This is a genomic window from Phytopseudomonas punonensis, from assembly GCF_900142655.1.
In the GTDB taxonomy this organism is placed as follows: domain Bacteria; phylum Pseudomonadota; class Gammaproteobacteria; order Pseudomonadales; family Pseudomonadaceae; genus Aquipseudomonas; species Aquipseudomonas punonensis.
In genome coordinates this window covers 112,722-222,854 of sequence record NZ_FRBQ01000007.1, presented here as the reverse complement: position 1 = coordinate 222,854, position 110,133 = coordinate 112,722, and the positions used below count along the sequence as shown (strand labels likewise).

General features: G+C 63.7%; 93 protein-coding genes and 1 pseudogene (1 of these 94 cut by a window edge). 46 read left to right on the top strand and 48 right to left on the bottom strand.

Annotated elements, in window-relative coordinates; genetic code table 11:
• From BUC40_RS23170 to pobA, 11 genes and pseudogenes are all read right to left on the bottom strand, one after another.
• A pseudogene (locus tag BUC40_RS23170) lies at positions 1-161 on the bottom strand (C4-dicarboxylate ABC transporter); the annotation flags it as partial.
• Between the two features lie 165 nt (positions 162-326).
• Positions 327-1,322, bottom strand: a complete 996-nt coding sequence (gene dctP / locus BUC40_RS17360; protein ID WP_073267425.1) for a C4-dicarboxylate TRAP substrate-binding protein DctP — start codon at positions 1,320-1,322, stop codon at positions 327-329.
• 325 nt (positions 1,323-1,647) lie between these two features.
• Complete coding sequence (locus BUC40_RS17355) at positions 1,648-3,033, bottom strand: sigma-54-dependent transcriptional regulator (protein ID WP_073267424.1); 1,386 nt, start codon at positions 3,031-3,033, stop codon at positions 1,648-1,650.
• Positions 3,030-4,847 (bottom strand): sensor histidine kinase, encoded by a 1,818-nt coding sequence (locus BUC40_RS17350; protein ID WP_073267423.1) that lies wholly within the window; start codon positions 4,845-4,847, stop codon positions 3,030-3,032. Before BUC40_RS17350 ends, BUC40_RS17355 begins: the two co-directional genes overlap by 4 nt.
• A gap of 128 nt (positions 4,848-4,975) precedes the next feature.
• Entirely contained in the window at positions 4,976-5,845 is an 870-nt protein-coding gene (gene rfbD, locus BUC40_RS17345) for a dTDP-4-dehydrorhamnose reductase (RefSeq protein WP_073267422.1), read from the bottom strand.
• Positions 5,842-6,387 carry a dTDP-4-dehydrorhamnose 3,5-epimerase gene (rfbC, locus tag BUC40_RS17340; protein ID WP_073267421.1) on the bottom strand — a complete coding sequence of 182 codons (546 nt, stop codon included), beginning with the start codon at positions 6,385-6,387 and terminating at the stop codon, positions 5,842-5,844. Before rfbC ends, rfbD begins: the two co-directional genes overlap by 4 nt.
• Positions 6,387-7,256 (bottom strand): glucose-1-phosphate thymidylyltransferase RfbA, encoded by an 870-nt coding sequence (gene rfbA, locus BUC40_RS17335; RefSeq protein WP_073267420.1) that lies wholly within the window; start codon positions 7,254-7,256, stop codon positions 6,387-6,389. Before rfbA ends, rfbC begins: the two co-directional genes overlap by 1 nt.
• Positions 7,253-8,320, bottom strand: a complete 1,068-nt coding sequence (rfbB, locus tag BUC40_RS17330; protein ID WP_073267419.1) for a dTDP-glucose 4,6-dehydratase — start codon at positions 8,318-8,320, stop codon at positions 7,253-7,255. The genes rfbA and rfbB overlap by 4 nt, the downstream gene beginning before the upstream one ends.
• Positions 8,321-8,410: 90 nt before the next feature.
• On the bottom strand, positions 8,411-9,277 hold the full coding sequence (ypfJ, locus tag BUC40_RS17325) for a KPN_02809 family neutral zinc metallopeptidase (RefSeq protein WP_073267418.1): 867 nt from the start codon (positions 9,275-9,277) through the stop codon (positions 8,411-8,413).
• A gap of 26 nt (positions 9,278-9,303) precedes the next feature.
• Positions 9,304-9,738 (bottom strand): DUF411 domain-containing protein, encoded by a 435-nt coding sequence (locus BUC40_RS17320; protein ID WP_073267417.1) that lies wholly within the window; start codon positions 9,736-9,738, stop codon positions 9,304-9,306.
• Positions 9,739-9,792: 54 nt separating this feature from the next.
• On the bottom strand, positions 9,793-10,977 hold the full coding sequence (pobA, locus tag BUC40_RS17315; protein ID WP_073267416.1) for a 4-hydroxybenzoate 3-monooxygenase: 1,185 nt from the start codon (positions 10,975-10,977) through the stop codon (positions 9,793-9,795).
• Between the two features lie 143 nt (positions 10,978-11,120).
• Here pobA and BUC40_RS17310 point away from each other — a divergent pair, with 143 nt between their 5' ends.
• Genes BUC40_RS17310 through BUC40_RS17295 form a run of 4 tightly spaced genes read left to right on the top strand, consistent with a single transcriptional unit; the run spans position 11,121 to position 13,603 of the window.
• Positions 11,121-11,987 (top strand): helix-turn-helix domain-containing protein, encoded by an 867-nt coding sequence (locus BUC40_RS17310; RefSeq protein WP_073267415.1) that lies wholly within the window; start codon positions 11,121-11,123, stop codon positions 11,985-11,987.
• A gap of 39 nt (positions 11,988-12,026) precedes the next feature.
• Entirely contained in the window at positions 12,027-12,413 is a 387-nt protein-coding gene (locus BUC40_RS17305; RefSeq protein WP_073267414.1) for a DUF4345 domain-containing protein, read from the top strand.
• Between the two features lie 31 nt (positions 12,414-12,444).
• Positions 12,445-13,152 (top strand): GntR family transcriptional regulator, encoded by a 708-nt coding sequence (locus BUC40_RS17300; RefSeq protein ID WP_073267413.1) that lies wholly within the window; start codon positions 12,445-12,447, stop codon positions 13,150-13,152.
• Entirely contained in the window at positions 13,145-13,603 is a 459-nt protein-coding gene (locus BUC40_RS17295) for a GNAT family N-acetyltransferase (RefSeq protein WP_073267412.1), read from the top strand. The genes BUC40_RS17300 and BUC40_RS17295 overlap by 8 nt, the downstream gene beginning before the upstream one ends.
• Before the next feature lie 128 nt (positions 13,604-13,731).
• Here BUC40_RS17295 and BUC40_RS17290 read toward each other — a convergent pair whose 3' ends face one another.
• Together BUC40_RS17290 and BUC40_RS17285 are read right to left on the bottom strand one after the other, a co-directional pair.
• Positions 13,732-14,679 carry a PDR/VanB family oxidoreductase gene (locus BUC40_RS17290; protein WP_073267411.1) on the bottom strand — a complete coding sequence of 316 codons (948 nt, stop codon included), beginning with the start codon at positions 14,677-14,679 and terminating at the stop codon, positions 13,732-13,734.
• A 62-nt stretch (positions 14,680-14,741) separates the two neighbouring features.
• Complete coding sequence (locus BUC40_RS17285; RefSeq protein ID WP_073267410.1) at positions 14,742-15,806, bottom strand: aromatic ring-hydroxylating dioxygenase subunit alpha; 1,065 nt, start codon at positions 15,804-15,806, stop codon at positions 14,742-14,744.
• A gap of 363 nt (positions 15,807-16,169) precedes the next feature.
• On the opposite strand from BUC40_RS17285, the gene BUC40_RS17280 reads away from it, so the two are divergent.
• Positions 16,170-17,498: an MFS transporter gene (locus BUC40_RS17280; RefSeq protein WP_073267409.1), complete on the top strand. Its 1,329-nt coding sequence runs from the start codon at positions 16,170-16,172 to the stop codon at positions 17,496-17,498.
• Between the two features lie 40 nt (positions 17,499-17,538).
• Here the strand turns inward: BUC40_RS17280 and BUC40_RS17275 are convergent, their stop codons facing one another.
• A complete protein-coding gene (locus tag BUC40_RS17275) occupies positions 17,539-18,840 on the bottom strand; it encodes an OprD family porin (protein ID WP_073267408.1) in 1,302 nt (433 codons plus the stop codon).
• Here BUC40_RS17275 and BUC40_RS17270 point away from each other — a divergent pair.
• From BUC40_RS17270 to BUC40_RS17240, 7 genes are all read left to right on the top strand, one after another.
• Complete coding sequence (locus BUC40_RS17270; protein ID WP_073267407.1) at positions 18,829-19,026, top strand: hypothetical protein; 198 nt, start codon at positions 18,829-18,831, stop codon at positions 19,024-19,026. The two genes, BUC40_RS17275 and BUC40_RS17270, sit on opposite strands and share 12 nt — an antisense overlap.
• A 146-nt stretch (positions 19,027-19,172) precedes the next feature.
• Positions 19,173-20,390, top strand: coding sequence for a 3-(3-hydroxy-phenyl)propionate transporter MhpT (mhpT, locus tag BUC40_RS17265; RefSeq protein ID WP_073267406.1), 1,218 nt, complete (start codon positions 19,173-19,175; stop codon positions 20,388-20,390).
• A gap of 433 nt (positions 20,391-20,823) precedes the next feature.
• Positions 20,824-21,654, top strand: coding sequence for a p-hydroxycinnamoyl CoA hydratase/lyase (locus BUC40_RS17260; protein WP_073267405.1), 831 nt, complete (start codon positions 20,824-20,826; stop codon positions 21,652-21,654).
• A gap of 76 nt (positions 21,655-21,730) precedes the next feature.
• The gene (locus BUC40_RS17255) at positions 21,731-23,179 is read left to right on the top strand and encodes an aldehyde dehydrogenase (protein ID WP_073267404.1); all 1,449 of its coding nucleotides are present in this window, start codon (positions 21,731-21,733) and stop codon (positions 23,177-23,179) included.
• A 257-nt stretch (positions 23,180-23,436) separates the two neighbouring features.
• On the top strand, positions 23,437-25,293 hold the full coding sequence (locus BUC40_RS17250; RefSeq protein WP_208605785.1) for a feruloyl-CoA synthase: 1,857 nt from the start codon (positions 23,437-23,439) through the stop codon (positions 25,291-25,293).
• The gene (locus BUC40_RS17245; protein ID WP_073267403.1) at positions 25,290-26,528 is read left to right on the top strand and encodes a thiolase family protein; all 1,239 of its coding nucleotides are present in this window, start codon (positions 25,290-25,292) and stop codon (positions 26,526-26,528) included. Before BUC40_RS17250 ends, BUC40_RS17245 begins: the two co-directional genes overlap by 4 nt.
• Positions 26,529-26,552: 24 nt before the next feature.
• Complete coding sequence (locus BUC40_RS17240; RefSeq protein ID WP_073267402.1) at positions 26,553-28,292, top strand: acyl-CoA dehydrogenase family protein; 1,740 nt, start codon at positions 26,553-26,555, stop codon at positions 28,290-28,292.
• A gap of 223 nt (positions 28,293-28,515) precedes the next feature.
• Here the strand turns inward: BUC40_RS17240 and BUC40_RS17235 are convergent, their stop codons facing one another.
• From BUC40_RS17235 to BUC40_RS17215, 5 genes are all read right to left on the bottom strand, one after another.
• Positions 28,516-28,995, bottom strand: a complete 480-nt coding sequence (locus BUC40_RS17235) for a MarR family winged helix-turn-helix transcriptional regulator (RefSeq protein WP_083593595.1) — start codon at positions 28,993-28,995, stop codon at positions 28,516-28,518.
• 133 nt (positions 28,996-29,128) lie between these two features.
• The gene (gene rmf / locus BUC40_RS17230; protein WP_073267401.1) at positions 29,129-29,365 is read right to left on the bottom strand and encodes a ribosome modulation factor; all 237 of its coding nucleotides are present in this window, start codon (positions 29,363-29,365) and stop codon (positions 29,129-29,131) included.
• Between the two features lie 138 nt (positions 29,366-29,503).
• Entirely contained in the window at positions 29,504-31,084 is a 1,581-nt protein-coding gene (gene gshA, locus BUC40_RS17225; protein ID WP_073267400.1) for a glutamate--cysteine ligase, read from the bottom strand.
• A gap of 181 nt (positions 31,085-31,265) precedes the next feature.
• The gene (locus BUC40_RS17220; protein ID WP_073267399.1) at positions 31,266-31,655 is read right to left on the bottom strand and encodes a PaaI family thioesterase; all 390 of its coding nucleotides are present in this window, start codon (positions 31,653-31,655) and stop codon (positions 31,266-31,268) included.
• Positions 31,656-31,658: 3 nt separating this feature from the next.
• Positions 31,659-33,986 carry a Tex family protein gene (locus BUC40_RS17215; RefSeq protein WP_073267398.1) on the bottom strand — a complete coding sequence of 776 codons (2,328 nt, stop codon included), beginning with the start codon at positions 33,984-33,986 and terminating at the stop codon, positions 31,659-31,661.
• Positions 33,987-34,251: 265 nt separating this feature from the next.
• On the opposite strand from BUC40_RS17215, the gene ompR reads away from it, so the two are divergent.
• The 3 genes from ompR (at position 34,252) to BUC40_RS17200 (ending at position 40,258) form a co-directional block, all read left to right on the top strand.
• A complete protein-coding gene (ompR, locus tag BUC40_RS17210; RefSeq protein WP_073267397.1) occupies positions 34,252-34,989 on the top strand; it encodes an osmolarity response regulator transcription factor OmpR in 738 nt (245 codons plus the stop codon).
• A gap of 92 nt (positions 34,990-35,081) precedes the next feature.
• The gene (locus BUC40_RS17205) at positions 35,082-36,395 is read left to right on the top strand and encodes an ATP-binding protein (RefSeq protein WP_073267396.1); all 1,314 of its coding nucleotides are present in this window, start codon (positions 35,082-35,084) and stop codon (positions 36,393-36,395) included.
• A gap of 89 nt (positions 36,396-36,484) precedes the next feature.
• Positions 36,485-40,258 (top strand): bifunctional diguanylate cyclase/phosphodiesterase, encoded by a 3,774-nt coding sequence (locus tag BUC40_RS17200; protein WP_073267395.1) that lies wholly within the window; start codon positions 36,485-36,487, stop codon positions 40,256-40,258.
• A 10-nt stretch (positions 40,259-40,268) separates the two neighbouring features.
• Here the strand turns inward: BUC40_RS17200 and BUC40_RS17195 are convergent, their stop codons facing one another.
• From BUC40_RS17195 to rimA, 4 genes are all read right to left on the bottom strand, one after another.
• Positions 40,269-41,165 carry a S66 peptidase family protein gene (locus tag BUC40_RS17195; protein WP_073267394.1) on the bottom strand — a complete coding sequence of 299 codons (897 nt, stop codon included), beginning with the start codon at positions 41,163-41,165 and terminating at the stop codon, positions 40,269-40,271.
• The gene (rimK, locus tag BUC40_RS17190) at positions 41,162-42,067 is read right to left on the bottom strand and encodes a 30S ribosomal protein S6--L-glutamate ligase (RefSeq protein ID WP_073267393.1); all 906 of its coding nucleotides are present in this window, start codon (positions 42,065-42,067) and stop codon (positions 41,162-41,164) included. Before rimK ends, BUC40_RS17195 begins: the two co-directional genes overlap by 4 nt.
• Positions 42,064-42,531, bottom strand: a complete 468-nt coding sequence (gene rimB / locus BUC40_RS17185) for a retropepsin-like aspartic endopeptidase RimB (protein WP_073267392.1) — start codon at positions 42,529-42,531, stop codon at positions 42,064-42,066. Before rimB ends, rimK begins: the two co-directional genes overlap by 4 nt.
• Before the next feature lie 74 nt (positions 42,532-42,605).
• The gene (gene rimA, locus BUC40_RS17180) at positions 42,606-43,397 is read right to left on the bottom strand and encodes a S6 modification regulatory phosphodiesterase RimA (RefSeq protein WP_073267391.1); all 792 of its coding nucleotides are present in this window, start codon (positions 43,395-43,397) and stop codon (positions 42,606-42,608) included.
• Between the two features lie 90 nt (positions 43,398-43,487).
• On the opposite strand from rimA, the gene BUC40_RS17175 reads away from it, so the two are divergent.
• The gene (locus BUC40_RS17175) at positions 43,488-43,913 is read left to right on the top strand and encodes an RNA-binding S4 domain-containing protein (RefSeq protein WP_073267390.1); all 426 of its coding nucleotides are present in this window, start codon (positions 43,488-43,490) and stop codon (positions 43,911-43,913) included.
• Positions 43,914-43,945: 32 nt separating this feature from the next.
• Here the strand turns inward: BUC40_RS17175 and BUC40_RS17170 are convergent, their stop codons facing one another.
• Positions 43,946-44,737: a phosphatase PAP2 family protein gene (locus tag BUC40_RS17170; RefSeq protein WP_073267389.1), complete on the bottom strand. Its 792-nt coding sequence runs from the start codon at positions 44,735-44,737 to the stop codon at positions 43,946-43,948.
• 212 nt (positions 44,738-44,949) lie between these two features.
• Here BUC40_RS17170 and hslO point away from each other — a divergent pair, with 212 nt between their 5' ends.
• From hslO to BUC40_RS17150, 4 genes are all read left to right on the top strand, one after another.
• The gene (gene hslO / locus BUC40_RS17165) at positions 44,950-45,837 is read left to right on the top strand and encodes an Hsp33 family molecular chaperone HslO (protein WP_073267388.1); all 888 of its coding nucleotides are present in this window, start codon (positions 44,950-44,952) and stop codon (positions 45,835-45,837) included.
• A gap of 153 nt (positions 45,838-45,990) precedes the next feature.
• On the top strand, positions 45,991-47,532 hold the full coding sequence (locus BUC40_RS17160) for a phosphoenolpyruvate carboxykinase (protein WP_073267387.1): 1,542 nt from the start codon (positions 45,991-45,993) through the stop codon (positions 47,530-47,532).
• Positions 47,533-47,685: 153 nt separating this feature from the next.
• Positions 47,686-49,611 carry a RecQ family ATP-dependent DNA helicase gene (locus BUC40_RS17155; protein WP_073267386.1) on the top strand — a complete coding sequence of 642 codons (1,926 nt, stop codon included), beginning with the start codon at positions 47,686-47,688 and terminating at the stop codon, positions 49,609-49,611.
• A gap of 69 nt (positions 49,612-49,680) precedes the next feature.
• Positions 49,681-51,012, top strand: coding sequence for an NTP/NDP exchange transporter (locus tag BUC40_RS17150; RefSeq protein ID WP_139272201.1), 1,332 nt, complete (start codon positions 49,681-49,683; stop codon positions 51,010-51,012).
• On the opposite strand, the gene BUC40_RS17145 is transcribed toward BUC40_RS17150, so the two are convergent.
• The 15 genes from BUC40_RS17145 to BUC40_RS17075 all read right to left on the bottom strand — a co-directional run bounded on the left by BUC40_RS17145 (position 51,002) and on the right by BUC40_RS17075 (position 71,270).
• The gene (locus BUC40_RS17145) at positions 51,002-51,886 is read right to left on the bottom strand and encodes a LysR family transcriptional regulator (RefSeq protein WP_073267384.1); all 885 of its coding nucleotides are present in this window, start codon (positions 51,884-51,886) and stop codon (positions 51,002-51,004) included. The genes BUC40_RS17150 and BUC40_RS17145 overlap by 11 nt on opposite strands.
• Positions 51,887-51,952: 66 nt before the next feature.
• Positions 51,953-54,739 carry a hybrid sensor histidine kinase/response regulator gene (locus BUC40_RS17140; RefSeq protein ID WP_073267383.1) on the bottom strand — a complete coding sequence of 929 codons (2,787 nt, stop codon included), beginning with the start codon at positions 54,737-54,739 and terminating at the stop codon, positions 51,953-51,955.
• 160 nt (positions 54,740-54,899) lie between these two features.
• On the bottom strand, positions 54,900-56,189 hold the full coding sequence (gene purD, locus BUC40_RS17135; RefSeq protein ID WP_073267382.1) for a phosphoribosylamine--glycine ligase: 1,290 nt from the start codon (positions 56,187-56,189) through the stop codon (positions 54,900-54,902).
• An 88-nt stretch (positions 56,190-56,277) separates the two neighbouring features.
• The gene (gene purH, locus BUC40_RS17130) at positions 56,278-57,882 is read right to left on the bottom strand and encodes a bifunctional phosphoribosylaminoimidazolecarboxamide formyltransferase/IMP cyclohydrolase (RefSeq protein WP_073267381.1); all 1,605 of its coding nucleotides are present in this window, start codon (positions 57,880-57,882) and stop codon (positions 56,278-56,280) included.
• A 75-nt stretch (positions 57,883-57,957) separates the two neighbouring features.
• A complete protein-coding gene (gene fis / locus BUC40_RS17125; protein ID WP_073267380.1) occupies positions 57,958-58,278 on the bottom strand; it encodes a DNA-binding transcriptional regulator Fis in 321 nt (106 codons plus the stop codon).
• Positions 58,275-59,273, bottom strand: a complete 999-nt coding sequence (dusB, locus tag BUC40_RS17120; RefSeq protein WP_073267379.1) for a tRNA dihydrouridine synthase DusB — start codon at positions 59,271-59,273, stop codon at positions 58,275-58,277. The genes fis and dusB overlap by 4 nt, the downstream gene beginning before the upstream one ends.
• Positions 59,274-59,474: 201 nt before the next feature.
• Positions 59,475-60,854 carry a DUF3426 domain-containing protein gene (locus tag BUC40_RS17115; RefSeq protein ID WP_073267378.1) on the bottom strand — a complete coding sequence of 460 codons (1,380 nt, stop codon included), beginning with the start codon at positions 60,852-60,854 and terminating at the stop codon, positions 59,475-59,477.
• Between the two features lie 159 nt (positions 60,855-61,013).
• Positions 61,014-61,892, bottom strand: coding sequence for a 50S ribosomal protein L11 methyltransferase (gene prmA / locus BUC40_RS17110; RefSeq protein ID WP_073267377.1), 879 nt, complete (start codon positions 61,890-61,892; stop codon positions 61,014-61,016).
• Between the two features lie 31 nt (positions 61,893-61,923).
• Positions 61,924-62,784, bottom strand: coding sequence for a hypothetical protein (locus tag BUC40_RS17105; RefSeq protein ID WP_073267376.1), 861 nt, complete (start codon positions 62,782-62,784; stop codon positions 61,924-61,926).
• Positions 62,785-62,835: 51 nt separating this feature from the next.
• Positions 62,836-64,191: an acetyl-CoA carboxylase biotin carboxylase subunit gene (gene accC / locus BUC40_RS17100; RefSeq protein ID WP_073267375.1), complete on the bottom strand. Its 1,356-nt coding sequence runs from the start codon at positions 64,189-64,191 to the stop codon at positions 62,836-62,838.
• A gap of 17 nt (positions 64,192-64,208) precedes the next feature.
• Positions 64,209-64,664: an acetyl-CoA carboxylase biotin carboxyl carrier protein gene (gene accB, locus BUC40_RS17095; RefSeq protein WP_073267374.1), complete on the bottom strand. Its 456-nt coding sequence runs from the start codon at positions 64,662-64,664 to the stop codon at positions 64,209-64,211.
• A gap of 68 nt (positions 64,665-64,732) precedes the next feature.
• The gene (gene aroQ, locus BUC40_RS17090; RefSeq protein ID WP_027909693.1) at positions 64,733-65,182 is read right to left on the bottom strand and encodes a type II 3-dehydroquinate dehydratase; all 450 of its coding nucleotides are present in this window, start codon (positions 65,180-65,182) and stop codon (positions 64,733-64,735) included.
• A gap of 120 nt (positions 65,183-65,302) precedes the next feature.
• The gene (locus BUC40_RS17085) at positions 65,303-67,081 is read right to left on the bottom strand and encodes a protein-disulfide reductase DsbD (RefSeq protein ID WP_083593593.1); all 1,779 of its coding nucleotides are present in this window, start codon (positions 67,079-67,081) and stop codon (positions 65,303-65,305) included.
• 449 nt (positions 67,082-67,530) lie between these two features.
• A complete protein-coding gene (locus BUC40_RS17080; RefSeq protein WP_073267373.1) occupies positions 67,531-69,495 on the bottom strand; it encodes a methyl-accepting chemotaxis protein in 1,965 nt (654 codons plus the stop codon).
• A gap of 161 nt (positions 69,496-69,656) precedes the next feature.
• Complete coding sequence (locus tag BUC40_RS17075) at positions 69,657-71,270, bottom strand: response regulator (protein ID WP_073267372.1); 1,614 nt, start codon at positions 71,268-71,270, stop codon at positions 69,657-69,659.
• A 319-nt stretch (positions 71,271-71,589) separates the two neighbouring features.
• Here BUC40_RS17075 and BUC40_RS17070 point away from each other — a divergent pair, with 319 nt between their 5' ends.
• The 8 genes from BUC40_RS17070 to BUC40_RS17035 all read left to right on the top strand — a co-directional run bounded on the left by BUC40_RS17070 (position 71,590) and on the right by BUC40_RS17035 (position 77,824).
• Positions 71,590-72,657 carry a DUF2333 family protein gene (locus BUC40_RS17070; protein WP_073267371.1) on the top strand — a complete coding sequence of 356 codons (1,068 nt, stop codon included), beginning with the start codon at positions 71,590-71,592 and terminating at the stop codon, positions 72,655-72,657.
• A gap of 3 nt (positions 72,658-72,660) precedes the next feature.
• On the top strand, positions 72,661-73,194 hold the full coding sequence (locus tag BUC40_RS17065; protein WP_073267370.1) for an NUDIX hydrolase: 534 nt from the start codon (positions 72,661-72,663) through the stop codon (positions 73,192-73,194).
• Between the two features lie 108 nt (positions 73,195-73,302).
• Entirely contained in the window at positions 73,303-73,674 is a 372-nt protein-coding gene (locus tag BUC40_RS17060; protein WP_073267369.1) for a translation initiation factor Sui1, read from the top strand.
• A 127-nt stretch (positions 73,675-73,801) separates the two neighbouring features.
• Positions 73,802-75,715: an arginine decarboxylase gene (gene speA, locus BUC40_RS17055; protein ID WP_073267368.1), complete on the top strand. Its 1,914-nt coding sequence runs from the start codon at positions 73,802-73,804 to the stop codon at positions 75,713-75,715.
• 86 nt (positions 75,716-75,801) lie between these two features.
• On the top strand, positions 75,802-76,221 hold the full coding sequence (locus BUC40_RS17050; protein ID WP_073267367.1) for a DUF4174 domain-containing protein: 420 nt from the start codon (positions 75,802-75,804) through the stop codon (positions 76,219-76,221).
• Between the two features lie 105 nt (positions 76,222-76,326).
• Positions 76,327-76,776 carry a GNAT family N-acetyltransferase gene (locus tag BUC40_RS17045; protein ID WP_073267366.1) on the top strand — a complete coding sequence of 150 codons (450 nt, stop codon included), beginning with the start codon at positions 76,327-76,329 and terminating at the stop codon, positions 76,774-76,776.
• Entirely contained in the window at positions 76,773-77,396 is a 624-nt protein-coding gene (locus BUC40_RS17040) for an FMN-dependent NADH-azoreductase (RefSeq protein WP_073267365.1), read from the top strand. The genes BUC40_RS17045 and BUC40_RS17040 overlap by 4 nt, the downstream gene beginning before the upstream one ends.
• Positions 77,393-77,824: a carboxymuconolactone decarboxylase family protein gene (locus tag BUC40_RS17035; protein ID WP_073267364.1), complete on the top strand. Its 432-nt coding sequence runs from the start codon at positions 77,393-77,395 to the stop codon at positions 77,822-77,824. The genes BUC40_RS17040 and BUC40_RS17035 overlap by 4 nt, the downstream gene beginning before the upstream one ends.
• 264 nt (positions 77,825-78,088) lie before the next feature.
• On the opposite strand, the gene BUC40_RS17030 is transcribed toward BUC40_RS17035, so the two are convergent.
• Positions 78,089-78,799: an NUDIX hydrolase gene (locus BUC40_RS17030; protein ID WP_073267363.1), complete on the bottom strand. Its 711-nt coding sequence runs from the start codon at positions 78,797-78,799 to the stop codon at positions 78,089-78,091.
• A complete protein-coding gene (locus tag BUC40_RS17025) occupies positions 78,796-79,377 on the bottom strand; it encodes an adenylyltransferase/cytidyltransferase family protein (RefSeq protein ID WP_073267362.1) in 582 nt (193 codons plus the stop codon). The genes BUC40_RS17030 and BUC40_RS17025 overlap by 4 nt, the downstream gene beginning before the upstream one ends.
• A 99-nt stretch (positions 79,378-79,476) precedes the next feature.
• Here BUC40_RS17025 and BUC40_RS17020 point away from each other — a divergent pair, with 99 nt between their 5' ends.
• The 3 genes from BUC40_RS17020 to nadE are packed head-to-tail and all read left to right on the top strand — an operon-like array spanning position 79,477 to position 82,167.
• The gene (locus BUC40_RS17020) at positions 79,477-80,130 is read left to right on the top strand and encodes an isochorismatase family protein (RefSeq protein WP_073267361.1); all 654 of its coding nucleotides are present in this window, start codon (positions 79,477-79,479) and stop codon (positions 80,128-80,130) included.
• On the top strand, positions 80,123-81,343 hold the full coding sequence (gene pncB / locus BUC40_RS17015) for a nicotinate phosphoribosyltransferase (protein WP_073267360.1): 1,221 nt from the start codon (positions 80,123-80,125) through the stop codon (positions 81,341-81,343). The genes BUC40_RS17020 and pncB overlap by 8 nt, the downstream gene beginning before the upstream one ends.
• A complete protein-coding gene (gene nadE, locus BUC40_RS17010; RefSeq protein WP_073267359.1) occupies positions 81,340-82,167 on the top strand; it encodes an ammonia-dependent NAD(+) synthetase in 828 nt (275 codons plus the stop codon). Before pncB ends, nadE begins: the two co-directional genes overlap by 4 nt.
• 68 nt (positions 82,168-82,235) lie before the next feature.
• On the opposite strand, the gene BUC40_RS17005 is transcribed toward nadE, so the two are convergent.
• A complete protein-coding gene (locus BUC40_RS17005; RefSeq protein WP_073267358.1) occupies positions 82,236-83,579 on the bottom strand; it encodes an MATE family efflux transporter in 1,344 nt (447 codons plus the stop codon).
• A 274-nt stretch (positions 83,580-83,853) separates the two neighbouring features.
• Between BUC40_RS17005 and BUC40_RS17000 the strand changes: the two genes are divergently transcribed.
• The 6 genes from BUC40_RS17000 to BUC40_RS16975 all read left to right on the top strand — a co-directional run bounded on the left by BUC40_RS17000 (position 83,854) and on the right by BUC40_RS16975 (position 90,777).
• Positions 83,854-84,852: a DctP family TRAP transporter solute-binding subunit gene (locus BUC40_RS17000; protein ID WP_073267357.1), complete on the top strand. Its 999-nt coding sequence runs from the start codon at positions 83,854-83,856 to the stop codon at positions 84,850-84,852.
• 48 nt (positions 84,853-84,900) lie between these two features.
• Positions 84,901-85,377 (top strand): TRAP transporter small permease, encoded by a 477-nt coding sequence (locus BUC40_RS16995; protein ID WP_073267356.1) that lies wholly within the window; start codon positions 84,901-84,903, stop codon positions 85,375-85,377.
• Positions 85,367-86,665 (top strand): TRAP transporter large permease, encoded by a 1,299-nt coding sequence (locus BUC40_RS16990; protein WP_073267355.1) that lies wholly within the window; start codon positions 85,367-85,369, stop codon positions 86,663-86,665. The genes BUC40_RS16995 and BUC40_RS16990 overlap by 11 nt, the downstream gene beginning before the upstream one ends.
• 123 nt (positions 86,666-86,788) lie before the next feature.
• Positions 86,789-87,292, top strand: a complete 504-nt coding sequence (locus tag BUC40_RS16985) for an RNA polymerase sigma factor (RefSeq protein WP_073267354.1) — start codon at positions 86,789-86,791, stop codon at positions 87,290-87,292.
• Positions 87,289-88,236 carry a FecR family protein gene (locus BUC40_RS16980; protein WP_083593591.1) on the top strand — a complete coding sequence of 316 codons (948 nt, stop codon included), beginning with the start codon at positions 87,289-87,291 and terminating at the stop codon, positions 88,234-88,236. The genes BUC40_RS16985 and BUC40_RS16980 overlap by 4 nt, the downstream gene beginning before the upstream one ends.
• Positions 88,237-88,386: 150 nt before the next feature.
• On the top strand, positions 88,387-90,777 hold the full coding sequence (locus BUC40_RS16975; protein ID WP_244160665.1) for a TonB-dependent receptor: 2,391 nt from the start codon (positions 88,387-88,389) through the stop codon (positions 90,775-90,777).
• A 47-nt stretch (positions 90,778-90,824) separates the two neighbouring features.
• Here BUC40_RS16975 and BUC40_RS16970 read toward each other — a convergent pair whose 3' ends face one another.
• The 4 genes from BUC40_RS16970 to BUC40_RS16950 all read right to left on the bottom strand — a co-directional run bounded on the left by BUC40_RS16970 (position 90,825) and on the right by BUC40_RS16950 (position 97,559).
• Positions 90,825-93,209 carry a TonB-dependent siderophore receptor gene (locus tag BUC40_RS16970; protein ID WP_073267352.1) on the bottom strand — a complete coding sequence of 795 codons (2,385 nt, stop codon included), beginning with the start codon at positions 93,207-93,209 and terminating at the stop codon, positions 90,825-90,827.
• Between the two features lie 88 nt (positions 93,210-93,297).
• Positions 93,298-94,227: a FecR family protein gene (locus tag BUC40_RS16965; RefSeq protein ID WP_073267351.1), complete on the bottom strand. Its 930-nt coding sequence runs from the start codon at positions 94,225-94,227 to the stop codon at positions 93,298-93,300.
• The gene (locus BUC40_RS16960; RefSeq protein WP_073267350.1) at positions 94,224-94,778 is read right to left on the bottom strand and encodes an RNA polymerase sigma factor; all 555 of its coding nucleotides are present in this window, start codon (positions 94,776-94,778) and stop codon (positions 94,224-94,226) included. The genes BUC40_RS16965 and BUC40_RS16960 overlap by 4 nt, the downstream gene beginning before the upstream one ends.
• A gap of 621 nt (positions 94,779-95,399) precedes the next feature.
• Complete coding sequence (locus tag BUC40_RS16950; RefSeq protein WP_073267348.1) at positions 95,400-97,559, bottom strand: TonB-dependent receptor family protein; 2,160 nt, start codon at positions 97,557-97,559, stop codon at positions 95,400-95,402.
• 301 nt (positions 97,560-97,860) lie between these two features.
• Here BUC40_RS16950 and BUC40_RS16945 point away from each other — a divergent pair, with 301 nt between their 5' ends.
• The 9 genes from BUC40_RS16945 (at position 97,861) to BUC40_RS16905 (ending at position 108,310) form a co-directional block, all read left to right on the top strand.
• On the top strand, positions 97,861-98,940 hold the full coding sequence (locus BUC40_RS16945; RefSeq protein WP_073267347.1) for an ABC transporter substrate-binding protein: 1,080 nt from the start codon (positions 97,861-97,863) through the stop codon (positions 98,938-98,940).
• Entirely contained in the window at positions 98,921-99,916 is a 996-nt protein-coding gene (locus BUC40_RS16940) for an ABC transporter permease (protein WP_073267346.1), read from the top strand. Before BUC40_RS16945 ends, BUC40_RS16940 begins: the two co-directional genes overlap by 20 nt.
• Complete coding sequence (locus BUC40_RS16935) at positions 99,910-100,701, top strand: ABC transporter ATP-binding protein (protein WP_073267345.1); 792 nt, start codon at positions 99,910-99,912, stop codon at positions 100,699-100,701. Before BUC40_RS16940 ends, BUC40_RS16935 begins: the two co-directional genes overlap by 7 nt.
• Positions 100,702-100,732: 31 nt before the next feature.
• Entirely contained in the window at positions 100,733-101,653 is a 921-nt protein-coding gene (locus tag BUC40_RS16930; RefSeq protein ID WP_073267344.1) for an aliphatic sulfonate ABC transporter substrate-binding protein, read from the top strand.
• The gene (locus BUC40_RS16925; RefSeq protein WP_208605784.1) at positions 101,650-102,969 is read left to right on the top strand and encodes an LLM class flavin-dependent oxidoreductase; all 1,320 of its coding nucleotides are present in this window, start codon (positions 101,650-101,652) and stop codon (positions 102,967-102,969) included. The genes BUC40_RS16930 and BUC40_RS16925 overlap by 4 nt, the downstream gene beginning before the upstream one ends.
• Positions 102,970-103,295: 326 nt before the next feature.
• Positions 103,296-104,741 carry a cytochrome ubiquinol oxidase subunit I gene (locus BUC40_RS16920; protein WP_073267343.1) on the top strand — a complete coding sequence of 482 codons (1,446 nt, stop codon included), beginning with the start codon at positions 103,296-103,298 and terminating at the stop codon, positions 104,739-104,741.
• 2 nt (positions 104,742-104,743) lie between these two features.
• The gene (gene cydB, locus BUC40_RS16915) at positions 104,744-105,751 is read left to right on the top strand and encodes a cytochrome d ubiquinol oxidase subunit II (protein WP_073267342.1); all 1,008 of its coding nucleotides are present in this window, start codon (positions 104,744-104,746) and stop codon (positions 105,749-105,751) included.
• Entirely contained in the window at positions 105,748-105,897 is a 150-nt protein-coding gene (locus BUC40_RS16910) for a DUF2474 domain-containing protein (protein ID WP_374990497.1), read from the top strand. Before cydB ends, BUC40_RS16910 begins: the two co-directional genes overlap by 4 nt.
• Before the next feature lie 268 nt (positions 105,898-106,165).
• Positions 106,166-108,310, top strand: a complete 2,145-nt coding sequence (locus BUC40_RS16905; RefSeq protein ID WP_073267341.1) for a TonB-dependent siderophore receptor — start codon at positions 106,166-106,168, stop codon at positions 108,308-108,310.
• A gap of 61 nt (positions 108,311-108,371) precedes the next feature.
• On the opposite strand, the gene BUC40_RS16900 is transcribed toward BUC40_RS16905, so the two are convergent.
• Both BUC40_RS16900 and BUC40_RS16895 read right to left on the bottom strand, forming a co-directional pair.
• A complete protein-coding gene (locus tag BUC40_RS16900; protein ID WP_073267340.1) occupies positions 108,372-109,160 on the bottom strand; it encodes a transporter substrate-binding domain-containing protein in 789 nt (262 codons plus the stop codon).
• 157 nt (positions 109,161-109,317) lie between these two features.
• On the bottom strand, positions 109,318-110,133 hold the 3' portion of the coding sequence (locus tag BUC40_RS16895) for an NADH-dependent flavin oxidoreductase (protein ID WP_073267339.1). Its footprint extends 333 nt past the window's final position; the window shows 816 of its 1,149 coding nt (coding positions 334-1,149); the start codon falls outside the window, past its right edge — the gene reads right to left on this strand; its stop codon occupies positions 109,318-109,320.

Below are 110,133 nucleotides of genomic sequence, written 5' to 3'. Positions count from 1 at the left end.
ATCGCATCGTTGGCGAAAGGCAGCGAATCTCCCAGCGAATAGAACACGCCGTAGATGTTGTTGAATACCACGTACGAGAAGGTCACCAGGGTCATGCCTGCAAGCAGGAATGCCACCAGGAACTCTTCGAGGTTATTCCAGACACGAGCGACAGCGTGCATGGGAATCTCTCCGTTGTTAGAGCGGTCGCGAAGCGACGCAAGGGACAGCGACACCGCGGGCCAGGCAGCCAGGCTGCGGCCTTGAACCATCAGTGGTCGGAAAAGCGGGCAACGCCGCCGCTCAGGCGGCGTTGCCAGTGGCCCAGGATATGGACCGGGTCAGCCTTAGTTGGCCTGGTTGGAGGCTTCGGCAGCCTTGATCAGGTCGGCACCGATCTCGCCTTCGAACTTCTTCCATACCGGACGCATGGCTTCACGCCACTCTTCACGCTGCTCGGGCGTCAGGGTAACGATTTCGGTGGTGCCGGCATCGAGGATGCGCTGCTTGTCTTTCTGATTCAGCGCTTCGGCCTGCTTGTTCACTTCGACGGTGACTTCGGCGAGGATCGCGGTCAGCTCGGTGCGGATATCTTCCGGCAGGCCGTCCCAGAACTTGGTGTTGGTGATCACCATGTAGTCCAGTACACCGTGGTCGGACTCGGTGATGAACTTCTGCACTTCATGCATCTTCTGGCTGTAAATGTTCGAGTACGGGTTTTCCGCACCGTTGACTACGCCAGTCTGCAGGCCCTGGTAAACCTCGGCGAAGCTCATCTTGCGCGGCGCTGCACGCAGGGCTTTGAACTGCTCATCCAGTACGGCGGAAGCCTGTACGCGGAACTTCAGGCCGCGCGCATCTTTCGGCTCGACCAGTTTCTTGTTGGCCGACAACTGCTTCATGCCGTTGTGCCAGTAGCCAAGGCCGGTGATGCCTTTGCTTTCCATGCTGGTCAGCAGGGATTTGCCTTCAGGGCTTTGCTGGAAACGGTCGACTGCGTTGATGTCGTTGAACAGGAACGGCAGATCGAAAATCTGGATCTGCTTGGTGTAATGCTCGAACTTGGCCAGCGACGGGGCGATGATCTGCACGTCACCCAGCAGCAGCGCTTCCATTTCCTTGCCGTCGCCGAACAGCGAGGAGTTCGGGTAAACCTGCACGGTTACCTTGCCGGCCATACGCTCTTCGACGAGCTTCTTGAACAGCATGGCACCCTGGCCTTTCGGCGTGTGCTCGGCAACCACGTGGGAAAACTTGATGGTGATCGGATCGGCGGCCTGGGCCAGGCCGGCGATGCTCAGGGACAGGGCACAGACCAGTGCCTTGGCAGTAAATTTGAACATGCGATGCTTCCTCTTGTTGTTGGATATCTAGCCCTGCTGGGGGCTGAAACGAGCGGACAAGAGCAAGTCGAGGATTGCCGTAAGAAGCGGCAGGATCGGTTGGCTGCGATTAGGCCTGGACTTGTACTTGTTCTTCGCTGGTTAGAAATATAGCAAGTGCTGTGCCAGCCTGCGACGAAAGCGCGCAGGACAGCTTTGCGTTGTTCGCAAAGCCTTGTGGGGTGGGCTCGCTTGATTTCGCCAGGAAATGATGCTGGTCATGGCGACTGTCGGCTTTCACGGGAGGTTGGCAGGGATGATGAGTGCTCGGCAATAATCCGCCTATTCAGTCGGCGTCGTCTGGCGAGCTACCGCCAGCGTCCGCGAAATTCAGCCCATGTTTACGTAATTTATCGTGCAGGGTCTTGCGAGGCATGCCGAGGGCTTCTGCCAGGCTACGTAATGATCCGTGATTGCGGGTCAGCTCGGCAGCGATCAAAGCGCGTTCGAAGGCCTCGACCTGTTCACTGAGGCTGCCAGTCAATGGGGCGCTGTGCGGCTGGCTGTTAATTGTCAACTCCAGGCCCAGATCCAGCCCGAGGGCGAAGCGCTCGCCGGCATTCTGCAACTCACGCACGTTGCCAGGCCACGGGTGACGCAACAGCATGGCGCGCTGGCCAGGTTGCAACTCGCGCTGCGGCAGGCCATGGCGGGCGCTGGCGGTATTGGCGAAGTGTTGGAACAGCACCAGGATATCCTCGCCGCGTTCGCGCAGCGGCGGGATGCGTAGCGGCGCGACATTGAGGCGGTAATACAGGTCGGCGCGGAAGCGGCCCTGATCGGCGGCGGTGCGCAGGTCTTCCTTGGTGGCGGCGATCACGCGGATGTCCAAGGGAATCAACTGGTTGCCGCCCAGGCGCTCGACCACCCGTTCCTGCAGCAGGCGCAGCAGCTTGACCTGCACGTCCAGGGTCATGCTCTCTATCTCGTCGAGGAACAGGGTGCCACCATTGGCGAACTCGAACTTGCCGATACGCCGTTTCTGCGCGCCGGTGAAGGCGCCGGGCTCATGGCCGAACAGCTCGCTTTCCACCACGGATTCAGCCAGGGCACCGGCGTTGATCGCCACGAAAGGGCCGTCGCGGCGGCTGGACAGGTCGTGCAGAGCGCGAGCGACGACTTCCTTGCCGGCCCCGGTTTCGCCGAGGATCAGCACGTCGGTGCTGATTCCGGCCAGGGAGCCGATCTGTTCGCGCAGGCGCTGAATGGCTGGTGAGTTGCCGACCAGGCGGCCGGACAGTTGCTGGCGGTCGGCCAGTGCCAGGCGCAAGCTGCGGTTATCCAGCACCAGCCGGCGCAGGGCCAGGGCGCGACGCACGCTTTCCAGCAGGTCTTCGCTGGCGAAGGGCTTTTCCAGAAAGTCATAGGCTCCGGCGCGCATGGCCTGCACGGCCAGGGGCACGTCGCCGTGGCCGGTGATCAGCAGTACCGGCAGGTCGGGATCCTGTTCGTGCAGTTGCTTGAGTAGCTCCAGCCCATCGACGCCGGGCATGCGGATATCGCTGACCACCACGCCTGGCCAATCGCGCTCGATGCGTTCGGCCAGGCCCTTGGCATCGGCCAGGATAGCGACCTTGAGGCCAGCCAGATCCAGCGTCTGGCTGAGAGCCTGTCGCAGGTGCGGGTCGTCGTCGATCAGCAGAACCTGAGTGTGGGCGTCGATGATGCTCATACGGTGATGTCCTCGGGCGGCTGGATGTTCACGCCGTTTTCGGCGGTGCGCAGGCGCAGGATCAGGTGTGCGCCACCTTGGGAATGGTTGGCGAACAGCAGTTCGCCGCCCAGGGCGCGCATCAGGGTGTCACAGATCGCCAAGCCGAGGCCGAGGCCCTGGGCGCTGGTCTTGGTGGTGAAGAAAGGTTCGCGGGCATGGGCCAGGGCGCTTTCCGAGAAACCGGGACCATTGTCACGCAGATGTAGCTCGAGCTGGTCGCCCTGCAGCTCCGTGCTGATCCAGATACGCCGCGGTTGCGGGCGCTCGCCCAGGGCGTCCAGGGCGTTGGCCACCAGGTTGCTGAGCACCTGGCGCAGGCGCGTTTCGCCGGCCTGTACCCACAGCGTGGCGTCGGGCAGGTCGCGAATCAGCTCGACATCCATGGCCCGTCGGCGCTTGGCCAGCAGCGCCAGGGCATCGTCGATGGCCGGTTGCAGGGCCACGCTTTCTGGTGCATGACGGTCGCGGCGGGCGAAGGCGCGCAGGTGGGCGATGATCGAGGCCATGCGCTCGGTGAGCTGGCTGATCAGCTTGAGGTTGCCGCGAGCATCCTCGGTGCGCTGATGGTCGAGCAGCACGCCGGCGTTTTCCGCGTAGCTGCGGATGGCCGCCAGTGGCTGATTGAGCTCATGGCTGATGCTCGCACTCATGGTGCCCAGGGCGGTGAGCTTGCTGGCCTGGACCAGTTCGTCTTGGGCCTGGACCAGCTCCTGCTGGGCCTGTTCACGCTCCAGCACCTCCTGCTTGAGACGGCTGTTGAGGCGTTCCAGATCCTGGGTGCGCTCTTGCACGCGCTGCTCCAGTTCCTGACGTGCGCGGGTGCTCAGGGCAATGCGGTCGAGGTAATGGCGGCGGCGCTGCATCAGCAGACCGAGCAGCAGAATCAGCACCAGCAGCGCACCGCCGCCGATGGCCACCACGGTGCGCACCGAGCGGTCGAGCACCACCCGTGGAGCGAGAATACTGACGCTCCAGCCGGTTTCGTCGAGTACCCGGCTCTGTGTCAGCCAGGCCTCGGGGTCCAGCTGCAGGGGTGGCGGTGACTGGGTCGGGTAGGGCTGGATGGCCGCGATGGAAGCGCGCTCGGCCTTGTCCAGCGGGCGGCTGGCGTGAAATCGCCAGTCTGGACGTGAGGTCAGGATCACCACGCCGTTGTTGTCGGTCACCAGCAGCTGTTCCGGGGTGTTGCCCCATAAGCTCTCGGTGTGGTCGAGGTCGACCTTGATGACCATCACGCCGATCTTCTGGTTATCGTCGTAAACGGCGGAAGCGAAATAGTAGCCGCGCTTGCCGGAGGTGGTGCCGAGGCCGAAGAAGCGGCCCAGGCGGCCGGCCAGGGCTTCCTGGAAGTAGGGGCGGAAGGCGAAGTTGCCACGCACGAAGGTGTCCTGCTGATCCCAGTTGGAGGCGGCCAGGGTTTCGCCCTTGGGGTTCATCAGGTAGATGACGTCGGCACCGGTCTGCTGGCGCACCCGCTTGAGCAGCTGGTTGGCTGCCGCCTGCGCCGCTTCGTCGCCGGGCGTGGCCAGCACGGTGCGCAGGCCCGGTAGGTCGCCGAGAATCGGCGGCAACACTTCATAGCGGCGCAGGGTGCCCAGCAGGTTGGCCACGTACAGATCGAGGGTCTGGCGGTTCTGTTCGGTCAGCTGAGTGCGGTAATAGCGTTCGGCGACGTACTGCAGCGGCCACAGCAACGGCGCCAGCAACAGGGCCAGCAAGGCCAGGCTGCGCCAGCGGGGGCGTTTGGGAATGGTGCTGGGAGTCGTGTTCATGAAGTCGGCGCCGGAAAGACCGGGGCATTATGACCGCATACGCCTGGCGCCAGGTAGCCCGGCTCGAATGCTGCGATGTAGGGCAAGGCCCCGGTATCGCTGCGCTCAATCCGGGCTACAGGCTCAGGTCAGCGCGGGCTGCTCAGGCACTGCAGCAGGCCGTCGTGCCAGTCCGGCAGGCGTACGCCCCAGTCACGTTCCAGGCGCGTGCAGTCGAGCCGCGAGTTGAGCGGGCGCTGGGCGGGCGTTGGATAGTCGCGGGTGGCGATGGCGGTTAGCTGGGCAACGGGCTTGCCTTGCGCCAGCAGCTGTGCGGCGATGGCTTTGGTAAAGCCGAACCAGGAGGTCTCGCCCCGGGCGGTGAAGTGATAAACACCCCAGGCTGCGGTTTGCGCAGTCTGCCAGCGTTCGATCAACTGCCCGGTCGCGGCGGCGATACTGCCGGCCCAGGTTGGCGCGCCGATCTGATCGGCCACCACGCTGAGCTGTTCGCGTTCCTGCAACAGGCGCTGCATGGTCAGCAGGAAGTTGCGCCCGTGCAGCGAATACACCCAGCTGGTGCGCAGGACCAGGTGCTTGCCGCCCACCGCGGTAATCGCCTGCTCACCGGCCAGCTTGCTGTGGCCGTAGACGCCGAGCGGATTGGGAGCATCGTCTTCTTCATAGGCAGTGGTTTTGCTGCCGTCGAAGACGTAGTCGGTGGAGTAGTGGATCAAGGGTACGTCGAGCACGGCGGCCTCTTCGGCAAGCACGCCTGGGGCGATAGCATTGATCGCAAAGGCCGCCTCTGGCTCGCTTTCCGCGGCATCGACCGCCGTGTGTGCCGCGGCATTGATGATCAGCTCCGGGCGCAGATGGCGCACGGCTTCACGCAGGCGCATGGTGTCGGAGAGGTCGAGCTGCTCGCGGCCGAGCACGATAAGTTCGTGACTTTGGCTGAGCAACAACTGCAACTCACGGCTCACCTGGCCATGCTGACCGAGCAGGAGAATCTTCATGGGAACAGCTCGGCATCGTCGAAGAGTTTGCCCTGTTGATCCTTCTCTGAAAGCTTGGGTTCGCTTTGCAGCTGCCAGTCGATGGCCAGTTTTGGGTCGTCCCAGCGGATACAGCGCTCATGAGCCGGCGCGTAGTAGTCGGTGGTCTTGTAGAGGAATTCGGCGAACTCGCTGAGCACCACGAAGCCATGGGCAAAGCCTTCGGGTACCCACATCTGCCGCTTGTTGTCGGCAGAAAGATGGGCGCCAACCCACTGGCCAAAGGTCGGCGACTGACGGCGCAGATCCACGACGACGTCATATACCTCACCAGCCGAGACGCGCACCAATTTGCCCTGGGCCTGCTGCACCTGGTAGTGCAGGCCACGCAGCACACCACGTTGCGAGCGCGAGTGGTTGTCTTGAACGAAATTCGGATTCAGGCCCGTCGCGTCGGTAAAAGCCCTGGCGTTGAAGCTCTCGTAGAAGAAGCCCCGCTCATCACCGAACACCTTGGGTTGCAGTATGAGTACGTCGGGGATGCTGGTTTGAATGATTTGCATCAGTTCTCCTCGGCCAGGCTGAACAGGTACTGGCCATAACCGGTTTTGCCGAATGCCTTGGCCTGAGCGAGCAGGCGATCGCGGTCGATCCAGCCTTGCCCGTAGGCGATCTCTTCCAGGCAGGCGACTTTCAGCCCCTGGCGGTGTTCGATGGTTTGTACATATTGCGAGGCTTCCAGCAAGCTGTCGTGAGTGCCGGTATCGAGCCAGGCGAAGCCGCGGCCGAAGCGTTCCACGCGCAGGTCGCCGCGCTGCAGGTAGGCATTGTTGACGTCGGTGATCTCCAGCTCGCCGCGTGGCGAGGGTTTGACCGCTTTGGCGATCTCGATCACGTCGTTATCGTAGAAGTACAGGCCGGTGACGGCATAGCTGGAGCGCGGCTGGGTCGGCTTTTCCTCGATGGAAATCGCCTGACCCTGAGCATCGAACTCCACCACGCCGAAACGCTCTGGGTCGCGAACCCAGTAACCGAATACCGTGGCGCCCTTGTCTGCGGCTGCAGCACGCAACAGCTTTTCGGTGAAGTGCTGACCGTGGAAAATATTGTCGCCGAGGATCAGGCACACCGAGTCGTCGCCGATGAACTCTTCGCCAATGATGAAGGCGCGGGCCAGGCCATCCGGTTCGGGCTGTTCGGCGTAGCTCAGCTGCAGACCGAACTGGCTGCCGTCGCCGAGCAGTTTCTTGAACTGCGGCAGGTCATGGGGCGTGGAAATGATCAGGATCTCGCGGATGCCGGCGAGCATCAGCACCGACAGCGGGTAGTAGATCATCGGCTTGTCGTAGATCGGCAGTAGCTGCTTGGATAGGCCCAGGGTGATCGGGTGCAAGCGGGTGCCGGAGCCACCGGCGAGAATGATGCCTTTCACTGTTGTTGCTCCTTGGGGGCGCCGAGTCGTTCGCGCTGATAGCTGCCGTCCTGTACGCGGCGGCACCAGTCGAGGTTGTCCAGGTACCAGCGTACGGTTTTGCGCAGGCCGCTGGAGAAGGTCTCTTCCGGCGTCCAGCCCAGTTCACGTTCGATCTTGCTGGCGTCGATGGCGTAGCGCAGGTCATGACCGGGGCGGTCGGTGACGAAGGTGACTTGCTCACGGTAGGAGCCTGCCGTACGGGGTTGCAGCTCGTCGAGAAGGTCGCAGATGGCATGCACCACATCGAGGTTCTTCTGCTCGTTGTGGCCGCCGATGTTGTAGGTCTCGCCGACCTGGCCACGGGTCACCACCTGCAGCAAGGCACGGGCATGATCCTCGACGAACAGCCAGTCGCGTACCTGCTGGCCGTTGCCGTACACCGGCAGCGCCTTGCCATCCAGGGCATTGAGGATCACCAGCGGGATCAGCTTTTCCGGGAAGTGATACGGGCCGTAGTTGTTCGAGCAGTTGGTCAGCAGCACCGGCAAGCCATAGGTTCGCTGCCAGGCACGCACCAGATGGTCCGAGGCCGCTTTGCTGGCCGAGTAGGGCGAGCTGGGTGCGTAGGGCGTGGTTTCGGTGAACAGGTCGTCGGCGCCATGCAGATCGCCGTATACCTCGTCGGTGGAAATATGGTGGAAGCGGAACGCCTGGCGACGGGGCTCATCCAGCGTCGACCAGTAGGCGCGGGTGGCTTCGAGCAACGCATAGGTGCCGACGATATTGGTCTGGATGAATGCCGCCGGGCCATCGATGGAGCGGTCGACGTGGGACTCGGCGGCCAGGTGCATGATGGCGTCGGGCTGGAAGCTTTGTAGCGCCTCGCTTACCGCAGGCTGATCGCCAATGTCCGCTTGCAGGAAGCGATAGCGCGGGCTGTTCTCGACCTCGCGCAGCGATTCCAGGTTGCCGGCGTAGGTCAGCTTGTCGAGGTTGAGCACCTCATGATCGGTGTCGTTGATCAGGTGACGGATCAAAGCCGAGCCGATGAAGCCGGCGCCGCCGGTAACGAGAATGCGCATGTGAAAGGTGCCTGGCCATTAAAAAGTGAAGTATGCCCGCCCGAGCGCTTTTGCGTACAGCGCCAGCCCTGACCAGTCAGGGCTGGCGGCTTACAGCCTTGCGCTGGAAAAGGTGTCGCAGGCACTAACCTTGCCGCCTTCGAACCCGGTAGTGAACCAGTGCACACGCTGCGCCGAGGTGCCGTGGGTGAAGGAGTCCGGGACCACGTGGCCGCGCGCCTGTTGCTGCAGACGATCATCGCCGATGGCATTGGCGGCGTTCAGGGCTTCTTCCAGGTCGCCAGGTTCGAGCCAGTCGAGGCGCTGCTGGGCGTGGTGCGCCCAGATGCCAGCCAGGCAGTCGGCCTGCAGTTCCTGGCGCACCAGCAGGCCGTTGGCGCCTTCCAGAATTTCACCGCGCTGGCGGGCTGCATCGATCTTGGCGGAAACGCCCAGCAGCGTCTGCACGTGGTGACCGACCTCATGGGCGATCACATAGGCCTGGGCGAAATCGCCGGCCGCGCCATAGCGCTGTTCCAGATCACGAAAGAAGCTCAGGTCCAGATAGACCTGTTTATCGCCCGGGCAATAGAACGGGCCGACCGCCGAGTTGGCAAAACCGCAGGCGGAGTTCACCCCGCCATCGAACAGCACCAGTTTCGGGTCCTGGTACTGGCGACTGTTGGCCTGGAAGATCGTGCGCCAGGTGTCTTCGGTGTCGCCGAGTACCGCGCGCACGAACTCCGACTGCTCGTCGTTGGCAGCAGGGCGATCCGTCTGGGTCGTCGTGTAGCCGCCTGATTGCCCGGCCAGTTGGCCGAGAATCTGCAACGGGTCCTGGCCCATCAGCAAGCCCACCACCACCACGATGGCGATGCCGCCGAGGCTCAGGCCGCGCCCGCCGCCAAAGCGCATGCCGCCACCGCCGCCGCGTGCATCCACCACGTTGTCACTACGGCGAGCTCGTTTCCAGCGCATGGCGATATCCTTTCAGTGGGGGCTAATCAGTTGCCCGGATAACTACTGACCACGCTTTCGCCGCCTTGTGCGTCCAATCCAATCACCTGATAGGCATCGCGGATATTGCCGCGCTCCATGCCCGGCGCACCGGTGGGCATGCCGGGGGCGGCGATGCCGAGCAGATCGGGGCGTTCACGCAGTTTGAGGATATCGGCGGCGGGCACATGACCTTCGACGAATTTGCCGTCGATCACCCCGGTATGGCACGAGCCCAGGCGCTCGGGCACGCCGAGACGTTCCTTGACCCCGTGCATGTCGGTCTCGACATGGTCGTTGACCGTGAAACCGTTGGCCTGCAAGTGGCTGATCCAGCCCTTGCAACAGCCGCAGTTGGCATCGCGGTGTACATCGATGGTCAGCGGCTCGGCGGCCTGGGCGAAGCCGGCGAACAGGCCGGCGACAAGAAGCAGTGGGCGCATGCTGGAAATCCTCGGCGTGTTTTCGCGAGCATAGCGCCGCCAGCAGGTGTTTATCTATTCGATAGGCTCGTAGGGCAGCCCCACGTAGTTTTCGGCGATGCTGGTGCGCCCCGCCTCGGAACCCACGAAGTAATCCAGTTCGGTCTGGCGCATACGTGCGGTGAAGGCATCGGTATCCGGGAAGTTGTGCAGCAGGCCGGTCATCCACCAGGAGAAACGCTCGGCTTTCCAGATCCGCCGCAGGCAGATCGCCGAGTAGCGTTCCAGTAGCTCGTTTCGGCCTTCGCGGTAGACCTTGAGCAGGATGCGGTACAGCGTGCTGACGTCGCTGGCCGCCAGGTTGAGGCCCTTGGCGCCGGTCGGTGGCACGATATGAGCGGCGTCGCCAAGCAGGAACAGCTTGCCGTACTGCATGGGCTCGACTACGAAGCTGCGCAGCGGCGCGATGCTTTTCTCGATGGATGGCCCGGTGACCAGATTGGCCGCCGTGTCGGCCGGCAGACGCGCTTTCAGCTCACTCCAGAAGCGCTCGTCGGGCCAATCTTCGACCTTCTCGTCGGCGTCGACCTGCACGTAATAACGGGTGCGCGTCGGCGAGCGCATGCTGCACAGCGCGAAGCCGCGCGGGTGGCTGGCGTAGATCAGCTCCTCGGCCACCGGGGGGGTGTCGGCCAGCACGCCGAGCCAACCGAAGGGGTAGACGCGCTCGAACACCTTGAGGGTGTCGGCGGGGATCGATTGCCGGGACACGCCATGGTAGCCGTCGCAACCGGCGATGTAGTCGCAGTCCAGGCGCTGTGCCTGGCCATCTTTATGGTAAGTGAGGTAAGGCGCGCCGTCCTTGAGGTTGTGCAGTTGTACGTCACTGACCTCGTAGTGGGTCACGCCGCCAGTCGCCTCGCGGGCCTCCATCAGGTCGCGGGTGACTTCGGTCTGGCCGTAGATCATCACCGTCTTGCCGCCGGTCAGGCTCTTGAGGTCGATGCGCTCGCGGCGGCCGTCGAAAGCCAGTTCGAAACCGTCGTGCACCAGGCCTTCGCGGTCCATACGGGCACCGACGCCGGCTTCGCGCAGCAGGTCGGTCATGCCCTGTTCGAGCACCCCGGCGCGAATACGGCCGAGCACGTAGTCGGGGCTCTGGCGTTCGAGAATCACGGTGTCGATGCCAGCTTTGTGCAGTAGTTGGCCGAGCAGCAGGCCGGAGGGGCCGGCCCCGATAATGGCGACGGAAGTTTTCATTTGTTGTCCTCGATATTGTTGTGTGGACCTTTGTGCTTGTATTTTTGATTGGTGTAGGCCGGCGGATAAGGCAAATTCACGTCGTTTACTTGGACTTTCATAAACTCCGTTCGCCTATCGGCCATTTTCCTCGGGAGCCCGTCATGAGCCAGCAGCAGATCGCCGTACCGGTATTCAAGCTGTATGGCGATGCCCTGGAGTGGCCAACGCCCGACCTGCTGCACTGCGAGTCGATTCCCAAGCGCAGCCGCCTGCACGACTGGGTGATCGAGCCTCATCGCCACCCGGATCTGCTGCAGCTGCTGTATCTGCGCCAGGGCTCGGCGCTGATCGAAGTGGAAGGCGTGCAGTCGCGCATCGACGATGCGGCGCTGCAGGTGTTGCCGCCCCTGTGCGTGCACGGCTTTCAGTTTTCCGATGACGTGGACGGCTACGTGCTGACCCTGGCGGCGCCGCTGGTGGCACAGCTGGAGGCCCATCTCGGTGCCCAGCACCCGGTGTTCAGTGCACCGGCGCTGTACCCGGTGGGTGATGATCAGGGCTATCTGGATACCCTGTTCGACGCCATCGACCGCGAGTACGGGCAGAGCGCACCCGCCCGCAACCTGCTGCTGCAGTCGCTGGTCGGCGTGCTCGCCGTCTGGCTGGGCCGCCAGGTGCTGGTGCGTCAGGCGGCCGACCGTCCGGTGCGTGGCGAGCAGCATCTGGCCGCTTTCAATCGCCTGGTGGAGCAGCATTTTCGCGAGCAGCTGTCGGTCGAGGAATACGCCCGGCGCCTGGGCATCACCACCGCACACCTCAACACCATGACCCGCCGCTACGCCGGGCAGAGCGCTCAGGCGCTGGTGCATCAGCGCCAGTTGCTGGAGGCCAAGCGCCTGCTGGTGTATTCGTCGATGACTCTCAGCCAGATCGCCGATGCGCTGCAGTTTTCCGAACCGGCGTATTTCTCGCGTTTCTTCAAACGCCTGACCGGCCAGACGCCCAGCGCCTTTCGGCAGCAGCGCTGACTGGCCTATGCTCTGCCCATGTGCCAGGAGGACTGCGCCATGCTCTACGCCCGTCTCTATCTCGTCGTGCAAGTGTTGCTGCTCGCCGGTTTCGGCATCGCCTATTTTCTGCGGCCGCAGGAGATGGGCGCGGTCAGCGGCATGCTGTTGATGGAATCCGCCGCGGTGACCGATGTACGCGCTTTTTACGGCGCGCTGCAGATCGGCCTGGCGGTGTTTCTGGGGCTGGCCCTATCGCGCCATGAGCTGACCCGCCCGGCCCTGACGCTGTTGCTGGTGCTCTACAGCAGCCTGGCGCTGGGGCGCATCGCCGGCCTGTGGCTCGATGGTGGCGCGCAGCAGACCTTCAACCTGTGGGCAATTCTCTTCGAGGTGGTGTCCGCGGGGCTTGCCGGTTGGGCGCTACGCCGTTGGTCAGCGGTATGATTGGGCGCTTCAGAAAGGCGACGAGGGCGTGATGTACAAATCCGGACAGCGGGTACTGGCAGCGTTGCGGCAGATGATCGCTTCGGGCGAGCTGGCGGCCGGTGAGCGTATCGCCGAGATCCCTACCGCAGAGCGGCTGCAGGTCTCACGCACGCCGATCCGCATCGCCTTTCGCACCCTCGAGCAGGAAGGCCTGTTGTGCAAGGCGCCGGGCCGTGGCTACACGGTGCGGGCGGTGACCGATGAGGACATCGCCGGCGCGGTCGAGGTCCGTGGTGTGCTGGAGGGGCTGGCCGCACGCCAGGCGGCCGAGCGCGGGCTGTCCGATGCTATTCGCAGTCGCTTGCATGCCTGCCTGGTGGAAGGCGATCGGCTGTTCGACAAGGGCCATGTGGTGATGGAGGAGCTGGAGATCTACCACGACCTCAACAAGCGCTTTCACCAGGCAATCATCGAGGCCAGCGGCAACAGTGCCATTGCCGTGGCGCTGTCGCGCAACGATCACCTGCCATTCGCCTCGGTCAGCTCCCTGGCCGTGGACGGCAATGACATGCCCCGCGAATACCGGCGCTTCAGTTTCGCCCACATGCAGCATCACGCTGTTTACGACGCCTTGATCAACGGCCAGGGCGCCCGCGCCGAAGGCATCATGCGTGAGCACGCCAATGCCACCCTGCGCTACGCCCGAGCCATGCAGGGGGGCGGCGAGGCGGCGATGACCGTATTGCGCGATGGCTGAGGTGCAGATTCGTCGTGCACTGGGCAGCGATGCCGAGGCGATCAGCCGGCTTATCGTGCAGACCCTGCGGCTCAGCAATGCCCAGGATTATTCACCTGAGGTGATCGAGCGGGTAGCGGCCAACTTCGACGCTGCTGGCGTGCGTCCACTGCTGGCCTCGCGGCAGGTATTCGTGGCGCTCGATGAAGAGTGCGTGGTCGGCACCGCGAGCCTGGCGGGGGATGTGGTCAGGTCGGTGTTCGTGCTGCCCGAGAGGCAGGGCCACGGCGTTGGCAAGGCGCTGATGAGGCATGTCGAAGGAGTGGCCCGTGCCGCTGGCGTGGGGCAATTGCGGGTGCCTGCCTCGCTGACGGCGGTGCCGTTCTATACCGCTCTTGGCTATGCCGTGATTCGCGAAGTCGTCGAAGGGGATGAACGCACTCTGGTGATGGCCCGCCAGCTCGACCGCTGATTTCGTTCCGTTTATCTGGATATCTGCTCCGTATCTGTGGGAGCGGGCGGGGACGCCCAGTCCATGCCCGCGATTTTTTCGCGCGCATGGCGCGCTCCCACATTCGTCAGGTGCATCCCGCCTATTGCTCAGATATCCAACACCAGCCGCGCACTTTTCGCCCTTGAACAGCAGGGCGTGAATTGATCATTGGCGGCCTGTTCATCCTCGGTGAGAAACAGGTCGCGGTGATCCGGTTCGCCGTCGAGTACACGGGTCAGGCAGGTGCCACAGATGCCTTGCTCGCAGGACACGGGTATTTCCACGCCGATGTCGCGCAGCACTTCCACCACGCTGACGCCGTCCGGTACCTGCAGCACCTCGCCGCTGCTGGCCAGCTGAATCTCGAAGCTGGTCTTCGGCTGGTCGTCGGCCTCGGCGCTGAAGTACTCGCGGTGCAGGTTGTCATTCGCCCAGCCCAGGTCGCGGGCGCTGCCCAGCACGTGTTCCATGAAACCGCCCGGGCCGCACACGTACAGGTGGGCGTGCGGGTCCGCCGGGCCGATCAGCGCGGCGGTGTCCGGGCGCTTGCCTGGCTCGCCGTCATCGAAGTGCAGGTGCACGCGGTCGGCGAACGGCGCCTGGCGCAAGCGCTCGACGAACGCCGCTTGCTGCGCTGAACGGGCGAAATAGTGCAGGGTGAAATCGCCGCCGGTGTGGCTCAGGCGTTCGGCCATGCACAGGATCGGCGTGATACCGATGCCACCGGCCATCAGCATATGGCGCTTGGCATCGTGCTGCAGCGGGAACAGGTTGCGTGGCTCGCTGATGCTCAGCCGGACGCCCTGCCGCAAGCCATGCATGGCGGTGGAGCCGCCACGCGAATCGGCACTGCGCAGCACGGCGATCTGGTAACGGTGCCGCTCCTCGGGGTGGTTGCACAGCGAGTATTGGCGGATCAGCCCGTCCGGCAGGTGCACATCGATATGCGCACCGGCGCTGAAGGCGGGCAGGGGTTCGCCATCTTCGCGGGCCAGCTCGAAGCCGAGAATGTCCTGGGCCTGCTGCTCGATGGATGTGACGATGACGTCGATCATGGTGGCGCTCTCGTGAAAGGCTTGCGCTCGCTGCACGGGCGGCGAGCGGTGCAGTCGCTGAATCAGCCGACCTGGCGGACGTCGATTTTCTGGGCGGCGAGGGCCTGCTCTTCGGCAAGCAGGCGCTCAATGATCCGGCGTGACTGCACGCCGCCAGCGTCGATATTGAGCTTGAGCAACTGCCGTTCGGGCTGCCAGAGCAGGTTGCGCTGCTGGCGTTCGAGCATCTCCAGGTCTTCGCTGAAAATCTTGCCCTGGCCTTCACGGATGCTGTCGGTCAGCGCCTGGTCCTCGGGCTTGAAGCTGCGCGCCATGCCCCAGAAGTACCAGATCGAGGTCTCGCTTTCCGGGGTGATGAAGTCGACCACGATGCTCGCCGCCTTGGCATCGGCCGGCGCTTCGTAGCCGCCATGGCCGGCGTGGGCCACGCCGACCTCGATCATCACGTGGCTGGGCGGGTTGAAGCGGCAGATCTGCCAGCGATCCACCGGCACGTCGTCGGCCAGGCCGTTGCCGCGCAGCGCCATGCGCCAGAAGGGCGGGGCCATGATGTTTTCCATATGCCGGCTGGTGATCACCTCGTCGCCTTCGACCTTGGTGACCGGCGGCGCTTCGTCGATTTCCTTCTGGCCGATGCTCGAGGCATGCACGTAGGTCTCGTGGGTCAGGTCCATCAGGTTGTCGATCATCAGGCGGTAATCGCAGTTGATATGAAACAGACCGCCGCCGTAGGCCCATTCGGGGTTTTCCGCCCATTCCAAGTGGTGGATGGTGGCGGGGTCGGCCAGCGCCTGATCGCCCGTCCATACCCAGATGAAGCCATAGCGCTCCACCGCCGCGAAGGCGCGGATGCCCGGGAAGCCACGCACGCGCTGACCCGGCATGGCCACGGTCTTGCCTTCGCAGCCCATCTCCAGGCCGTGGTAGCCACAAATCAGGTTGCCGTTCTCGACATAACCGAGCGACAGCGGCGCGCCGCGGTGTGGGCAGAAGTCCTCGAGGGCTACCACCTGCCCTTCGGCGCCGCGGTAGAAGACGATCTTTTCCCCGCAGATCTGCCGGCCCAGAGGCTTTTCGGCGATCTCGTCGGGTGTGCAGGCTACATACCAGGCATTTTTCGGGTACATGACGACCTCGGTTCTTGTTGGTGTTATTGGATCCAATGGTTGGTTTTTAATCAGGCTAATGTCAATGCCTGGGGTGGGAAATAGTTAATAAAATAAACTGTCCGATCAGCGAACATTATATTTGTCGGCGTCAGTTCAGGCTGGCTCAGGCATTCAGCACGGCGGCCCGGATCGAGAGGCTTGGCAGGGCTGTGCCGCGACACCTGCATGGATTGAATATTGGATCCATTTCTGCAAGCTTGGCACCAGCTGTTCCCATAAAAACAATCAAGGATCTGCGCCGATGAAACCCTGTTTCCCGCTTTCGGCTGCCGACTGCGGCATGCCTCGCCTTTACCTGTTCACTGCCGTGGGAGGTGCGCGATGAGCGATCTCAGGCACGTCGTTGACCAGGGGCCGATGCGCGGCTTTCAATGGGTCGCCATCGCCGTTTGCGTCGTGCTCAACATGATCGACGGCTTCGATGTGCTAGTGATGGCCTTCACCGCCTCGTCGGTGGCCGCCGACTGGTCGTTGGGCGGCGCGCAACTGGGCATGTTGCTCAGTGCCGGGCTGCTCGGCATGGCGGCCGGCTCGCTGTTCATCGCACCCTGGGCCGACCGCATCGGCCGGCGCCCGTTGATCCTGCTGTGCCTGGTGATTTCCGGTAGCGGCATGCTGCTCTCGGCACTCAGCCAGACGCCCACCCAGCTGGCGCTGTTGCGCGGCCTGACCGGGCTGGGCATCGGCGGCATTCTGGCCAGCAGTAACGTGATCGCCAGCGAATACGCCAGCAAGCGCTGGCGCGGCCTGGCGGTCAGCCTGCAATCCACCGGTTATGCCCTGGGCGCCACCTTCGGCGGCCTGTTGGCGGTGTGGCTGCTGTCGCATTGGGGCTGGCGTTCGGTGTTCTTCGCCGGCGGGCTGATGACCTTCGCTGCCATCGTGCCGGTGCTGCTGTGGTTGCCCGAGTCCCTGGACTTTCTGCTCTCCAGGCAGCCGGACAAGGCGCTGGAGCGGGTGAACCGCCTGGCCGCCAAGCTGGATCGGCCGAGCCTTACTGCGCTGCCGGCCTTGCCGGTCGGTGACCACGCCAACAGTGGCGCCTTCGCGCGGCTGTTCGATGCCGAGCAACGGCGCAGCACGCTACTGATCTGGGTGCTGTTCTTCCTGGTGATGTTCGGCTTCTACTTCATCATGAGCTGGACGCCGAAGCTGCTCACCCAGTCCGGCCTGTCGGTGCAGCAGGGCGTCACCGGTGGAGTGCTGCTGAGCATCGGCGGCATCTTCGGCGCGACCTTGCTGGGCTTGTTGTCAGCGCGGTTTTCCCTGGCGCGGGTGCTGGCCGGCTTCATGCTGATCACCGCCGTGCTGCTGGTGGTGTTCACCAGTCTCGGCTCCTCGTTCAGCGCGGCACTGGGTATGGGCCTGCTGATCGGGCTGTTCTCCAATGGCTGCGTCGCCGGGCTGTATGCGCTGTCGCCGCTGATCTACGGCGCGTCGGTGCGGGCTACCGGGGTGGGCTGGGCGATTGGTATCGGGCGTGGCGGGGCGATTCTGTCGCCGACCGTGGCCGGTTTGATGCTCGATGACGGCTGGCAGCCGCTGCAGCTGTATACCTGGTTCGCCTTGGTGTTCGTCGCCGCAGCGGTGCTGTTGTTGACCTTGCTGCCGGCGCAGAAGCCGCAGCAGATGACGCCGGCTCAGGCCTGAACCGACAAGGGCGCGAGGCGGGTGCCTCGCGCCCGCTCGTTCACCAGAGCGCCAGGGTGTAGTCGATGTGCAGGCGGGTCTGGTTCTCGTCGCGGAAGGCTGCGCCGGCGGCGAAGTCATTGCGGTAGATGGAATGCCGGGCCTTCAGCCCGACGCCCTTGAACGTGCCGCTCTGGATCACGTAGCCGATCTCCATCTGCAGTTCACGCTCCTTGAGGTCGGCGCCGCCCAGGGTCGGCAGCTCGATGTTGTCGCCACGCAGGTAACGCAGGCGCGTCTTCAGGCCGGGCACGCCAGCAGCGGCGAAGTCGTAATCGTAGATCGCCTGCCAGGTACGCTCCTTGGGATTGAGAAAGTCCGAGCTCATGGCCATTTCGCTGATCACCATCGACTCGGTGCCGGAGATGTAGGGCTTGGCCGTGTCGCCGCTCTGGTGCATGTAGCCCAGGGTGAAACGATGGCCATCGAGGCTGTAGGCGAACTGCGCGGCGAGGTTGCGGTTATCCACCTTGCCGGCCTTGGCGCTGCCATCCTCGTTGCTGATGAAGGCGCGCAGGTCGGTGCTCAGCACGCCGGGGCCGACCGGCAGCTCGTGCAGCAGGCCGAGGTATTCCTGGCGATACAGATCGGCGACCGTGGTGTGGTAGGCCCGCAGCTTCAGGCCCTTGCTGAGCTGATAGTCGCCACCGAAGAAGGCTGCGTGGGAGCTTTCTGCCGCCGGGTTGAAGCGTCGGTTCGGCGAGGCCACCGTCATCGCCTGGTAGTTGCTGGAGTCGCGGCGGTTGATGCGGTCGAGATAACCGGCATTCAGGGTCAGATCCTCGATGTCCATGGACTGCAGGTAGGCGCCGCGGAAGCTCTGCGGCAGCAGGCGCGCCGGGCTGGCGACGATGGAGGGCAGGAACGGCGAAACATCGCCGACCTTCAACACGCTCTTGCCAGCGCGGAGCTTGGCGGTCGGCGCCAGGCGCGAATATTCGTCGGCGGCCCGCCCGCTGCTGGCGGAAACCGGCAGCAGTTCGGTGCCGCTGCGCCCGGGTGAGGAGTCCAGCTTGACGCCCAGCAGGCCGGTGACGTCCAGGCCGAAACCAACGGCGCCCGGCGTGTAGCCCGACTCCATCTTGAGGATGAAGCCCTGAGCCCATTCGCGGGCCGCCGACTTGGCGCCATCGTCCTTGTAGTCGCGATCCATGTAGTAGTTGCGGGTGGTCAGCTTGGCGCTGCTGTCTTCGACGAAGCCGTCGGCCAGGGCATGGCCGGCCATCAGGCCGGGAGCCAACAGCAGGCCGGCCAATGAGCTGCGGCGAAAGAAAATGGAGTCGAGCGCCCGATGGGTGTGCATGTCGTTGTCCTTTTATTGTTGTTCTTCGCCCCGCCGATGGGGGCGGTGGATGCAGCGCTGTTAGCGTTGCAGTGGGGCGAGAATGGAAAGGCAATGACGGCTGGTCAATGTGCTCTGTTCGATAATCGAACGTTAAAATTATTAATTATTTTTAGGGTTAATAAAGATCTTCAGTTAAGTGATTGATGCCATTCGATTAATGCCGGATTCACTCGTCTAACAGAATTACTTTCGTTATCCATTATCTTTGTTAATCTTTTTTCAGGCTTCGCGGCCTGTCCCTTTCGGTGCACCGCGAGCGACCACAACAACAATAAAATCGAGGGTTCCCCATGGATACGTCATCGCGTCGTTCGACGCTGACCGTCACGCTGTGTTTCATCGTCGCGCTTATCGAAGGCCTGGATCTGCAATCGGCGGGCATCGCCGCTGCGGGGATTCGCCAGGCGTTCGAGCTTGATCAGAAGATGATGGGCTGGATGTTCAGCGCCAGCATCATCGGCCTGCTGCCCGGAGCGTTCTTCGGCGGCTGGCTGGCCGACCGCATCGGCCGCAAGCGGGTACTGATCGGCGCGGTGATTCTGTTTGGTATCTTTTCCCTGTGGACGGCCTATGTATCCAGCGTCAATGGCCTGTTGCTGGCACGCTTGATGACCGGCCTGGGTCTCGGTGCCGCCTTGCCGAACCTGATCGCCCTGTGCGCCGAGGCCGTCGAGGAACGCCGCCGCGGCACGGCCATCAGCATCATGTATTGCGGGGTGCCGCTGGGCGGCGCCATCGCGGCGGTGGTGGGCATGCTCGGTGGTGAAAGCTGGCAGACGGTGTTTATCGTCGGTGGCGTGGCGCCCTTGCTGGTCGCGCCGCTGCTGATCTTCGCGCTGCCCGAATCGCGCGACTTCCGCGAGCAGCACCAGGGCGCCGCGCCGGTTCGCGAGTCCACCGTGCGGGCGTTGTTCGGTGGCGGCCGGGCGGGCGCCACGCTGGCGTTGTGGGTCAGCTACTTCTTCACCCTCACGGTGATGTACATGCTGCTCAACTGGCTGCCGTCGCTTTTGCTCGCACAGGGCTTCAGCAAGCCCCAGGCCGGCACCATTCAGATGCTGTTCAACATCGGCGGTGCCATTGGCTCGCTGCTTGGCGGGCTACTGCTGGATCGCCGCGGTCGCACCGGTGTGGTGCTGTTCGCCTATGGCGGTGTGCTGGCCTCTTTGGCTGGCCTGGGTTTCGCCTCGGGCATGCTGGCCATGGCGATTGCCGGTTTCGCGGCTGGCTTGTTCATCATCGCCGCGCAGCTGGTGCTCTATGCGTTGGCACCGCCGGCCTATCCGACCTCGGTGCGCGCCACTGGCGTGGGTGCTGCGGTAGCCGTCGGGCGCCTGGGTTCGGTATCCGGCCCGTTGGCGGCCGGGCAGATTCTCGCCGCGGGCGCCGGCACCGCAGGCGTGTTGCTGGCGGCATCGCCAGGCCTGGTGATCGCTGCGCTGGTGGTGCTCGGCATGAGCCGCCGGCGTGCTGCTGAAGCGCCGGCCACCTCGACGACGTCGCACTGACGGAGGCGGGCGCATGAGAGACGGTGCGGCGGCCTTGCGCCGTCGCACTTGCCTGCGCACTTTTCAGCAGGCAATAAAAAACCCGCCGAAGCGGGCTTTTACTGACCAATGCCAACATCCTGTCGGCTGCCATCCTAGCTATGGTCACGTCATCCATGACCCTGAGCACGTCCTGTGCTGCAGGTATGGGCATAGATTACGGCCCTGACCGGGGTGTCACCAGAGCGAACCGGCGCGCCGTCATGTAAGCCTTTGGCTATAGCGAAACGGCAGCGCGAACTGTTCGAGGGTTTTCGGCCCCTCGAGCGAGAGGCGTTCAAGCGCCTATGTCCGAATTTGGCGCAGATGGTGATTTTGCTTAATAGTTAATTGACATAACTATTTTTCAGGATTAGCTTCTGTTCATCGACAACCAAAACAAGAGCACACCCCCATGAGCAAGTACGAAGGCCGCTGGCAAACCGTGAAGGTCGATGTCGAAGAAGGCATCGCCTGGGTCACTCTCAACCGTCCTGAAAAACGCAACGCCATGAGCCCGACCCTCAACCGTGAGATGGTCGATGTTCTCGAGGTGCTGGAGCAGGATGCCGAGGCTCGCGTACTGGTGCTGACCGGCGCTGGCGAGTCCTGGACCGCAGGCATGGACCTCAAGGAATACTTCCGCGAAGTGGACGCCGGCCCGGAAATTCTTCAGGAGAAGATCCGCCGTGAAGCCTCGCAGTGGCAGTGGAAACTGCTGCGCATGTACGCCAAGCCGACCATCGCCATGGTCAACGGCTGGTGCTTCGGTGGTGGCTTCAGCCCGCTGGTGGCCTGTGACCTGGCGATCTGCGCCGACGAGGCGACCTTCGGTCTCTCGGAAATCAACTGGGGCATCCCGCCGGGCAACCTGGTCAGCAAGGCCATGGCCGACACCGTGGGCCACCGTCAGTCGCTGTACTACATCATGACCGGCAAGACCTTCGACGGTAAGAAAGCCGCCGAGATGGGCCTGGTCAACGAAAGCGTGCCGCTGGCGCAGCTGCGTGAAACCACCATCGAGCTGGCGCGTAACCTGCTGGACAAGAACCCGGTGGTACTGCGCGCCGCCAAGCATGGCTTCAAGCGTTGCCGCGAGCTGACCTGGGAGCAGAACGAGGATTACCTGTACGCCAAGCTCGACCAGTCGCGTCTGCTCGACGAAGAAGGCGGCCGCGAGCAGGGCATGAAGCAGTTCCTCGACGACAAGACCATCAAGCCCGGTCTGCAGGCTTACAAGCGCTGATCGCTGGCCTTTTGTTGCGCGGCGTCCGCCATGGCGCCGCGAGCGTTTCCTACAAAGACAACAATGAGGAATCACCATGCTGGACGTGCCCCTGCTGATCGGTGGCCAGTCGTGCCCCGCCCGTGATGGACGTACCTTCGAACGCCACAACCCGGTAACCGGTGAAGTGGTCTCCCGGGTCGCCGCCGCTACCGTGGAAGATGCCGATGCGGCCGTCGCGGCGGCCCAGGCTGCTTTTCCGGCCTGGGCTGCGCTGGCGCCCAACGAGCGGCGTACCCGCCTGCTCAAGGCGGCCGAGCAGATGCAGGCGCGCGCTGGTGAGTTCATCGCCGCTGCTGGGGAAACCGGGGCGATGGCCAACTGGTACGGTTTCAACGTGCACCTGGCGGGCAACATGCTGCGCGAGGCGGCGTCGCTGACCACCCAGATCCATGGCGAGGTGATTCCTTCCGACGTTCCCGGCAGTTTTGCCATGGCGCTGCGCCAGCCCTGCGGTGTGGTGCTCGGTATCGCGCCATGGAACGCTCCGGTGATCCTCGCCACCCGCGCCATCGCCATGCCGCTGGCCTGTGGCAATACCGTGGTGCTCAAGGCCTCCGAGCTCAGCCCGGCAGTGCATCGGCTGATCGGCCAGGTGCTGCAGGATGCCGGCCTGGGTGATGGCGTGGTCAACGTGATCAGTAACGCACCCGCCGATGCAGCAGTGATCGTCGAGCGGCTGATCGCCAACCCGGCGGTACGGCGGGTCAACTTCACCGGCTCGACCAAGGTCGGGCGCATCGTCGGCGAACTGTCGGCGCGGCATCTCAAACCGGCGCTGTTGGAACTCGGTGGCAAGGCGCCGTTGCTGGTGCTCGATGATGCCGATCTGGACGCCGCCGTCGAGGCTGCGGCATTCGGTGCCTACTTCAACCAGGGGCAGATCTGCATGTCCACCGAGCGCCTGGTGGTCGATAGCAAGGTCGCCGATGCTTTCGTCGCCAAGCTGGCCGCCAAGGTGGCTACCCTGCGCGCTGGTAACCCGGCCAGCAGCGAGTCGGTGCTCGGTTCGCTGGTCGACGTGGCGGCCGGCGAGCGAATCAAGGCCCTGGTCGACGACGCCGTCGGCAAGGGCGCGAAGCTGGTCGCCGGTGGCCAGGTCGAGGGCAGCATTATGCAGGCGACCTTGCTCGACCACGTCACGCCGGCCATGCGCCTGTACGCCGAGGAGTCCTTCGGCCCGGTGGCCGTGGTGCTGCGCGGCAACGGTGACGAGGAGCTGCTGCGCCTGGCCAACGACTCCGAATTCGGCCTGTCGTCGGCGATCTTCAGCCGCGATACCACTCGCGCGCTGGCTTTGGCGCAGCGCGTCGAGTCGGGCATCTGCCATATCAACGGACCGACCGTGCACGACGAAGCGCAGATGCCCTTCGGCGGCGTCAAGGCCAGTGGTTACGGCAGCTTTGGCGGCAAGTCGGCCATCGAGCAGTTCACCCAGTTGCGCTGGGTGACCCTGCAGAACGGCCCGCGGCATTACCCGATCTAGCAGGCCGTTGAAAAACGTAGACGAGGCCGCCGATGCGAGGCAAAAACAGGCGAAAAGCGGAGTTTACGAATAGTAAATGAGCATTTTGAGCCTGGTTTTAACGAAGGAGCGGCAACGCAGGTAGTTTTTCAACAGCCTGCTAGCCCAGCGTTTGTGACATTCCTGCGTGTGCCGGCTGCCTCGATCCCGAGGCGGTACGGTGCTGCGTGACAACAAGAACAACAGGGGCGATTCAGTCGCCTGCGTGGAGAAGCCAAGTGAACTCCGATACCGGACCGCGTTATCGCCAGGTGTCCATCGGCCGCCCGGCCGTTGAGGTCAGCGAACGTCAGGGTGTGTTGCACATGCGCTCGCTGGAACCGCTGGCGCCCTTGCCGCCACGTTTGCTCGACCGCCTGGTGCATTGGGCCGAGGTGCGCGGGCAGCAAACCTTTCTGGCCGTGCGCGGCGAGAACGGCGAGTGGCAGCACACCAGTTATGCGGGGATGCTCGACGCCGTGCGCGCCATTGCTCAATGCCTGCTGGGCTTTGGCCTGAGCGCCGAGCGGCCCCTGGCTATTCTCTCCGGCAATGGCCTGCAGCATCTGCAGATCGCCCTCGGCGCCATGTACGCCGGCATTCCCTATTGCCCGGTGTCGCCGGCCTATTCGCTGCTCTCCCAGGACCACGCCAAGCTGCGCCATGTCTGCGACCTGCTGCAGCCGGGGCTGGTGTTCGTCGACCACGCCGCGCCGTTCCAGCGTGCCATCGACGCGGTAATGGCCGCCGATGTGCCGGTGATCACCGTGCACGGTGAGGTGGAGGGTCGACCTAATATCGATTTCGCCAGCCTTCTGGCAGAGCCTGGTGGTGCAGAAGCCGAAGCAGCCTTTGCGGCCACCGGCCCGGATAGCATCGCCAAGTTCCTTTTCACCTCCGGTTCGACCAAGCTGCCCAAGGCGGTGATCACCACCCAGCGCATGCTCTGCGCCAACCAGCAGATGCTGCTGCAGACCTTCCCGGTATTCGGTGAAGAGCCGCCGGTGCTGGTCGACTGGCTACCGTGGAACCACACTTTCGGCGGCAGCCACAACCTGGGCATCGTGCTGTACAACGGCGGCACCTTCTATTTGGACGACGGCAAGCCGACGCCCCAGGGCATGGCCGAAACCCTGCGCAACCTGCGCGAGATCTCGCCGACCGCCTACCTGACCGTGCCCAAGGGCTGGGAAGAGCTGGTCAACGCCCTGGAGCAGGACGCGGCGCTGCGCGAAAGCTTCTTCGCGCGCATCAAGCTGTTCTTCTTTGCCGCCGCGGGTCTGTCGCAGAGCATCTGGGATCGCCTCGACCGCATTGCCGAGCAACATTGCGGCGAGCGCATCCGCATGATGGCCGGGCTGGGCATGACCGAGGCGTCACCGTCGTGCACCTTCACCACCGGGCCGCTATCCATGGCCGGCTACGTCGGCCTGCCGGCGCCGGGCTGCGAAGTGCGCCTGGTGCCGGTCGACGGCAAGCTGGAAGGGCGTTTTCGTGGGCCGCACATCATGCCGGGCTACTGGCGTGCCGAGCAGCAGACCGCCGAGGTGTTCGACGAGGACGGCTTCTACTGCTCCGGTGACGCGCTGAAGTTGGCCGACCCGAGCGATCCACAACTGGGCCTGATGTTCGACGGGCGCATCGCCGAGGACTTCAAGCTGTCGTCCGGGGTGTTCGTCAGCGTCGGCCCGCTGCGCAATCGCGCCGTGCTCGAAGGCTCGCCTTACGTGCAGGACGTGGTGGTCGCCGCGCCGGATCGCGAATGCCTGGGGCTCCTGGTATTCCCGCGCCTGCACGAGTGCCGGCAATTGGCCGGGCTTGCAGCCGGTGCCACTGACGCCGAAGTTCTTGCCAGCGCGCCGGTGCGCGGCTGGTTCGCCGATTGGCTGCAACGCCTCAACCGCGAGGCCACCGGCAATGCCACGCGCCTGGAATGGATCGCCCTGATGAGCCATGCGCCGTCCATCGACCGCGGCGAGATCACCGACAAGGGCTCGATCAACCAGCGCGCCGTGCTGCAGTGGCGCGCTGAACAGGTCGAAGCACTGTACCGCGGCCGTGACGAAACGATCCTGCGGGCCGAGACGCGGCCATGACGGGCGGCCAGTACAGCGCCTTCGAGGATGTGGCGATCATCGAAGCAGTGCGTACGCCCTGGAGTGACCTGAACGGGCCGCTGGCCCAGGTATCGCCCATCGACCTGGGCATCAAGGTAGGTCGCGCCGTGCTGGCCCGCGCCGGGCTCGATCCGGCAGCGGTGGACGGCGTGTTCGCCGGCTCCATGGCCCAGGCCAGTTTTGACGCTTATATGCTGCCGCGGCATATCGGCCTGTACAGCGGCGTGCCGCAGCAGGTGCCGGCGCTGGCTGTACAGCGCATCTGCGGCACCGGCCTGGAGTTGCTGCGCCAAGGGGCCATGCACCTGCAGTCTGGCGGGCAGCTGGCGCTGTGCGTGGGCAGCGAGTCGATGTCGCGCAACCCGATTGCCGCCTATGAGCACCGGGCGGGCTTTCGCCTCGGCGCGTCGGTCGGTTTCAAGGATTTTCTCTGGGAAGCGCTGTTCGATCCGGCGCCAGGCGTTGACATGATCGCCACCGCCGAGCGCCTGGCCCGTGAGTACGGGATCAGCCGCGAGCAGGTTGACGCCTATGCCCTAAGCAGTCACCAGCGCGCTCTGCAGGACCGCGACAGCGGCTGGCTGTGCGAGGAGATCGTCGCCGTGGGCAACGAGCGCTTCGAATTGGACGGCTATCAGGCGCGGGGTATTCAGCTGCCCAGGCGGATTGCCGAGGTGGCGCAGGACACTCATCCACGACCCACCGATGCCGAGGCGCTGGCGCGGCTGAACGCCATTCACTCAGGCGGCGTGCAGACCGCGGGTAACAGCTGCGCAGTGGTCGATGGTGCGGCGGCAGCGCTCGTCGGCCGAGCCTCCGACTGCACGCGCCCGTCCTTGGCGCTGCTGTGTGCCTCGAGCGTGATCGGCGTAGCGCCAGAGATCATGGGCATCGGCCCCGTACCGGCCATTCATCTGCTGCTGCAACGCAGCGGCTTACGGCTCGAAGAGATCGGTCTGTTGGAAATCAACGAAGCCCAGGGCGCCCAGGTGCTGGCGGTCAGCCAGGCTCTGGAGCTGGACCCTACGCAGTTGAATCAGCGCGGCGGCTCCATCGCCCTGGGCCATCCGCTGGCGGCTACTGGCCTGCGCTTGGTGATGACCCTGGCGCGCCAGCTGCGCGAGGCCAATCTGCGTTACGGCATCGCCGCGGCCTGCATCGGTGGCGGACAGGGCATGGCGCTGCTGATCGAGAATCCGGGCTACCAGGCCTAAGTCTGCCCTACAGGGAGGTTGACCATGTGGCATTACAAGGCGCCGCTGCGCGATATGCGTTTCGTCCTCGAACATTGGTTGCAGGCGCCTGCGGCCTGGTCTGAGCAGCCGGCGTTCACTGACCTCGACCTGCCGCTGGCGTTGCAGGTGCTGGAAGAGGCTGCACGTTTCAGTTCCGGCGTGCTGGCGCCGCTCAACGCCAGTGGTGATCGGCAAGGCTGCAGCTGGCACAACGGCGAAGTGACCACGCCAGATGGCTTCGCCGACGCTTACCAGGCCTATGTGGAAGGCGGCTGGCCCGCGCTGGCCTGCGATCCCGCCCACGGCGGCCAGGGCCTGCCGCAGCTGCTGGATGCGGCGCTGCAGGAAATGCTCTACGCCAGCAACCACGGCTGGGCGATGTACACCGGCATCGCCCACGGCGCCTACCTGTGTCTGGATGCCCACGCCCCGCAGTCGCTCAAGGAGCGCTACCTGCCCGCCATCGTCAGCGGCGAAATCCTGCCGACCATGTGCCTCACCGAACCCCAGGCCGGCAGCGATGTAGGCCTGCTGCGTTGCCACGCCGAACCTCAGGACGACGGCAGCTATCGTCTTACCGGCAGCAAGCTGTTCATCTCCGGCGGCGAGCACGACCTCACCGCAGACATCCTGCACCTGGTGCTCGCGCGTCTGCCGGATGCGCCGGCGGGCACCCGCGGCATCTCGCTGTTTCTGGTGCCCAAGCGGTTGGACGATGGTACGCGTAACGCCGTGCGCTGCGACGGAATCGAGCACAAGATGGGCATCAAGGGCAGCGCCACCTGCTCGCTGAGTTTCAACGGTGCTCAAGGTTGGCTGATCGGCGAGGCCGATCGTGGCCTCGCGGCGCTGTTCGTGATGATGAACTCGGCGCGACTGTACGTTGGTTTGCAGGGCCTCGGGCATGCCGAGGCGGCCTCGCAGAATGCGCTGGATTACGCCCGGGAGCGCCGGCAGATGCGTGCGCCAGGCAGACCGGAAGGCGTTGCCGCGGCGCCTGCCGACCCCATTCATTACCACCCGGCCATGCGTCTGGCGTTGCTGCGTTTGCGTACGGTCAGCCAGGGCTTGCGGGTTATCGGCTACTGGGGCGCGCACCTGCTCGATCAGGCCGAGTATGCCAACAGCGAACCAGCCCGCCAGCAGGCCACTCGCCTGGCCGGGCTGCTGACGCCAGTGATCAAGGCGTTCTTCACCGACCAGGGTTTTTACCTGGCCAGCGAGGCGCTGCAGGTGTTTGGCGGCTACGGCTACATTGGCGAGTACGGCATCGAGCAAACCCTGCGCGACAGCCGTATCGCGATGATCTACGAGGGCAGCAACGAGATTCAGGCCAACGATCTGCTGCTGCGCAAGGTGCTGGGCGATGGCAGCGTGGCGTTGGGTGAGCTGCTGGCGTTGTTCGAGCAGGAAGCGTCAGCGGGCGGCGAGTATGCCGACCAGCTAAGTGCGCTATCCGCGAAGTTGCGTTTCTTGGTGAGCGGCATCTTCAACCACGCCGAGGGTGACGCCGAATACCCGTACCGCATCGCCGGCGATTTTCTGCACCTGCTCGGCTGGGCGCTGCTGGCCTATGCCTGGGCGCGTTCGGCGCGCCTGGCAAATGCGCTGCTGGCGAATGATCCCTGGTATCAGGAGAAGCTCGACAGCGCTGCGTTCTTCTTCAGCTATTTGATGCCGGAGATCGAGCTGCGCATCGCCCGGATCGACACTGCTCGGGCGCCGCTGACGTTTCTGGATTGACGGGGCTCTAGGTCCGTAGATGTGTGGCGTGCAGGGGAATGGCAAAAACGTGGCGAGAGCGGACATCGGACGCTGCTGCTTTTGTGGGAGGGGCTTTAGCCGCGATTGTGCCTGTCTAGGCGTAAAGAGCTCGCGGCTAAAGCCGCTCCTACGCAACCGCTGAGTGTCCGCTTCTGCCTTAGAGCAGCAACCAAGCCACTCCCGCCACCTCTCACAAGACGCCTTAACGCGTGACCTTGTGCAGCAACCGCAGCAACTGCGCACGCTCGTCTTCGTCGAGTGCGGAGGTGGCTTCTTCGTCGCTGGCTATGGCAATCGCTTTCAACTGCCCAAGCAGGGCGATGCCCGCTTTGGTAAGAAATACGCCATAGGCGCGCTTGTCCTGCACGCCGCGCACGCGCTGGGCCAGGCCACGGCTCTCCAGCTTGTTGAGCAGCGGCACCAGTTGCGGTGGTTCGATGGCCAGCTGGCGGGCGAGGTCGGCTTGCATGAGCCCGGGCTCGCTTTCGATGATGACCATGGCGGTGAACTGCGCAGGGCGCAGGTCATGTTCGGCGAGCTTGCCGACTAGGTGCTGAAATACTTTCAGCTGGGCACGGCGCAGCGCGTAGCCCACCAAAGTGTCCAGCCAGCTGTCGGGCAGGGCAGCGCCTCCGGGTGTGGCCTGGGGCGAGGTGTCCATCTGGCTGGAGGTGTTGCTCATGGAAAGGGCTTCTTCAGTTAAGCGAATTAAGCATTTTGCACGTAGGCAGGTGAACTGACCAGCGCAGGCATCTTCAGTGGTCGAGCGAGAGTTGCTAGCGGGTGCGTTGCTCGTAGCGGGCTGTGCCGCGGAGTCACGCGCGTTTCTTGACGCCAGGCGCGTTGCCGTGCGCGCGATTGAGCTTCTCCGCGCTGAGCCGGCGCTGGCCTTCGCCGTCGACCCAGCCGGCTTCCCAGGCAGCAGCAGGAATGCTGTCTGCGAATGGCAGGGTGTCGGAAGCGTGCCCAGCCAGCCCGGCCATATAGCCTTGCTGATAAGCCTTGGTCAGGCTTTCCAGGCTCCAGTGCTGGTCGTTGTCACGGTGGCTCATGAGAGAGGTTCGCAAAGAGTGCTTGCAAACCATGCTAGCCAAATCTGCAGGCCCGAACCGGGCCGTCGGTCTCGGATTTAAGACCATTGGTTTTTTTTGTGACGCAGTTGTCGCAGGCCAGGCGAACCTGGCCCCGTTTCACACGGCCAGAGCGAGGATGCTGGCCTGATAGGCGGCGGCGAAACTGTCGAAATCGCCATCTTCATGTACTTCAAGTTCGGCCTGCTCCTGCAGCGAGCGTTGCGCGATCTGCTCGAACTCGGCTTGCTGCTCGGCGCTCAGCGGTTGGCCGCGGAAATGCTCGGCGTGGCGCTTGCTCTGGCGCAGGGAGAATGCCGCAAAGCTTTCGCCTTTCTGCAGCTCGGCCAGTACCTGTGCCGACGGCGTCAGGCTGGCGTTGTCGACTTTCGCACGCTGGGCCTGCAGGGCGCTGGCGTGCTCGTCATGGCCCTGGCCGGCGTCGAGCAGTTTGGCGATGGCTTCGATGCCGTCGAGCAGTTCGTGAGCCCAGGTCTGCAGCACCACCGGTACGCCCTGGCGAGACAGGTGCAAGCCTGGGCGACGGCCTTCCTTGACCACCTTGAGGAAGTTGTCCGAGCAACTGCCGCATTCGCCATTGCTCAGCTGCGGGCTGTCCTGCAGGGCGCAATAGAGCAGGAAGGCATCGAGGAAGCGCGATTCGGCGAGGTCGATGCCCATCGGCAGGAACGGGTTGATGTCCAGGCAACGCGCTTCGACGTACTGCACGCCGCGCGCCATCAGCGCCTGGATCGGCCGCTCGCCGCTATAGGTCACGCGTTTGGGGCGGATGTTGGAGTAGTACTCGTTTTCGATCTGCAGCACGTTGGTATTGAGCTGCAGCCACTCGCCGTCCTTTTTGGTGCCGATGTTCACGTAAGGCGGGTAGGGCGTGCCGACTGCCTGGCGCAGGCTGTCGGTGTAGCTGGCCAGATCGTTGTAGCAAGGCGTCAGCCCGGCCTGGGCTTCGCTCTGGTAACCCAGGTCGCTCATGCGCAGGCTGGTGGCGTAGGGCAGGTACAGGGTGTCGGCGTCGAGCTCCTGCAACTGGTGCGGGCGGCCACGCATGAAGTTCTTGTCCAGCGCCGGCGAGGCGCCGAACAGGTACATCAGCAGCCAGCTGTAGCGGCGGAAGTTGCGGATCAGCGCGATGTAGCGCGACGACTGATAGTCGCGGGCGCTGCGCGTGTCGCCTTCGGCTTGCTGCAGCACGGCCCACAGCTGCTCCGGCAGGGAGAAGTTGTAGTGAATTCCAGCGATGCACTGCATGGTCTTGCCGTAACGCAGGGCCAGGCCCTTGCGGTACACGTATTTGAGCTGACCGATATGCGAATGGCCGTAACGGGCGATCGGAATCGTCTCTTCATCCGGCAGTGGGCCGGGCATCGACGGGCTCCAAAGGTATTCGCCGTCGAGTTTGCTGTACACGAAACGGTGGATGCGATCGAGCTCGGCCAGCGTATCGCTCGGGTCGGTAGCCGTACCGGTAATGAACTCGAGTAGCGACTCGGAATAGTCTGTGGTGATCTGCCCATTGGTGAGCGCCGAACCCAGGGCGACAGGATGCTCGCTCAGCGCGAGTTGGCCACCTTCATCGACACGCAGGCATTCGCGCTCGATGCCGTGCATGCACTGGGACAGCAGGGACTGGTTGGCATGCTCGCCGAGCAGGGCCAGACGGCGGGAGAACAGGTCGCTCAAGATTGCATTCCTTCACGCAGCGGTCGCCCCAATATGGGGGTGGACGCTGGACTCTACAAGGGGCGAATTGCTGACGTTGGTCGTCTGGCGAAGAGGACGTGCATTCTAGCGACATGCACCCGACAGGCGAAGCACCAGGCGCTGACGGCTTGAGGAGTCGGCGACGCGTGGCGTGGCTCTCTTAGAGGCAGGCGAAGGTGGCCTGGGCCTTGGCCACCAGCTTGTCGTGCTGGTGCACTTCGGCTTCGATCACCTGGGTGCGGCGGCCGGCGTGGATGACCCAGGCGCGACAGCTCAGATCACCCTCGGTGACGCCACGGATGTAGTTGACCTTGCACTCCAGGGTCACGCTGCTCGGCTCGCCGTCGCTCAGGCTGTGGCTGGCCTGGCCCATGGCGGTGTCGATCAGCGAGAACAGCGCGCCGCCGTGCAGCTTGCCGTGCAGGTTGCGCAGGCCGTCGTGCATGCTCAGCGCGATGATCGCCTCGCCGGCCTCGGCCTTGACGATCTGCAGGCCGAGCAGGCGCCCGAAGGCGCTGCTCTTGCCGATTTCGTCCGCGGATTGGCTCATCGCTTACTTCCTCAGCTGCTTGGCGTTGGCGAACAGCGAAGCCATGGCTGCATTGGCCGGAGCCGGTTTTTCCTGGCCGGAATGGCGTTCACTGCGTGGCGCCTGGCCACCTTTGCCGCCGCCCTGGCGGGCACCGCCACGGGGGCCATCGACTTTCTCGCCGGGCGTGTCGCTCATGCGCATCGACAGGGCGATGCGGTTGCGCGGAATGTCCACTTCCATGACCTTGACCTTGACCACGTCGCCGGCCTTGACCGCTTCGTGCGGGTCCTTGATGAATTTCTCGGACAGCGCCGAGATGTGCACGAGGCCGTCCTGGTGTACGCCGATATCGACGAAGGCGCCGAAGTTGGTCACGTTGGTGACCACACCTTCGAGGATCATCCCCAGTTCGAGGTCTTTCAGGTTTTCCACGCCTTCCTGGAACTCGGCGGTCTTGAACTCCGGGCGCGGGTCGCGGCCGGGCTTTTCCAGCTCGCTGAGAATGTCGCCGACTGTCACCAGGCCGAAGGTCTCGTCGGTGAACTTCTTCGGATCCAGGCGCTTGAGAAAGCCCGCATCACCGATCAGCGAGCGGATATCGCGGCCGGTGTCGACGGCGATGCGCTGTACCAGCGGGTAGGTTTCCGGGTGAACCGCGGAGGCGTCCAGCGGGTTGTCGCCATTCATCACGCGCAGGAAGCCGGCAGCCTGTTCGAAGGTCTTGTCGCCCAGGCGCGGGACTTTCTTCAGCGCGTCACGGGTCTTGAACGCGCCGTGTGCGTCACGGTGAGCGACGATGTTCTGTGCCAGGGTAGCGTTGAGGCCAGAAATCCGCGCGAGCAGGGCGCTGGAGGCGGTGTTGACGTCCACGCCCACGGCGTTCACGCAGTCTTCCACCACGGCATCCAGGCTGCGCGCCAGCTTGAGTTGGGACACGTCGTGCTGGTATTGGCCGACGCCGATGGATTTCGGGTCGATCTTCACCAGCTCGGCCAGCGGATCCTGCAGGCGGCGGGCGATGGAGACCGCACCGCGCAGCGAGACGTCCAGATCCGGGAATTCCTTGGCAGCCAGTTCCGAGGCCGAGTACACCGAGGCGCCGGCTTCGCTGACCATGATCTTGGTCATCTTCAGGCCCGGGTACTTTTTGATCAGCTCGATGGCCAGCTTGTCGGTCTCGCGGCTGGCGGTGCCGTTGCCGATGGCAATCAGGTCGACGCCATGCTTGGCGCACAGCTTGGCCAGCACGTTGAGGGTGCCGTCCCAGTCGTTACGCGGCGCGTGCGGGTACACGGTGGCGGTGTCCAGCACCTTGCCGGTGGCGTCGACCACGGCGACCTTGCAGCCGGTGCGCAGGCCCGGGTCGAGGCCCAGGGTCGCGCGCGGCCCTGCCGGTGCAGCCAGCAGCAGGTCGTGCAGGTTGCGGGCGAACACGCTGATCGCCTCGTCTTCGGCGGCTTCGCGCAGTTCGCCGAGCAGGTCGGTTTCCAGGTGGGTGTAGAGCTTGACCTTCCAGGTCCAGCGCACCACTTCGCCCAGCCACTTGTCGGCGGCGCGGCCCTGATTGGAAATGCCGAAACGCTCGGCGATCATGCCTTCGCACGGGTGCAAGGTGCCGGGCAGCTCTTCACCGACCCTGAGGCTGGCGCTGAGGATGCCCTCGTTGCGGCCACGGAAAATCGCCAGGGCGCGGTGCGACGGGGCGCCCTTGAGCTTTTCGTCATGCTCGAAGTAGTCGCGGAACTTGGCGCCTTCGTTTTCCTTGCCGGCGATGACCCGGGCGCTAAGCGTGGCGTTGTCCTTGAGGTAGCCGCGCAGGTTGCTGAGCAGGCTGGCGTCTTCGGCGAAGCGCTCCATGAGGATGTACTTGGCGCCTTCGAGCACCGCCTTGGTGTCGGCGAAGCCCTTCTCGGCATCGATGAAACGTGCCGCTTCAGTCTCCGGCGTCAGGCTCGGGTCATTGAACAAGGCATCGGCCAGCTCGCCGAGGCCGGCTTCCAGGGCGATCTGGCCCTTGGTGCGGCGCTTCTGTTTGTACGGCAGGTAGAGGTCTTCGAGACGCGTCTTGGTGTCGGCGAGGTTGATTTCGCGGGTCAGCTCGGGCGTCAGTTTGCCCTGCTCCTCAATGCTGGCCAGGATGCTGGCGCGGCGATCGTCGAGCTCGCGCAGGTAGCGCAGGCGTTCTTCTAGGTTGCGCAGCTGGGTATCGTCGAGGCTGCCGGTGACTTCCTTGCGGTAGCGTGCGATGAACGGCACGGTGGAGCCTTCGTCGAGCAGTGCGACAGCGGCGGCGACCTGTTGCGGGCGTACGCCCAGTTCTTCGGCGATACGGTTGTTGATGCTGAGCATAGAAGACATGAACCTGACTCAAAACGATGAATAACCGGCCTCGTTCATGATGAGCCGGACGATAAAGCGGCGCATTATAGCCACGCAAAGATGCGCTCAGGCCAGCCGCCATGGCCGCCGTCAGACCGCGAATCTGGTTGAAGTGCGCCAACCCAGCGAAAAATCTGCTAACAATGGACAATACGTGGTCTATACGGCCTCTGAGCCATAATGCCGCCGTTAAGCCGTGCGCAACGCGTCGCGGACTCTCGGTCAAGGAGCCTCTATGAGCAGCACTGCAGTACAACCGGTCGAAGGCGAGAAGATCCTGATTGTCGATGACGACGCCCGCCTGCGGCGTCTGCTCGAGCGTTTCTTCGATGAGCAGGGCTATCGCGTTCGTGCCGTGGAAAACGTCGAACAGATGGACCGCCTGTTGTCGCGCGAGCTGTTCAACCTGGTGGTACTCGACCTGATGCTGCCGGGCGAAGACGGCATGAGTGCCTGCCGTCGCCTGCGCGCGTCGAACAACCAGGTGCCGATCATCATGCTCACCGCCAAGGGCGATGAGGGCAGCCGTATCCAGGGTCTGGAAATCGGTGCCGACGATTACCTGGCCAAGCCGTTCAACCCGCGTGAACTGCTGGCGCGGATCAAGGCTGTACTGCGCCGCCAGGCACCAGTCGTACCAGGCGCGCCAGGCAGCGAAGATGAGAGCGTCACCTTTGGCGACTACGAGCTTTCCCTGGCGACTCGCGAGCTGAAGAAGGGCGACGAAGTGCACATGCTCACCACCGGTGAATTCGCTGTGCTCAAGGCGCTGGTGCAACATGCCCGCGAGCCGCTGACCCGCGACAAGCTGATGAATCTGGCCCGTGGCCGTGAGTGGGATGCGCTGGAGCGCTCCATCGACGTGCAGATTTCCCGCCTGCGCCGGCTGATCGAGCCGGATCCGTCCAAGCCGCGTTACATCCAGACCGTCTGGGGCGTGGGATATGTGTTCGTGCCGGATGGCAACAAATAACGTCGATCCACGACTAGCGAGGGCTGGCAACCAATGTCAGCCCTTGTTCGTTTAGCCTCCCGCTTCTCGCGCTCTGCCCGGCTCCTGTTTCTATGAAAGCTCCACTCTGGTTCCCGCAAAGCTTCTTCTCGCGCACCCTCTGGCTGGTGCTGATCGTCGTGCTGTTTTCCAAGGCGCTGACCCTCGTTTATCTGATGATGAACGAGGACGTGCTGGTGGATCGTCAGTACAGCCACGGCGCGGCACTTACCCTGCGCGCCTATTGGGCGGCGGACCCCGAAGATCGCGCCAATATCGCCGAGGCGGCTGGCCTCAAACGGGTGACGCGCGCCGAAGTGCCGGCCAGCGAAGAGCACTGGCCATACAGCGAAATTTTCCAGCGTCAGATGCAGTCCGAGCTGGGGCCGGATACCGAAACCCGGGTGCGCGCCAAGAGCCCGCCGGCATTGTGGGTGCATGCACCGACGCTCGGTGAGGACTGGATCCGTGTGCCACTCTACCCACACCCGCTACGTGGCCAGCGCATCTGGAGCGTACTGGGCTGGTTCCTGGGTATCGGCCTGCTGTCCACCGCGGCGGCGTGGATTTTCGTGCGTCAGCTCAGCGCGCCGCTCAAGCGCCTGGTCTTTGCCGCTCGGCAGTTTGGCCAGGGGCGTAGCGTGCGTCTGCCAGTGGGCGACACGCCGAGCGAAATGGCCGAGGTGTATCGCGCGTTCAACCAGATGGCCGAGGACGTCGAGCAGGCCGGTCGTGAACGCGAGCTGATGCTGGCGGGGGTTTCTCACGACCTGCGCACGCCGTTGACTCGATTGCGCTTGTCTCTGGAGTTTCTCGACCACGACTCGGAGCTGACCGACGACATGGTGCGCGACATCGAGGACATGGACGCCATTCTCGATCAGTTCCTGGCCTTCATCCGCGATGGCCGTGACGAGCCGGTCGAAGAGCTGAATCTGCCCGACTTGATTCGCGAAGTGGTCGCGCCCTACAACCAGAAACACGAGCAGGTACGTTTGTTCGTGGAGCCCGTGCCGGCCGTTCCACTGCGCCGGGTGTCGATCAAGCGGCTGATCGTCAACCTGATCGAGAACGCCCTGCGCTATGGCGGTGGCGCCGTGGAGATCGTCCTGTCGGTTGCTGATGATCACAGTGCGCCTTATGTGGTGCTCAGCGTGTTGGACCGTGGCGCGGGTATCGACCCGAGCGAGCTGGGCAACATCATCAATCCGTTCATTCGGGGTGACAGCGCCCGCGGCGGCAAAGGTGCCGGGCTGGGCTTGGCCATCGTCAAGCGCATCGCCGCGCTGCATGGCGGTAGCGTAGAGTTGCGCAACCGTTCCGGTGGTGGCCTGGAAGCCCGTATCTGCCTGCCTCTGGGATTATTGTTGCCACGCGACGCCGCTTGATACTGGGCTAGGCTGTTACTCCATGCAGGCACCTGTACAGCCCTCGATGGCTGCTTCATGCTGTGCTGGCATCGTGATATGAGGTTCGTATGCCCCGCACTGCCGAGCGCCTGCCGTTCTGGACATGGTGGTTGCCGCTTCCGGCGTTCCATCTGGCCACCCAGCTTTCCCTGACCACCCAGCTCGAAAGCGGGGTGGGCATTCTATATTTGCCGTTTGCTCTGGGTCTGGTGCTGGCGCTCTGGTGGGGGCCGAGAGTGTTGGGCGCGCTATACGCTAACGCGGTGCTCTCTACGCCATTGTGGGGGTTGGACTGGCACCTGGCGCCAGTCTATGCATTGCCGGAAACCCTGGGTGTAGCCTGCTGCTACCTGTTGCTGCGTTGGCGGCCATTTGATGCCGCCCTGCCAAACATCAACCACGTGTTGCGTTTCATCTCGCTTGGCATTCTGCTGCCAGTGGCGCTGACTTGCCTGCTGTTGATGGTGTGCCGGGTGCTGCTCAACGGGCTTGCGGTGCAGGACGTACCGCAACTGGCGCTGACTCTCTGGTTGGCCGACACCCTGACGGCGCTGGTGATTTCCATCCCTCTGCTGACCTACCTGAGCCCTCTGTTACGCCGCCGCGGTTGGCTGATGCCGGTTGAGGGCCTGCTGGCGCCGCTGCTGGATGTGCCCGCTGCGCTGCGCAAAATGCCGTCGCGTTATGCACTGTTGCTCGTGCTGGCCTGCCTGCCGCTGTTGCTGGAGCTGCTACCCGCCCAGTTGAAACTGCCGGCAGTCGGCCTGCTGATGCTCAGCTTGGCGCTGGTCTGGGGCTTTGCAGGTGCCATGGGCGGCGCTGCGATGAGCGTGCTGACCATTCTGGCATTGCCCTGGGCTCACACGATCATGGCGGGCAGCAGTTGGATCGATCCGCAGCGTCTGGAGCTGCATTTCGGCATTCTGCTGTTCGTCCTGGCGGCGCTGCTGATCGGCCGCAGCCTTACTGATCTGCGCATGGCGCTCATTCACAGCGCAGCAGTGCAGCGGCAACTGACCCTGGCCCATTCGGCGCTGGATGCCAGCCCGCTGGGCGTGCTGATCGCCGATGCGCGTCAGGCGGATTTGCCGCTCATCTACTGCAACCCCGCGTTCGAGCAGATTACCGGGCGTGAGGCTCGGCAAACCTTGGGCCTGAGCCTGCTCGACCTGCTGCGTGGCGAGAAGCGCCATGAAGGTTTGCATGTGCTGGAAAGTGCCATCCGTCGAGGTGTTCCCGGTAATGCGGTGCTGCGCCTACAGCGTCAGGACGGCGAAACGTTCTGGAGCGATGTGATTCTGGCGCCCATGCGCGACGACGAGGGCATCAGCCACTTCATCGTCATGCAGCAGGATGTCAGCACCCGCGAGCAACTGGCGCAGGACGCGGTGCGCCAGAGCGAGGCGCTGCAGCAGCAGAGCTATCTGTTCACCCAGACGGAGAATATCGCCGACCTGGGCGGCTGGTCGCTGAACATGCGCGACATGAGCATGTACTGGAGTGCCGGCTGCTTCGCCATCTACGAGCTGGATCCGAAAAGCGGCGCGCCGACTTTCGAGGAATCGCTGAGCCAGTTCGATGCCGCCGGCCGGGAGCTGATCGGTCGTACCTTGCAGCAGATGTACAAGGGCGGCGATCAGTTCGATATCGAAGTTCGCGCCAGCACCGCCAAGGGCCGTACGCGTTGGGTACGCCTGCTTGGCGTTGCCGAGCGCGATGGCGGCGAGCTGGTGCGCGTATACGGCGCCGCGCAGGACATCACCGCGCGGCGGCGCACCGAGCAGCAACTGCGTGAGCGAGATGATCGCCTGCGCCTGTTCTTCGAGGCGCCGCTGATCGGCATGGCGTTGATCACGCCGACCTTTGGCTGGTCGGAGGTCAACCTCAAGCTGTGCAGCATTCTCGGGCTCAGTCGCGAACAACTGCTGGAGTCCAGCTGGGCCAGCATCAGCACCCCGGAGGATCTGGATGCCGAGCAGCCGCTGCTCGACGAAGTGCTGAGCGGCAGCCGCGAAGGCTTCGAGCGTGATCGCAACTTCCTGCGTGCCGATGGCAGCCAGGTGCCCACGCGCCTGCACCTGCGCGCAGTGCGACGTAACAACGGTGGCGTCAGTATGTTCCTGCTGCTGGTCGAGGACATCAGCGCCCGCTATGAAGCCGAGGCCCGTTACCGCACCGTCGTCGAACACGCGCCCGAGGCGATCATGCTGTACAGCGTGGAGGGCGGCATGGTCGATTTCAACGGCAACGCGCTGCGCCTGTTCGGTTATTCGCGCGAGGAGCTGCTCAACCGTCGGCCCTTCGAACTGAGCCCGGAGCGGCAAGCGGACGGCCGGCTATCGATCGAGGCTGCCAAGCACTATCTAGACGCAGCTCTGGCGGGGGAGGTGCCGGTGTTCGAGTGGCTGCACCGCGATAACCGTGGCCGGCAGTTCCCTTGTGAAGTACGGCTGGTGCGTTTGCCCGGTGAGCCCACGCTGATTCGCTGCAGCGTGACGGACATCTCCGAGCGCCAGCGTTACCAGCGCGAAATCGAACGTCTGGCCTACAGTGACGAGCTGACCGGCCTGCCCAATCGCCGCCTGATGCTCGACCGCCTGCAGCACGCCATGGATCGTGAAGTCCGTCAGGGCAGCCTGGGTGCGCTGCTGTTCATCGACCTCGATCATTTCAAGACGGTCAACGACAGCCTCGGCCATCTGGTCGGCGACAACCTATTGCGCGAAGTGACGAGACGCTTGGAGGTCCAGCTGCGCAACGAGGACACCCTGGCGCGTATGGGTGGTGACGAGTTCGTGGTGCTGCTCGAAGGCCTGGATGCAAATGAGCAGCTGGCTGGCGAGCAGGCTGCGATGGTGGGCGAACGCCTGCTCAAGAGCCTCGAGCAGCCCTGCGTGATCGACGGCCATGAGCTGTCGATGAGTGCCAGCATCGGCATCGCCCTGCATCCGTTCGGCGAGCAGAACGCCGCCGACGTGCTCAAACAGGCCGACACTGCCATGTACCGCGCCAAGCAGGCCGGGCGTAATGCCCTGCATTTCTTCGCGCCAGAGATGCAGGCCGCCATCGACCAGCGCCTGCAGCTGCAGGGCGAGTTGCGTCAGGCGATCGCCCGGGATCAGTTGTACCTGGTGTTCCAGCCGCAACTGCGGCTCAGCGATGGCCAGCTCATGGGCGCCGAAGTGCTGGTGCGCTGGGCGCATCCGGAGAAAGGCGAAATCTTTCCCGGCCAGTTCATTCCTCTGGCGGAAGAAACCGGGCTGATCGAAGACATTGGCAACTGGGTGCTGGAGCGCGCATGCGCCACGCTGCAAGGCTGGTTGCCGCAACATCCAGACCTGGTGCTGGCGGTAAATCTAAGCCCCCGTGAACTGCGCAGCCGCAATTGTGTCGAGCGGATACGCGATTGCCTGCAGCGCTACGAGGTGCCGGCCTCTGCCCTGGAACTGGAACTCACCGAGGGCGTATTGCTCGAGGATGTCGAGCAGTGCATCGCCAACATGCAGGCGCTCAAAACCCTCGGTGTACGCTTCTCCATTGATGATTTCGGCACCGGTTATTCGTCCCTGACTTACCTCAAACGCCTGCCTCTGGATCGCCTGAAGATCGACCGCAGCTTCACCCAGGATCTTGGCATAGGCGGCAACGGCAGCAACGTGCTGCTGGTGGAAACCATTCTGATGATCGCCCGCAACCTGGATCTGGAGTGCGTAGCCGAAGGCATCGAAACGCCGGAACAGCTTGAGCATCTGAAAGCGTTGGGCTGCGAGTTCGGCCAGGGGTATCTGCTGGACAGGCCGCTGGTTGAGGCGGATTTCCTTAAGCGACTGCTGCAGGCCTAGTGGTGATGGCTCACCAGCTCAGCGTGTTGCCCTTGAGGGTGGCGGTGCGGCCATAGGGCCAGGCGAAGTTGGCGTCGCCGTGGCCGCTGGGCAGCTCGCCATACAGCGGGATATCGAACGGCGCCAGATACTCGCCGATGATTTCGTCGATGCTGTGCTGCACGCCGCGCCGTGGGCAGTCGGTGAAGCTACCCAGGCACACTGCGGCCGGGCGGCGTTCGCCGAAGCTTTCGAACAGCTGCCATAAGCTGCGCTCCAGGCGGTAGTAGGGCTCGCCGACGTCCTCGAGAATCAGAATGGCGTTAGCGGGCAACTGCATACCGGCTACGGTACCGCAGCCACTGGCCAGCGCCGTGAGGTTGCCGCCAACCAGCGGCCCCTCAACTGGTGTTTCAGGGCCGCTGATATGGCGTACCGGCAAAGGCTGGCTGCGGTCCTGCAGCAGGTCCCACAGCGCGCGCATCGACGCCAGCCGTTCACGCTGCCCGGTTGGCGCGGCCAGCGCCTGCAGGCCGAGGGCGGTGGCTACCGGGCCGTGGATGCCGGGCAGATCATGGCGGGCGAAGGCATCGAGCAGGATCGACAGATCCGAGTAGCCAATCAACGGCCGCGGGCTGGCGCTCTGCAGCAGCGTCCAGTCGATGCCCGGTAGCAGTTGTGCGCAGCCATAGCCGCCGCGCAGGCACCATACAGCGTCGATATCCTGCAAGCTGAAGGCTTCGTGCAAATCATCCAGGCGCTGCGCCTGCGTGCCGGCCAGGTAGCGATGACGAGCGCGCACATTGCGGCCCAGATGATAGTCGATGCCCTGCACGTCAAGCTGCGCCAGGGTGGCGTCGAAAACCTCGTCGGCAATCGCCGAGGCGGGTGCGATCAGGGCCACGCGGCCGGTGAAGGCGTTACTCATCCTTTGCCCTTGGTACGTGTCAGGTTGGGGCCGCCGTTCTTTTCCAGGAACTGGATGATCATCCCGGCAACGTCCTTGCCGGTGGTCACCTCAATGCCTTCCAGGCCCGGCGAGGAGTTCACCTCCATCACCAGCGGGCCGTGGTTGGAACGCAGGATGTCGACGCCAGCCACTGACAGGCCCATGACCTTGGCGGCGCGGATGGCGGTCATGCGTTCTTCCGGGGTGATCTTGATCAGGCTGGCGGTGCCGCCGCGGTGCAGGTTGGAGCGGAATTCGCCGGGCTTGGCCTGGCGCTTCATGGCCGCGATGACCTTGTCACCAACCACGAAGCAGCGGATGTCGGCGCCGCCGGCTTCCTTGATGTATTCCTGCACCATGATGTTCTGCTTGAGGCCCATGAAGGCCTCGATCACCGACTCGGCGGCCTTTTCGGTTTCACACAGCACCACGCCGATGCCCTGGGTGCCTTCGAGCACTTTGATCACTAGCGGCGCGCCGTTGACCATGTGGATCAGGTCGGGAATGTCGTCCGGTGAGTGGGCGAAGCCGGTCACTGGCAGGCCGACGCCACGCCGCGACAGCAGCTGCAGCGAGCGCAGCTTGTCACGGGAGCGGGCGATGGCTACCGACTCGTTGAGCGGCACCACGCCCATCATCTCGAACTGGCGCAGCACCGCGCAGCCATAGAAGGTCACCGAGGCGCCGATACGCGGGATCACCGCGTCGAAGCCTTCCAGCGGTTTGCCGCGGTAGTGGATCTGCGGCTTGTGGCTGGCGATGTTCATGTAGGCGCGCAGGGTGTCGATCACCACCATTTCATGGCCGCGCTGTTGCCCAGCCTCGACCAAGCGACGCGTGGAATACAGGCGCGGATTGCGCGACAGCACAGCGATTTTCATTGGGCACCGGTCGGGTCGGGAAGCACGGGTTTGTCTTGAACGTAAGTAAGCGCCGGATTGACCACCAGTTGGCCGTCCACCAGCGCTTTGGATCCGAGCAACATGCGATAGCGCATGGTTTTGCGGCTGGCCAGGGTGAACTCCACCGGCCACTGTAGATCGCCCAACATCAGGCTGGTGCGGATCACGTAGCGGCTCTGCGCCTGGCCATTGGAGCTTTTGATCGTTTTCAGGGCCACCAGGCGCGCCTCGCAACGATGGCGGCGCTGCACCTGGGTGCCGATATAGGCGGTGAAGCGCACCCATTGCTCACCGTCGCGCTCGAACGGCTGAATATCGCTGGCGTGCAGGCTCGAGGTGCTGGCGCCGGTGTCGATCTTGGCGCGCAGGCCGACGATGCCGAGTTCAGGCAGGTTCACCCACTCGCGCAGGCCGATCACGTTGAGGTGGTCGAATGTCTTCAAGAAAGCTGTCCGTTTCTACTTAGGTCGCGTATCTGGCGCGCATGGTACTGAAAATCCGCCGCGCTGCACGTCCGTCAATGCGTCATCGTCGCAGGCGCCCACGCCGCGTCGGCGATCTCGGGCAAACCTCGGAATTGCGGCTTGGCGAACAGGTAGCCCTGCATCAGATCGATACCGATGGAGGCGAGGAAGTCCCGCTCGCCCGGCGTTTCGATCCCTTCGGCGATCACCCTTACACCCAGATCATTACAGATAGACAGGATGCCGCGCGCGATGGCCTGGCGCGCCGTGTCCTGATCGACGTCGCGAATCAGTGCCATGTCCAGTTTGATCAGGTCGGGCTGAAAGTCCGCAAGCAAGGTGAGGCCCGAATGGCCGGCACCGAAGTCGTCGATGGCGGTCTTGAAACCGAACTCCTGATATTGGCGCAGGATGTTGGTCAGGTGCTTGCTGTCGGCCATGTGATCGCTTTCCAGGGTTTCGAAGATCAGCTTGTCGAGCGGAAAGTCATGCTGGCGCGCGGCCTCCAGGGTGCTACGAATACACAGCTCCGGGCGGTACACGGCATTAGGCAGGAAGTTGATCGACAGGTAGCTGTTCATACCCAGCTGTTTGGCTTCGGCAATCGCCTGGGTGCGGCAGCGCTGATCGAACCGATAGCGGTTGTCGTCATTGACGCGATCGAGCACTGAAAGTGCACCTTCACCTGCCGGGCCACGCACCAGAGCCTCGTGGGCGAACACCTGGCGGCTGCGCACATCGATGATTGGCTGGAAGGCGAAATGAAAGTCGAAATCCAAGCCCGTGCTGCCCTGGCAGCCGCGGCATTTTTCAGGATGGGTAAGATCGCTGGGAAAGTGGGTCACCGCTGCTCCAGAATGAGGGTCGCTCGGGCTTGTATGCATCGGACAATGCGCACAGGCTGGAGTGACAATGAATTGTGATGATAGCCAGCAATGAGTGAGGTAAGGGTGGCAAAGCAGGATACCGATGACAAGGTAAGGTTAGACAAGTGGCTATGGGCTGCGCGCTTCTATAAAACCCGGGCGTTGGCCAAGGCAGCGATCGAAGGCGGCAAGGTGCATTGCCGTGGCGAGCGCTGCAAGCCAGGCAAGGAACCCAAGGTCGGTGATGAGTACGTGATTCGTACCGGTTTCGAGGAGCGCACGGTGATCGTTCAAGCACTATCAGTGGTGCGCCGTGGCGCTCCCGAAGCGCAAGCGCTGTATGCCGAAACCGGCGAGAGCATCGTGCGGCGTGAGAAGGCTGCCGAACAGCGCAAGGCTGGCGCCCTGGGTGTGCAGACCGACGGCCGACCGAGCAAGAAGCAACGCCGGCAGTTGTTCTATCTGCGCGGCGGCTCAGGGGAGTGGGTGGAGTAGGGTTGCCTACAACGTCGGCAGCCCGGCGGCAGTCAGCGCCCGCTGATTAACGCGAAGGTGCCGATAACCGGCAACCGCGCCAAAGCGCGCATCAAAGGTGCGCTGGTGCGCTCGATGAGTGCGCTGGCCCGATAGGCCAATGGCGTGTAGCAGCTCCAGGCGATGCCCAGCACGCTGAGCAGCACGCCGCCGACAAAGGCGTCCGCGCCCCAGTGGGCACCGGCGACCAGGCGCGGCAACATGCCGATCACCGCCACGGCCCATACCAGCAGGCGGCGCCAGCCGCTGACGAAGAAGCTGCAGAACATCGCCCAAATCATCAGTACCGAGGCGTGGTCGCCCGGGAAACTGCGGCTGGCGCTGTCCTTTAGATTCCAGCGCTCTTCCCAGGCCGGGAACATCTCGGTCAGCCGCGCGCTGCCTTCAATCTGCAGCGATGGGCTCGCATGTTGCCAGCCCATGTACTCGACCAGGTCGGAAAAGCCCACGCGCATCAGCAGCATGACGGTCAGCGCGACCAGAAACGCATACAGACCGGTGCGTACCCCGTTGGCCGGGAAGATCAGTCCGGCGCGCAGCATGATCGCCAGCATCACCACGCCGACGCCGGCATCCACCGGGCGCATGCTGCCGATGGCCCAGATATGCGCCCACAGGCCGGCGGCATGCACCGGATCGTTGAGCAGGTGGAACAGCCATACATCGAACTGATTCCAGTACACGCGAGTGACCGGCCACAGCCAACTGGCAAACAGCACGGCGATAAGCAGATGGCTGATGAGCAGGGCGCGTGGGCGCCATTGGGTATTGAAAGCGAGGTGCATGGAGGTGGCTCGAAGAAAACCGCCGATTCTAGGCAGCTAGCGGGCCAGGATGGGCGCTATCGAGGCTTTGTTCAGTCGACGTTCAGCTGCTGCGCGCCTGCCGTTCTTCGCGTGCAGCTTGGTCGGCGCCGCGTTTGCGCCTAAAATTGCCGACCCCCAGGCCAGTGGGCACGCCCCTGGCCTGTCTTGCATCCATCAGCAGGCGAGCCGTTATGTCCGACTTCACCCAACGCTTTATTTTTGATGACACCGATGTGCGCGGTGAACTGGTCGGGCTGACCGGCAGCTATCAGCAGGTGCTCGCCAAGCACGACTACCCGCGCCCGGTGGCCCACCTGCTCGGCGAATTACTGGCTGCCGCATCGCTGCTGGTCGGCACCTTGAAGTTCGACGGCCTGCTAGTGCTGCAGGTGCGCTCCGACGGCCCAGTGCCGCTGCTGATGGTGGAATGTTCCAGTGAAGGCGATGTGCGCGGCATAGCTCGTTACGATGCCGAGCGTATCGCCGAGGGCGACGGGTTGCCGCAGCTGATGCCCGAAGGCGTGATGGCGATGACCGTCGATCCCAAACAGGGCCAGCGTTATCAGGGCATCGTTTCGCTGGACGGCGACACCCTTGCCGATTGCCTGAGCAACTACTTCGCTACTTCAGAACAGCTGGCCACGCGCTTCTGGCTGTGCGCCGATGGCCTGCGCGCCCGCGGTTTCCTGCTCCAGCAACTGCCGGCCGATCGCCTGCCCGATGATGAAGAGCGCGCCGCCAGCTGGGAGCACCTGGTCACCCTCGCCAACACCCTGCAGAACGAGGAGTTGCTGGGGCTGGATAACGAAACCGTGCTGCATCGCCTGTACCACGAAGAGGCGGTTCGCCTGTTCGAGCCACGCGGCATTCGCTTCCGTTGTAGCTGCTCCCGTGAACGCTCAGCCAAAGCGCTGGTCAGTTTAGGGCAGGCCGATGCCGAGCTGCTGGTCAGCGAGCATAACGGCCGCGTGGAAATCGACTGCCAATTCTGCAACGAACGCTACGGCTTCGACGCCGCTGACATCGCTCAGCTGTTCGCTGGCGGAGGCAGTCAGCGGCCCTCCGACACCCGTCACTGAGGGCTGCCAGCAACGCGCAGGCTGTTCTGATTGGGGGCTGCACCAGCGGCCCGCTTTTCTGGCATAATCCGCGCACTTTTTTAGCTGTAGTCCTGCTCCGTGCATGGCTACAAACGTTTGGAAGACTCGGCCGTTCGGCCGACGGGGACTCAAATGACGCAAGCCAACAACGCTGTGTACACCGACATCAGCACTGCTCAACTGGTCGAAGAAGCCCTTCGTCGCGGCGAAGGCGAACTGGCGTCCACCGGTGCTCTGGTTGTACGCACCGGCCACCGTACCGGGCGTTCTCCGGTCGACCGCTTCATCGTCGATGAGCCGAGCACTTCGGCCGACATCGGCTGGGGCCCGATCAACCGCAAGTTTCCAGCCGACAAGTTCGATGCCCTGTGGGATCGCGTTCAGGCGTTCTCCGATGCCCAGGACAGCTTCGTTTCCCACGTTCATGTAGGCTCTGCCGAAGCTCACTACCTGCCCGTCAAGATGACCACTGCCACTGCCTGGCAGAACCTCTTCGGCCGTCAGCTGTTCATCGAGCCGACTCAATACAACCCGTCCGGCAAGCAGGAGTGGCAAGTTCTCAACGTCGCCAACTTCGAATGCGTGCCTGAGCGTGACGGTACCAACTCCGACGGCTGCGTGATCATCAACTTCGCGCAGAAGAAGGTACTGATCGCTGGCATGCGTTACGCCGGTGAGATGAAAAAAGCCATGTTCAGCGTGCAGAACTTCCTGCTGCCGGCCGCCGACGTGCTGCCGATGCACTGCGCTGCCAACATCGGTGAAGAAGGCGACGTGACCCTGTTCTTCGGTCTGTCCGGCACCGGCAAAACCACTCTGTCCGCCGACGAAAGCCGTTACCTGATCGGTGACGACGAGCACGGCTGGGGCACTGGCGTGGTGTTCAACATCGAAGGCGGTTGCTATGCCAAGTGCATCGACCTCTCCGAGAAGAACGAGCCGGTGATCTGGAAAGCCATCAAGTTCGGCACCGTGCTGGAAAACGTGGTGCTCGACGAGCAGCGCAAGCCGGATTACACCGACGACAGCCTGACCCAGAACAGCCGTGCTGCTTACCCGCTGGAATTCGTTGAAAAACGCAGCGAGAAGAACCTCGGCGGCGAGCCGAACGCGGTGATCTTCCTGACTTGCGACCTGACTGGCGTGCTGCCACCGGTGTCGATCCTCAACGAAGAGCAAGCGGCTTACCACTTCCTCTCCGGTTACACCGCCCTGGTCGGTTCCACCGAAATGGGTTCGGGCAGCGGCATCAAGTCGACCTTCTCCACCTGCTTCGGCGCACCGTTCTTCCCGCGTCCGGCTGGTGTTTACGCCGAGCTGCTGATCAAGCGTATCCAGGCCTTCGGCTCCAAGGTCTACCTGGTCAACACCGGCTGGACTGGCGGCGGCTACGGCGTCGGCAAGCGTTTCAACATCCCGACCACTCGTGGTGTGATCGCAGCGATCCAGAGCGGCGCGTTGATCGGTACCGAAACCGAGCACCTGCCGATCATCAACCTGAACGTGCCGAAAGCCGTTCCTGGCGTCGAGACCAACCTGCTCAACCCGCGCAACACCTGGGCTGACAAGGCTGCCTACGACGAGGCCGCCAAAGGCCTGGCCAAGCTGTTCATCGACAACTTCACCAAGTTCGAAGTGAGCGACGCCATCAAGCAAGCCGGCCCGCAACTGTAAGTTGACCCGCGCTCGCTGACAAAGCCGCCTTCGGGCGGCTTTTTCATTTATGGTGCAACACTTCTCGCGGCCCCCAGGCGGCTGTGCGCTGTGAAACGCCTGCCACACAGGTTACGGTTATTGGCCATTCAGCGGTCAACGGAGTGACAGCTCATGTCCACGCTCAAACGTGTCTTCGGTTTCGACCAACTGCGCCCTGGCCAGGAAGCGGTGATCAGCGCCGTGCTCGCCGGCCGCTCGGCGGCGGCGATTTTTCCCACCGGCTCGGGCAAATCCCTGTGCTACCAGTTGCCGGCCTTGCACCTGCCGCACCTGACGGTGGTGGTCTCCCCGCTGTTGGCGCTGATGCAGGACCAACTGGCCTTTCTGCATCGCCATGGCATCAGTGCGGCCAGCATCGATTCGGCGCAAAGCCGTGAGCAGGTCAGCGAGACCATGGCCAAGGCCAAGTCCGGCGAGCTAAAAATCCTGATGATTTCGGTCGAGCGCCTGAAGAACGAGCGCTTTCGCAACTTCATCAGTGAAGTGCCGATTTCCCTACTGGTGGTCGACGAGGCCCACTGCATTTCCGAGTGGGGGCACAACTTCCGCCCGGATTACCTGAAGCTTCCGGACTATCAGCGCCAGTTCGGCATCTCTCAGGTGCTGCTGCTCACCGCCACGGCGACGCCGCCGGTGATTGCCGACATGCAGAAGAAATTCGCCATCGCCGCAGATGATGTAGTCACCACCGGCTTCTACCGCCCCAACTTGAATCTGCTGGTCGAGCCCGTGGTGGGGCGCGACAAGCAGCGGCGCCTCGAACAATGGCTGGGTGCCAAGCAGGGTGAACCCAGCATCGTCTACGTCACCCAGCAGAAGACTGCCGAGCAGGTCGCCGAGCAGCTGAGCCAGCAGGGCTTGTCCGTCAGCGCCTACCACGCCGGCATGGGTCACGAGATTCGCGAGGCGATCCAGCGCCGCTTCATGGCTGGTGAGCTGAGCTGCATCGTCGCCACCATCGCTTTCGGCATGGGCATCGACAAGCGCGACATCCGCAACGTGGTGCATTTCGACCTGCCCAAGTCGGTGGAAAACTACAGCCAGGAAATCGGCCGCGCCGGCCGCGATGGCGAGGCCTCCGATTGCCTGGTGCTGGCCAACCGCGACAGCCTCAACGTGCTGGAGAACTTCGTCTACGGCGACACGCCGGAGCTGAGCGGCATCGTGCGGGTACTCGAGGAGATTCGCGGCAACAGCAGTGGCGGGCAGTGGGAAATGACCGTTAATGCGCTGAGCGATCACAGCAATATCCGCCAGTTGCCGCTCAAGACCCTGCTGGTGCAACTGGAACTGCGCGGCATCATCGCGCCGCGCTATGCCTATTTCGCCGAATATCGTTTCAAGTACCTGATCGAGCCCGAGGCCTTGCTGGGCAAGTTCGAAGGCGAGCGGCGGCAGTTCATCGAAGCCATCGTCAGTGCGTCTACGCGGGCGCGCACCTGGTGCACCGTGGATTTCGACGCGCTGTACAACGGGCATCAGGCGCAGCGCGCACGGGTGGTCAAGGCGCTGGATTACCTGCAGGAGCGCGGCTGGATCGAGTTGGAAAGCAAGCAGATGACCGACGTGTATGCCGTGCTGCAGCCGGATTTCGACAGCCAGGCGCTGGCGGCCGAGCTGCACGCCTACTTCGTGGTCCAGGAGGGTAGCGAGATCCGCCGTATCCAGGCCATGCTCGAGCTGTTCGCCAGCGAGCACTGCCTGAGCCGCCGCCTGGCCGTCTACTTTGGCGATGAACAGGCGCCGCAGCAGTGCGGGCATTGCTCGGTGTGCCGAGGTCAGGTTGCCCATCTACCTGAGCCGCCCGTACTGACACCGCTGGCAAGTCTGGATCGTGAGGCGTTGTGCGGTGCATTCATCAACAAATACCGGGGTGCCCGCGGCGCTGAATTGCCAGGTAACGAATGCCTGGCACGCTTTCTATGCGGCATCAGCGTGCCGCTGTTTACCCGTCTCAAGGCCCGGCAGATCAAGGGTTTCGCCGCCCTGGAGGACTACCCTTACGGCGAGATTCGCGCCTGGCTGGCCGGCCGCTGAGGGCATGCCGGCGGGCAGCCGTGGTTGCGTGGGCCATACTGCAACGCTTCGCCGCCCGGACCTTTCGCCATGACTGTTTCCATGCCCCAGCGCCTGGCCCGCGCAATCAATGCGCAGCCCGCGGAGCTGACCGCTGCGTTGGCGGGCTTTGCGTTGTTCTTCTGCCTGTTCTGCGGCTACTTCATGCTGCGGCCGATTCGCGAGTCGATGGGGATTCAGGCCGGGGTGGAAAACCTGCAGTGGCTGTTCACCGCCACCTTCGTGGTCATGCTCCTGGCAGTGCCACTGTTCGCCTGGCTGAATTCTCGGGTGCCACGCATCCAGTTCATCGATTGGGTGTACGGCTTCTTCTGCCTGAATCTACTGGCCTTTGCCGTGGCCTTCAGCGCCACGAACGAGAGCTTGTGGATGGCGCGGGTGTTCTATGTGTGGATCTCGGTCTACAACCTGTTCGTGGTCTCGGTGGCCTGGAGCCTGATGGCCGATGTGTTCGACGCGCCCCAGGCCAAGCGCCTGTTTGCCTTTATCGCAGCGGGCGCCAGCGTTGGTGGCCTGGCCGGTCCGGCGCTGAGCACGCTGCTGGTCGGTCGCATCGACGCCGGCGGCCTGGTGTTGTTGGCAGCCATGCTGTTGGCCGGCGCGCTGGCGCTCAAGCATTACCTAATGCTCTGGCGCGAGATAGCCGGGGCAGGGCGCCCGGGCGCCAGCCAGGCCGAGAGCCCCCGGCGACCAGTAGCAGGCAATCCGTTCAGCGGCATGACTCGGGTGTTCAAGTCTTCATACTTGCTGGGGATTTGCGCGTTCGTCATCCTACTCGCCACGGTTACCACCTTTCTGTATTTCGAGCAGGCGCGCCTGGTCGCCGAGCTTTTCCCTGATCGCGACGCCCAGGTGCGGGTTTTCGGGTTGATCGACTTCGTGGTGCAGGCCGGTGCGCTGCTGGCCCAGCTGTTCATTACCGGTCGCGTCGCCCAGCGTTTGGGTGTGCGCAGCTTGCTGGCCGCGGTGCCGATGCTGATGTGCGTGGGCTTTCTCGCCCTGGCCCAGGCGCCGACCTTTGCGGTGCTGGCCGGGCTGATGATCGTGCGGCGTATCGGTGAATACGCTTTCGTGCGCCCGGGGCGGGAAATGCTTTTCGCGCCGCTGGATGCCGAGAGCAAGTACAAGGCGAAGAACTTCATCGACACGGTGGTTTACCGCGGTGGCGATGCGCTCAGCGGCTGGGCGAAGAGCCTGATCGACATGCTTGGCTACGGCGTGGCGCTGATCGCGGTGATCGGCGCAGTCTGCGCCGCGCTCTGGGGGCTGCTGGGCTGGTACCTGGGCGGTCGCGCGGACCGCGGCGAAACCGACAGGTCATCGCCACAGGCAGACAGTGACGAGGCTCGGTTCAGGCGTTGATCAGCGTGCGCGCTTCGCTGAAGCAGGCTTCTGCCAGGGGCGAGCGAGGTGCACCGCGGCGCATGATCAGGCCCAGCGGTGCCAGGGTGTGGGCGTCTTCGATGGGCGTGAGGATCAGCTCGTTGGTGAATTCGGCCAGGCCGTTCTGCAGCGGCATAATCGAGCAGCACAGGCCGGCGCTGACCGCCTGCAGCAGCTGGTGAACGGCGTCGGTTTCCAGCTTGGGCAGGGGTGTCAGGCCGCGGGAGCGGAAGCAATGGTCGATGGATTGGCGAAAGTGCATGCCTGCCGACAGCAAACCCAGCGGCAGGTCGATCAGGCTTTCCCAGCGCAGGGTAGTCTCCGTGAACTGGAAATGCCGGCGGTCGTAGAGCAGGCCCATGCGCGTGGCGGCCAGTTCCAGGCTGTCGAAGTGCTCGCGGTCCAGACGGTCGAGGTAGGAAAGGCCCAGGTCCAGCTGATTGCTGCCCAGGCGCTCGAGAATCTGGTCGCTGCTCAGGGCGAACAGCTGGAAGCGCAGCCCCGGGTGCTGCTCGGCGAACAGGCGCACCAGTTCCATCGGGTCGAAGCCTGACAGCGGCACCACGCCAAGGCGCAGGGTGCCGACCAGTTGGCCACGGCAGGCGGCAGCCTCGGCATACAAGCCATCATGGGCGGCCATCAGGCTGCGCGCCCAAGCCAACACGCGCTCACCTTCGGCGCTGAACCCCTCGAAGCGCTGCCCTCGGCGCACCAGCTCCAGGCCCAGTTCGTTTTCCAGATTGCGCAGGCGCATCGACAGCGTTGGCTGGGTGACGTGACAACGGGCAGCGGCCTGGCCGAAGTGGCGGGTTTCGTCGAGGGCGATCAGAAACTTGAGCTGCTTGATATCCATGGGCGCTCTATCGGGGCGTAGGCGGTGCCTGATTGGCGGGCTGCATCGAAAATTCTAGCAGCCGAGTCAGGAGACGACGGTGTCGTCCTGTGTCTGCGTGTGGCGCTCGCCAACCCAGTATTCGACCAGTTCGCGCAGCTGTGAAAGCTCCACGGGTTTGGCCATGTGGCCGTCCATGCCGGCCTGGCGGGCGCGTTCCTTGTGTTCGCTGAGGATATGCGCGGTCAACGCGACCACTGGCGTGCGCGGGCGGCGCTCGGCGATCTCCCAGGCGCGCAGCTGTTCGGTAGCCGAAAAACCGTCCATCACCGGCATCTCGCAATCCATCAGTACCAGGTCATAGCGTTGGGCCTTCATGGCATTCAAGGCTTCTTCACCATTGCTCGCCGTATCAGGCTGCAGGTTGAGCTTGCCGAGCATGCCGCGAATCACCTTGGTGGAAATGCTGTTGTCTTCGGCGACCAGAATGCGGAAGTCGCCGGGCACTTCCAGCGCTGCCGGGCTGGCAATCACCGGTGCATCCGGGCCGCGTTGACGCTGGGCCAGCTCGTCGGCCAGGGTGGCCTTGAGCGTGTAGCCGGCCACCGGCTTGGCGAGGATGCGCTTGATGCCGGCGTTGCGGGCGATGATCTTGCTCGGCGCATGGCTGATGCCGGTAAGCATGATGATCAGAATGTCGTTGTTGAGGCTCGGGTCTTCCTTGATCTTGGCGGCCAGTTGCATGCCGCTCATGCCCGGCATGTCCTGGTCGAGCAGCACCACGTCGAAGTATTCGCGCATGTGCGCGCGGGTGCGCAGCAACGCCAGCGCCTCCTTGCCAGACGGCACGCTGCTGACGTTCATGCCCCAGGCGTTGCACTGCTGCAGCAGCACCTTGCGGCAAGTGTCGTTGTCGTCGACCACCAGCAGGCGGGTGCCTTGCAGAGTGCCGTCGATATCGGTGCTCGGTTGCTGCAGGCGGGCGTCGTCCAGCGGCAGGGTCAGCCACAGGGTCGAGCCCTGATTACCGCCGCTCTGGATACCGAACTCACCGCCCATCAGTAGAATCAGCTGGCGGGCGATGATCAGCCCGAGGCGGCTGCCCAGGCGGGTGGCCGACAGGAAATCGCGGCTCTGCAACTCGGTGTTGAGCAGCGCGTCGCGCTCGGCGGCATCCAGTGGATGGCCGCTGTCCTGCACGGCGAAGCGCAGGCGCGGCTGTTCACCGCTGGTATCGAGGGCGACCACCAGCAGGATCTCGCCCTCGCTGGTCTGCTTGAAGGCGTTGTCGAGCAGGCTGAGGAGAATCTGCCGCAGGCGCGTCGGGTCGCCGCTGACGATGCGCGGTACCTGGGGCTGGATAAAGCTGATCAGCTCGATCTTCTGCAGCTCGGCCTTGGCGCGGAAGATGTCGAGGCAATCTTCGGTCAGGGCGTTGAGGTCGAACTGCACATCGTCCAGCTCGATCTGCCCGGATTCCAGCTTGGAAATGTCGAGAATTTCGTTGATCAGGTTGAGCAGCTCGTTGCCGGAACTGTGGATGGTCTGCACGTAGTCGCGTTGCTTTGCCGACAGCGGTGTGCCGAGCAGCAGCTCGGTCATGCCCAGCACGCCATTCATGGGCGTGCGAATCTCATGGCTGATCTTGGCCAGGAATTCGGCCTTGGCTTTCAGCTCGGCGTCGTTGGCGGCCAGGGCGGTGCGCGCACGTGAGGCGGCGCGCTGCAGGTGGCGCTGATGCTCGGCCAGGGCGGCGCTCAGCACCACGCCGCTGAGGGTGGCGATGGTGAACACACCGATGACCAGCCAGCCGGGGTCGAGCTGGTCGAAGCCGAACAGGATAGGGATGAACAGGCCAAAGCCGACGTTGAACACCACCATGGCCACGACCAGCAGCCGCGCCGACTGATAACCGTTGTGCCAATGCACGCCACTGACCAGCAGCACGGCAAGGGTGCCGAGAAACACCATCAGATAAACAACCGCGCTGTACCAGAGCAGGCCAGTGGCCAGAATGGTCAGGCCCAGCAGCAGGGTCAGCAGCGCATGGCCTTTCAGGACCAGGTTGAGTTTGCTGCCGTGCATTGGCGTTTTGCGGAAGAAGCCGAGCACGAACGCGGAGAGGCAGAACGCTGCGATCAGCGCGCTGGTGTCAGCGATCAGCGACTGGTTATAGCCCAGGCTTGGCACCCAGGCGGCGAGCAGCCCCAGGTTGGCAGCGGCGCAAACCGCCAGGCCGCCATGCAGGCCGGCGAGCCACAAGCTGCACACCGAGCGCATGTAGGCGAAGCGGATCAGGTTGTAGATCACCACCAGCAGCAGAGCGCCGAGCAGTGCGCCGAACAGGTAAGCCGGTCTTTCCAGACTGACCAGCTCGGCTTCGTCGATGACCTTGAACCAGGCCATCAGCGGATGGTTGGAGGTCATCCGCACGTAGACTTCCCGCGCCTGCCCGTCGTTGGGCAGCGACATCAGGTAGGCACGCGAGGGCAGCGGGCGCGAGCTCATCGGCATCGATTCGCCGCTGTGCACGCTTTGCTCGACCAACGGGCCACGCAGCAGGTAGTAATCGAGGTATTGCACGCGCGGCGCGAACAGCCAAAGCCAGTAAGGGGCCTGATGCTCGGGCACATCGAAACGCAGCCAGACGGCTCGCTGGCTGGGCGGATAGGTAAAGGCGAGGTTGTCTAAAGGCAGGAACTGATTGCGGCGGCTGCGCACGTCGTCCAGATCCATCTGTGCGCTGTCGTCGATAAATACCGACCAACCAGTGGCATAAGGCGTAGCCACACGCGGCGCTGCGCTGCTCGACAGGCAAGCGCCAGCCAGCAGCAGGCTGACGAGTAAACCTATGGCGATCCTGAGCCGACGCACGTGGCAGTCCTTTTGGTTGTAACGGTCGGATTATAGTCAGCCGATGTCGGGCAGACTATGACGCTGAAGCCTTAATCCTTACAGCCAGGCCGCCGCGGTTGAGCGGCGGCCTGCGGTATTGCCGATAGTGGGCCTGGCTAGATGCCGCCATCTTGTTACATCAGTTGTCGCCACGCTCGCGGGCGATGGCCCGGTAGCCGATGTCATTGCGGTGGAACATGCCGTTCCAGCGAATTTTCTCGGCCAGGCGATATGCCTGCTTCTGAGCATCGGCAACGCTGGCACCGATGGCGGTGGCGCACAGTACGCGGCCGCCGGCCGTGACGACCTTGCCGTCCTTCAGTGCAGTGCCAGCATGGAATACTTTGCCTTCAAGCTGAGCGGCGTCGTCGAGCCCTTCGATCACGTCGCCCTTGGCGTAGTCGCCCGGGTAACCACCGGCAGCCAGCACCACACCAACGGTCGGGCGCGGATCCCAGGTCGCTTCGACCTTGTCCAGCGCTTTGGCCAAAGCAGCCTCGACCAGCAAGACCAGGCTCGACTCCAGGCGCACCATGATCGGCTGGGTTTCCGGGTCGCCAAAACGGCAGTTGAACTCGATGACTTTCGGCTTGCCGGCCTTGTCGATCATCAGGCCTGCGTACAGGAAGCCGGTGTAAACGTTGCCTTCGGCCGCCATGCCACGCACGGTCGGGTAGATGACTTCGTCCATAACGCGCTTGTGCACGTCGGCGGTGACCACTGGCGCCGGCGAGTAAGCGCCCATGCCGCCGGTGTTTGGGCCGCTGTCGGCATCGCCAACGCGTTTGTGGTCCTGGCTGGTGGCCATCGGCAGCACGTTCTGGCCGTCGACCATGACGATAAAGCTGGCTTCTTCGCCATCGAGGAATTCTTCGATCACCACGCGCGAGCCGGCGTCACCGAAAGCATTGCCGGCGAGCATGTCGCGCACGGCGTCTTCGGCTTCCTGCAGAGTCATGGCGACGATTACGCCTTTTCCTGCAGCCAGGCCGTCGGCCTTGATCACGATTGGCGCGCCTATCTCGCGCAGGTAAGCCAGAGCCGGCTCGACCTCGGTGAAGTTCTGGTAGTCGGCGGTCGGGATGTTCTGGCGGGCCAGGAAGTCCTTGGTGAAGGCCTTGGATCCTTCCAGCTGGGCGGCGGCGGCGGTCGGGCCGAAGATGTCCAGGTCGCGCGAGCGGAACAGGTCGACCACGCCTTTGACCAGCGGCGCTTCGGGGCCAACGATGGTCAGTTGCACGTTCTTCTCGGCAAAATCGGCCAGTGCCTGGATGTCCAGCACGTCGATGGCGACGTTTTCACACTTGTTCTCGGTGGCGGTGCCGGCGTTGCCCGGTGCGATGAATACTTTCTCGACGCGTTTGTCCTGCGCCACTTTCCAGGCCAGGGCGTGTTCACGACCGCCGCTGCCGATGATCAATACGTTCATGTCTCTCTCCTAGTGGAGGCGGGCCGAGTGCCCTTTCGGTGGATAAGCGAAGCGTTATCCACCCTACAAAGTCCGAGTGCGGTCGGTTTTAGTGCCTGAAATGGCGCATTCCGGTGAAGACCATGGCAATACCGGCTTCGTCGGCAGCGGCGATCACCTCGTTGTCGCGCATCGAGCCGCCGGGCTGGATCACCGCGGTGATGCCGGCCTTGGCGGCGTTGTCGATGCCGTCGCGGAACGGGAAAAAGGCATCCGAGGCCATTACCGCGCCCGGTACCGGTAGGCCTGCGTGCTCGGCCTTGATGCCGGCGATGCGCGCGGAGTTGACGCGGCTCATCTGGCCAGCGCCGACACCGATGGTCTGGCGGTTCTTGGCGTAAACGATGGCGTTGGATTTGACGAACTTGGCTACTTTCCAGGCGAAGATCAGGTCATGGATTTCCTGCTCGCTTGGCGCGCGCTGGGTGACGATCTTCAGGTCATCGGCGCTGATCATGCCGATATCGCGGCTCTGTACCAGCAGGCCGCCGTTGACGCGCTTGTAGTCCCAGCCCGGCGCACGGGTAGCTGGCCACTCGCCGCACTCGAGCAGGCGCACGTTGGCTTTGGCAGCGACCACTTCACGGGCGGCGGCGCTGATTTTCGGCGCGATGATCACTTCGACGAACTGACGCTCGACGATGGCCTTGGCGGTTTCAGCGTCCAGCTCGCGGTTGAAGGCGATGATGCCGCCGAACGCCGATTCGGTATCGGTGGCGTAGGCCAGATCGTAGGCCTTGCGGATGCCACCTTCGTCGTCCGGCACCACGGCAACGCCGCACGGGTTGGCGTGCTTGACGATCACGCAGGCCGGCTTGACGAAGCTCTTCACGCATTCCAGCGCGGCGTCGGTGTCGGCTACGTTGTTGAACGACAGTTCCTTGCCCTGCAACTGCACGGCGGTGGCCACGCAGGCTTCGTCGGCATGCTCGACGTAGAACGCCGCTTGCTGGTGCGGGTTTTCGCCGTAGCGCATGTCTTGCGCCTTGATGAACTGCGTGGTGAAGGTGCGCGGGAACAGGCTGCGCTCTTCGGTGGACAGGGTGTCGCGGCCCTGGTCGATGGTGCCCAGGTAGTTGGCGATCATGCCGTCGTAGGAGGCGGTGTGCTCGAAGGCCTTGAGGGCCAGGTCGAAGCGCTGGGCATAGCACAGGCCACCGATTTTCAGGGAGTCGATGACGGCTTTGTAGTCGCCGGCATTGACTACGATGGCCACATCTTTGTGGTTCTTCGCAGCCGAACGCACCATGGTCGGCCCACCGATATCGATGTTCTCGATGGCGTCAGCCAGGTCGCAGCCCGGCTTGGCAACGGTGGCGGCGAAGGGGTACAGGTTGACGGCCACCAGGTCGATCGGCTTGATGCCGTGCTCGTCCATCACCGCGCCGTCGAGGGCGCGACGGCCAAGGATGCCACCGTGGATTTTCGGGTGCAGGGTCTTCACCCGGCCATCCATCATTTCCGGGAAGCCGGTGTAGTCGGCCACTTCCACTGCTGCCACGCCGTTGTCCTTGAGCAGCTTGTAGGTGCCGCCAGTGGAGAGAATTTCCACGTTGAGGGCGACGAGCTCGCGGGCGAATTCGAGGATGCCGGTCTTGTCGGAAACGCTGATCAGCGCACGGCGGACGGGGAGGCGGGTGGTCTGGTCGGTCATTACAGGATCCATCAGCAGGGGAATCAGTAAAAAGGGCGGCTCATCAGAGCCGCCCTTCTTCAGGATTTCGGTGATTTACAGCAGATCGTACTGCTTGAGTTTTTTGCGCAGGGTACCGCGGTTCAGGCCCAGCAGTTCGGAGGCTTTGGTCTGGTTGCCCTTCACGTAATTCATGACGGTCTCCAGCAGTGGGGCTTCCACCTCGGTGAGCACCAGGTTGTAGACGTCGGTGACGTCCGCTCCCTCAAGGTGAGCGAAGTAGTTGTGCAGGGCTTTCTCGACGCTGCCGCGCAGGGTCTGGCCTTCTTCGCTCGGGGTATTGAGGTGCTGTTTCAAACTGGCGTTGTCGCTCACGGGTGTAATCCCACTTCCAAAAGTCTCGGTCAACATTGTCATGCGGCAGCCTCTTTTTCGTCGTTGTAGCGCTCACCGAAGAACTGGCGAACGCTCGCACATTGCGCCTCCTGACTGTCCAGACGATTGAACTGGGCACGGAATTCGCGGGCGCCGGGCAGCGTCGCGAGGTACCAGCCCACATGCTTGCGAGCGATACGCACGCCCATCACATCGCCATAGAAGGCGTGCAGGGCAGCGAGGTGCTCGAGCAGAATGCGTTCAATCTCGGCCAGCGCAGGGGCCGGGCAATGTGCTCCGGTGCGCAGGTAATGCTCTATTTCTCTGAAAATCCACGGGCGGCCCTGGGCCGCCCGGCCGATCAGCAGGCCATCGGCGCCGGTAGCGGCCAACACATGGGCGGCCTTTGCCGGTGAGTCGATGTCGCCATTGGCCAGTACCGGAATCGATACGGCCTGCTTGATCGCGGCGATGGTGTCGTACTCGGCTTCGCCGGTGTACAGATCGGCGCGGGTACGGCCATGCACGGCCAGGGCGACGATGCCGCACTGCTCGGCGATCCGCGCGACTTCGACGCCATTCTTGTTCTGCCGGTCCCAGCCGGTGCGAATCTTCAGCGTGACCGGCACATCGACCGCAGCGACTACCGCCTCGAGAATCGCCTGCACCAGCGGCTGATCCTTGAGCAGGGCGGAACCTGCTGCCTTGTTGCAGACCTTCTTGGCCGGGCAACCCATGTTGATGTCGATGATCTGGGCGCCCAGCTGCACATTGGCGCGGGCTGCCTCGGCGAGCATCTGCGGATCGCCACCGGCGATCTGCACCGAACGTGGCTCCGGATCACCAGCGTGAATCATCCGCAGGCTCGACTTGCGCGTATTCCACAGGCGTACATCGCTGGTGACCATCTCCGACACAACCATGCCGGCGCCGAGGCGCCGACAGAGCTGCCGGAATGGCTGATCGGTGACGCCGGCCATGGGGGCCAGGATCAGTCGATTGGGCAATGTATAGGGGCCGATGCTTAGCGCCGACATAGGGCTTCCCTGCTCAAGAGACGTGCTGTTGAGACCAGTAGGAGGGTGCGAAAGGGGGGAGATCATACCCGCTCTGAATGACCGGATAAAGGTGGTTTTGAACAAAATCTGAACAGTTGGGGTGCGCTGCCCGGTCGCATCGGCGACCGGGTGCATTGCAGACGGCTTAGGGGGGATATGCCGTTTATCAGCTACCCGGCTTCACTCCGGCGAGTGAAAGTTGAGGCTGTAGTTCACCGCGCGGGCGCCTGGGTCGAGGATATCCAGCGCAATGTGGATCGGCGTTTGCGGCGGCATTTCCGCCTGGCCTGCCAGTTCACCGGCCAGGTATTCGCTGGGTTTGAAGCGGCGGCTGGCGATCAGCTGGCCGTTGATATCGGCGAAACGCATCTCCAGCAGGGGAAATGGCTGCGAGAACGGTGCGCGATTGTAGAGGATCGCGTCCACCACCAGTGCGCCGCTGAATTCGGGGTGGCTGCGCACCACCAGGTTGCTGCTCTTGATCTGATCGATATCGACCTTGGACGGCAGGCTGCAACCGAGCGTCGGGCAGATCTGCTCGAGCCAGGGGCGGTACTGATCCTGGCGGGCCAGTTCGGCGTAGTGATAGATCACGTATTGCCCAGCCAGCGCGGTGGCGGCCAGCAGGTTGAGCAGGCCCCAGCCAATCCAGCGGCCCCAGGGTTTGCGCGGTGGGCGCCAGTCGAGCTGCAGCGGTTCTTCTTCTAGCTCGAAAAGTGGCTCTTCGCGCAGGCTAGGTTCGGCGCGGGAGCGGATTTTCTGTGCTTTTGAGGGTGCGGCTGGCGGTGTTTCTGGCTCGTCGTCTTCGTGTGCGTCAATAACCGGATCGGGTTCAGGCTCGTCATCGCGCTGGGCGTTCAGGCTGAATGGAGGCTCGTCGTCTTCACGGCTTGCGATGACTGGCTTCGTGGGCGCGAGCACATCACGCAGGCCAGGCGTCTTGGGCAGCGGCGGCACCTGTTCCGGCGGCTGGGTGCTGGTTGGCGGTTTGCCGAAATCGATAGTGGGTGCCTGGCGCTCGGCGAGTGGCTCAAGCTCCAGTTTGCTGACCGGCGGGTCGTCGCGCAGCAGGGCCTCGGCCCAGCGTTCGTCCTCGGCGGGCTCGTCATCATCGGCCAGTTCGTCGAAGCGCGGCGTCTGCCGTGTCGGCAGGTCGAGTTCGAGGAACTGACGAGACAGCTGCTGTTCCTGAGCTTCGAGCTTGGCCAGTTCTTCGTCGAGGTCCAGATCATCGAGATCCAGGTCGTCATGAATCCACAGCGTGCCGTCATTAGGCTTGCCGAGCGGCTTGGCGGGCGCTGGAGGAACCGCTGCAAAGCTCGGTGCAGGTGCAGGTGCAGGTGCAGGTGCAGGTGCAGGTGCAGGTGGCTTGGGGGCTGCAGGAGCGGCCGCGCGCATGTCCGGAATGTGATGGCCCTGCTCGCGTAACTGGCGAGCTGCGTTGAACACCTGCAGGCAGGCGCCGCAGCGCACCGAACCCTGGGCGACAGCGAGCTGTGCCAGGTTCACACGGAAACTGGTGCTGCAGTTCGGGCACTGGGTGACGAAGCTTTCGGTCATGCGGAGTCCGGCGGCCGTTGGGCGGCAAAAACGGGGCGATAGTCTAACCCAACAGATTGCAAAAGCTGCATTAAGTGCCGTGCCTGCAATGCGGGCGTCGGCTTTGCTGCTCGCTGCTACAGGAAGCAGCTGGCGATGCAGCTGCTTTTTGGCGAGCTGTTAGCGACGAACACCGCTGATGCGCACCCAGCCATCCTGGGTCGCAGTCGGGTCGAGGTCGAAGTCGGCCTCGTAGGCAGCGCGAACTTCCTCGGCCTGCTCGGCGAGAATTCCCGATAGCGCCAGGCGGCCGCCGCTCTTCACCAGGCGGGTGATCTGCGGCGCCAGGCTGACCAGCGGGCCGGCGAGAATGTTGGCGACTACCACGTCAGCTGGCTCCTGAGGCAGGTCGGCTGGCAGGTAAACCGGGAAGCGTTCATCGGCGATGCCGTTGCGCTGCGCATTGTCGCGCGAGGCTTCCAGGGCCTGCGGGTCGATGTCGGTCCCTACCGCCCTCGGCGCGCCGAGCAGCAGCGCGGCAATGGCCAGAATTCCCGAGCCGCAGCCAAAGTCGAGCACGCTGCAGCCTTCCAGCGCCTGGCCGTCGAGCCACTGCAGGCACAGCGAGGTGGTCGGGTGAGTGCCGGTGCCGAATGCCAGGCCCGGGTCGAGCAGCAGGTTGACGGCATCCGGCTCCGGCGCTTCGTGCCAGCTCGGCACGATCCACAGGCGCTGGCCGAAACGCATCGGCGCGAAGCCGTCCATCCAGCTGCGTTCCCAATCCTGATCTTCGATGCGCTCGATATGGTGTTCCGGCAAGTCGCCGCCGGTCAGCAGTCGCAGGTGTGCGACCAAAGCGTCAGCGTCGGTATCGGCTTCGAACAGCGCCAGCAGGTGGGTGTGGCTCCACAGCGGCGTGGTACCCAGATCGGGCTCGAAGATCGGCTGGTCTTCGGCGTCCATGAAGGTCACGGAAACCGCGCCGACTTCCAGCAGGGCGTCTTCGTAGGTTTCCGCCTGCTCTGGGGTGATGGCGAGACGAACTTGTAACCAGGGCATCGGGAAACCTCGAAGACGTGACATTGAACCTTTATGGCGGCGGCAAGCTTACTTGAGGTGCCTCGGCCACGCCAGCCGCGAGCCCGGCACGCTGCAAGCCGCGGTAGGCGAGATGGCAGGAGCCAGCGCCGAGCAACGCGGGCAGCAGCAGGTTGATGAGCGGAATCGGCGCGATGAGCAGGATCAGCAGGCCGAACGCGGTCATGGCACCACGCTGTTGATGAACCGCCTGCAGCTGTTCGCTGCCGTTGGCCAGGCCCGACAGCGCAGCAGGTACCAGAAAACGCACATTCAGGTAGGCCAGCAACAGGAGCAGCAGCACGCCATTGAGCAGTGGTATCAGCAGGCACAGCAGGGAGCCGATGCTCAAACCCAGCCAGGGCCCGAGGTGATAGCGTGCCCCGGTCAAGCGTTGTGCCGGTTGGGCTTGGCGCTGTGCCAGTGGCGGATAGTGGCGCAAGGCTCGCTCGCGCAGGCTGCCCATCAGCACCCAGCGCAGCGCCAGGCGAATACTCAGCACGATCAGGCCGATGTAGAGCGTGCCGATCATCAGCAGCGTCAGCAGGCCGGCATACACGACCAGTATCCCGAGCGCTGGAGCGATCGATGCCATGCCGCTCACGCTGGCGGCACCTGCGCCGCCGATGCTGGGCACGAAGCCGAGAATGGCCGCGCCCATGACGATGAATAGTGACAGCAGGCCGGCCGCTTGAGCGATGACCTCGAATTGGGTGTAGAAAAGCCAGGTCCACAGGGCGAATGCCAGAAAGCACAAGCCGCAGGAGCGCGTGAGGACGCCGAGCTGGAGACTGCTTCGAAAGGCGAGAGCGAGGCAGGTGAAGGCTTCGCCGAAAGCGCTGGCGACGGACTGGCAGCGACTCTTGAGAGACATCCTGTCTACCTGAATAGATGAAAAAAGGGCCGCTTTGCGCGGCCCTTTTTCTTAGTGCTTGTCCATGCCCAGTTTCTTTTCGAGGTAGTGGATGTTGATCCCACCCTCGCAGAAACCTTTGTCACAGACCAGATCACGGTGCAGCGGCACGTTGGTCTTGATGCCGTCGATGACGATCTCGTCCAGTGCGTTGCGCATGCGCGCCATGGCTTCGTCGCGCGTCACACCGTAGGTGATCAGCTTGCCGATCAGCGAGTCGTAGTTCGGCGGTACCGAGTAGCCGCTGTACAGGTGCGAGTCGACACGTACGCCAAAACCGCCCGGAGCGTGGAAATGCTTCACCTTGCCGGGGCAGGGCATGAAGTTATCCGGGTCTTCGGCGTTGATACGGCACTCCAGGGCGTGGCCCAGCAGCTTGATGTCTTCCTGCTTGTACGACAGCTTGTTGCCCGCGGCGATGCTGAGCATCTCCTTGACGATGTCGATGCCGGTGACCATTTCGGTAACCGGGTGCTCGACCTGGACGCGGGTGTTCATCTCGATGAAGTAGAAACGGCCGTCTTCATAAAGGAACTCGAAGGTGCCGGCACCGCGGTAGCCGATTTCGATACAGGCATCGACGCAGCGCTTGAGCACTTCGGCGCGGGCCTTCTCGTCGATCTGCGGAGCCGGGGCTTCTTCCAGAACCTTCTGGTGACGGCGCTGCAGCGAGCAGTCACGGTCATAGAGGTGGATGGCGTTGCCCTGTCCGTCGGACAGAACCTGAACTTCCACGTGACGCGGATTGCCGAGGAACTTCTCGAGGTAGACCATCGGGTTGCCGAACACCGAGCCCGCTTCGCTGCGGGTAAGGCGTGCCGACTTGATCAGGTCTTCTTCTTTCCAGACCACGCGCATGCCGCGACCACCGCCGCCGCCAGCGGCTTTGATGATCACCGGGTAGCCGACTTCACGAGCGATGCGCAGCGATTCTGCTTCATCTTCCGGCAGCGGGCCGTCGGAGCCTGGAACGACCGGTACGCCGGCCTTGATCATGGCGTCCTTGGCCGACACCTTGTCGCCCATCAGGCGGATGGTGTCAGCTTTCGGGCCGATGAAGGCGAACCCGGAGTTTTCCACCTGTTCGGCGAAGTCGGCGTTCTCCGCGAGGAAGCCGTAGCCCGGGTGGATGGCGGTGGCACCAGTGAGCTCCGCGGCACTGATGATCGCCGGGATGTTCAGGTACGACAGGTTGCCCGGCGCCGGACCGATGCACACCGATTCGTCGGCCAGGGCCAGGTGCATCAGCTCGCGGTCGGCAGTGGAGTGCACGGCCACGGTCTTGATGCCCAATTCCTTGCAGGCACGCAGGATGCGCAGGGCGATCTCGCCACGGTTGGCGATCAGAACTTTTTCCAGCTTCTGCATTACGGGTTCCCCGTGCATCAGACGATGGTGAACAGCGGTTGATCGTATTCCACCGGCTGGCCGTTCTCGCCCAGGATGGATTCGATCGTGCCGCTGGTTTCGGCCTCGATATGGTTCATCATCTTCATCGCTTCGACGATGCAGAGGATGTCGCCTTTCTTCACGGTCGAGCCCACTTCAACGAAGTTGCCCGAAGTCGGCGAAGCGGCGCGGTAGAAGGTACCAACCATTGGCGAGCGAACTACGGTGCCGTTCAGTTTGGCAGCGGCAGGCGCGGCATCAGCGGCAGCAGCAACCGGTGCGGCGGCTGCAGCGACCGGAGCAGGAGCCGGTGCGTAGACTGGCTGGGCGTAGGCCGGTTGCTTGCCATGACGGCTGATGCGTACGGACTCTTCGCCCTCTTTGATTTCCAGCTCGTCGATGCCGGACTCTTCCAGCAGCTCGATCAGTTTTTTGACTTTGCGAATATCCATAGGTGTTCAACTCCCAGTCTGGTCAGGGTCGTTCAAGTTTGCGGAACCGTCGTGCAAAGGCGCCGGTATCAGGTGTTTTTGCTCGCCAGTTGCTCCAGCGATGCTTCGAGAGCCAGTCGGTAGCCAGTAGCACCGAGACCGCAGATCACGCCTACCGCCACATCGGAAAAGTAGGAGTGGTGCCGGAAAGGCTCACGCTTGTGCACGTTGGACAGGTGCACTTCGATGAATGGGATGCTCACCGCCAGCAATGCGTCACGTAACGCGACGCTGGTGTGGGTGAAGGCCGCCGGGTTAATGATGATGAAGTCGACGCCTTCGCCGCGCGCAGCATGAATGCGCTCGATCAATTCGTACTCGGCATTGCTCTGCAGGTGCAGCAGATGATGACCAGCCTCGCGAGCGCGCTGCTCGAGGTCGAGGTTGATCTGCTCCAGCGTGGTGGCGCCATAGGTACCAGGCTCGCGAGTGCCGAGCAGGTTCAGATTGGGGCCGTGCAAAACCAGCAGCGTCGACATGATCCGGGCTTCCTTCTTTTTAGCTGCGCGGACTCTGCCAGAATTGTCGTAGGACTGTCTAGTTTTTGGGAGTAGTCAGCACGATCCAAGCAGGGTTGGCTGGATATGTGACCGAATTGCCTAAAAACGTTCTCGTGCCTTGTTCAGGCGTTCGGAAAAGCGTTCGGCGTCGATCTCGCCAACTACGCGCAGATCGTGCATTTCCTTACCGTTGGCGTCGAACAGCTGAATCGCAGGCGGGCCGAACAACTTATAGCGATCAAGCACGGCGCGTTGCGCGGCGGTGCTGTCGGTCATATCGAAGCGCACCAAGTGGTAGTCGCTCAGTTGTGGGCCGATCTGGGTGGAGTTGAACACTTCGCGTTCGATTTTCTTGCAGCTGATGCACCAGTCGGCGTACCAGTCGAGCAACAGCGGTTGGCCGCTGCTCTTGGCTTGCGCCAGGGCGGCGTCCAGGTCGGCGGGGGTGCTGACGGTTTGCCAGCTACCAGCGCTCGCGGTGTTCGCCTGGCCAGCAGTGAAGCCGCTGCCGAGCGGGCGCAGCGGGTCGTCACGGCCTTGCAGAGCGCCTGTCCACGCGGCGAGTGCGTAAACCAGCAACGCCAAACCAACCAGTTGCGCGAGTTTGCCCCAGGCGTTTTTCGGGGTGAACTCCAGGGCGCCGAGAAACAGCGCAACGCCCGCGGCCAGCAGCCCCCACAGCGCCAGGGACAGTTCGCCTGGCAGCACGCGCTCAAGCAGCCACACCGAGACCCCGAGCAGCATCACGCCAAAGGCGTTGCGTACGGCGACCATCCAGGTGCCGGACTTGGGCAGCAGTGCACCACCGCCAGCTGCGAAAATCACCAGCGGTGTGCCCATGCCCAGCCCCAGCGCGAACAGCTGCAGGGCGCCGCCGGCGGCATCGCCAGTGCTGCTGATATATAGAAGCAGCGCAGTGAAGGGCGCAGTGATGCAAGGCGAGACGATCAGGCTGGACAGCACGCCCAGAGTCGCAGCGCCGGCGATGGTACCGCCCTGGGTTTGCGCCGCCTTGCGATCCAGGCGCTCACGCACGAAGGCCGGCAGGCGCAACTCGAAGACGCCAAACATGGCCACCGCGAACAGCGCGAAGAACAGGGCGAACGGCACCAGAATCCACGGCGACTGCAGCATCGCCTGCAGGTTGAGCTTGGCGCCGAACAGGCCCATCAGAGCGCCAAGCGCTGCGTAGCAGGCGGCCATCGGCAGCACGTAGGCCAGCGACAGCACCAAGCCGCGACCTTTGCTCGGCCGGCCTCGCAGCACCACGCCGGAGAGGATCGGCAGCATCGGCAGCACGCAAGGCGTGAAAGTCAGGGTCAGGCCGGCGGCGAACATCAGTGCCAGGTCGGTCCAGCTCCAGGTGGTTTTTCCGGTGACGGGAGTGGTGGCGCTTTCAGCCTGGGCGGCAACACCGCCGTTGATGCCCAGCATCTCGGTTTCCGGCGGATAGCACAGGCCCTTGTCAGCGCAGCCCTGGTAGGTGACGGCGAGGTTGAGCGGCTTGTTATCCGGGTTGTTCAGCGGCACTTCGACGTCCAGCACTTCGTAGAACACCTGCACGTCGCCAAAGTACTGATCGTTCTTGTGCAGCCCTTCCGGCACGTCGACCGGCTTGCCGGCCAGTTCGCCGGGTTCGACCTTGAACTTGAACTGGTGGCGGTACAGGTAATAGCCCTCGGCCGCGACGAAGCGCACCGTTGCCGAGGTCGGCGAGCTGCTGACCAGGCTGAGCTTGAAGGCCTCGCGCACCGGCAGGAAATCCGTGCTGTTATTCAACGCTTGGCCGAGCGGCGCGGCGTTCGGGCGACTGTCGAAAACGCCCGCGCTGGCAGGCAGAACGACGAGCATCAGCAGCAGGCAAAGGAAACGTGGCATGGGCATCTCGTGGGGCATCTATCGCGCCATGATAGCTGAGCCAGCGAACCATGCCATGAGGCGCGCTGTAAGTGGTGGTTGCGCCTGGCGGATGGTGCGCGCCTCCGGAGCGGTTGCTGCGACACAAGGCCGCGTAGGTGGCTGCCTTCATCGCGTCATGCGCAGGTGCTGCGATTCGCGCGCATGGCGCGCTCCCACAACCGCGCGGCCTCGCGGCATAACCTTGTGGGAACGGGCCATGCCCGTGACTCAGCGGGCATGGACTGCGCATCCCACCTGCTCCCCACATTGGATTAAGGACGCTTTTGATGGGTTAGCACCCATCCTACGGGCTACGGGCTACGGGATGAGGCGTAGGATGGGTGAAACCCATCGAAACCGCTTATTGATGGGGTGGTACCTACGCGGCCCGACCCATCCTACGAAGGGCGGCCATTTCTCTGTCGCGCCTACACCCGAAACGCCTGCACCGCCTGATCGAGCTGCCCGCTGAGTGCCTGCAGTTCTACGCTCTGCGCACGGCCATGGCCGATGCGCTGCAGGTTGTCGCCACCCAACTGGTGGATGCGTTCGCTGTGATCGCGGATCTCGCTGACCGCGCTGCCCTGATAAGCCGTGGCCTCGGCGATTCGCGCGGCCATGCTAGCGATAGTGCCGATGGCGCCGACGATCTCGTCCAGTGCCCCGTCGGCGGTGCGCGCCTGTTCGGCGGTCGCTTCGGCATGTTCGACCTGGCTGCGCATGGCCTGCACCGAGTCGTTGGCTGCCTGCTGCAGGCGGCTGATCACTTGCTGAATCTCTGCGGTGGCCGAGCTGGTACGCAGCGACAGTGAACGCACTTCGTCCGCCACCACGGCAAAACCTCGGCCTGCTTCACCGGCGCGAGCGGCCTCGATGGCGGCGTTGAGTGCCAGCAGATTGGTCTGCTCGGCAATGCTGCGAATCACCGTCAGCACGCTGCCGATGGTGGCGGTTTCGGTGGCCAGGTGCTCGATGGCCTGGGCGTTGCCTTGCACTTCCTCGACCAGCGCGTGCAGGCCTTTCAGGCTACCGCCGATCACCTGCTGACCTTGAGTGAGAGCGCGGTCGGCATCGCGGCCGGCGTTGGCTGTCTGGCTGGCGTCGTCGGCCACTTGCAAGATGGTCGCCTCCAGCTCGCCCAGTGCATCACGGATCTGCGCCGTGTCGCTGGCCTGACGTTCGGCGCCGTCGTGCAGACCGCTGCTCAGGTCGGCCAAGGTATGGCTGGATGCCGACACCTGGGCGGCGTGCTGGTGAATGGTGCCAACCAGCTCGACCAAATAGCGACGCAGGCGATTGAGCGACTCCTCGATGTCGCGCAGTTCGCGCGTGTTGGTGTCCAGGCGGACTTCGCGGCTGAAATCGCCAGCGGCCCAGGCTGAAAGCGCCGGCACCAGGCGTTCCAGCAGGCGGCTGAGACGGCGCTGCAGGGTGTCGATGAGCAGCGCGATAAGCAGAATCAACCCGACCATGATGCCGAGGATAAGGCGCACTTCGCCCTGAATACGACCATGTTCGGCGCGTACCTTAGGCTCCAGAGCCGTGAAGGATTGCTGCACCGCATCAAGCCGCGTGCGGGTGGTGGATGCCAGCTGTGTACGCTGTTCGATCAGTGTACGGGTGCGCGCCAGTTCCGCGGGGTAGCGGCTCAGCAAACTATCGAATTCACGCTTCAGGATAATGCCGCGATCTTGCGTGTCGTTCTGCTGACTGTCGCTGTCCAGGCCCATCAATGACGCAAAGGCATCGCCGCCGGAAGTCGCCTGGTCCGCGACGCCGAGCAATGGCAGATCATTGATTGCTTTGGCCTGGGCTTGCAGCGCCTGCATCTCGCGCTCCACGTCCAATGCCAGTTCGCTGCGCCCGCTGCTGACCAGTTTGGCGCGTGCCAGCGCCAGACGCGTCAGGTGCTGAGATGCCTCGAATAACGGGCCACGGTAAGCGCTGGCGGCATCTGCCTGACCCTCATCGGTATAGCGGGAGAGCCCTGATAAAGCATCGGCGATTTCCCGTTCTGCCTGGATCAACAGCCCCTGCGGGTCGCCAGACAGCTTGCCGGCGGCCAGCAGTTGCTCGGCAGCGAACGCCTGCAACTCGCCCAGGCTGCCTCCTAGATCACCGGCGAGGTTGCCTGGCAGTTCATCGACCTTTGCCTGTAGCGCTTCCAGGTTCTGGATCGCGGCGCTGTGGCGCAGCGCATCGCCGCTTTCTAGGTAGCCGAGAATATTGCCTGCCGCTTCACGTTGAAATTGTTGAGAGAGTTCCAGGTACTGCTCCATCAGCACATAGGGGCGTTCCAATGCCCGCTGCGACCACCACAAGGTGCAGGCCAGCGCGATGCCGATGCCGACCAGCAGGAGGGTGTTGAGATTGGTAAGGGATTTGAGGCGCATGATGCTGAGTCGATGTCCGAGCGGTGCTGGCACTGCGCCATGCAGTGCGGCGTTGTCGGTACGGTATTGCGCCTTTGTGACAGCGTTGTTACGCGAATGGCTGTGCCGCGTTACTGACGCCAGACAACCGACATGCGGTCGCTGGCGCCAGTGTGAATCTTTCAGCCATAGACCTCGACACGGTTACGGCCGCCATTCTTGGCGCGGTACAGCGCTTCATCCGCGCGCTGCGACAGGTGCTTGCTGTCCAGGTCGTCGACGACCTCGGCGATACCGCAGCTGAAGGTACAGCTGAGGTCGTGCGGGTGGGCGGGGTAGTGGATTTCGGCGAAGCGCGCACGCACTTCGTCCAGCACTTTGGCTGCTGTGCGGGCATCAGTGTTGGGCATCACCACGGCGAATTCCTCACCGCCATAGCGGCCGATGCTGTCGCTCTTGCGCAGGCGTTGCTTGAGGAATAGCGCCAGGCTCTTGATCACCCGGTCACCCATGGGGTGGCCGTAGTTGTCGTTGACCTTCTTGAAGAAATCGATATCGATCATCGCGAAGCTCAGCGGCTGCTCGTCGCGCTGTGCGCGAAAGCGTGCGTCTTCGAGCAGTTGCAGGGTGTGGGTGTGGTTGAACAGCCCGGTGAGGCTGTCGCGCACCATGCGCGCTTTCAGGCTGCGTGCGCGGTCAGCGCGGTTGCGCACGGTGGCGATCAGGTGGCGCGGCTTGATCGGTTTGGTGAGGAAGTCGTCGCCGCCTTCGCTCATCGCATCGAGCTGTTTGTCGAGATCGTCCTCGGCGGACAAGTAGATGATCGGCACGCTGACGTAACGGTCGTTGTGGCGGATTACCTGGGCCAGTTCGGTGCCGTTACAGGCCGGCATATACATGTCGAGGATGATCAGGTCCGGCTGGAATTCGGCCAGCTCGTCCATCGCCTGGATCGGCTCGGTCAGGGTGCGGGTGACGATGCCGGCACTGTTGAGCACGCGCTCGGTGTGCGTGGCCTGGGCGCGGGAGTCGTCGACGATCAGCACGCGGTAGGGCTCGTACTGGGCCACGTGGGTCAGTACTTCGATGCGCTCCAGCAGGCTGGAGGCGTCCATCGAGCCGGTGAAGAACTCGCGGCCACCAGCACGCACTGCCGCTAGGCGCGTCGGTGTATCGGTTTCTTCGTGGCTGTAGAACAGCACCGGGATCTTTTCCTGCAGGCCTTCCTGCACTGCCTGGGCGAGCTGCAGGCCATTGCCGGTGCCAGCGAAGTCGATTTCCATGACGATGGCCGCCGGGTGGCGTTCGAGCATCGCGGCGCGAAAGGCGTTGGCGGTATCCAGTGGCTTGGCATTCATGCCGAAGAAGTCGAGCTGCTGCGCCAGGCGCTCGGCGCGCTCCAGATGCTGCAGGGCCAGGTACACCGGCTTACGCAGCGGCGGCAGGGTGGTTTGTTCGAAGCGGTCGCCGTGGCGCAGGCCGGTGCGCGAGAGGCGTTGCATCAACTGGTTGAGCTCGCTGATCACCTCGCTGTTGAGGCGCCCGCGGTTGGCATTGACGACGTTCAGGCAGGCGACGATGCGCTTGCCCAGCTCGCGGTGTTCGACCTGCTCGAAGCGCTCGGCGTAACGCTGCAGGAGCTGCGCGGCCTCCTGCAGCTCCTGCATGCCGGTTTCGTTCCACTCTCCGCGCTGCAGGCGCTGCCAGACCTCGAGTACCTGGCGAGCCTGGTGAATTACGCGCTGGGCAAAATGCTGTTTGAGCCGATCACGGCTGGGATCTTCTTGCTCGCTCATGGCCTTTCAGTCTGCATGGGGGTCGTAGCCTGCCGTGTGATGGCCTCATGCTATCACTGGGCGGTTATTTTGCCATTCCCTTGGCGTCAATGTTGTGAGTCGTCTCGCACCCTGGCCAATGGTAGCTGCAGGCACCGCGCTGCGAGCATGATTGCGGCCTGTTACGTCGTGAACAGCTTGCTGCGCTGCGCAGCGGGGCAGCCTTCCCTTATAGTTGCAGCGTAGTCTCCATGGAGGCCAGGCGGAGCAAGTATTAGCGCAACCCTGCCAAGGCCCCGCGGTCGAAGCCCTGTACGTCGTTGATCAAAGGATAATCGCCATGCTCGATTGGAAGAACCGCACCACCGGCACTGCTCATGCCGATGACGGTGCCAGCACCGGATCTCGCCGTCGCCTTGGCGGCGGCCTCGGTCGTGTCATCGCCAGCCTGCTGGGTATCTATCTGCTGGTGGCGCTGGTCGTCGGCTGGTACTGGAGCCAGGAGCCGGATCTGTTCCCGGTGCAGCAGCGCGTGCAGGCTGCAGCCGATAGTGCCAATCGCCAGGTGGTGACCGGCTATACCAGCGTGGAAACCCTCAAGCAGGTCGCCGAGACACTGCTCGACAAGCCGGGCGGCTACCTGGCCAATGACCTGGCGCCGCCAGGCTTGTGGCTCGACAACATGCCGAGCTGGGAATATGGCGTGGTGGTGCAGGTGCGTGATTTCTCCCGCGCGTTGCGCAAGGACTTCGCCCGTTCGCAGTCGCAATCCACTGAGGATGGCGATCTGGCTCGCGCCGAGCCGAACTTCAACTTCGACAATCGTAGCTGGGCGCTGCCGTCGACCGAGTCCAAGTACCGCGAAGGTATCGACTCGCTCGACCGCTACCTCGCTCGTCTGTCCGAGCCAGGCCAGAGCGGTGCGCGCTTCTATACCCGTGCCGACAACCTGAACAATTGGTTTGGCGATGTCGCTACACGCCTCGGTTCGCTGTCCCAGCGCCTGTCCGCCAGCGTCGGGCAGGTGCGCCTTAACAGCGACGTGAACGAGAACACCGAGCTGGCTCAAGGCCAGGTGCCGGAAGTGACCGAGCGCACCTACGAAACCCCATGGCTGCAGATCGACAACGTGTTCTACGAGGCCCGTGGCCAGGCCTGGGCGTTGTCGCACCTGCTGCGCGCCATTGAGATCGACTTCGCCGACGTGCTGGCCAAGAAGAACGCCACCGTCAGCGTGCGGCAGATCATCCGTGAGCTGGAGGCCGCCCAGGCTACGCTGTGGAGCCCGATGGTGCTCAACGGCAGTGGCTACGGCATCCTCGCCAACCACTCGCTGGTCATGGCCAACTACATCTCGCGCGCCAACGCCGCGGTGATCGATCTGCGTCAGCTGCTCTCCCAGGGCTGACCCGTGGCTATCGCTGAAACCGAGGTGGCGCACCGCGCTGCCTCGGATGCCGAGCCCATCGCCTGGGTCGACGAACACGACAATCTGCTTGGTGCACTGCCTCGCGCCGAGCTGCGCAGCCACGGCCTGATCGGCCGCGGCACCTTTATCCTGCTGTTCAATTCTGCCGGTGAGCTGTGCGTGCATCGGCGCACCCTGAGCAAGGCGGTGTATCCCGGTTATTGGGATATCGCCGCGGGCGGCATGGTGGTGGCGGGCGAAGAGTACGCGCAGTCGGCCGAGCGCGAGCTGGCCGAAGAACTGGGCATCCGTGATGTTGTGCTGCGTGACCACGGTCGGTTCTTTTTCGATCAGCCGGAGAATCGCATCTGGTGCGCGGTGTTTTCGACGGTGTCCGATGCGCCGCTGATCCTGCAACCCGAAGAAGTGCTCGAAGCGCGCTTCATGACGGTGGAGGCCGCGCAGCGCGATACTCAATGCAAACCTTACTGCCCCGACTCGCTGGTGGCCTTGCAGCACTACCTCGCCAATCACTAGTAGCGCGTAGTCGCCAATCCATCTGGGGTTGGCGCATTTCGCTTCTTAGCATCGCCGGCCTTTGTCGTTACACTGCGCCGCTTCGCCAATTCACTGAGGAAAAACGCGGTGGCCAAGAAAGCCTCTTCATTCGCCGGCCTCGGTGGCCTGGTGTTTTCCACGGACGCGGGTCGGCATTGCCCGGACTGCTCGCAGCCGGTGGATGCCTGCACCTGTTCGCGCGCGGTGATTCCCGAGGGCGATGGCATTGCCCGGGTGCGCCGCGAGACTAAGGGCCGTGGCGGCAAGACGGTGACCACCATCAGCGGCGTGCCGCTAGCCGAAGAGCCGCTCAAGGAGCTGGCCTCGGTGCTCAAGAAGCGCTGCGGCTGCGGCGGCTCGCTCAAGGATGGCGTCATCGAGATTCAGGGCGATCACGTCGAACTGCTGCTCGCCGAGCTGCTCAAACGTGGCTTCAAGGCCAAGAAATCCGGTGGCTGAACGCCGCTGATCAGGCAACTATTTATCCATTGCTCGGCCACTGCACCGCCGAGCAATCGTCATTTCCAGGCTCTATGCTCGCTCGACTATTCGACAGCATCAGCCCATCCGCTACAGGGGAACCTCGATGGCCGCACGACGCACACGCAAGGACGATGGAAGCCAATGGACAGTGGGCGACAGCCGCAGTGTCTACGGTATCCGTCACTGGGGCGCCGGTTATTTCTCGATCAACGACGCGGGTCGTGTCGAAGTGCGCCCCAACGGGCCGGACAGCACGCCCATCGACCTCTATGAGCAGGTCGACGAGCTGCGCCAAAGCGGCCTGTCGCTGCCTTTGCTGGTGCGCTTCCCGGACATTCTGCAAGACCGCGTACGCAAGCTGACCGGCGCCTTCGACGCCAGCATCGCGCGCCTGGAATACAACAACCGTTACACCGCGCTGTACCCGATCAAGGTCAACCAGCAGGAGGCGGTGGTGGAAAACATCATCGCCACGGAGAACGTCTCCATCGGCCTGGAAGCCGGCTCCAAGCCCGAGCTGCTGGCGGTGCTGGCGCTGGCGCCGAAGGGCGGCACTATCGTTTGCAACGGCTACAAAGACCGCGAGTTCATTCGCCTGGCGCTGATCGGCCAGAAGCTCGGCCACAACGTGTTCATCGTCATCGAGAAGGAATCGGAAGTTTCCCTGGTGATCGAGGAGGCCGCTGAACTCAAGGTCGCGCCGCAGATCGGTCTGCGCGTGCGCCTGTCGTCCCTGGCGTCGAGTAAGTGGGCCGACACCGGCGGCGAGAAGTCCAAGTTCGGTCTGTCCGCCGCGCAGTTGCTGTCGGTGGTCGAGCGCTTCCGCAAGGCTGGCCTGGATCAGGGCATCCGCCTGCTGCACTTCCATATGGGCTCGCAGATCGCCAACATCGCCGACTACCGCAAGGGTTTCCGCGAAGCCATCCGTTATTACGGTGAGCTGCGCGCGCTTGGTCTGCCTGTCGACCACATCGATGTCGGCGGCGGCCTGGGGGTCGACTACGACGGCACTCACTCGCGCAACGCCAGCTCGATCAACTACGACATGGAAGACTACGCCGACGCAGTAGTCGATATGCTCAAGGAATTCTGCGACCGCCAGGAAATCCCTCATCCGCACATTTTCTCGGAGAGTGGCCGGGCAATGACCGCGCACCACGCCGTGCTGCTGGTGCAGGTCACCGACGTCGAACGCCACAACGACGAAGTGCCGGAGATCGACCACAGCATCGAGCACCCGGAAGTGCTGCAGGTGCTGATCGACCTGCTTGATGACAGCGACCCGGAAATGGTCGCCGAAACCTACTGGCGCGCCACCCACTACGTCAGCGAAGCAGCCGGGCAATACTCCGCCGGCAAGCTCGACCTGCCGCAGAAGGCCCTGGCCGAGCAGTGCTACTTCTCGATCTGCCGTCGCCTGTACAACCAGTTGAAGGCGCGCCAGCGTTCGCACCGCCAGGTGCTCGACGAGCTCAACGACAAGTTGGCCGACAAGTACATCTGCAACTTCTCGGTATTCCAGAGCCTGCCGGATACCTGGGCCATCGGCCAGATCCTGCCGATTCTGCCGCTCAATCGTCTGGACGAAGAGCCGCTGCGCCGCGCCGTGCTGCAGGACCTGACCTGCGACTCGGACGGCAAGATCAACCAGTACGTCGACGAGCAGTCCATCGAAACCAGTCTGCCGGTTCACGAGCTACGCGACGGTGAAGACTACGTGCTGGGCATCTTCCTGGTCGGTGCCTATCAGGAAATTCTCGGCGACATGCACAACCTGTTCGGTGACACCGACTCGGTGAACATCTACCAGAACCAGGATGGCAGCATCTACCACGCCGGTATCGAGACCCACGACACCATCGAGGATATGCTGCGCTACGTGCACCTGTCGCCCGAGGAGTTGATGACCCACTACCGCGACAAGGTGGCTAGCGCCAAGATCAATGCCCGCGAGCGCACCCAGTTCCTCGACGCCCTGCGTCTGGGCCTGACCCGCTCTTCGTACCTGTCGTACTGAGTGCATCGGCGGCTTGCAGCCCACGCAAGCCGCCGGGCGCTCTGCTGATCGCCACGTGGCGGGAGCGCTCCCGTCGAGGAGAGGCCATGAAGCGCTTCGCGACTTTGCTACTGCTGGCCCTGCCGCTGTTGGCCCAGGCCAGTGACGACCCGCTGCAGGCCGAGCGCTGGAAAACCCGCCCGCTGATCGTGCTCGCCGCCAGTGCCGATGATCCGTTGCTGGCACGTGTGCAGGCTGCCTTGCAGGAGCCTGCCAACCGCGAAGCGTTCGTCGAACGCGACATGGTGCTCTACACCGTGATCGGCAGGCAGGGGCAGCGCAACGGCCAGCCTCTGGAAACCATCGCCACCAAGCGCCTGCTGCTGGCGCTGGATGCCGGCAACGCCCGGCCCCAGGTGATTCTGGTCGGCAAGGATGGCGGCAAGAAGATCCAGCAGGGCGCCAATGCCGATCTGCAGGCGATCTTCCGGACCATCGACCGCATGCCCATGCGGCAGAACGAATAGCCTGAACGCTCACGACATGGATCAATGACTTTGTAGTGTCTTGGTTCTATTGAGCAGGCCAGGTGCCTAGTAATCTGGCGTCCATTCGATAGCGAGGACGCCACCATGTCTGACTCCATCATCCTGCGCACCGTGCAGGATCGCGCCCAGTGTCTGGCCTGCTTCGCGGTGATGCGCGAGCTGCGCCCCCATCTCCCTGACGCCGACACATTCGTCGCCCAAGTACAGCGCCAGGCCTCCCAGGGCTATCGCCTGCTCGCTGCCTGGCGAGGCGACCAGGTGGTCGGCCTGGCTGGCTACCGGCTGCAGGAAAACACCCTGTATGGGCGCTTCGTGTATATCGATGACCTAATCGTGCTGCCCAGTGAGCAGCGTGGCGGCGTCGGTTGCCTGCTGATCGACGCGGTGCGCCGCGAAGCCATCGCTGGCGGCTATACCCATCTGGTGCTCGACACCGCCTTGGGCAATGCCTTCGGCCAGCGCTTCTATTACCGCCAAGGTCTGCTGGCGCGGGGCATGCATTTCGTCGAAGCGCTGCCGCAGGTGGCGGCATGAAGCGCATCCTGCTGCTCGAATGCAGCCCCCACCAGCAACAAGCCAGCGGTAGCCAGCTGGCGCGCCGGCTGATCGCTACGCGCTGGCCACGGGCCGAATTGATCGAGCGCGATCTGGTCGGCGAGCCGTTACCGCCGCTCGGGGCTGACTACGCCGCCGCCTTGACCGGCAATGCACCCTTCGACGCCCCGGGCTTCGCTTGCTCCGAAGCACTGATCGCCGAGCTGGAGAGCAGCGACTGCCTGATCATCGTCACGCCGATGCACAACTTCACGGTGCCGGCCGCGCTCAAGCTATGGATCGACTATGTGCTGCGGATTCACCGCAGCTTTGCCGCCACGCCCGAGGGCAAGGTTGGTTTGCTGCAGGACCGACCGACCCTGGTGCTCGTCAGCGCCGGCGGCTTCTATCAGGGCGTGCGGGCGCGGCAGGCGGATTTTCTTACCGCCTACCTGCGCCACGTATTGAGCACCCTGGGTATTACCGAGGTTGCGTTCGTCCCGCTGCAGGGCCTTGCCCATGGCGATGCCGCGGTCCAGGCCGCCCTCGATGACGCGTTGCTCCAGTTGCAACGTACCACCAGTTTCTATTTCGATTGCGCCACGGAGATTGCCTCATGAGTACTTTGCGCCTGCCTTACAGCCAACTGTCGCCGGAGGCCTACAAGGGCCTGTTGACCACCAAGAAAGCCCTGGCCTCCAGCAGCCTTGGCCTGCCACTGATCGAGCTGGTCAACCTGCGCATTTCGCAAATCAATGGCTGCGCGTTTTGCCTGGAGATGCACGCCAAGGCGCTGCGTGAAGGCGGCACGCCTCAGGTGAAGCTCGACAGCCTGGCCGGCTGGCGCATCAGTGCGCAGTTCAGCGAGGCCGAGCGCGCGGCGCTGGCCTGGGCCGAATCACTGACCGATATCGCCCGCACCCATGCGCCGGATGAAGTGTTCGAGCCGCTCAAGGCACATTTCAGCGACGCGCAGATCAGCGACCTGACCTTCGCCATCTCGCTGATGAATGCCTTCAATCGGCTGGCGATTGGGATGCGCCAGTAGCGAATTCTTGATGGGCAGCCTGGGGCGAGCGCAGCGACAACTGGGGCCATCAACCTGGGTATCGCTGCGCTCAACCCAGGCTACGGGAGTAGTCGGCATCTATCTAATTGTGGGAGCGGGCCATGCCCGCGGAAATTTCGGGTATTAGCGGCTTTCTTGTAGGGTGGACGACGCTTCACCTACGCGGCCCGACCCGTCCACCGTTCTGCAATAGCAGTGGTGGATGAAAAGAGCGTCATCCACCCTACGTTAGGTGAGGTTACTTCAGCTACTCGCCCGATCCGCCAACAGGCTGCGGTCGAACACGAACACCCCCTCGGCCTGTTCGGTCAGCTCCCACAATTGCTGGGGGCGGCCCATTTTCGGGAAGTTCTTTTCGCCGGTGTCGCGGATCCAGCCGGCGTCCTTCATCTTTTCCAGGCGCTTGCGCAGCGAGGTGTTGTTGATCGTCGTGCCCAGGCACGCCTGGGCGGCGTTCAGGGCATCGAGCACGGTAAAGCGCGGCGCAGCCAGGTACAGCGGCAGGCTGGTGTAGACGGATTTACTGGCCAGGCGCTCGACGCTTAAACGCACCAGCCGCCCGTGGTCGAAGGGCAGGCCGAGACGCCCGTCCAGCACTTCGTTGAGCGGGGCGAAACGCAGGCCGTCGTCGGCGGTTTCGGTGTCAGGAGGCAACAGGGCCAGGTAATAGGTGCTCATCGACCAGCCGCGCGGGTCGCGCTCGGCGCTGCCTTCGGTGCCAACCTGTTCAAGATGGCGTGGCAGCACTTGTGCCTTATCGCGCAGCACACGATGGGCAGCCGCTTCCAGGTTGGCGTCGCGGGTGCTGCCATTGACGATCACTCCCGGCAGCGCCCACTGGCCCTTGAACGGCTCGCGCTCGCGGCGGTGCAGCAGCACGTGCAACTGGCGGCTCTCGGCATCCATGCGCAGAGCGATCAGATCCACGCTGGCTAGTACCTCGACAGAACTCAAACGGACCTCCTGTAAATCGTCATCTCGCTTTGGATCTCCGGCAACTGCCAGGCCTCGGGGATCGCCTGCCCGGCGGCGATCATCGCCCGAATCGCGCTGCTGTGCACGGTCATCTCCTCGTCGGCGACCAGCAGGCCGAAGCGCTGGCGCAGCTCGGCGGCGCGGTGGAAGGTCGCCAGCCGGGTGAGATTGTCTTCACCGATCACCAGCGCCAGGCGCTCGTTCGGCAGGCCATACCGTTCAGCCAGTTGGCTGAGCAGATCGTAGCTGTAGATCACCCGGCCATCGGCGCCGAGCTCACGCTCCAGACGGCAGCAGCGTACCCGATCACCGAAGCGCGCGGCCAGGCGCTCGACCCAGGCGCAACGCAGGTCGAAGTCGGCCATGCGTTTGCCATCGGCGTGTCGGTAGCTCGGCACCACCAGCACCTGATCGCAGCTGTCGAGCACGCGGCGGATCACGCTGGCGTGGCCGGCATGGGGTGGGTCGAAGGCGCCGCCGTAGATCGCCAGCGCGAACCGCTGCGGCGTTGGCTGGTCACGGCCTGCGGCGAAGCGCTGGAGCGGTGATGGCAGCATCGTGAATCTCCTTGCAGATGGGAGTTGACACACATAATACACCTGGTGGAATATGTTTCCACCCCGCAGTGATGCGGCTCCATGAGCAGGAGATGTCAGATGAAGATCGCCACGTTCGATGTTGATGCGCAAAAGGGCTTCACGGGCCTGTGCCCCGCTGAGTTGCCGGTGCCCGGCGGTCATGAGATTGCCGCGCCGCTCAACGACATGGCGCGTCGCGGCACCCTGCGCCTGGGCAGCAAGGATGCCCACACGCCACAGGCTCTGTGGGTGGTCGAGGGCCACGACAAGATGCTGCAGCCCCTGAGCCATGCCAACGCCGACCTGACCTGGGTCAGCCACTGCGTACCAGGCACTGCCGGCTTCGAGCTGCTCGATGAGCTGCCCGCGCCAATCGACTATGACTTCTTCGTCTGGAAAGGTGTCGAACCCGATCTGCACCCCTACGGCGCCTGCTACCACGACCTGGCCGGCAAGCGCAGCACGGGTGTCATCGAATACCTGAAAGTCGCCGGCGTGGAGGCCGTGGTGGTCGGCGGTCTGGCACTGGACTTCTGCGTGAAGAACACCGCGCTGCAACTGCGTAGCGCTGGCCTTGAGGTGTTGCTGTATCTTCCGGCGTGCCGGGCCATTTCCGAAGCCGGCGCGACGCAAGCCATCGAACAGATGCGCGCGCAGGGCATCATCATCTGCGCCGATAGCGGAGCGCTCGATAGCGAGCTGGCCCGCCTCGAGGAGAGTGACCATGAGTGAGAGCGTATTTGCCCCCAGCATCATCCAGAACCTGCTGGACACCGATTTCTACAAGCTGACCATGATGCAGGCCGTGCTGCACAACTACCCCAACGCCGAAGTCGAGTGGGAGTTTCGCTGCCGCAGCAACGAGGACCTGACGCCCTACCTGGCCGAGATCCGTTACCAGATCGAACAGCTGGTCAACACCTCGATCACCGCTGATCAGCTGGCCTATCTGGAGAAGATCCCGTTCATCAAACCGGACTTCATCCGCTTCCTCAGCCTGTTCCGTTTCAACATGCGCTATGTGCACGTCGGCACCGACGACGCCGGCCAGCTGGCGATTCGAGTGCGCGGCCCGTGGCTGCACGTGATCCTCTACGAGATCCCACTGCTGGCCATCGTTTCCGAGGTGCGCAACCGCTATCGCTACCGCGAAGTGGTGATCGAGCAGGTGCGCGAGCAGTTGTACCGCAAGCTCGACTGGCTCAAGGGCGAAGCCACTGCCGATGAGCTGGCGGGCTTCCAGATGGCCGATTTTGGCACCCGCCGGCGCTTCTCCTACCGCGTGCAGGAGGAGGTGGTGAACATCCTCAAGCACGACTTCCCGGGCCGTTTCGTCGGCACCAGCAACGTGCACCTGGCCCGCGAGCTGGAACTGCGCCCTCTGGGCACCATGGCCCACGAATGGTTCATGGCGCACCAGCAGCTCGGCCCACGGCTGATCGACAGCCAGAAGGCAGCGCTGGAGTGCTGGGTCAAGGAGTACCGCGGCCTGCTGGGGATCGCCCTGACCGACACCATCGGCATGGACAGCTTCCTCGGCGACTTCGATCTGTACTTCGCCAAGCTGTTCGACGGCCTGCGCCACGACTCCGGCGACCCGCTGGTCTGGGCGGAAAAGGCCATCGCTCACTACCAAAAACTGGGCATCGACCCGATGACCAAGACGCTGATCTTCTCCGACGGTCTGACCCTGCCCAAGGCACTTGAACTGTACCGCGCGCTGCATGATCGCATTCATGTCAGCTTCGGCATCGGCACCAACCTGACCTGCGATATTCCGGGCGTGGAGCCGATGAACATCGTCATCAAGATGATCGACTGCAACGGCCAGCCGGTGGCGAAGATTTCCGATACGCCCGGTAAGACCCAGTGCCGCGACCCGAACTTCGTCACCTATCTGAAACACGTATTCCGTACCGATGCCAATCAGGGAGCCTCCTCATGAGCAACCGCCAAGCTGAAATCGCCAAAGCCCTGGGCGTGATCGCCCCGTTCACCTCGGATGCCGACGTTGACGCCGAGATCGCCAAACGTATCGCCTTCATCAAGGACACCCTGACCGCCTCGCGCACCAAGGTGCTGGTGCTCGGCATCAGCGGCGGCGTGGATTCCTCGGTGGCTGGCCGCCTGGCGCAGCTGACTGTGGAGCAACTGCGCGGTGAGACGGGCGATCAGACCTACCGCTTTATCGCCATTCGCCTACCGCACAACGTGCAACACGACGAGTCCGACGCCCAGGCCGCGCTGGCCTTTATCGCCGCGGATGAAGTGCAGACCATCGACATCGCCCCGGCGGTCTCCGGCCTCGCCGCGCAGATCCCCGAGCTAGGCGGGCTGACCTCGGCACGCCGCGACTTCGTGCTCGGCAATACCAAGGCGCGCATGCGCATGCTGGCCCAGTACACCGTGGCCAACGCCCGCAACGGCCTGGTGATCGGCACCGACCACGCCGCCGAAGCGGTGATGGGCTTCTTCACCAAGTTCGGTGACGGCGCTTGCGACCTGGCCCCGCTCAGCGGCCTGGTCAAAGGGCAGGTACGGCGCATCGCCGAACGCCTCGGCGCGCCGGCCGCGGTGTTCTCCAAGGTGCCGACCGCCGACTTGGAAGACGAACGCCCGGGCATCCCGGACGAGCAGGTACACGGCGTCAGCTACGACGACATCGACGCCTTCCTGCAGGAAAAGCCGGTCAGCGACAGCGCCTATCAGGCCATCGTGCAGACCTACGACAAGACCCAGCACAAGCGCGAATTGCCGCTGGTGCCTTGATCGGCAGCCAACAAAAAGCCCGCGATTCAGCGGGCTTTTTCCATATCTGAATGGCGATGAGAGCGGGATCAACTGCCCGGCGCCGCAATCCACTGATCACGCCGCGCCAGCCGCCAGGCCAGCGCACCCAGAGCCAGCCCACGCAATGCCATGAAGGTCAGAAAGGCGATCCACAAGCCGTGGTTGCCGAAGCCCTGCAGCGCCAAGGCGACCGGCAGGCCGATGGCCAGGGCGACGAGCATGGCGTTGCGCATCTCGCGGGCGCGGGTGGCGCCGATAAACAGGCCGTCGAGCAGGTAGCTCCACACCGCGAACAACGGTAGCAGGGCGAGATAGGGCAGGTAGTGGTCGGCGGTTTCGCGCACCGCGGCAATATCCGTCTGCAGGTTGATAAACAGGTGGCCGCCAAATGCGAACGCCAGCGCGAATACCAGGCTGGCCAGCAGCGACCAGATACCGGCGACGATCAGGCTGCGCCTGAGCGCCAAACGATCCCGCGCGCCGATGGCGTGGCCGCATAGCGCCTCGACCGCATGGGCCAGGCCATCCAGTGCGTAGGCAGTTATCAACAGGCCGTTGAGCAACAAGGCGTTGGCAGCCACCGTGGCGTCGCCGAGGCGCGTGCCTTGAATGGTGATCATCAGGAACACCGCCTGCAGCGCCAGCGAGCGCAGGAAAATGTCGCGGTTCACCGCCAGCAGCGCGCGCCAGCTCTGCCACCGGGCCATCGCCGCCCAGCGCGTGCCGCCGGGATGGCGGCGCAGGGCACGCCGGGCCAGCGCCAGGCCGACCAGCAGGCCGCCCCATTCGGCCAGCACCGCAGCGCGAGCGGCGCCTACCACTTCCCAGTGCAGGCCAAGTACGAACCATAGCGACAGCACGATGTTCAGCAGGTTGGTGACCAGCAGCATCACCAGCGGCGCGCGGGCGTTCTGGGCGCCGAGCAGCCAGCCGATCAGCGCGTAGTTGGCCAGCGCTGCCGGTAGGCCAAGCAGGCGCGTGTGCAGAAAATCCCGGGTCAGGCCGTCGAGTTCGGCCGACGGGTTCATCAGCTCCAGCGCCAGGCCACTGAAGGGTATGGCCAGTGCGCCAACCACCAGCGCCAGCAGTGCCGCAAGCAGCAGGCCCTGCACCAGCACCTGGCGTAGCGCGCCACCATCGCCGCGGCCACAGGCCTGGGCGGCGAAGCCGGTGGTGCCCATGCGCAAGAAGCCAAGTACTCCGACGATCAGGATGTACAAACTGCTGCCCACCGCCACGGCGCCCAGTTGATGGGCATGGGGCAGGTGGCCGACCACCGCGGTATCGACCAGCGCCACCAGTGGCACGGACAGGTTGGAAAGAATCATCGGCGCCGCCAGCGCCCAGACCTTGCGGTGGGTTGGCGCGTGGCGCCAGGCATCACGAAACATGAGAGGCTTCCTTAGTGTCGCGCATTATAGAGGCGCTGGCGATGGCTGCGTATGGCATGCGCGTCATCGTTCTGGGATAGTTGCGACACTCAGCTTCACCGCAAAGCGGCCCGTGCGTTCACAAGATGCCTGGGCTGTGCTGGCGCCCGCGGGCGCCGTCCCCGTGCCGACCCCGGCACCCTGGCGAACCATCCGCTCGCCGCTGGATCTGCTGCGCGCCTCAAGCCGCATGCGCTTACAACAACTAGAACCACGATCCAACCAAGGATGCCCTATGAAACTCACTCGCTTACTGGCGGCTGTGGCCGCAACCGCTGCACTGTCCGCCGGCTTCGCGGCCCAGGCGCGCGAATATTCCGTTTCCACCGTTCTGTCGGATGCCTTCCCCTGGGGGCAGGCTGCGCAGAAATGGGCCGAGCTGGTCAACGAGCGCTCTGAAGGGCGTATTACCTTGCGCGTCTACCCGAACGCGCAACTGGTCGCTGGCGACCAGACCAAGGAGTTCTCGGCCATGCGCTCTGGGCTGATCGATATGGCCGTGGGCTCGACCATCAACTGGTCGCCCCAGGTGCCGGAGCTGAACCTGTTCTCCCTGCCCTTCCTGATGAAGGACAACGCCGACCTCGACGCCATCACCCAGGGAGAGGCCGGCAAGCTGTCGTTCGCCGCCATCGAGCAGCGCGGCATCGTGCCGCTGGCCTGGGGCGAGAACGGCTTCCGTGAAGTCTCCAACTCCCGCAAGCCAGTGCGTGCGCCGGCTGACCTGGCTGGCCTGAAGATCCGCGTGGTCGGCTCGCCGCTGTTCCAGGACACCTTCAGTGCACTGGGTGCCAATCCCACGCAGATGAGCTGGGCCGACGCCAAGCCGGCGTTGACCACTGGCGCGGTCGACGGCCAGGAGAACCCGCTGTCGGTGTTCGACGTGGCGCGTGTCGACCAGGTCGGCCAGAAGTACCTGACCCTGTGGCACTACATGGCCGACCCGCTGATCTTCGCGGTCAACCAGCGCGTATGGAAAACGCTGCCCGAGGAAGACCGCGAGCTGCTGCGCCAGGCCGCTCTGGATGCCGGCAAGTGGGAAGTGGAACTGTCGCGCAGCCAGCAGGCCAAGCGCCTGGAAGACATCCGCAGCCGTGGCGTGGAAGTGGTCGAGCTCAATGATGCCGAGCGCCAGGCGTTCGTCGACGCCACCCGCAGCGTGCACGAGAAGTGGGCGCCGAAGATCGGCGACAAGCTGCTCGACGCGGCCCGCAGCGCCATCGCCAAGCCCTGATCGAGTCAAGGGAGCCGGCAGTGGCTCCCGCTTTTTGCGAGAACACCCATGAGCAAGCAAGTCGACGCGCCACTCGAGCGCTGGCTCGCCACCCTGGCGCTGGTGATCATCAGCCTGATCAGCTTGGCCAACGTGGTGGTGCGCTATTTCACCGATGCCTCCTTCGCCTTCACCGAGGAGCTGTCGGTGTTCCTGCTGGTTATCCTGACCTTCGCCGGCGCCTCGGTGGCGCTGCGCCGCAACCGGCACATTCGTATCGGCTTTCTAGAACGCCTGTGCCCGCGGCTGCGCACGCCATTGATCATCGGCCAGTGGCTGGTGGCGACCCTGGTGCTGGGGCTAGTGCTGTGGTTCGGCGGGCAGTTCGCCCTTGAGGAATACCAGTGGCAATCGGAGTCGCCGGGTCTGGGTCTGCCGAACTGGTGGTACGTGGTGTGGCTGCCGCTGCTTGCCGTGCTGATGTTCGTGCGCCTATGCCAGATGACCCTAGAGCGGCTGCGCGGGAGCGACCACGATGAGCCCTGATCTCTGGCTGATCGCCAGTTTCCTTGTTCTGCTGTTGCTCGGCGTGCCGGTGGCGTTCGCCCTTGGCCTGTCCGGCGCCATCGGCATCATCGCCGGGCTGTCGCCGGACATGCTCGCCACCCTGGGCACCAATACCTACAACGGCGTGGCCAAGTACCCGCTGATCGCCATTCCGCTGTTCATCCTCACCGGCCTGGTGTTCGAGAAGGCCGGCGTGGCACTACGCCTGGTGCGCTTTGCCCAGGCAATGATCGGCCCCCGCCATGGCGGCCTGGCGATGGTGGCGGTACTGGTCTGCCTGATCATGGGCGGCATGAGCGGCTCCGGCCCGGCGGACGCCGCAGCGGTGGCCATGGTGATGTTGCCGAGCATGACCAAAGCGGGTTACCCCAAGCCGTTTTCGGCGACCCTGATCGCCGCTTCGGCCTCGACCGCCATTCTGATTCCGCCGTCGATCGCGCTGATTCTGTATTCGATCGTGGTGCCGGGCGTCGACCTGCGGGCGCTGTTCGCCGCCGGTCTGTTCCCGGGCATTGTGGCGGGCATCGTGTTGCTGCTGCCGGCCTGGCTGCTGTCGCGCCGCTACGGCTGGGAGGCGCCTGAAGGCACCGAACGGCCACCGCTGTGGCCGAGTTTCAAGCAGGCATTGCCGGCGTTGTTCGCGCCGATCCTGATTCTCGGCGGCCTGCGCAGCGGCCTGTTCACGCCGACCGAAGCCGCCGTGGTCGGTGTCGCCTATGGCGTGCTGGTCGGTCTGTTCGTCACCCGTGAACTGCAGTGGAGCAACCTGTGGCGCCTGTGCGGGGAGGCCGCGGTGATCTCCGGCGTGGTGATGCTGATCATCGCCCTGGCCGGCATCTTCGCCTGGGCCGGCACCATGCTCGGCACCTTCCGCCATATGGCCGAATGGCTGATCTCGCTCTCCGATAACGGCACGGTGCTGCTGGTGCTGGTGATGATCGCCGTGTTGCTGGCCGGCATGCTGCTCGACGCCATCTCGATCTACCTGATCCTGATGCCCATCCTCATCCCGGTGATGCAGCACTTCGGCTGGAACCCGGTGTGGTTCGGCATCCTGCTGGCGATGAACATCGCCATAGGCCAGTTCACCCCGCCGGTTGCGATCAACCTAATGGTCACCACCGAAGTGGCGAAGATCCGCCTGGAGCAGACTATCGGCTGGGCCCTGCTGTTCGTGCTGGTGATGGGCTGCGCCCTGGTTCTGGTCGCGGTATTCCCGGAAATTGCGTTGTGGTTGCCACGCGTGTTGGGCTACACGGTGGATTGACGCGGTGGGCAGCAGGCGCTGCGCCCCGTGTGCCGTGCAAACGGCTGACGGCTGTCTTTTGTTGAAAATAATTATCAGCGGCGATATGTTCGCAACCCGTTTCTTCTGCACGAGATCCTCCGAGTGCGCCCGCCCCGCGACAGCGATGCCCACGACGGCCAGTTCCAGCGCCATGCCGGTGAGCTGCTGCGTTTCCTGACGCGGCAGGTCAAGTGCAGCGAACTGGCAGCTGACCTGCGCCAGGAAACCTGGCTGCGCTTCCAGCGCCGCGGCAGTGACGAGGTGGGCAACTTGCGTGCCTTTCTGTATCGCATCGCCCGCAATCTGGTCATCGATCACCAGCGCCAGCTGCAGGCGCGGCCGGTACAGGAAGACGTCTCGGTGGAGCTCGCCTCCGAGCAGCCCGGCCCCGAGCAGATCGTGGGTGACGGGCAGCAGCTCGGCCGGCTGCAGAGTATCCTTGAGGACTTGCCGCCCCACCTGCGCCAGGCGCTGCTGTGGAATCGCCTCGACGGCCTGACGCAAAAGGAGATCGGCCAGCGCCTTGGAGTTTCCGAAAGCATGGCCGGGCGCTATATCCTCAAGGCTCTCGAACACTGCCAGCAGAAAATGGATTGGATGCCGTGACCGCCGACGCTTCGCTTCTCGCCCAGGCCAGGGAATGGCAGGTGCTGCTGCATTCCGGGTGCGCCACGGCGGCCGATCACCTGGCTGCCAAAACCTGGCGCGAACGCTCGCCGGCTCACGAACAGGCTGCGCGTGAGGTGGATCGGCTCTGGGCATTGCTGGGCCAGGTGCAGCAGCCGGCGACTGTGCAGCCCATCGCCGCGCAGGCCCAGCGGCCGACGCGCCGCCGTCGCGCGTTGCGCTGGAGCGTACCGCTGGCCAGTGCCGCGCTCTTGCTGCTGGCCCTGTGGCTGCCCCAGGGCGTCTGGCTGGGCTGGTACGCCGATGTGGCGACAGCGCCCGGCGAAGTGCGCACCCTCGAACTGGACGACGGTTCGATCCTCACGCTCAATGGCGCCACGGCGCTGGACTGGACGCTCCGCGAAGGTCGCCGCGAAGTGCGCCTGTACCGCGGTGAGGTGGATTTGCAGGTCGCCAAGGATGCCAGCCGGCCGTTCATCGTCGAGGCGGGGGCGGCGCGGATTCGGGTGACCGGCACGCGTTTCGATGTCGATTACGATGGTCGCGACGTGGTGCTGGCCGTGACCGAAGGGCAGGTGCAGGCCAGCGATGCAACGGATCAGCCGCTGCCGGTAGGCGCCAACCAGCAGGTGCGCTGGAGCGGCGATCACCTGCAGGCGGTGCAGCCACTGGATGCCCGTCAGCAGCTGGCCTGGCAGCGGGGCAAGCTGGTGTTCCGCGCCCAGCCGCTGAGCGAGGTGTTCGCCGCGCTCGAGCGCAGCCAGCGCCAGCGGGTGATCTTTCTCGATGACAGCGTGCGCGAGCTCAAGGTAACCGGCGTGTTCGCCCATGACGACCCCCAGGCCGTGCTGCGCGCCATCGAGAGTGCCCTGCCGGTACGCCTGGTGCGCCTGCCCGGTTTGCTGCTGGTCAGCCGCGCCTGATTCGCCGCCGCGTGATTCGCGGTATTGGCGGGCGCTGGAAAATAATCGCGGGCGCGGTTCAGAAACATGCGGGTGCTTCGTCTTCCTCTCTGCAAATGCGACTTCTTCGCATGAACTTATGCAGAACACAGGAAATCCAGCATGCGCCTGATGTGTACTCCTCTCTGGCAAGCCATCGCCACCGCCCACCTGCTGCTCGCTGCCACCAGCGCCTCGGCCCTGGAGTTCGACCTCCCGGCTCAGCCGCTCGATGCGGCGCTGACCGACTTCGCCGAGCAGGCCAACGTGCGCCTGCTCTACGATGCCAGCCTGACCCCCGGTGAGCGTCAGGCGCCGGCCCTCAAGGGTGACTACTCGGTAGACGAAGGCCTGCAGCGGCTGTTGCAGGGCAGTGGCCTGAGCTACCTGATTGGCGCCGACGGCACGGTCAGCCTGGTGCTGCTGAGCAGCGACGCCAACTCACTGCAGCTCGACGCCACCACCGTCAGCGGCCAGGCCGATGGGCGCCTCGATCTGCCGGTCGAGTACGCCGGTGGCCAGGTCGCCCGCGGCGCGCGGATCGGCATGCTGGGCAATCAGGATATGCAGGATGTGCCGTTCAGCGCGGCCAGCTACACCAACGAACTGATTCAGAGTCGTCAGGCGCGAAGTCTTGGTGAGGTGCTGGCCAGTGACCCGGCGATTCGCCAGTCCAATGGGTTCGGCAACTTTTCCCAGGTGTTCGTGGTGCGCGGCTTCCAGCTGTATAGCGACGAGATCGCCTTCAATGGCCTGTACGGGATTTTGCCGCGGCAGATCATATCCACCGAGGCGGTCGAGCGGGTTGAGGTGTTCAAAGGTGCCAATGCCTTTCTCAATGGCGTAGCGCCGGGTGGCAGTGGTGTAGGCGGGACGATCAACGTGATCTCCAAGCGCGCCGAGGATAAGCCGAACCGCAGTATCACCCTGGATTACGCAAGCGACTCGCGTGCGGGCGGGCACGTCGATGTGGGGCAGCGTTTTGGCGAGGACAACCGCTTCGGGGTGCGCGTCAACCTGGCCAAGCGCGACGGCGAAACGGCAGTCGATGGCGAACATTCACATTTCAGCCTGGCTACCATCGGCCTCGATTACCGGGGCGAACGCCTGCGCCTGTCTACGGACTTCGGTTACCAGAAGCAGCGCATCAACGAAGGACGTGCGGTGATCAACCTGGCGACCTCGACGGCGGGGCTGGGCGGCAAGCTGCCCAAAGCACCGGACTCGGATGCCAACTACGCGCAGCCCTGGAGTTGGTCGCAGCTGGAAGATACCTATGGCATGTTCAACGCCGAATATGACCTCAGTGACAACTGGACGGCGTATCTCGCCGGTGGCGGTAAATACACCCGCGAGAATGGGGTGTATTCCTCGCTGTTTCTGGAATCGTCCAATGGTGATGGTCGGGTCGGGCGGCTCTATTCGCCGCTCGATCAAGAGACCTTTAGTTCAGTCGCCGGCCTGCGTGGACGTGTGCAGACTGGCACGATCAGCCATCAGCTGAATGTCGCCGTTAACGGTTTGTGGCAGGAAAAGCGTAATGCCTTCGAGTCGACCACTGCCGCCAATCGTCTTCCGGGTAACCTTTACGATCCCTTCCCAAGCCCCGAGCCGACAGCCAGTGTCAGTGGCGATCTCCATGATCCACGCAAGACTGCCAAGCTCACCACCCGCAGTGCTGCGGTATCCGACACGCTTGGCTTCATGGATGACCGTCTGCTGCTGACGCTTGGCCTGCGCCGACAGAGCCTGGCTTCCGACTCTTGGAACGCGAACAGCGGAGCTCGTGGTACGCCTTATGACGAGAGCATCACCACACCGGCCTACGGCGTGGTGTTCAAGGCCACTGACGCCGTATCGCTCTATGCCAACCGCATCGAATCCCTGCAGCAGGGGCCGACTGCGCCTACCTCGGCAAGCAATGCCGGAGCGACCTTTGCACCTTACCGTTCCAAGCAGATCGAGGCAGGCGTCAAGCTGGATTGGGGGGCGTTCGGTGGCAGCCTGGGCGTCTATCGCATCGAGCAGCCGCAAGGGATTACTCAGGGCGGAACGTTCAGTGTCGATGCCGAGCAGCGCAACCGCGGTGTCGAACTGAACATGTTTGGTGAGCCCCTTTCCGGGCTACGTGTGCTGGCCGGGGCGACGTGGATGGATACCGAATTACGTGGCACCGTCAACGGCCTCAATGACGGCAATCGTGCCGTCGGGGTGCCGAAGTTCCAGTTCAACGTTGGCGCCGATTGGGACGTGCCGGGAGTTTCCGGGTTAACCGTCAATGGCCTGCTGCTGCGCACGGGCGGCCAGTACATCGACTCTGCCAATAACCTGAGCATTCCCGCCTGGACTCGCGTCGATCTGGGCGCCCGCTATGCCATGAAACTGGATGAAGAGCGCCTGCTCACCTTGCGTGCGGGCCTTGAGAACGTCGCCGACAAGGCTTACTGGGCCTCCACCAACGGCGGCTACCTGACCCAGGGCGAGCCACGTACGTTGAAGGTCTCGGCCACCCTGGACTTCTGAGCGCAGGCTAACCAGCCCGGCGTATTGGCACGCCGGGCTGTTTAGGCTCAGAACGTCAGTCGCAACCCCAGCGTCGCATTACGCGGCGTGCCGTAGTAGGCCGACGAAGTGCCTGTGTAGTACGTCTTGTCGAGCAGGTTGTTGAGGTTGAGCGTTGCGCTCAATTGTTCGGTGAGCGGGTAGCGGGCCATCAGATCGACCACGGCGTAGCTTTCCTGGGTGAAGCGCACGCTGTTCGGGCCCGCGCCGTCGGTGTAGATCGCGTTCTGCCAGTTCACCCCGCCGCCGACGGTCAGGCCATTGCCGAGGTTGTCGATCAGGTAGCTGGTGAACAGCTTGGCGGTGTTCTGCGGGACTTCGGTGTTGAGTGCGCGGCCGTTGCTGTCCTGCACGATATTGCGCGAGAAGCTGGCGCTCAACTGCCAGTCGGGCAGCAGCTCGCCGCTCAGTTCCACTTCGAAGCCGCGGGTCTTGGTGCCGGACTCTGCACGGTAGAATTGGTCGCCATTGGGGGCGGACTCACCTGTGGCAACGGCGAAATTGTCCTGTTCGATCTGGTAAATCGCCGTGGAGAAGTTCAGGCGATCCTCGAAGAAGCCGGCCTTGATGCCCATTTCGTAGCCGACCCCCTCCAGCGGATCGATAAAGGCGCCGGGTGCCGTAAGGTTGTTTTGCGGTTTGAAGATGCTGGTGTAGCTGGTGTAGACCGACCAGGTATCGTCGAGGTCGTAGACCACGCCGGCGAAGGGCGTGAACACGCCGGTCTCCTTGCGTCGCGACACCTCGTCGTCCGGGCCATAGTTATCGGTCTTCTGCACGTTTTGCCAATCTGTGACGCGGCCGCCGAGAATCAGCGAGAGCTTGTCGGTGGCGCGCAGTCGGATGCTGCCGTAGGTGGATTCCTGGTGTTCGTTGTAATCGGTGCGGCCGGTGACCTCGAAGTCCGGCTGCGCCGGAGTCTTGCCGTCCCAGCCGTTGTAGGTGGGGATCGAGCCGAAGTACCAGAGCCGGTAGTTGTCTGCCTTGTAGCGGGTTTGCTGGCGGGCGTGGCCAATGATCAGATCATGGCGCTGGCCGAAAGCATCGAAGGCGCCGCGCAGGTTGAGGTCGATGCTGTCCTGCACTGGCGTAGCGGCCCAGCGGCCACCGTAGGTCTGGCCACCAGTTCCGGTCTGGCGATCCGGGAAGCTCCAGGCCGAGGCATGGCCGATCACCTCGTCGTATTCATAGCGCCCTCGGCTGAAAGTGGCCTTGGCTTTCCAGTCCTCGTTCAACTGGTGCTCAAGCGATGCGAAGCCGCTGGCGTAGTGGCGCTTGGAGTAGGCCCAGGCGGTGGCCGCCGAATCCGAACGTGACCAGTCGGTGTGCGAGCCATCGCTGTAGAACAGCGGCAAGCCGAAGCGTGCATGGTTGTTGGCGTCGTGGTGCTGCACATCGGCACCGACGCTGAGCAGGGTGTCGGGCGTGAGGTCGGCTTCGACGATGCCATAGATGACCTTGTGGCGTTCGTTGAGGCGGTCAATGTTCGAGCCGGCGTCACGGTAGGCAGCGACCATACGGGCCCGCACGCTGCCGCTCTCGTTGAGCGGGCCGCCGCTGTCCAGTTCGATGGCGTTATTGTCCCAGGAGCCGGCCTTGAGGCCGACGCTGCTCTTCCATTCGCTGGTCGGTCGTTTGCGTATCAGGTTGAGGGTCGCACCCGGCGTACCGACGCCATTGGTCAGGCCGGTAGCGCCACGAATCACTTCGATGCGGTCGTAGATCGCCAGGTCATTGCTCTGGAAGATCGACGCGTAGCCGCTGTTGAGCAACTGCTCGCCATCAATCTGGTAGTTCTCGACCCGGAAGCCGCGCGAGTAGATAGCGCTGCTGTCCGAGCCGCTATTGCCACCTTGATTTATGCTCAGGCCGGGCACCTGGCGCACCGCGTCGGTGAGTTGCGTGAGGTTCTGGTCATCCATGCGTTGGCGGCTCATCACGCTGACCGACTGCGGTGTTTCGCGCAGAGTCAGCGGCAACTTGGTGGCAGTGCTGGTCGAGCCTGTGGTGTAGGAACCGCTGCCATCGGTGGTGTCGCCGAGGCCGGCGCCGGTGATACTGGTGGCGCCGAGTTCCAGCGAGGCGCCGTGGTCTTGCTGGCGGGTGATGATCAGTGTGTTGCCGGCATGCTGGTAGCTCAGGCCGCTGCCGGCTAGCAGCCGTTGCAGCGCGACCATCGGCTCCAGCGTGCCATTTACCGCTGGGGCTTGCAGGTGGCCGGTCAGGCTGCTGTCCGCGGCGATGCTCAGGCCGGCGGCTTCGCCAAGCTGGCGCAGCGAAACGCTCAACGGCTGGGCCGGTAGGTTCAGCTCGACCGGGGCGGCGATTACCGGCGCGACCAGGGCGAAGCTGGCGACAGCCAGCATATTGCGCAGCGCGAATGAGTGGAGCATCGAGGCATCCTTTTCAGATACGGGAATGGGGGATGCCTGGATGACGATGCAGCGTAATTTTCCCTGATACGAGGCCGACGAACGGTCGTCAGCGCCGGCTCAGCTCGGTGTGCTGCGCGGTTTCGTTTACCTTCACCGGTGCGATATTTGGCAATGCATGGATGAAGTCCTCGACATCGCTGAGCTGCAGCACGGCGCTGATGCGTGGCGTCGGGTAGCCACCGGTTGCCTGGATGGGGCGCTGGCGATAACGCGACAGGCTGGCGGCGATTTCGCCGAGGTCGGCGTCTTCGAACACCAGGTTGCCGCGGGTAAAGGCCAGGGCGTTGCCAACGGCGATATCGACACGATGCAGATGGCCGGCGCGATCCACCTCGATCACCTGGCCGGCGCCGACCTGCCAGGTTTCGCCTGGCTGTTGGGTACTGGCCACTTCCACCAAACCATGGTCGACGCTGACCCGCAGCCGGTCCGGCAGGCGATTGACCACGAAGCGGGTGCCGCGCACGGTGATCTGCGCCAGGCTGCTGTCGATCACGAACGGCCGATACGGGTTGCGTGCCACGTCGAACATCGCCTCGCCCTGGCGCAAATCAACATGGCGCTGGCGCCAGCTGTAGTGCACGGCGATCTCGGTGGCGGCATTGAGCTGCAGCTCGCTGCCGTCGCGCAGGGTGATCTGCTGGCGCTCGCCAATCGGGGTCTGCACGGCGAGTGTTTGTGGGCTTTGCCGATAGCCGAGCCAGCCGGCGGCCGAGGCGAGCATCAGCAGCAAGGCACAAGCGCCGCGCCGCAAACCGCTGCGGCGCTCGCCGTGCTGGCGCTCCATGGCGCCGGCCAGCGCTTCGGTCTGGCGGGTATTGCCGAAATCGTTCCAGAGCGCCTCGAAGGCGTGGTATTCCTCGGCGTTCGCCGGGTCGGCGGCCAGCCAGCCGCTGAACTCTGGCTGCTGCGCCAGGCTGGCGTCGCTGCGGATGCGCAGGAACCAGGCGGCCGCCTGGGTGGTGGCGTCGCTCATGGCTGCAGCAGATCGCGGGCGCGACGCAGGTCGATCAGCGCGCGCATCATGTGCCGCTCGACCATGTTCAGGCTGATGCCCAGGCGCATGGCGATATCCGGTTGCGTGTAGCCCTCGATTCGCGCCATCCAGAACACCTGGGCGCAGCGCTCGGGCAGGCAATCGAGAATACGCTGCAGGGCTTTGAGGCGTTGCTGGATATCGAGCAGGTGTTCGCACGACGGCGCCACCTGGCCTGGCGCCACGTCTTCGGGATTCTGATCTTCGAGCGATTCCAGGCGCGATTCGCTGCGGTAGCAATCGATCAGCACCGAGTGGGCAACCCGGCGCAGATAGGCGTTGGGCTGCTCGACCGGCCGGCGGTGCTGGGCCAGGGCAAAGCGCAGCAGGGCGTCGTGCAACACATCGTAGGCGCGCTGCACGCAGCGGGTGCGCCGGCTCAGGCTGATCAGCAGGTCGCTGTAGGCCCAGCCGAGGTCGATGCCTTGCCAGTTGACCTGGGCAGGCTCGCGAGAAGCGGCAGTGCTGGCCTGGAACGCGGCAGTCGACACGGTAAGCCCTCTGGATGGCGGAAGCGGACAGAGGATAGGGACTTGTAAATGATTCGTAAATAGCAATTATTGTTATTTACATGATTGGCATCAGTGGCAGCTCACCGTGCTCGCCACTTCTGAAAGCCTGTTCACGATCTTTATGCCCCTGAAAAGCGAGAGCGGTCGTTCGCGTAGCTTGTAGGAGGGGCTTTAGCCCCGAGCTTTTTACGCTCCACACGCCGTGCGTGAGCTGTGGCTTGCTAGCATTATCGAGTTGTTCATACGTCCGGTTCCGCTCTGTCGAGCGGGTTTCTTTTGGCATCGCCCCAAAAGAAACCAAAAGGTCTAGCCCCGGCATCCGGCCCCAGCTTCGCTGGGGTTCCCTCGCTCCATCATTGTTCCGAGGGCCCGCCGCGAAGGGCCGTCCCTGGCCCATCGAGGCTCTCGCGACATCCATGTCGCTCAACCCTCTCTACAACAATTCCGCTCGGCCTCCTGAAGGGGCGATTGGTGTCGCCTGATAATTCTCTGGCATGAGGAACACCAAAAAGGCAAAGCGGCCGCTTCCGCCACTTAGCTACCAAAGTCGACGAACCAGGGCTGAAAGATTATCAACAGGTTCTGAGCGACGAACATCGGTCAGTTGAAGCTGTAGGAAACCCCGACGAACGCCCCGAAGCCTTCGCCTGGCGTGGAGCGCGCGGCGTCGGCGCCGTTGTCGTTATAGGCGGGCGTGACAGTGGCGGCGTAGCGTTTGTCGGTCAGGTTGCGCAGGTCCAGCCAGGTCTGCCAGTCGTCTTTCGGTGAGGCGTAGCCCAGGGTCGCGCCGAAAATCGCGTAGGCATCGGCGTAGTAGGAGTTGGCGTAATCCGTCGCCACCTTCGACGCGTACTGGGTGTTGAGGTCGGCGTAGAAACCGTTTGGCAGGCTGTAGCGCAGCTCGGCCTGGTAGTAGTGGCGGGGCAGGCCAGGCAGGCGGTTGTCGCCGAAGGCATCGTCGTCGCGATAGTGGAAGTCGCTAAAGGTGTAGGCCTGGCGCAAGGCCAGGGCACCCGCTGCGCCGCCGTCCCACAGCGGGCTGTCGAGGCCCAGCTCGATGCCCTGGTGGATGGTCGGGCTGGCGTTGGCCTCGGAGAACACGTTGCTCTCGACTGGCACGGTCAGCAGTTCGTTGCGTACCAGCGAGTAGTAATAGGCGGCATCCCACTGGCCCAGCACGGAGTCGCCACGGCCACCGATTTCAAAGGTGGTGGCGGTCTGGTTATCCAGCGAGATTGGTGCCCGCTGGCGCGCGCTGTACGGCTGGTTGCTGTTTGGGAAACGCAGCGGCGAACTCCAGAGCATCGACCAGGCGTGGGGCGGCTCGACCGAGCGGCTGATATTGCCGTACAGCTGTACTTCGGGGTTGAGCTGGTAGCGCAAGCCGATGCGCGGCGCGTAATCCCAGGTGTGTTCGCTGAGCTTGTCGTCGGTAGCTGGCCAGGTCACCTGCACTTCGCGGCGCGTGTAGATCAGCGCCAGGCCGCCCGTCAGCCACAGGTCGGGGGCCAGCTCGGTTTCGTTGCCGATATGCAGCACGTTGTCCGAACCCAGGTGCTCGTAGCCACGCATCAGGGTGCCGGCTGGGTAGCCGGTGCCGCCGACGCTGATCGGCAGCGCGGCATTTTCCTTGGACTTGCTGCTCGGCAGGTTGGTGGTGCTGCGCAAACCAACGGTGGTGGTGCTGTCGAGTCCGAACAGGCTGTGGCGACGGGTGTAGTTCAGGGTGCCACTGACGTCGCTGTAGTCCACGCGCACCCGGTAGGTGTTGCCGTTGGGCGAGCTGTTTTCGACGATATCCATCGGGTAGTGGTGATAGGCCAGGCCCGCTACCAGCGTCGAGTCGTCGTCGATCTGCCAGGTGGTCTTGTTGGCCAACCAGGTACTGCCGGGCTGGTCGCGGTGCGCGTCGATGCGCAGGTTGTTGGCAGCGGCTACGCGCGGATCATGCTTGATCTGCTCCTTGGTCAGGCGGCCTGGGACGTCATGCTCTGTTTCCCGATAACGCAGGTAGAAACGCGCCTCCAGGTTGTCGTTGAGGCGATAACCAACGTTCGCGGCGACGCCCTGGCCCTTGCCAGTCGAATGATCCTGATAACCGTCGTAATTGCTGTCGGTGACATTGATGTAATAGTCGACATCGCCCAGCACCTGGCCGGAGCTGATGCTGCGTTTCTGGTAACCGTGGCTGCCGGCTTCGTAGCGCAGCTGCAGCTTGTCGGCATCACGGCCAGTGCGGGTGATGTAGTCGATGGCGCCACCCAGGGCCAGCGAGCCTTTGTCGAACCCGTTGGCGCCGCGCAGCACCTCGGCGCGGCTGATCCACAGCGGCTCCAGCAGCTCATAGGGCGTGCCACCCGAGCCGGTCAGCGGTAAGCCGTCGAGCATGATGTGGTTGCCGCTGGCGTGGGAGCCGGTACCGCGGTTGATGCCCGAGCCGCGGATGGCGATCTTGATGCCCTCGTTACCCGGCGACTGCGCGTACACGCCCGGCTGGTAGGCCAGCACATCGGCATTGCCGGCCACGCGGCCCTGCTCGACGCGCTGCATGTCCACCAGATTGGTGCCGCCGGGTACCCGCTCGAGTTGCTCCTCGGCTGCCTGCTGCTCGGTCGGCGCCTGCTCGGTGATCTGTACGCCTTCGAGCTGCAGGCTGCCCGTCGCGGTCTCGGCATGGGCGACAGGCAGCGCTGCGCAGCCCAGCAGGCTGGCAGCCAGCAGGTGACGTGGGCGCAGGGCGTACGGGGGCAGGCAAGGCATTCGGCAGGTTCTCCGTGGAGCGGCATTTTCGATAGCGCGGGGTAGGACGGTGGCTCGTTGCGATAAGCCACGTCTGGCAGTTGGCAATCCGCTAACGGTGCCGGGGTTTTCGGGATAGAGGACGGGTTAACTTTCTAATTTGGCATATTAGGTTATGCCTAAATTGAATTTCCCTGTTGATCGTCAAGCCGATACCGTCTAAGGCCTTCCCTGTGACGCTGGCTGCAAAAGCCCGCCGAAGCACCTTATCCGCACGCTACCCGACCACGCGGCGCATGCACGACTCTCTTATGGAGGCGCCATGCCCATCTCTGTGCTCAACCGTCGTCAGCTGCTTGCCCTGGCGGGTACCGCCACCGCGGCGGCGTTCGCCAGCCGCTTTGCCTGGGCCGATACCAGTCATGCTGGCCACGGCGCCCATACCGGCCACGGCGCGCAACCGGTTGGCAGTGGCCTGGATCTGGACAGCGATCGCTGGGTATTGCCCGAGCCGCGCAAGATCAAGCTGGCCACCAACCTCAATGCCGTGTGCCTGGCACCCGTGGCGGTTGCCGACAGCCAGGGCATCTTCAAACGCCATAACCTGGAGGTCGAGTTCGTCAACTTCGGCAACTCCACCGAGGTGCTGCTCGAATCCATGGCCACTGGCAAGGCCGACGCCGCCACCGGCATGGCGTTGCGCTGGCTCAAGGCGCTGGAGCAGGGCTTCGACGTCAAGCTGACCGCCGGCACCCACGGCGGTTGCCTGCGCTTGCTGACCCTGGACGACGGCCCGAAAAGTTTCGAGGCGCTGAAGGGCACCACCATCGGCGTCACCGATATGGCCGCGGCGGACAAGAACTTCTTCTCGCTGATGCTCAAGCGCCATGGCGTCGACCCCGTGCGCGACGTGACCTGGCGGGTGTACCCCATCGACCTGCTCAGCGTCGCCCTGGAGAAGGGCGAGATCCAGGCCGCCAGCGGCTCCGATCCACTGATGTACCGGGTCAAGCAGCAGCCGGGCTTTGCCGAGTTGGCGACCAACATGATCGAGGAGTACGCCAACATGAGCTGCTGCGTGGTCGGGGTCAGCGGCGAGCTGGCGCGCAACGACACGCCGGTGGCAGCGGCCATCACCCACTCGATCCTGCAGGCCCATGCCTGGGCGTCGCGCAACCCCGATGCGGTGGCCGAGGAGTTTCTCAAGTTCGCCATCAACACGTCCAAGGAAGAGGTGCACGCCATCCTTACCGAGCACACCCACGGCTACTACTCGGTGGGAAATACCTTTGTGAAGGAGATCGCGGTGTACGCCCGCGACCTGAAGAACGTCGAGGTGCTGCGCCCGCGTACCGACCCCTTGGAATTCGCGGAGAGCATCCATGCCGACGTATTCGCTTGAGCAAAGCCAGGCGCAGCCGCGCGTAGCCACACCACTCTGGCGCGGCGGTCTGCTGGCCGCACTGGCGTGGATAGCCTTCGCCCTGTTCACCGCGTTCTACCCCGATGGCGGCAAGCCCTGGCCCTTTACCTGGGAGCTGGCGTACGTCGGCGCTGGTTTCGGCGTGCTGCTGGCGCTGCTCGGCATTCTGCCGGGGCCGTTCGGCCGGCTGGTGGAGCGCCTGCGCCCGGCAGGCGCCTGGCTGGCGGCCCTTCCCGTGCTGCTCGGTGTGTGGTTGCTGGTCACTGCCAAGGTGGTGCTGCTGCCGGTGCCGTTCTTCGCGCCGCCCCAGGCGCTGATCGAAGTGTTCGTCGATGACTGGTTTCGCCTTGGCGAAAGCCTGCTGCATTCGTTGTGGCTGCTGGTCAACGGCGTGGTAGTGGGCGGCCTCGCCGGTTTCATCGCTGGCGTGGCGATTGGCTGGTCGCATCGCATCGGCTATTGGGTTCATCCGGTGCTACGCATCCTCGGGCCGATTCCTTCCACCGCGCTGCTGCCGATCTGCTTCTTCTTTTTCCCTACCAGCTGGAGCGCCAGCGTATTCCTGATCGCCCTGGCGACCTGGTTCCCGGTCACGGTACTGACCTGGTCCGGCGTGGCCAGCGTCGATAAGGCGTACTACGAGGTGGCCCGTACCCTGGGCGCCAATTCGCGCTTTCTGGTCTGGCGAGTGGCGATTCCGGCCGCATTGCCTCATGTGTTCGTCGGCTTGTTCATGGGCCTGGGCGCTTCGTTCTCGGTGCTGGTGGTGGCCGAGATGATGGGCGTCAAGGCTGGCCTCGGCTGGTACCTACAGTGGGCCCAGGGCTGGGCCGCCTACGCCAACATGTATGCGGCGCTGCTGGTGATGGCGCTGCTTTGCTCAGGGCTGATCACGCTGCTGTTTATCGTCCGTGACCGCGTGTTGTCCTGGCAGAAGGGGGCGGTGAAATGGTGAACGTCGCAACCGCTCATCCGCTTCATGCTGCGGGAATGAGCCTGGATATCCGCAGCCTCAGCCATGCCTTCGACCTGGGCGACAGCCGCCTGCCGGTGCTCGACAAGGTCGACCTGCAACTGGCACCCGGCGAAAGCGTCGGCCTGCTCGGGCCGTCCGGTTGTGGCAAGTCGACCCTGCTGCGTCTGGTCGCCGGCCTGGAGAGCTTGCAGAGCGGCAGCCTGCTGGCCGACGGCGCCGCTCTTCCCGGGCCGCATCACTCGCGGGTGCTGGTGTTTCAGGACCCGACGCTCTATCCCTGGCGCAGTGTGTGGAACAACGTCGCCCTTGGTTTGCAGGCGCGCGGCCAGCTCCGGGAGCAGAAGCACCGCGTCGACGAAACGCTGCGCAAGGTTGGCTTGCTGGAATTTCGCGAGGCTTACCCGCGCCAGCTCTCCGGCGGCATGGCGCAGCGTGTGGCGCTGGCCCGCGCACTGATCAACGAGCCGCGGCTGCTGTTGCTCGACGAGCCACTGGGCAAGCTCGACTCGCTGACCCGCATCGCCATGCAGAGCGAGCTGATTCGCCTCTGGCAGCAGCAGGCTTACAGCTCACTGCTGGTTACCCACGATGTCGAGGAGGCGCTGCTGCTTTGCGACCGCGTGCTGGTGTTCTCGGCGCGGCCGGCGCGGGTGCTGGCCGAGCTCGAGGTCGAGCGCCCCTATCCGCGTCGCCGCGACGATCCGCGTCTGCTCGAGCTGCGTCATCACGCCTTGCAGTTGCTGGGGCAAGGCAGCGACTGGTGAGCATCCCCTTATGTTCTGTTGGAGCCGTTCAATGAAGATCCGCACCGGCCTGTCGGCCCTGCTGCTGTCCACTCTGTCGCTGACAGTCTCCGCCGCTGAGCTGACCATCGGCGACCAGCGTGGCAATGCGCGCGCCGTCATGGAGGCGGCCGGCGTACTCGACGGCCTGGACTATCAGATCCAGTGGCGCGAGTTTCCCAATGCCGCACCGCTGCTCGAAGCCTTGCGCGCCGGCCACCTCGATGGTGGCCTGGTCGGCGAGGCACCGCTGACCTTCGCCGCAGCGGCCGGGCTGGAGGCCAAGGCGATTCAGGCGGCGAGTTACCTGGGCAACGCGCTGATCATCGGCGGCAATGCTGATATCGCCTCGGTCGCCGACCTCAAGGGAAAGAAGATCGCCGCGGTCAAAGGTTCATCCGGCCAGGCGCTGGCGCTCAATGCCCTGGCGCGTGCCGGGCTGAAACCGAGCGACGTGACCTTCGTCAACACCACGCCCTCGGAGGCGACCCTGGCCTTGAGCAACGGCAGCGTCGATGCCGTCGCCACCTGGGAGCCCTACGTATCCTTTGCCGTGCAGCAGAGCGGCGCGAAGATTCTCGCCGACGGCAAGGACTACCCGAGCCTCAATTACCTGGTGGCCGCCAATGCGGCGTTGCAGAGCAAGCGTGCCGAGCTCGAGGATTTCGCCGCGCGGTTGGCCCAGGCGCGGGTATGGGGCGCGGCCCATCCCGAGCCCTACGCCAAGGCTATCGCCAGCCTGCTCAAGCTGCCCCAGGCAGTGGCGCTGGGCAAGGTGCAGCGTGAGGTAAACACGCCGGAGACCGACCTCGCCGCCGTGCGCGCGCTGCAGCAGGCGACCATCGACCTGTATCAGCGTGAAGGCCTGATCCCCAACAGCTTCCCGGCGGATAGCGTGATCGAAGCGAGCTTCTTCGCGGAGCAAACGCCATGATGCACCTGGCGCTGTACCTGGAGGCCGGTACTCACCAGGGTGGCTGGCGGCACCCGCATTCGGCCTCCACCGGCTCGGTCGACTGGCCGTTGTACAAGACCATTGCCCGGCGCGCCGAAGCGGCCTGCCTGGACATGTTGTTCGTGGCCGACAAACTGTCGATCGACGACAACTACGGCGGCCACTTTGCCGAAACGGTGCGCTACCGCCCGGTGGTGCGGCCCGAGCCGCTGACCCTGCTGTCCGCGCTGGCGGCGGTGACCGATCGCATTGGCGTGGGCGGCACGGTGTCGTCGTCCTACGCGCTGCCTTACAGCGCGGCGCGCATGCTGGCCAATATCGACCACATCAGCGGCGGCCGTGCGGCCTGGAATCTGGTGACCTCGGTCAGCGATGGCGAGGCGCGCAACTTCGGCCGTCAACAGCACTACGGCCATGCCGAGCGGTATGCCCGCGCTGGCGAGTTCATCGAGGTGGTGCAGAAACTCTGGGACAGCTGGGGCGACGAGGCGCTGCTGCTCGACGCGCAACAGGGCGTGTTCGCCGACCCGGATGCCTTCCATTACCTGCATCACCGCGGCGAGTTCTTCGATATCAAGGGTCCGATCAACATTCCGCGCCCACCCCAGGGCCAGCCAGTGCTGATCCAGGCCGGGGTGTCCGAGGCGTTTCTCGACCTGGCGGCGAAGAACGCCGAAGTGGTGTTCGTGGTGCATCCGCAATTGGAGCGCGCCAAGGCGTTCTACCGCTTGCTCAAGGACAAGGCGCGCAGCCATGGCCGCGACCCGGACACGCTTAAGATCCTGCCCGGCATCGTGCCGGTTGTGGGCGAAACCCATGCCGCGGCGCTGGCCAAGGATCGTCTGCTCAAGGAGCTGATTCGCCCCGAGGCGGGGTTGAGCTTCATGTCCGCCAGCATGAACCACGACCTGGCGCAGTACCCGCAGGATGGGCCGTTCCCGGATATCCGCGAGGCCATCACCGGGAGCAAGGGGCGTTTTCAATATGTGATCGAACAGGCCATCGAGCTGGGCCTGACGGTCGGGCAAACGGGCAAGCGCTACGCCGAGAGCCTCAACTTCTTCTCGCCGGTCGGCTCGCCCGAAGGCGTCGCCGAGCAGCTTGCCGAATGGTACCGAGCAGGTGCCTGCGACGGCTTCGTGATCCTGCCGCCCTACCTGGAAGCGCAAGGCGATCTGTTCCTCGAAGGCGTGGTGCCGGTCTTGCAGGCGTCGGGGTTGTTCCGTACCGAATATCCTGGCCAGACCCTGCGCGACACCCTCGGCCTGGCCCGGCCGGCGAGTCGGTTCGCCTGAGCGGGCCGATAGCCTTGGCCATTGCCCAGCGGTGACGATTCGCCGCCGCGCCTGCCTTCTTACACCGCGCCGTTGCTCCTAACGCAGCGAGCGTCTGCATAGCCCTTCATCCGATAACGCGCACGTTGCGCCGAGCCCGCGCAAGCCAGTCAGAACGCCGCAGTGACAGCTTGTCGCGCGGCATCCGGCCACGCTGGTAAGTCGGACAGGGAGGCGTAATCTGGAACTGATCAATTGATCCAGATCAAGGCGCCTTTCGCTTTGGCTGCCTGCTGCAACACTCATAACAAGAAGTCGATAACTAACTCTGATCGAGGGGCACGTCCATGTTCGGCCTAGAGGCTTTGGATCTCGCGCGCATCCAGTTCGCCTTCACCATTTCTTTCCACATCATCTTTCCGGCCATCACCATCGGCCTGGCCAGTTACCTGGCGGTGCTCGAAGGCCTGTGGCTGAAGACCGGGCAAACGGTATACCGCGACCTGTACCATTTCTGGGCGAAGATCTTCGCCGTCAACTTCGGTATGGGCGTGGTTTCCGGCCTGGTGATGGCCTACCAGTTCGGCACCAACTGGAGCGCCTTCTCGGACTTCGCCGGCTCGGTCACGGGGCCACTGCTGGCCTACGAAGTGCTCACCGCGTTCTTCCTCGAAGCCGGCTTTCTCGGCGTGATGCTGTTCGGCTGGAACCGCGTTGGGCCTGGGCTGCACTTCTTCTCGACGATCATGGTGGCGGTCGGCACGCTGATCTCGACCTTCTGGATTCTTGCTTCCAACAGCTGGATGCAGACGCCCCAGGGTTTCGAGATCGTCGATGGCCGGGTGATCCCGGTGGACTGGTTCGCGGTGGTCTTCAACCCGTCGTTCCCCTATCGCCTGGCGCATATGGCCACCGCCGCGTTTCTCGCCACCGCGTTCTTCGTCGGCGCTTCGGCGGCCTGGCACCTGCTGCGCGGCCGCGACACCCCGGCGATGCGCAAGATGTTCTCCATGGCCCTGTGGATGGCCCTGCTGGTCGCACCGATCCAGGCAGTGATCGGCGACTTCCACGGTCTTAACACGCTCAAGCATCAACCGGCGAAGATCGCCGCCATCGAAGGCCACTGGGACAACAGCTCCGGCGAGCCGACACCGCTGATCCTTTTCGGCTGGCCGGACATGGAGCGCGAGGAGACTCGCTTCAAGATCGAGGTGCCGTACCTCGGCAGCCTGATCCTCACCCACAGCCTGGACAAGCAGGTGCCGGCGCTCAAGGAATTCGCCAAGGAAGACCGGCCCAACTCGACCATCGTGTTCTGGTCGTTCCGGGTGATGGTCGCCATGGGCATGCTGATGATCTTGGCTGGCGTATGGAGCCTGTGGCTGCGCTGGCGCGGCCAGCTATTCCAGTCGCGGCCGTTCCTGTACTTCTGCCTGTGGATGGGGCCGTCCGGGCTGATCGCCATTCTCGCTGGCTGGTTCACCACCGAGATCGGCCGCCAGCCGTGGGTGGTCTACGGGCTGATGCGCACCGCCGATGGCGTGTCGATGCACAGCGCCGCGCAACTGGGCATCACCCTGGTGCTGTTCGTGGTCGTCTACTTCGCCGTGTTCGGCGCCGGCATGAGCTACGTGATGCGCCTGGTGCGCAAAGGGCCGGTCACTGGCGAAGGTGATCACCAAAACGAGGGTGGGCCAGGTACTCAGCACACACCTGCACGGCCACTCTCGGCGCCCAAAGAGGGACTGGATGACGGTGACCACGGCAACGCAGACGCGAACGGGAGGGCATGAGCATGGGTATCGATCTTTCAGTCATCTGGGCGGTGATCATCGTCTTTGGCGTGATGATGTACGTGATCATGGACGGCTTCGACCTGGGCATCGGCATCCTCTTTCCGTTCGTGCCGGACAAGAGCGAGCGCGACGTGATGATGAACACCGTGGCGCCCGTGTGGGACGGCAACGAAACCTGGCTGGTAATGGGCGGTGCGGGGCTGTTCGCCGCCTTCCCACTGGCCTACTCGGTGGTGCTCAGTGCCCTCTACCTGCCGCTGATGCTCATGCTGTTGGGGCTGGTGTTTCGCGGCGTGGCCTTCGAGTTTCGCTTCAAGGCCCGTGACCACAAACGGCACATCTGGGATAAAGCCTTTATCGGCGGCTCGGTCGCCGCGACCTTCTTCCAGGGCGTGGCACTGGGCGCGTTTATCGAAGGCATCCCGGTGGAAAACCGGGTGTTCGCCGGCGGCTCGCTGGACTGGCTGGCGCCGTTCCCGTTGTTCTGCGGCGTAGCGCTGCTCGCCGCCTACGCGCTGCTCGGCTGCACCTGGCTGATCATGAAAACCGAAGGGCGCCTGCAGGGGCAGATGCACAACATGGCCCGCCCGCTGGCGCTGCTGTTGCTGATCGTGATCGGCATCGTCAGCCTGTGGACGCCGCTGTCCCAGGCGAGCATCGCCGAGCGCTGGTTCACGGTGCCCAATCTGTTCTGGTTCGCCCCCGTGCCGCTGCTGGTACTGGCGAGTTTCTTCTACCTGCTGCGCTCGGTGGCCAACCACGACAACAGCAAGCCGTTCGTGCTGACCCTGGTGCTGATCTTCCTCGGCTACAGCGGCCTCGGCATCAGCCTGTGGCCGAACATAGTGCCCGGCTCGCTGACCATCTGGCAGGCCGCCGCGCCCCCGCAAAGCCAGGGCTTCGCACTGATCGGCGCGCTGTTCATCATCCCGTTCATCCTCGTCTACACCGCCTGGAGCTACTACGTATTCCGCGGCAAGGTCACACCGGATCAGGGGTACCACTGATGCTAGGCAAACCCACCGAGAAGAAACCCCTCTGGCAACGCATCGCCTGGCTGGCCGGCATCTGGACGGTCAGCGTGCTGAGCCTCGGGCTGGTGTCGTATCTGTTGCGGCTATTCATGAATGCGGCCGGGTTGAGTACGCCGTAGGGGAGGGGGCGTTCCTATGCTCTGCGTAGGAACACCTCTTGTGGCGCTCTGCGCCGCAAGAGGCGTAGCGTCCTACTGATGCATTCCCACGTTCAACGTGAGAACGATCTTCTGCTGAGTAATGGAGTCGAGTTCGGGCTTTGCGGCGCTTGGGTGAGTGACCCTAGAGCAGTGCAGAGGATCCTTCGTGCGTTATTTTTGTTTTAAACAGTAATTCTTATCAATATCATGCGCATTCAATTTCTCCCGCTTCTGATCGAGATGCGCAATGTCTGCCTCCATAAATTCTGTTCGTCGATGCCTTGCCCGCTCTATCTCTGCTGCCACGCTGGGCATTCCCGTTGCCGCCTTTTCCCTGGTTGTCGGTGCTGAAGAAAGCTCTCCCGAAACCATCGAGCTGCAGCCGCAAAGCATCATCGCTACCCCTCAAGACGAGCGCGCCAGTGACCCTGTGAAGGGCTATGTGGCTACCCGCAGTGTCAGCGGTACCAAAACCGATGTGCCGATCACGGAAATTCCCCAGTCGATCAGTGTGATAACCGCTGACCGCATTCGCGATCAGGGCTCGCTGACCGTGCAGGATGCCCTGCGTTATACCGCCGGCGTGCGCGGCGAGGCGTTCGGTCTCGACAGCCGTGTCGACTCCGTGATGGTGCGCGGCACTTCGCCTGCCATGTTCCTCGATGGCCTGCAGCAGGGCGTCGGTTACTACAACAACACGCGTGTTGACCCGTTCACTCTGGAGCGCATCGAGGTGCTCAAGGGCCCGTCGTCCATGCTCTATGGTCAAAGCCCGGTGGGTGGCCTGGTGAATATGGTCAGCAAGCGCCCACAGGCGGAACAGAAAACTCAGATTCAGGCGCAATACGGCACCTTCGACCGCAAGCAGCTGGCCATCGATACCACCGGCCCGCTGAATGAAGACGGCACCCTGCTGTACCGCGTGGTGGCGATCAAACGCGATTCGGGTTCGCAGGTGGATCACGTGCACGACAACCGTTCGCTGCTGATGCCGTCGCTGACCTGGAAGCCGAACGACGACATCGAATGGACCGTCTTGGCCAACGTGCAGAAGGACGATTCGGTATCTTCCTCGCAGTTTCTGCCCCACGAGGGCACGCTCTATAAAGGCCGCGGCGGCCGCCTGAGCAGCAGCACCTTCGCCGGTGAACCGGGCTTCGATGAGTACGACACCGAGCAGGTCGCGCTGACTTCCAATTTCTCCTGGCGCCTGGATGACACCTGGACTGTGCGCCAGAACCTGCGTTGGCAGAAGAGCAAAGCCAGCTACCAGACGGTTTATGGGTGGCCTTGGGTATACGAGGCGGACGGCCGCACGATCAATCGCGTATCGTCCATCTCCAAACCGGAAGTGAAAATGTGGACGGCCGATCACCAGGGTGAGGCCCGCTTCGATACGGGTGCGGTGCAACACACACTGCTGATCGGCACCGACTACCAGCATTCGGTGGCCAACGAAAAAGTTGGTGGAGGCGATCCGGGGGCACTCGACTTGTACAACCCGATCTACACGGGTTACGACGGTTCGGATATCACGTTGAGCGACAATCCGGAGCAGCGCGTGGTGCAGCAGGGCTTGTATGTCCAGGATCAGATTCGCTACGAAAACTGGTTGCTAACCTTGGGCCTGCGCAGGGACTGGGCAGACAACAAGACCGAAGGCAGCCGTGCGCAGAAGGATGACGCTACAACCGGTCGCGCTGGCCTGACCTACCTGTTCGACAACGGCGTTGCGCCGTACATCAGCTACAGCGAGTCGTTCCAGCCGGTGATCGGTTTGAACAACGGTTTGACGCCTTACAAACCGCTTGAAGGCGAACAGTGGGAAATGGGGATCAAGTACCAGCCGGTAGGTAGCAACAGCTTGTACACAGCGGCGGTTTTCGACCTGCGCGAAAAGAACCGTCAGATGTCTGACCCCAATGATCCGAACAACACCCTGCAAAGTGGCGAAACCCGCGTTCGCGGCCTTGAGTTGGAAGCGCAGGTTGAAGTTACCTCCAACTGGGATCTGATCGGCACCTACACCAAGCTCGATACCGAGACGCTGGAAGGCGAGGCGGTCAACAAGGGCAAGCGGATCGAGAGCGTGCCGGACAACATGGCCTCGGTCTGGAGCAAGCACCGCTTCAGTGTTGCCGGTATTCCGGGCTTCAGCGTCGGTGCTGGCGTGCGTTATGTTGGGGCGAGCTGGGATGGCCAGGACGACCTGAAAACCCCATCCACCACCCTGTTCGACGCCATGCTCGGCTACCAGTACCAGAACTGGGACTTCAGCGTGAACGCCACCAACCTCGCAGACGAAACCTACTACACCACCTGCCTGGCCCGTGGTGACTGCTTCACCGGCAACCGCCGCACCGTGACCGGTACCGTGGCTTACAACTTCTGATCCTTCGCTGTTCATCAACCCGGTACGCCACGATGGTGTACCGGGTGTCTTTTATTGATCGTTACTGCCCTGGCACCGCCAGCCAGTGACCAAGCGTCTTCTGATACGCGCCGGTAGCCTTGCTCAGGTGCAGCCACTGATCGACATAGCTTTTCCAGGTCATATCGTCGCGCGGCAGCAGGTAGGCCTTTTCGCCGTATTGCATGTAATTCGTCGGATTGACGGCGCAGAGGCCGGGCATGCGCTTCTGCTGATACAGGGCCTCGGATGAGTCGGTGATCATCACGTCGGCGCGCTTATCCAGCAGCTCCTGGAAGATGGTCTTGTTGTCGTGGAAGTTCAGCTGAGCCTCTGGCAGATAGGCTCGCGCGAAGGCTTCGTTAGTGCCGCCGGCCGGCTCGATCAGGCGTACCTCTGGCTTGTTGATCTGCTCGATGGTCTGGTAACGCGAAACGTCTTCACAGCGCACCAGCGGGATTTTTCCGTCCACATCCAGAGTGCTGCTGAAAAAGGCCTTCTTCTGGCGCTCCAGCGTCACCGAAATACCGCCCATGCCGATATCGCACTTACCCGCCACCATATCCGGCATCAGGGTTTTCCAGGTGGTCGGCACCCACTGCACCTTCACCCCCAGGCTTTGCGCGAGAGACTGTGCCATCTCGATATCGATGCCTTCGTACCCGCCGTCCTGGCGCAGAAAGGTGTAGGGCTTGTAATCGCCGGTGGTGCACACCGCCAATTGTCCCTTCTCCAGCACCTTGTCCAGGTGCGATGGCGATTCCTGAGCCTGGGCAAAACCCGACAGGCCGATAAGCAAGGTGGTGATGGCGCTGATTTTTAGATTTTTCATGGTGGATGAGGCTCGCGGTTGAGGGCGGGGTAAAGCGAGCGGACAAGGTAAGGACAAGAGCATGGCTGGAGCAAGGCCCAGAGAAGGGGGCGTGTTCTGCATCAGGTGCTCTGAAAAAGGCGGACAAGCTTCGCGTTGTCCACCAATCCGGCATCCATCAGGCGCTTGTGGGGGTGTCCTCGACAAGAGGGAACCAGCCCTTCGCCATCTGGATGACGCCCCACAGCTTGTCAGGGATCACCAGGTTCGGCACGAGCTTGGGGTCGAGCGCGGTGGCAATCTCGGCTGCTTTGCCTTGGCTTGCGAGTTCCACCCACGTTGGATTCATCACCAGGCCCTGGCCGACGGCGACCAGTGACAGGCCGACGTTCAGCGCTTGCTCCGCGTCCTCGGGCGTGCGGATAAGGCCCGCAGCAATCAGCGGCAGGCGCTTACCGACATGCTCGGCGAGCAGCTCGGCGGTCGTGCGCTCATGGCCTATTGGGCGGGCATGCGGGATGTTGAAGAGCGAGGCATGGAGGTAATCGATACCAGCCTCAATCAGTCTGTCGATCAGCACGAAGCTGTCGTCGATGCGCAGCCCGCATTCTTCCGATTCTTCCGGCGATATGCGGTAGCCCAGCAGGAACGGCTGCCTGGCGTGCTCGGCGATGACGCGCTGCACTTCCTGCACCACGGCCAAGGGGAAACGCATGCGGTTTTCAAGCGAGCCGCCCCACTGATCGTCGCGCTGGTTATACAGGGGCGAGAAGAAGTTCTGGATGAGGAAGCCATGCGCGCCATGCAGCTCGATGCCGTCGAAACCGGCCTCGATGGCGCGGCGAGCGGTTTCACCGAAGGCTTTGATGATCGTCTCGACTTCTGTTTCGCTCAGTGCATCGCTGGTCACTTCGGCGTTGTTGAATGGGCTCGGTGGCACCTTGAGTGCGCTGGCGCTGACTACGCGGCCATCGGGTACCAGGTTCGGCAAGGC

Bases quoted from the DNA above. Each gene is read 5' to 3' on its own strand.
- BUC40_RS17195 (WP_073267394.1), bottom strand. From the start codon at position 41,165: ATGAGTAACGCCTTCACCGGCCGCGTGGCCCTGATCGCACCCGCCTCG.
- BUC40_RS17220 (WP_073267399.1), bottom strand. From the start codon at position 31,655: ATGAGCCAATCCGCGGACGAAATCGGCAAGAGCAGCGCCTTCGGGCGC.
- BUC40_RS17155 (WP_073267386.1), top strand. From the start codon at position 47,686: ATGTCCACGCTCAAACGTGTCTTCGGTTTCGACCAACTGCGCCCTGGC.
- BUC40_RS17290 (WP_073267411.1), bottom strand. From the start codon at position 14,679: ATGATCGACGTCATCGTCACATCCATCGAGCAGCAGGCCCAGGACATT.
- BUC40_RS16900 (WP_073267340.1), bottom strand. From the start codon at position 109,160: ATGAAAAATCTAAAAATCAGCGCCATCACCACCTTGCTTATCGGCCTG.
- BUC40_RS17320 (WP_073267417.1), bottom strand. From the start codon at position 9,738: ATGCGCCCACTGCTTCTTGTCGCCGGCCTGTTCGCCGGCTTCGCCCAG.
- BUC40_RS17145 (WP_073267384.1), bottom strand. From the start codon at position 51,886: ATGGATATCAAGCAGCTCAAGTTTCTGATCGCCCTCGACGAAACCCGC.
- BUC40_RS16935 (WP_073267345.1), top strand. From the start codon at position 99,910: ATGGTGAACGTCGCAACCGCTCATCCGCTTCATGCTGCGGGAATGAGC.
- prmA (WP_073267377.1), bottom strand. From the start codon at position 61,892: ATGCCCTGGTTACAAGTTCGTCTCGCCATCACCCCAGAGCAGGCGGAA.
- pobA (WP_073267416.1), bottom strand. From the start codon at position 10,977: ATGAAAACTTCCGTCGCCATTATCGGGGCCGGCCCCTCCGGCCTGCTG.
- rfbB (WP_073267419.1), bottom strand. From the start codon at position 8,320: ATGCGCATTCTCGTTACCGGCGGCGCCGGCTTCATCGGCTCGGCTTTG.
- BUC40_RS16995 (WP_073267356.1), top strand. From the start codon at position 84,901: ATGAGCAAGCAAGTCGACGCGCCACTCGAGCGCTGGCTCGCCACCCTG.
- dusB (WP_073267379.1), bottom strand. From the start codon at position 59,273: ATGTCGGCGCTAAGCATCGGCCCCTATACATTGCCCAATCGACTGATC.
- BUC40_RS17240 (WP_073267402.1), top strand. From the start codon at position 26,553: ATGTGGCATTACAAGGCGCCGCTGCGCGATATGCGTTTCGTCCTCGAA.
- BUC40_RS17295 (WP_073267412.1), top strand. From the start codon at position 13,145: ATGGCTGAGGTGCAGATTCGTCGTGCACTGGGCAGCGATGCCGAGGCG.
- BUC40_RS17035 (WP_073267364.1), top strand. From the start codon at position 77,393: ATGAGTACTTTGCGCCTGCCTTACAGCCAACTGTCGCCGGAGGCCTAC.
- BUC40_RS17215 (WP_073267398.1), bottom strand. From the start codon at position 33,986: ATGCTCAGCATCAACAACCGTATCGCCGAAGAACTGGGCGTACGCCCG.
- BUC40_RS17270 (WP_073267407.1), top strand. From the start codon at position 18,829: ATGGGTGTGCATGTCGTTGTCCTTTTATTGTTGTTCTTCGCCCCGCCG.
- BUC40_RS17150 (WP_139272201.1), top strand. From the start codon at position 49,681: ATGACTGTTTCCATGCCCCAGCGCCTGGCCCGCGCAATCAATGCGCAG.
- rfbD (WP_073267422.1), bottom strand. From the start codon at position 5,845: ATGAAGATTCTCCTGCTCGGTCAGCATGGCCAGGTGAGCCGTGAGTTG.
- BUC40_RS17275 (WP_073267408.1), bottom strand. From the start codon at position 18,840: ATGCACACCCATCGGGCGCTCGACTCCATTTTCTTTCGCCGCAGCTCA.
- BUC40_RS16990 (WP_073267355.1), top strand. From the start codon at position 85,367: ATGAGCCCTGATCTCTGGCTGATCGCCAGTTTCCTTGTTCTGCTGTTG.
- BUC40_RS17260 (WP_073267405.1), top strand. From the start codon at position 20,824: ATGAGCAAGTACGAAGGCCGCTGGCAAACCGTGAAGGTCGATGTCGAA.
- aroQ (WP_027909693.1), bottom strand. From the start codon at position 65,182: ATGTCGACGCTGCTGGTTTTGCACGGCCCCAATCTGAACCTGCTCGGC.
- BUC40_RS17020 (WP_073267361.1), top strand. From the start codon at position 79,477: ATGAAGATCGCCACGTTCGATGTTGATGCGCAAAAGGGCTTCACGGGC.
- mhpT (WP_073267406.1), top strand. From the start codon at position 19,173: ATGGATACGTCATCGCGTCGTTCGACGCTGACCGTCACGCTGTGTTTC.
- accC (WP_073267375.1), bottom strand. From the start codon at position 64,191: ATGCAGAAGCTGGAAAAAGTTCTGATCGCCAACCGTGGCGAGATCGCC.
- rmf (WP_073267401.1), bottom strand. From the start codon at position 29,365: ATGAGCCACCGTGACAACGACCAGCACTGGAGCCTGGAAAGCCTGACC.
- BUC40_RS17080 (WP_073267373.1), bottom strand. From the start codon at position 69,495: ATGCGCCTCAAATCCCTTACCAATCTCAACACCCTCCTGCTGGTCGGC.
- cydB (WP_073267342.1), top strand. From the start codon at position 104,744: ATGGGTATCGATCTTTCAGTCATCTGGGCGGTGATCATCGTCTTTGGC.
- BUC40_RS16930 (WP_073267344.1), top strand. From the start codon at position 100,733: ATGAAGATCCGCACCGGCCTGTCGGCCCTGCTGCTGTCCACTCTGTCG.
- BUC40_RS17005 (WP_073267358.1), bottom strand. From the start codon at position 83,579: ATGTTTCGTGATGCCTGGCGCCACGCGCCAACCCACCGCAAGGTCTGG.
- BUC40_RS17245 (WP_073267403.1), top strand. From the start codon at position 25,290: ATGACGGGCGGCCAGTACAGCGCCTTCGAGGATGTGGCGATCATCGAA.
- BUC40_RS17350 (WP_073267423.1), bottom strand. From the start codon at position 4,847: ATGAACACGACTCCCAGCACCATTCCCAAACGCCCCCGCTGGCGCAGC.
- speA (WP_073267368.1), top strand. From the start codon at position 73,802: ATGGCCGCACGACGCACACGCAAGGACGATGGAAGCCAATGGACAGTG.
- BUC40_RS16945 (WP_073267347.1), top strand. From the start codon at position 97,861: ATGCCCATCTCTGTGCTCAACCGTCGTCAGCTGCTTGCCCTGGCGGGT.
- BUC40_RS17200 (WP_073267395.1), top strand. From the start codon at position 36,485: ATGCCCCGCACTGCCGAGCGCCTGCCGTTCTGGACATGGTGGTTGCCG.
- BUC40_RS17050 (WP_073267367.1), top strand. From the start codon at position 75,802: ATGAAGCGCTTCGCGACTTTGCTACTGCTGGCCCTGCCGCTGTTGGCC.
- BUC40_RS17075 (WP_073267372.1), bottom strand. From the start codon at position 71,270: ATGAGCGAGCAAGAAGATCCCAGCCGTGATCGGCTCAAACAGCATTTT.
- BUC40_RS17025 (WP_073267362.1), bottom strand. From the start codon at position 79,377: ATGCTGCCATCACCGCTCCAGCGCTTCGCCGCAGGCCGTGACCAGCCA.
- BUC40_RS16905 (WP_073267341.1), top strand. From the start codon at position 106,166: ATGTCTGCCTCCATAAATTCTGTTCGTCGATGCCTTGCCCGCTCTATC.
- BUC40_RS16920 (WP_073267343.1), top strand. From the start codon at position 103,296: ATGTTCGGCCTAGAGGCTTTGGATCTCGCGCGCATCCAGTTCGCCTTC.
- BUC40_RS17045 (WP_073267366.1), top strand. From the start codon at position 76,327: ATGTCTGACTCCATCATCCTGCGCACCGTGCAGGATCGCGCCCAGTGT.
- BUC40_RS16925 (WP_208605784.1), top strand. From the start codon at position 101,650: ATGATGCACCTGGCGCTGTACCTGGAGGCCGGTACTCACCAGGGTGGC.
- ompR (WP_073267397.1), top strand. From the start codon at position 34,252: ATGAGCAGCACTGCAGTACAACCGGTCGAAGGCGAGAAGATCCTGATT.
- ypfJ (WP_073267418.1), bottom strand. From the start codon at position 9,277: ATGCGCTGGAAACGAGCTCGCCGTAGTGACAACGTGGTGGATGCACGC.
- pncB (WP_073267360.1), top strand. From the start codon at position 80,123: ATGAGTGAGAGCGTATTTGCCCCCAGCATCATCCAGAACCTGCTGGAC.
- rfbC (WP_073267421.1), bottom strand. From the start codon at position 6,387: ATGCAAATCATTCAAACCAGCATCCCCGACGTACTCATACTGCAACCC.
- BUC40_RS17300 (WP_073267413.1), top strand. From the start codon at position 12,445: ATGTACAAATCCGGACAGCGGGTACTGGCAGCGTTGCGGCAGATGATC.
- BUC40_RS17205 (WP_073267396.1), top strand. From the start codon at position 35,082: ATGAAAGCTCCACTCTGGTTCCCGCAAAGCTTCTTCTCGCGCACCCTC.
- BUC40_RS17255 (WP_073267404.1), top strand. From the start codon at position 21,731: ATGCTGGACGTGCCCCTGCTGATCGGTGGCCAGTCGTGCCCCGCCCGT.
- BUC40_RS17355 (WP_073267424.1), bottom strand. From the start codon at position 3,033: ATGAGCATCATCGACGCCCACACTCAGGTTCTGCTGATCGACGACGAC.
- fis (WP_073267380.1), bottom strand. From the start codon at position 58,278: ATGACAATGTTGACCGAGACTTTTGGAAGTGGGATTACACCCGTGAGC.
- BUC40_RS16965 (WP_073267351.1), bottom strand. From the start codon at position 94,227: ATGAGCGACGCCACCACCCAGGCGGCCGCCTGGTTCCTGCGCATCCGC.
- BUC40_RS16950 (WP_073267348.1), bottom strand. From the start codon at position 97,559: ATGCCTTGCCTGCCCCCGTACGCCCTGCGCCCACGTCACCTGCTGGCT.
- BUC40_RS16940 (WP_073267346.1), top strand. From the start codon at position 98,921: ATGCCGACGTATTCGCTTGAGCAAAGCCAGGCGCAGCCGCGCGTAGCC.
- BUC40_RS17085 (WP_083593593.1), bottom strand. From the start codon at position 67,081: ATGCCACGTTTCCTTTGCCTGCTGCTGATGCTCGTCGTTCTGCCTGCC.
- purH (WP_073267381.1), bottom strand. From the start codon at position 57,882: ATGACCGACCAGACCACCCGCCTCCCCGTCCGCCGTGCGCTGATCAGC.
- BUC40_RS17070 (WP_073267371.1), top strand. From the start codon at position 71,590: ATGCTCGATTGGAAGAACCGCACCACCGGCACTGCTCATGCCGATGAC.
- BUC40_RS16975 (WP_244160665.1), top strand. From the start codon at position 88,387: ATGTGTACTCCTCTCTGGCAAGCCATCGCCACCGCCCACCTGCTGCTC.
- hslO (WP_073267388.1), top strand. From the start codon at position 44,950: ATGTCCGACTTCACCCAACGCTTTATTTTTGATGACACCGATGTGCGC.
- BUC40_RS17040 (WP_073267365.1), top strand. From the start codon at position 76,773: ATGAAGCGCATCCTGCTGCTCGAATGCAGCCCCCACCAGCAACAAGCC.
- BUC40_RS17305 (WP_073267414.1), top strand. From the start codon at position 12,027: ATGCTCTACGCCCGTCTCTATCTCGTCGTGCAAGTGTTGCTGCTCGCC.
- rimK (WP_073267393.1), bottom strand. From the start codon at position 42,067: ATGAAAATCGCTGTGCTGTCGCGCAATCCGCGCCTGTATTCCACGCGT.
- accB (WP_073267374.1), bottom strand. From the start codon at position 64,664: ATGGATATTCGCAAAGTCAAAAAACTGATCGAGCTGCTGGAAGAGTCC.
- BUC40_RS17310 (WP_073267415.1), top strand. From the start codon at position 11,121: ATGAGCCAGCAGCAGATCGCCGTACCGGTATTCAAGCTGTATGGCGAT.
- BUC40_RS17280 (WP_073267409.1), top strand. From the start codon at position 16,170: ATGAGCGATCTCAGGCACGTCGTTGACCAGGGGCCGATGCGCGGCTTT.
- BUC40_RS17105 (WP_073267376.1), bottom strand. From the start codon at position 62,784: ATGTCTCTCAAGAGTCGCTGCCAGTCCGTCGCCAGCGCTTTCGGCGAA.
- BUC40_RS17285 (WP_073267410.1), bottom strand. From the start codon at position 15,806: ATGTACCCGAAAAATGCCTGGTATGTAGCCTGCACACCCGACGAGATC.
- BUC40_RS17175 (WP_073267390.1), top strand. From the start codon at position 43,488: ATGAGTGAGGTAAGGGTGGCAAAGCAGGATACCGATGACAAGGTAAGG.
- BUC40_RS17235 (WP_083593595.1), bottom strand. From the start codon at position 28,995: ATGAGCAACACCTCCAGCCAGATGGACACCTCGCCCCAGGCCACACCC.
- BUC40_RS17160 (WP_073267387.1), top strand. From the start codon at position 45,991: ATGACGCAAGCCAACAACGCTGTGTACACCGACATCAGCACTGCTCAA.
- BUC40_RS16970 (WP_073267352.1), bottom strand. From the start codon at position 93,209: ATGCTCCACTCATTCGCGCTGCGCAATATGCTGGCTGTCGCCAGCTTC.
- BUC40_RS17170 (WP_073267389.1), bottom strand. From the start codon at position 44,737: ATGCACCTCGCTTTCAATACCCAATGGCGCCCACGCGCCCTGCTCATC.
- nadE (WP_073267359.1), top strand. From the start codon at position 81,340: ATGAGCAACCGCCAAGCTGAAATCGCCAAAGCCCTGGGCGTGATCGCC.
- purD (WP_073267382.1), bottom strand. From the start codon at position 56,189: ATGAACGTATTGATCATCGGCAGCGGCGGTCGTGAACACGCCCTGGCC.
- BUC40_RS17000 (WP_073267357.1), top strand. From the start codon at position 83,854: ATGAAACTCACTCGCTTACTGGCGGCTGTGGCCGCAACCGCTGCACTG.
- BUC40_RS17115 (WP_073267378.1), bottom strand. From the start codon at position 60,854: ATGACCGAAAGCTTCGTCACCCAGTGCCCGAACTGCAGCACCAGTTTC.
- dctP (WP_073267425.1), bottom strand. From the start codon at position 1,322: ATGTTCAAATTTACTGCCAAGGCACTGGTCTGTGCCCTGTCCCTGAGC.